Annotated in this window: 36 protein-coding genes (2 of these 36 cut by a window edge); 11 read left to right on the forward strand and 25 right to left on the reverse strand. The window is 51.6% G+C overall.

What is annotated here, in order from left to right:
- Nucleotides 1–280: the 5' end (the start) of a threonine ammonia-lyase, biosynthetic gene (ilvA, locus tag MXE41_RS02675; RefSeq protein WP_246978082.1), read on the reverse strand. Its footprint begins 1,253 nt before the window's first position; the window shows 280 of its 1,533 coding nt (coding positions 1–280); it begins with the start codon at nt 278–280; its stop codon lies beyond the left edge, outside the window.
- A 3,826-nt stretch (nt 281–4,106) separates the two neighbouring features.
- Between ilvA and MXE41_RS02680 the strand changes: the two genes are divergently transcribed.
- From MXE41_RS02680 to MXE41_RS13045, 3 genes are all read left to right on the forward strand, one after another.
- On the forward strand, nt 4,107–4,943 hold the full coding sequence (locus tag MXE41_RS02680) for a DNA adenine methylase (RefSeq protein WP_281503528.1): 837 nt from the start codon (nt 4,107–4,109) through the stop codon (nt 4,941–4,943).
- A 1,282-nt stretch (nt 4,944–6,225) separates the two neighbouring features.
- Entirely contained in the window at nt 6,226–7,026 is an 801-nt protein-coding gene (locus MXE41_RS02685) for an aldo/keto reductase (protein WP_247099258.1), read from the forward strand.
- Nucleotides 7,027–7,443: 417 nt separating this feature from the next.
- On the forward strand, nt 7,444–8,004 hold the full coding sequence (locus MXE41_RS13045; protein ID WP_281503529.1) for a DapH/DapD/GlmU-related protein: 561 nt from the start codon (nt 7,444–7,446) through the stop codon (nt 8,002–8,004).
- 802 nt (nt 8,005–8,806) lie between these two features.
- On the opposite strand, the gene MXE41_RS02695 is transcribed toward MXE41_RS13045, so the two are convergent.
- Together MXE41_RS02695 and MXE41_RS02700 are read right to left on the reverse strand one after the other, a co-directional pair.
- Nucleotides 8,807–9,715 carry a flagellin gene (locus tag MXE41_RS02695; RefSeq protein WP_247099259.1) on the reverse strand — a complete coding sequence of 303 codons (909 nt, stop codon included), beginning with the start codon at nt 9,713–9,715 and terminating at the stop codon, nt 8,807–8,809.
- A gap of 783 nt (nt 9,716–10,498) precedes the next feature.
- Nucleotides 10,499–11,422 (reverse strand): flagellin, encoded by a 924-nt coding sequence (locus tag MXE41_RS02700; protein WP_247099260.1) that lies wholly within the window; start codon nt 11,420–11,422, stop codon nt 10,499–10,501.
- 828 nt (nt 11,423–12,250) lie between these two features.
- On the opposite strand from MXE41_RS02700, the gene MXE41_RS02705 reads away from it, so the two are divergent.
- Together MXE41_RS02705 and MXE41_RS02710 are read left to right on the forward strand one after the other, a co-directional pair.
- Nucleotides 12,251–12,424 (forward strand): hypothetical protein, encoded by a 174-nt coding sequence (locus MXE41_RS02705; RefSeq protein ID WP_247099261.1) that lies wholly within the window; start codon nt 12,251–12,253, stop codon nt 12,422–12,424.
- 2,598 nt (nt 12,425–15,022) lie between these two features.
- Nucleotides 15,023–17,326 carry an ROK family protein gene (locus MXE41_RS02710; RefSeq protein WP_247099262.1) on the forward strand — a complete coding sequence of 768 codons (2,304 nt, stop codon included), beginning with the start codon at nt 15,023–15,025 and terminating at the stop codon, nt 17,324–17,326.
- A gap of 599 nt (nt 17,327–17,925) precedes the next feature.
- Here the strand turns inward: MXE41_RS02710 and MXE41_RS02715 are convergent.
- A complete protein-coding gene (locus tag MXE41_RS02715) occupies nt 17,926–18,102 on the reverse strand; it encodes a hypothetical protein (RefSeq protein WP_247099263.1) in 177 nt (58 codons plus the stop codon).
- A gap of 570 nt (nt 18,103–18,672) precedes the next feature.
- Between MXE41_RS02715 and MXE41_RS02720 the strand changes: the two genes are divergently transcribed.
- Together MXE41_RS02720 and MXE41_RS02725 are read left to right on the forward strand one after the other, a co-directional pair.
- The gene (locus MXE41_RS02720; RefSeq protein ID WP_247099264.1) at nt 18,673–19,716 is read left to right on the forward strand and encodes an NAD(P)-dependent alcohol dehydrogenase; all 1,044 of its coding nucleotides are present in this window, start codon (nt 18,673–18,675) and stop codon (nt 19,714–19,716) included.
- Between the two features lie 464 nt (nt 19,717–20,180).
- Entirely contained in the window at nt 20,181–21,329 is a 1,149-nt protein-coding gene (locus tag MXE41_RS02725; protein ID WP_247099265.1) for an MFS transporter, read from the forward strand.
- A gap of 508 nt (nt 21,330–21,837) precedes the next feature.
- On the opposite strand, the gene MXE41_RS02730 is transcribed toward MXE41_RS02725, so the two are convergent.
- The 3 genes from MXE41_RS02730 to MXE41_RS02740 all read right to left on the reverse strand — a co-directional run bounded on the left by MXE41_RS02730 (nt 21,838) and on the right by MXE41_RS02740 (nt 26,300).
- A complete protein-coding gene (locus tag MXE41_RS02730; protein ID WP_247099266.1) occupies nt 21,838–22,788 on the reverse strand; it encodes a flagellin in 951 nt (316 codons plus the stop codon).
- Nucleotides 22,789–22,854: 66 nt separating this feature from the next.
- Nucleotides 22,855–23,802 (reverse strand): flagellin, encoded by a 948-nt coding sequence (locus tag MXE41_RS02735; protein ID WP_247099267.1) that lies wholly within the window; start codon nt 23,800–23,802, stop codon nt 22,855–22,857.
- 824 nt (nt 23,803–24,626) lie between these two features.
- On the reverse strand, nt 24,627–26,300 hold the full coding sequence (locus tag MXE41_RS02740) for a methyl-accepting chemotaxis protein (protein ID WP_247099268.1): 1,674 nt from the start codon (nt 26,298–26,300) through the stop codon (nt 24,627–24,629).
- Between the two features lie 3,444 nt (nt 26,301–29,744).
- Between MXE41_RS02740 and MXE41_RS02745 the strand changes: the two genes are divergently transcribed.
- Nucleotides 29,745–30,386: a DUF805 domain-containing protein gene (locus MXE41_RS02745; RefSeq protein ID WP_247099269.1), complete on the forward strand. Its 642-nt coding sequence runs from the start codon at nt 29,745–29,747 to the stop codon at nt 30,384–30,386.
- 564 nt (nt 30,387–30,950) lie between these two features.
- On the opposite strand, the gene MXE41_RS02750 is transcribed toward MXE41_RS02745, so the two are convergent.
- The 18 genes from MXE41_RS02750 to MXE41_RS02835 form a co-directional block, all read right to left on the reverse strand.
- Complete coding sequence (locus MXE41_RS02750) at nt 30,951–31,244, reverse strand: hypothetical protein (protein WP_247099270.1); 294 nt, start codon at nt 31,242–31,244, stop codon at nt 30,951–30,953.
- Between the two features lie 1,490 nt (nt 31,245–32,734).
- Nucleotides 32,735–34,369 (reverse strand): methyl-accepting chemotaxis protein, encoded by a 1,635-nt coding sequence (locus MXE41_RS13210; protein ID WP_247099271.1) that lies wholly within the window; start codon nt 34,367–34,369, stop codon nt 32,735–32,737.
- 2,224 nt (nt 34,370–36,593) lie between these two features.
- A complete protein-coding gene (locus MXE41_RS02760; RefSeq protein ID WP_247099272.1) occupies nt 36,594–38,240 on the reverse strand; it encodes a hypothetical protein in 1,647 nt (548 codons plus the stop codon).
- 1,537 nt (nt 38,241–39,777) lie between these two features.
- Entirely contained in the window at nt 39,778–40,782 is a 1,005-nt protein-coding gene (locus MXE41_RS02765) for a hypothetical protein (protein WP_247099273.1), read from the reverse strand.
- A gap of 1,183 nt (nt 40,783–41,965) precedes the next feature.
- Entirely contained in the window at nt 41,966–43,336 is a 1,371-nt protein-coding gene (locus MXE41_RS02770) for a hypothetical protein (protein WP_247099274.1), read from the reverse strand.
- A 411-nt stretch (nt 43,337–43,747) separates the two neighbouring features.
- A complete protein-coding gene (locus tag MXE41_RS02775) occupies nt 43,748–44,845 on the reverse strand; it encodes a hypothetical protein (RefSeq protein WP_247099275.1) in 1,098 nt (365 codons plus the stop codon).
- A gap of 2,521 nt (nt 44,846–47,366) precedes the next feature.
- Nucleotides 47,367–48,581: a sodium/glutamate symporter gene (gene gltS, locus MXE41_RS02780; protein ID WP_246977600.1), complete on the reverse strand. Its 1,215-nt coding sequence runs from the start codon at nt 48,579–48,581 to the stop codon at nt 47,367–47,369.
- A 2,865-nt stretch (nt 48,582–51,446) separates the two neighbouring features.
- Nucleotides 51,447–52,340, reverse strand: a complete 894-nt coding sequence (locus MXE41_RS02785; RefSeq protein WP_247099276.1) for a 3'-5' exonuclease — start codon at nt 52,338–52,340, stop codon at nt 51,447–51,449.
- A 1,172-nt stretch (nt 52,341–53,512) separates the two neighbouring features.
- Nucleotides 53,513–55,969 (reverse strand): U32 family peptidase, encoded by a 2,457-nt coding sequence (locus MXE41_RS02790; RefSeq protein ID WP_247099277.1) that lies wholly within the window; start codon nt 55,967–55,969, stop codon nt 53,513–53,515.
- A gap of 718 nt (nt 55,970–56,687) precedes the next feature.
- On the reverse strand, nt 56,688–67,019 hold the full coding sequence (locus tag MXE41_RS02795; RefSeq protein ID WP_247099278.1) for a hypothetical protein: 10,332 nt from the start codon (nt 67,017–67,019) through the stop codon (nt 56,688–56,690).
- A 1,248-nt stretch (nt 67,020–68,267) separates the two neighbouring features.
- On the reverse strand, nt 68,268–78,851 hold the full coding sequence (locus MXE41_RS02800; RefSeq protein WP_247099279.1) for a hypothetical protein: 10,584 nt from the start codon (nt 78,849–78,851) through the stop codon (nt 68,268–68,270).
- 2,072 nt (nt 78,852–80,923) lie between these two features.
- Nucleotides 80,924–81,868, reverse strand: coding sequence for a flagellin (locus MXE41_RS02805; protein WP_247099280.1), 945 nt, complete (start codon nt 81,866–81,868; stop codon nt 80,924–80,926).
- Nucleotides 81,869–82,116: 248 nt separating this feature from the next.
- Nucleotides 82,117–83,040: a flagellin gene (locus MXE41_RS02810; RefSeq protein ID WP_247099281.1), complete on the reverse strand. Its 924-nt coding sequence runs from the start codon at nt 83,038–83,040 to the stop codon at nt 82,117–82,119.
- A 901-nt stretch (nt 83,041–83,941) separates the two neighbouring features.
- Nucleotides 83,942–92,323 carry an autotransporter domain-containing protein gene (locus MXE41_RS02815; protein ID WP_247099282.1) on the reverse strand — a complete coding sequence of 2,794 codons (8,382 nt, stop codon included), beginning with the start codon at nt 92,321–92,323 and terminating at the stop codon, nt 83,942–83,944.
- A 747-nt stretch (nt 92,324–93,070) separates the two neighbouring features.
- Complete coding sequence (locus MXE41_RS02820; protein WP_247099283.1) at nt 93,071–100,009, reverse strand: autotransporter outer membrane beta-barrel domain-containing protein; 6,939 nt, start codon at nt 100,007–100,009, stop codon at nt 93,071–93,073.
- 1,125 nt (nt 100,010–101,134) lie between these two features.
- A complete protein-coding gene (locus tag MXE41_RS02825; RefSeq protein WP_247099284.1) occupies nt 101,135–107,275 on the reverse strand; it encodes an autotransporter outer membrane beta-barrel domain-containing protein in 6,141 nt (2,046 codons plus the stop codon).
- A gap of 810 nt (nt 107,276–108,085) precedes the next feature.
- On the reverse strand, nt 108,086–108,334 hold the full coding sequence (locus MXE41_RS02830) for a hypothetical protein (protein ID WP_247099285.1): 249 nt from the start codon (nt 108,332–108,334) through the stop codon (nt 108,086–108,088).
- 112 nt (nt 108,335–108,446) lie between these two features.
- Nucleotides 108,447–109,052 (reverse strand): sugar O-acetyltransferase, encoded by a 606-nt coding sequence (locus MXE41_RS02835; RefSeq protein ID WP_247099286.1) that lies wholly within the window; start codon nt 109,050–109,052, stop codon nt 108,447–108,449.
- 379 nt (nt 109,053–109,431) lie between these two features.
- Here MXE41_RS02835 and MXE41_RS02840 point away from each other — a divergent pair, with 379 nt between their 5' ends.
- From MXE41_RS02840 to MXE41_RS02850, 3 genes are all read left to right on the forward strand, one after another.
- Nucleotides 109,432–109,581 carry a hypothetical protein gene (locus MXE41_RS02840; RefSeq protein WP_247099287.1) on the forward strand — a complete coding sequence of 50 codons (150 nt, stop codon included), beginning with the start codon at nt 109,432–109,434 and terminating at the stop codon, nt 109,579–109,581.
- Nucleotides 109,582–109,714: 133 nt separating this feature from the next.
- A complete protein-coding gene (locus MXE41_RS02845) occupies nt 109,715–110,464 on the forward strand; it encodes an SIMPL domain-containing protein (RefSeq protein ID WP_247099288.1) in 750 nt (249 codons plus the stop codon).
- Between the two features lie 1,119 nt (nt 110,465–111,583).
- Nucleotides 111,584–115,343, forward strand: the 5' portion of a protein-coding gene (locus tag MXE41_RS02850) for an autotransporter outer membrane beta-barrel domain-containing protein (protein ID WP_247099289.1). The gene runs 2,726 nt beyond the window's last position; 3,760 of the gene's 6,486 nt are visible here — the first part of the coding sequence; it begins with the start codon at nt 111,584–111,586; its stop codon lies beyond the right edge, outside the window.

Below are 115,343 nucleotides of genomic sequence, written 5' to 3' on the forward strand. Positions count from 1 at the left end.
ACAGAGCACAGCCCTGAGCATGGTTGCCTGCAGATGCAGCCACGATACCACAGTCGAGCTGATCCTGAGAGAGCTGACGAATCTTATTGTAGGCGCCTCTAATCTTAAAGGAGTGAATGGTCTGGTAATCCTCTCTCTTTAATAAGACCTTGCCCACTCCCAGCTTGTCACTGAGCTTCTCCAGCTTGTGCAGCGGGGTTAAACGAGCTGTTGGATAAATGCGGGCCAACAGGATCTTACGTAAATATTCCTGTCCGCTTAATGCATTGTCTTGGCTCATTTTTCACTCCTGAATAATTAAAAGATTACGCAGTCGCCTCACTCCTAAAACCTGGCCTGCCGCCGCAGCGCCTGCCCCGCAAAATCTCTCTTTTCTTCCCACCATCAAACCGGCAGCCCCATTCCAGCACCTGCAGGCGCACTGCAGCTGCAACTGCCGCCAAATCCGCAACAGCGTCCGCGCCAGCCTGCCAGCATGCAGACGGCTCACTGAGCACTCACAGCCATGGTATCAGCGTCAGCACCAGGAGCTGATCCGTAACCTGAGTCAGTCTTATACCAGCCTCAGAACCATCGCATTGGCTTTAGCAATGATCTGAGTCCGCATCACAGCCGGATGCTGCACTGTCACTAAGCCAGTACAATTGGCCGTAATGGCCTGCTCAGCCCAACAGTCAAACACTCTACTGCAGCTCACGTCACTGGTAAGTCTTTCAAAGGCCAGCTATTGCCCGTAAAGAGCAGGCTCAGCATCTGCATTCATACTGCTTTTAGTCCGTTGCCAAAAGATGACAGCAGAGCCAGTTGTGATGGCAGGACAGTGTGTCTGACAGCTGTTGTTGCCATGACAGCGAAAGACTTCCGCCTCAAAGGCAACTGAACACGCCAGACTTTTGCAGGCTGCTCATGACTGCCAGGAATGCATAAGACAGCTTCAGTAGCCTGTATGCAGCCCATAAGCTTGTGACTTCAGACTTTATGCCTTAGCAAGCCAGCATGACAACACTGCTCTGCACCCCACTGCACTGCAGTTTGGATTATGCCTTTGCCTTTGTTTTAGCCTTTGAGCAAGCTGGTAAGACTGCTTGCAGGCTCCTGTTGGCTCATAATCAAATGCTGCTATGCAATATGATTTGTAAAGCATCATCTGCAGTAGAGTATTACAGCATAACGACGCAGCTATTCCCCTGCGCAGTGCATTCCCAGCTTATATCATGCTGGAGCACTCAGCATGCTGAAGTTAAATGCAACGCATGACGTAAGTCCCATGCAATGCAAGCTCACTTAGATCAGCCGCTGCTGCAAAAGCAAAATCTGCAGCATTGAACAGTTGACCAGCTGGTCTGTGCAGCAATAAGGCAGATGCTTATACCTTACTTTTGCAAAGCATATTCAGCACACGGTTTCGATGAGCATATCCTGCTTTTATCAGCAGCCAGCAAACGATAATGCTGCTGAAAATGCCTGCCTGTGCAGGATGTCCGACCATGAGGCCGCATAACCTGCAAAGGACAGGAGCTGTTATTGCAGCTGTCTTAACAGCTGCATCAGCGCTGGGGCATTGAGCTCAAAGAGTGGCTTTTTGCCATCTTCAAGCTTCAAGTTTCAAGCTTCAAGCAAAGCCTCTCAGCCTCGACAGTTCCTTTCACTCGTCTGACAAACTGATAAAGACCGGCAGACAGCAGGAACCGGACAAGCTCATGATGAAACCTGAAATCCAACTGATCATGAGTCACTGCCATAAATCTGTGAGCCGCAAGCAGTAAGCAGATGCTTTTACCTGTGGTGACGCAATGTCAGAACTGCGGCTCAATCGGGCTTACTGTAAAGCTCGCCAGGTCAGGACTGTGTCCATTGTCCCTGTGAGCCTTACGGCCCGGCAGGCACGCAGGCTGGCACCCACTGGCACCTGCACATGCTGCAAAACAGCTGGCTGCTGAGCCTGGCACGGAACTGGAAGACATCAACCATGAGGCCTGTGGTGCAGAAGCCTCAGCAAGCTCAGCATGCACTCACCGACCAGTAATGGTCATACTGACACTGCAACAGCTGCCAACAGGCAGCTGCAGGCAGCGCAATGGCTGAAGCCTTGCCTGCATGTGACTGAGCTCCGCCCTGAGACTGCCAACCATGCTGGGAGCTGGGTCAGGACAGTCAGTTCGGCAGGGCGTCATGTCAGCAGGATCGTCATTTCATTTACAGGAGCTGCGGTCAGCTTGCGGGATGCATTGCAGCCACAGCTTATGCTGTCTCTGGCTATGCCGCACTGGCACTGTCATATGTCATGGCTGTGGGCATGGCTTATAGTCTTTGACTGTTATCCCTTATGTTGTTTGAGAGGGCCTTATCAGGACAGAGGTCTGTCCAGACAGGCTCTGGGAAGTAAAAGAGATTTTGTGGGGCGCGGCATACTGAAGACTATAGTCAGACAAAGTTTCCTCATCAGTGGTGTTCGTGATGGGTGGCCTGGCAAACTACGGTCGGACAGCCGGGCAGCACCTGCGGTACTGCCTGCAGCTGTCAGACTGACACGCCCAGTGACTGCAGGTGGTGTGACCACATTATGGTCAGCTTTTGTTAACCACCTGAAAAAGCAAAGCCGCCTGAGCAAATACTCATGGCAGCCCGATTTATTCAGTCACACAAAATTAAAACTTTATGGAATCGTATCATGAGCCCTTTATCTGTCTGACCTTTGCCCCATGACAGTATCAGTCCAACAGCCCGGCACCATTACAGTGCAACCCCCTGAGTCATGACACAGCCATCCCGCTGAGGGCCAGTCCACAGATTATTACCTTTTGGCTTAAACAAGCCAACGACTCACACATCACACCCAAAAGTACCAGTTTCCACGAATGCCACACATCAATGCTCCAACAGGCATCCGCAGGCCAGATTCAGGACCTCAGGAAAATATTTTTGCCCAATTATGGAACGGACTCCCACCCATGACAGGCAGATCCTGACGCTGACAATGATCTGACCAGCTATGCGTCCACCTGCACCAACCGCAATATCATGGACGCATCTCAGGCAGATATTCGTATCTGAGCGGGCTCATGCCCCTTTCGTATGACAGGGCCATGGGCTACGGCCTGTACGTTTGGCAATACGCGTCTGTCCCGTACCCTCTGCATGAAGCGGCAGCCACAGCGACAGCAGCGGTAGCAGTGGCGGCTGTGGCAGCGGCATCGGCAGACGTGGCAGCTGCAGCTTCCGCTGATTCTGCAGCAGCTAAAGTTGTCTGTGCAGTTTGATACCATGGTCATGTATGCCCATACCACTGCAGGTTTGATGGAAAGCCTTGTAGAACTTCTTGACCTGCACTCAGCGCAGGCCATGATTTCATCGGAAAGGGGCATATGAGTATGCCTTGATGTGGACTGCTCAGCTGAGCCCATAAGCTCACAGCTGCCTGGGGAGGCTGAGCCCGGCTCTAAAGGCTGTGCTTTGAACACATGGCTCTGACCAGCTCTTAGCTGATGCGAACAATGCCTGATGACTGCTCACCAGCAAAATGAAGGTCAGGTAAAGAAGCTCGGGTAATTGATATCTGGAGGACAGCTGCATCCGCAGCTGATGAACAGTCAGCTCTGGGAGGACATCTCTGGGCAGACAGTTATGGGCAGTGAGTGCTGTGCAGAGAGTTCTTAGATTTGAGCTTCAAGATTCGTGATTAAAAGGGTAAAGAGCCCCTGACTGTCAGGCCAGCTTACAGTCTGAGACAACAGAACTCTGGGCACCAGGCAGACAGGGCACGGCAGAGCAGGGCAGTGCCAGGCAGGCAGGAATTGCAGTTCTGTACTGGGAAAATGCACCGCATCCCGAGCTGACAGCACTGCCGATCAATGCTGCTCAATGCCGCTCAGGTTAAACCTTGCTGTCAGTGCGTAAGGTGCAAGGAGAGTATAAGCATGATGGCCCAGGATCGGTACTGGTGAGGTCCGTATCCAGGGTGTTGATGAGTTCACAAGATGAGGTCAGGCATGGCTCTTTGCCTGACAATGGGCGTAATTATCGACCTTAGGCACAAATTTGTGACATTTTCCGTATAATAGATGCCCTACTGAAAGCTGGTGTTTTTATTATCTGCAGGAGATGTCATGCCAATCCAGAATGAAGCTGCCCCAGTTGTGAAGTGGGCTGGAGGTAAACGCACGCTGTTACCGGAGCTCATGCCTCTAATTCCTGCTCAGTGGACTACTTATGTCGAGCCTTTCATGGGTGGCGCCGCAGTGCTCTTTGCCATTGCTCCGCAGACGGCCATTGTCAATGACATCAACTCAGAGCTCATCAATACCTACAAAATAATCAGGGATGATGTTGAAAGTCTTATTGCTGAGCTGAAATCCTACGAGAACACGGAAGAGTTCTATTACAACATACGCAATCTTGACCGTGATGCAGAGGCCTTTTCAAGGCTTAGCCCTCTGCAGCTGGCTGCCCGTACCCTGTACCTCAACCGTACCTGCTTCAATGGCCTGTACCGTGTGAACAAGCGCAATCAGTACAACACTCCCTACGGCAAATACAAGAACCCAAACTTTGTAAATGAACAAACCCTGCGTGCTGCCAGTGAGTTCTTCAACAGCCGTGACATCACTATCTGCAATGAAAGCTTTGAGGACACCATGACAAGAGCCCCTGAAGGTGCTTTTGTTTACCTCGATCCTCCATACGATCCGCTCACTGTAACCTCAAGCTTCACCAGCTACGCCAAGGACGGTTTCAATCGTGAGCATCAGGTTAAGCTCAAGGAGTGCTGCGACTTTCTCACCAGCCGTGGCGTAAAGTTCATGCTCTCCAACTCCGCCACCGACTTTATCCTTGATCTCTATAATGACTACAACATCACTCTGGTCAACGTAAGACGTAATATCAGCGCCAACAGCGATAAGCGCAACGTGGTACAGGAGGTCGTTGTCCGTAACTACAAATAATACTGCCCATACCACATAATGCCTGGCCATGGCCATGCTTTATCTGTTCAGCAGCCAGGACAGCCCCTGCCATAGCTGAACAGCCGGTCCGGCCATGCCAGCCATACCTGTCCAGCATCCCACCTCAGGCAGAGCCATATCTGCCTGCAAAGTCAGCGACAGCGACAGCACTGCTGCAGCTGACTGCTCATCTTACAGACCTCATCACTCTCTGTAGATTCTAAAACTGATTTTGCAGTCATCCCAGTCCAAATCTTACCCTCGCTCTAACCCCATGGCTAATCCCAGACACACTGCCATGCAGACGGATTACTCAGCAATCAATCTGTGCGTTAATACTTCATGGTTTAACGTTCATCTTTCTTTATAAAGTATTTTGTGTAGAGAGAATAATGTCCGCCATTACACTGGTATGAAATGCGCCTTGTGCAATGGGGGAGAAGTCGCCAATACGAGTTGTTCGTTGATGATGACGTTCAACGCAGCTGCATATTTGGTAAATACGCTTAACATGCTCTGTAAAACCATATGTACGACGCATATGCCATCAAAGCAATACTGATACAGATTGCTTTGTAAAATATATTGTAGATTAATAACACTGAATACTTCATCTATGTTTACTGGTTCACGATATTTGCCTGGATAAAGACCTGCCCCGGAGAGCTATATCAAGGTACCCCAGACTAAATCAACTCAACTCAGACATATCCTTAGGATCTCAGCTCGCAGGCTGCATGCTGCAGCCTGCGGCCAAAACTCTGGCTCTGCCATCTCATAAGAAAAGGTGCTGCTGTACTGCAACTGCCTGCAGGAGAGCTGATGGCTTGATGCTTTAAGCTGCAGGGCCTCTCATATGATATGCAGGAGCACCATACTGCCATACGGCCATACTGCCATGCTGTCTGTAATGCCGATGCAGTGTGTATGTCATTTTGGCCAGCTCCAGCTGTACTCCATGAGGGCTGGGGAGTCTGTAAGTCATGCGCTGCCAGGGATGCACGGCAACCTTGTGACAGGTGGGTGTGGCCGACTGCATAGCTTCACCATTAGTGACTGCGGGGACCGTTATCAGGCACTGTCGGTCATTTCAGTAAAACCGGTAGCTGCTGGAATTCTGATAGAGCCACAATGCCTGACAAGGCTTGCACCATAGTTATGCCATTCTGCCCCATGGGCAGTGAGTTTGTGATGTCAAATTAAACAGTATTGGTTCAAAACTTAACTGCAGTACCTGGAAAGCTTATGATACTAAACAGAATTTGCTGGCACGGAGAGCTCTATGAAGTATCTGACTCTAAATAACGGCATTGAGATGCCAGTTCTTGGCTATGGCACCTGGGAGGTCAGGGGCAAAGCCGGACTGAGAGCTCTGCACTATGCCATTGAAGCAGGCTATCGACTGATTGACACAGCCCACATGTATGAAAATGAAGATATTGTCGGTGAGGCAGTGCAGCAAAGTGGTCTTAGCCGCAGCGAGTTTTTTATTACCACCAAGCTCGACAGCCGCTCAAACAGCTATGACAAGGCCTGTCGAGGCATAGAGCTCTCGCTGCGCAACCTGCAGTGTGATTACATTGACCTCATGCTCATTCATGAGAATTACAGTAACTCTGATCAGATGTATAAGGCGCTCAGGGAAGCACTGAACAATGGCATGGTAAGAAGCATAGGCATCTCCAACTTCAGAGAGGAGGCTTATCTTTCATTTATTGAGCGTTGCGGAATAATTCCAGCCGTAAACCAGATGGAATCGCATATCTACCACGCGCAGCTGGGCTATAAGCAGCTGCTTGCCCGCCATGGAACCGTGTTCCAGTCATGGAGTCCTTTTACCAGCGGAGAAAGGAAAGTCTTTGATGAGCCTTTGCTAAAGCAAATTGCTCTGCGTTATGACAGCACTCCGGCTCAGATAGTACTCGCTTATCTTATTTCTCAGGGTATAGCCGTCATCCCCAGAACGCTCAACCCTGAGCATATGATCAAGAACATGCTCAGTCTTGAGCTGAAGCTCAGCCATGATGATATCGAGGCTATAAAAACGCTTGATGAAGGAAAGTCGCTGTTCAGCTGGTACTGATAAGCTCCACAGAATCTGACAGGCCCACATGCAGCCGCGACAAGCTCGTCCCTAATACGGGCACATACGTTTGCCCATACCCGTGGGCATTAGCATAAGCCAATACCTGTCGGCATTTCCGTATGCTCGTACCTGTGGCATATACGTATACCCAGGCCTGTCGGCACTTGCGTATGCCCATGCCTGTCGGCCTATACGTATGCCCATGCCTGTCGGCACTTGCGTATGCCCTTTTCTGTGGGCATTGCCGTATACCTGTCCCCGTCGGAACTTCCGTAAGGACATCACCATACGGGCATGAATATGGCCGTTTCCTGTGAGGCAATGGCTCTGTCACAAATGGCACCTGGACACGGGTCAACCGCATACGCATCTCTTTGAGTTCAAAATTGCAGCAATAATCAGTGAGGAATGAATATGGGATTTGACGAACTGGAAAAAAGGGCAGCCGAGCTTGGATTACCGCTGCATATCTACATGCGCCAGTCAGCTCAGCGTGCACTTAAGCTTACCGCTGAGCTCAATGCTACATGGCATGAGCCAGAGGAGGTTGTCCGTCTGTTTTCAGAACTGACAGGCCGCGAGGTGGGAGAAGGCTTTTGTCTCTTCCCTCCTTTTTACACCGACTATGGCCAGAACATCACTGTTGAACGTAACGTCTTTATCAACGGTGGCTGCCATTTTCAGGATCAGGGCGGAATTACCATTGGCGAGGGCACCTTAATTGGTCATAAAGTAGTAATCGCCACACTTGACCACGATCAGCGACCTTCTCACCGTCAGGAGCTCATTCCAGCCCCTGTTGTGATTGGAAAAAACGTATGGATTGGAGCTAATGCAACCATAACCTCAGGTGTAACCATCGGAGATGGCGCCATCGTGGCCGCTGGAGCTGTAGTCACCAAAGACGTCCCGGCAATGACCATAGTTGGTGGCGTACCGGCACGTATCATCAAGCAAATTCCACCTGAAGAATAAGACAGCAGCATCACGCTCAACACTCTCACAACCCCAGGCGGTATCCCCCTGAAGTCGACTGCTTATCGTCTTTGAGTCATGCTGCCAGAGAGCGCACATCGACTGCGACTTGGACGGCCATGTTTTTATGAATCACCTCATGAACGCTAATGCAGAAAATCAGGCAACAACAGCACATGATGATGCTCTATAAAACCTTTGTTTTGCAGCACAGGCGCATTTCATCTTGATGATAATGATGATGTTGTTGTTAATGACAGACACATGTAAGAGGTCAATTTATGCTGCTTATGACCTGTCCTACCATGGCTTTTCCTGTGCCACTAACACTGACCGTCGTGTTCAGCCCTGCAACATACTTGCTCGGACATTTCCGCACTGCATCTTACTGTCTCAGGCATTTCCGCCCTGCAAACAGCTGCGCTGTCATGCTGGCCCATGACTTTCAAAGATATATACCATACTAATTATTTTATAAAGTACTTATAAAGTCCGGATTTCCGGGCTTTATTGTTTCAGGGCCCAGCAGTACAGTGCATTGCAGTTCATTGCAGTGCAATGCACAGCTTTGTGCCTTTGATTGGATGATCATACAGCGCCTAGCAGTCTTTTCTATTACTCAGTAACACCCGCTTACGCTTCTTTATGACAGTCCATGGGTACGGAAGTACCGGCGAGAATGCAAATGTTGACTGTCTGCCTCCAGAAAAACATTATTTATATGCTTCGATGTGTACGGAGCACAAAAAGGCGGGTTATCCCGCCTTATTGATAATGAGAGAAAAGAAACAATTTGCTGTATTTATCTGCCTAACAGGCTCAAAGCGATGGTTGGACGCTGGTTAGCCTGGGCAAGCACAGACTGGGAAGCCTGCTGAATGATGTTGTTCTGGGTCAGAGCTGCAGTCTCAGAGGCGAAGTCTGTGTCTCTGATGCGGCTACGGGCATCGGACTGATTCTCAGAAATATTGGCCTGGTTACGGATAGTGCTTTCCATTCGATTTTGGAGAGCACCCAGGTTGGCACGCTTGGAGTCTACAGCCTGAATCAGCTTATCAATATTTTCGAGAACATAAGTAGCACGAGAGGCAGTTGAAATGGTAAATCTTAGGGAGTTATCACCATTACCTACCTTGGTAAAGCCGGATTTAACTTCAGCCTTAACATTAGCCTGGGTGAGAATGCCACTTAAATGGAATGCCTGTGACCACTGAAGTGACAGAGTGTTTCCAGCATTAGCACCTACCTGGAATACCAGCTTGCCATCAGCAGGAATAAGACCTGCCTTTGCGCCGTCGAGAACAACCTGTCCGGCAAAAGTAGTCTGCTTGGCAATACGGGAAATTTCAGCAGACAGCTGAGTTACTTCTTCCTGAAGTGCCTTGCGGTCTGCAGCAGAGTTAGTACCGTTGGCAGACTGTACGGCCAGTACACGGATACGCTGCAGCATGTTGGTGGTTTCGTCCAGAGCACCTTCAATGGTCTGGGCAAGGGCGATACCGTCGTTGGTGTTGCGGTTACCCTGATTTAAGCCATTAATCTGAGTAGTTAAACGGTCGGAAATCTGCAGACCTGCGGCGTCATCCTTGGCAGAATTGATTCTCAGACCTGAGGAAAGGCGCTGATAGGAGACGTTCAGATTAAGGGTTGCATTGCTTAATTTGCGTTGCGCATTAATGGAACTGACGTTCGTATTTACGTAAAGTGCCATATTCTACTCTCTCTCTAAATCATTATGTTTTCTGATTTCTCTCATACCTGAGAGCAAATACATACGCTCCTCAGGTCATGCCCGGACAGCTCCAGGACAGTATCTTTTGTTAATCAGCCATCAGCAAGCTCTTTGCCAAAGTGTCATATTTTAGACAGTGCATATGACATTTTACGCACAAGAACACGATATAGATGCGTCATAGCACGCACAAACGAACTGGTCTGCTTCAAGAAAAGCGCCTGTAATACAGGTTAATACTGATTAATATGACGATGCATGCTCCCATCAGGCGCGATATCTCTCCACAAATAACGACCATCACCCTGAGTGACTCTCTATCCCCTCGGCTGCAGCTAAAATGTCTTATTTATGCGCTTCTCTAAGAATTAAGGCTCAAGCCACTGCCTCCCGGATATTGGTCTTTACTTACCACGCAAATCATTCACAAGCACGATGTTTAAGGCATTTACAGGCAAATCAAACTTCTTACGTCATCAGTTTGACAACTGCCATACTTACATTACGGCACAAATTGCCGCAAACGGCAGAAATCGCTGCAGCAGGCCGCATATTTCGGCACTGAATCATAAATACATTCATTGAAAGACGCGTGTTAATCTAAATGCTTTTCCCTTGCTGTAGTCGACCTGAATCTCCTGGAATCCGGGCGGACTCAACGTCAACCGCTACTCCTCCTCATGGCAAAATGCAGACGCAAAAAAGGCGGGGTGCCCCGCCTTTGAGATATGAGAGAAGAATGATGAGACTGTTATGCCTGTATCAGCGTCCCAGCAGCGCAAGGGCTATAACCGGACGCTGGTTAGCCTGGGCCAGCACGGTCTGAGAGGACTGCTGAATAATGTTGTTCTGGGTGAGAGCGGCAGTCTCAGCGGCAAAGTCTGTGTCCCTTATGCGGCTGCGGGCATCGGACTGATTTTCCGAGATATTTGCCTGATTTCTAATAGTACTTTCCATTCTATTTTGTAAAGCACCAAGCCCAGCACGCTTCGAATCAACTGCCTGAATCATAGAGTCAATATTTGTCAGTGTCTTTGTTGCCATGTCAGCAGTTGATATGCCAAACCTTATGTACTTTCCATTAGTCGGACCATCTTCAACCAGTCCCTTTGACTTATCCTTTTGCTGGGCATCTGTAATACCCGCCTGTGAAGCGATGCCACTTAATGTAAACGCTGATGCCCAGTTTAAGGCCAGGGTATTGCCGGCATTAGCGCCTACCTGAAAGGTCAGCGTACCGTTTTGAGGAATCATGCCCTTAGCTTTACCCTGCAATACAGTCTGACCTGCAAAAGTAGTCTGATTGGCAATACGGGTGATTTCCTGGGACAGCTGAGTGACCTCCTCCTGGAGGGCTTTACGGTCATTCTCAGAGTTGGTGCCGTTTGCTGACTGAACTGCCAGCACGCGGATGCGCTGGAGCATGTTGGTGGTTTCGTCCAGGGCACCTTCAATGGTCTGCGCAAGGGCGATGCCGTCATTGGTGTTACGGTTGCCCTGATTGAGGCCGTTGATTTGTGAAGTCAGGCGATCAGATATCTGCAGACCGGCTGCATCATCCTTTGCAGAGTTGATGCGCAGGCCGGAAGACAGTCTCTGGTAGGAGACATTCAGGCTGTTAGTGGCATTCATCAGCTTCCTTTGTCCGTTGAGTGAGCTGACGTTCGTATTTACGTAAAGTGCCATTTGTCTTTCTCTCCACTTCTGATAAGAAGCATCCCGGAAACATCATCAACTTCACTCTTTCAGCCATAACAGCCTGCCCATTACTACGGTTCTTGCTGTCATGCCACCACAGCCTGCAGTCATATCACAACTGGCATGCAGTCATGCCGCTGCGGTCTCAACCGTGCCACCACAGGACTGCAGTCGTGCCGTATTTCATCTGACACCTGCCTCTCCCCCGTATGGCTATGGGGGCGTATCCCATCGGGCTTATTGCGCGCCTGCCTATCAAGTCCATGGCCATAGCTGCATATGATGCGGCCGTAGCCCCAGCAGCTGCAGCACTCAACCTTTGGTATGCTGCCATGATTGTGGTCTGCTCATACCAGGCCATGAATATGGTCTTATGCTCATGCCTTAGGCCAGGCAGCTGGCATCTGGCTGCTGTCTGCAATTCAGATCTCAGCTTCAGTCAACTGATAACAGGCTTCAGGTCAACTGTGCTCTTACCGCAAGCCATGAGACATAGACCAATGTGCCTGAGCCATGATGGCTTCAGGGCGGTATTGCACTTGCCGCTGCTTTGTAGCCCAGATTAGTGGCTTAAGGCAACGGAGGTCATGGGCTGTGGGCACAGGATGTGACCACAGGCTGTGATCACGAGCTGTGGTATGGCATGCTCAGGGCAGAGGGCTTAGGCAAGGACAATCTTTTTGATTGTTGATGTTTGTTTCAGGAACGTTTTTCTTCTGTACCATGGCCAGTGTGTGTGACCATGTTGTTTTTCGTCTGAAAATGGCGCAAGCAAGGCCTTTGCCAGCCCAAAATGTCACATAGGTAAATATTTACATGTTATTTACATTAATGATCATCGTTATTACGCGTGAAAAAGCCATTCCTGATGTCAAAGGTAGTAACTATGATTTTTATCAGGATTTTTACAACATTTTTGCGCCCCCCATCGATACGCTTCACTGTGGCCGTCACAATGCCCATTTGCCAAAACCGGCGCATCCCCTCTGAGTTCCGCTGTTTTGTGGCTTGTCTTAAACCTGTGGCAGATGCAGGGTTCTTCAGTCCACAAGCGCAAATGCCATTCCCTGCTGTCCTCGCCACGCCATTCCCCGCCACCCTCGGCACGCCATGCCTTGCAATGCATCGCCAAGAAATGCCTCGCCACAGCACGCTGCACCACGAGTTTCCACGCTGAGGCGGTCCGTTCACACTTCTGCTCCTTACTGCACGGCACTCACGGCATACGCTGGTACTTATAACCAGCTTTAGATTCCCTGTTCATGGCTGCAATAGAGTTTTCCAGCCTGCAGGTCAGATCTGGCCAGCCTGCTAAAACAGCCTGTAAGGCATCTTACTGTGGCTGATACAGGCTCGCATACCTGCTTGTAATGCCTCTGCCTTGCAGGAACCCGCCTTTGGGCCTGCTCAGATTTGACCTGCACTGCCCGGCACTGCCCGGCCTGCCTTTATCATTCGGCATTGCCTTTACCAGCAATACGCTGCCCCTGCTGTCGTCACGGTGCTCCATGGTATTGCTGGCGCGACAGCCAAAGGAGCAGCTGGTACGCTGATTCGCTCTTTAGTATTGCTTCATGAGGTGGCACATGGCTGATTATGTCTCGATAATCCCATGGACATGTGCTCTGCGGCATCATCTGATTAAGTCAGGATCAGGCTGTCTGGAGGAGAGGTTGCTCAACTGTAATTAGACAATACGCACAAGTATGAAATTCACCTCAGGATGCATGTCAGATTCAGGGTCAGCGTGTGGGAGACAGCTGTGGCCTGCCCAGCGTAAGAGCTGATAAATATGGTATTATCAAGTGCATGCTGGATGTTTAACGGCTGTCTTTTTCGATCATCGTTTTTCATTTTTTGATACTGCGTTTCTGCTCGATTTATGAGCGTGATATTGGCCCTGGCAATGACTGTTGCGTGGCAGCTTAATCAAATATTTAACGTTAAGTAACGTACGTAAGGAAGGAAAAAGCATATAATGCCAGAGCAAGGCCGCGCATTTGCGCCATTGCCGAGCTTTGATATGGCTGCACCGAACGTATTGCGGTCACTGTGTTCTGCCAGACCATGGCCCCATCGGCTCATTATCAACAGCCCCCTGTATCTGTACTACTGTGCCAGGCACTGCCGCACCAGGCGAGGCGGCTTAGCAGGCACGATATGGGTTATAAGCTGATGCCGCCCTGCTCTTCAACTCCAGGCACATCTTCAGGATTTGTTTACCTGGAGTCTACGGTATCTTCAGTATGCGTAGAATGGCCATGCTGCCAGCTGGGCAGTCACACACTGAGCTTATGCTCGATGACGTCCGCTTGAGCTGATGGTCTGAGCAACAGGCCCAGGCCACGCCCCAGGCCAAAGGCAATGCTGCCTGACGGGCCGCCTTCGACCGGTATGTGGCATTACATACAGGAGCATCCTGCATTTATTATCTGAACTCCTTGTGCTCATCTGTCCTTACATGTGGTCATTTGCCTTAGCAGCAGATCAGCCGTGACACGAATAAAAGCACGCGTGCATGCATGCACGCCCATGAGAGCTTCGGCCCGGCCAGGTCAGCCCAGGATCTTTTACAGAAACAGTTTTTCATTTGATGCAGCTGTCCCTGCTGCTCAGTCTCCTATCAGACATTAAAGAATATTATTTTTACCTTGCCGCCCTGAGGCAGGAATGAATCAGCTCCCATGACATCAGGGATCGCTACATACTGCAAGTGACACTCCGGAGTACCTTCATATACTGCTCTGGACATTACCCCTGACAGAGCTGCTCCCACAGTTCTGTTCACATGCTTCAGGTACAGGACAATGATGCTGTCCCCATGCCACTGAGTTTACAGTAGCACTGTGGCGTGACAGCACTTGCTGCAGCCACTGAAACCATGACGGCTACTTATGCTGTTCTGGTGTGCCTGTCATCAACAGACGCCGCTACAGTCATACGCCTTGAAGCTCAGGCACGCATCCACACGTGCCACATCCACACGTACCGCAGCCACAAGGCCGCCCCACATCATGATCCTGGGAAGCTGCCAGCACCAGGCTGCAGACTGATTTAAGAGGTCATATGCCCAGGCTGCACGATATGCCAGTGGCTCTACAGCATAATCTCCAGCTCAGCAAAGAGGCTGCGTTGTGCCAGTGCCTGCAGCGTCTCTGCCCACGAGGCCCCAGGCAGGGTTCTTAAGCCCTGTGCTCAGGCCTGCTTTGCCCTGCATCAACTCATGCAGGTAGCTTAACGAAGCTGGTCATGCCGATGGCACTGGTGCTTTAGGCGCCTCGACAAGTTGCATGGTGGTCATGGTCCAGCAGATTGCAGCCGGAAGTCAGGACACCAGCCATAATGTGCCTGCAAGGCCTTATCTGGCCCTGCTTGAGTGCAGGATGCGCGGCGACGCAGCAGCTGGCTCACGTGCCATTGCGGCGCTGGCCTGGTGCTGCCTTGGGCTGCGCAGCCCAGGGCTGGCTGCCTTGCCGGGCAGGCAGCCTGGCTTGCTGATGTGGGGCTTGGAGTGGGCTCGCTTGTGATGATTTAAGAGTTTTCCGGTCAGAGAAAAAGGTACATTGTTCAGGAAACAGGAGAAGCAAATTGACCCAACAAATCAACGGTATTAACTGGGGGATGTCCTACGAGAACCGTACCCCGGCAAACAAGATTTGCAATATGATTCTGCTCTACGGCTATGTTACCAATCCCATGCTGGTAGAGACCTTTAACCTGACCTTACAGACCGTTACCTGCTATACCCAGCAGCTGCGCCAGAACCGCATCATTGTTCCTGGCGGCAAAGCTCCCTCCACCGGAGGCAAGCCTCCTACCAAGTACATCCTCAATAAAGACTATACCCATTCTCTTGGTATAGACATCACTGACCATACCCTGACCTTTGTTCTCATGGACTTCATGTGCAATGTGATTGCCAGTGAAGAGCAGAGCTTCCCTTTCAGCTACTCACGTGAATACTTCATGGAAGTAGCCCGCCGTGCCCGTGACTTTGTTGAATCTCAACCAGGTTCGGTAGACCTGCTCAATGAATATGTAGGTGTATCGGTACCGGGTATTATTTCAGGCAATGTGGTCAGCCGCTCCCATATTCTGGGTCTTCAGGCAGCAGACTTCTCTGCTCTGGGCCGCTGCCTCAATGCCCGCATCATTCTGGTCAATGACTCCAACTCCGGTGCACTTTCTGAGGCCTATGCTACCAAGGAACGCAACTTCATCTACCTGTCTTTATCGCACACTGTAGGCGGCGGCATTGTGGCCAGCGGCTTTTTAATGCAGGGCAAGAACAACCGCTCCGGTGAAGTTGGCCACATGACTCTTATCCCTATGGGACGCAGCTGCTACTGTGGCAAGGATGGCTGTGTCGATCCATACCTTTGTGAAAGCGCTCTTCTGGGTAATGAGTTTGAGACTCTCGATGAGTTCTTTACCTGTATTTATGAGGGTCCTTCCTATACCGACAGATCCATGCAGTCCCGCTACATCAGGGCTGAAAAGAGACTGCAAAGCTACCTCAAGTATCTGGGCATGATCCTTGATAATCTGTCCATGCTCTGCGATACCCCTATTATTCTGGGAGGCACAGTAGGCCCTTATCTCAAGCCATATCTTACTGAGATTAACACCCGTGCCCGCAAGCGCTCCTTATTTTCCGATGTGGCCCCTGTTGCCAGCGGTTCCATTGAGAGCACTCCGGCTGCCTTCGGTGCTGCCCTGATCTGCGTTACCCAGACCATTGCCAACTTCCAGATGGAGGCGGAAACCGCAGGTCCAGGCCCTGGCACCAGTCCAATGCGCTCACCAAACTACGGCTTTGACGGATCCTTTGGCGTATCTGATGACCGTGGTACCAGAAGCGAACAGCACTCTGAAAAAGCAGGAACCGCCCGTAACCGTAACAGTCGTACCACAGCAGGTGCAGGACGAACAGACTCTGCAGGCGCCTCGGTCAGTCCAGAACATGCAGACTCAGCTGCAGCAAGAACTGCAGGTTCCAGCCTGTCAGCCGCGAATCCATCTGAATCAGGATTAGCCAGGACCAGTGGCGCTGCTGCCACTGGAGCCTCAGGTGCGACTGGCGCGACTGGTGCCACTGGCGCGACTGAAGGTACTGCTGCCAAGGCTGCAGAGGATACAGCCTCTTCAGCAAAGTCATCTGGAACTGGCAAAAGCCGCTCTAAAAGCACTCCCAGGCAAAGCACCGTAGAGCTCTTATCAGCAAGAGAGCAGAAGCCACCACGGAAAAACAGTGGGACTGATCCTGCAAGTAATAGCCTGCAGTCACTCTTTGATAATGACATAAGTCCTGATGAAAGCAGGCACTCTCTGTCTGAACTGGTGCGCGCAGCAGATATTGGCAAGAACTATTTCAAATCCAGAAAAACATCTCTGCCAGAACCTGAAAGTCAGCTCAACGGCAGTGTTGCTTTGCAAAACGAAAGACAGAGCGCCTCTGTTCCACCTGATGTCGAGTATAAGGGCACTTTTGATGCCGATGGCACAAGACGTCCTCCTACTCCGCAGGAGGTTGCAGCTCACACCATAAAGAAGGCTGACCTCAAGCGCTTCCGTGCCGAAGTTGCCAGTATCAATGAGGCTCACCGTCCTGACATTGATCCTGAGGAGAACTACGACCTTGTTTCAACAGTACCGCATGGTCGCAGCAAGGGTAAGAAAAGATCCGCAAAACCAACCGCTGCTGAAACAGAGGCTGAAAAGGCGGCCGCTCTGGCCAATTTCCGTCCACGACTCAATGACAGAGCAATACTCGAGGCTGTCTCTGCCCGAGCCCGCACTTCAAGTCGAACCAGAGCCAAAGAAGCTGCTGCTGCAGCTGCCGGTGAGCCACCTCCACCACGCCGCCGCCGTCGCCGCACCAGCACTGTCTGAACTACGGTGTGACAGCACGGCGCTCACGTGCAGAGCTCCCAGCCTGTGATACAGCACGCTGCACATACCGAGCATGGAGCGCACGCGGCGCTGCTCATGTTGCTCATGCTGCGCTGCCGCGCTTGCTGCTCATGCCCCGTATGTGACCTGCTGCGCTGCCGCGCTTGCTGCTCATGCCCCGTATGTGACCTGCTGCGCAGCACTGTACTGCATTGCGCAACATTGCATGGCAATGAACAGTCAAAACCTCATTTCCAACGGGCCCTCAGGGCCCGTCTTCATTTCAGGACTCCATAATCCTGCGCCTGTTAACTGGTTTCTCCACCAGCCTGTCACAGGGCTGCAGCTCCTCCAGAATCAACAGCTCCTCCCGCCTGCCATCTGACCATGCTGCGTATCCTGCAGATGCATCCCGAACCGGGCATCAGCCATATGCCATCCCGGCTCCGTCATATAACCATCGGCACAGTATGTGACACGTCAGTGGCTGGTCAGTTGCCCCGCCAGCTGCATGGCCCTTACAGGTGCTAAGGTACTAACAGAACTGCATACGTTTCGTCGTGCCCTCTTTGCCATACCAGGCCCAATCAAGATTCGCCTCACCTCATGACCATGAGCATTTCAATGAAGGCTGCATGCGCACGCAACCTCACCACCACCAACAGCCGCAATAAGCAATCAGGCTCATCGGCAGCAGACTGAATCAGAATGCGGGCCCGGGCATCATTGAGCTGTTTCCTGACTCTGTCATGGATATTGGCCTTGCCGTCACTCATGCTCTGGTCAGTACCGCTGCGTGCTGGTCATTCGAACCAGTCATAGCATTCAGAGCAGCAAGACCAGTCAGCCTCATCTGCCCATGCAGGAAACGCAGGACAGCTGAAAGACAGTCTGACTGTAGTTTTGTCAGTCTTAAGCGCTGTGATTTATCCACTTAACCATATTTTCATGATTAAGTTCAGAAAATCGCCATAAAGCCATGCAAAGCAAGTCACTTACAGACTCTTGAAGAGCTGTGACTGCCTTAAACATGGCAAATGCAAATGAGAAAAGCTGCAAAATTCGCCTGACTGTCTGCGTGCACTCAGTGTTGGCGTCTACTTTCTGAGAACAGCAAGAGCATGTAATGGATGGCTTATAAATACCTGTAATCTGTCATTTTGACCTGTCTTCAGATTTTTTACTGAACAGGCTGATCTTTTTATTAAAATCGATCCTATAATGCACTTAATCTATATTTCTGATTAAGTTGTCAGGAGGCCAGTACCGCTTTTACCGCTGCGCTTGCACAGATGCGGGCATGGTCATGTAAGGCTGTTCTGGCCGGTTATATCGAAGGTTTTGCTATGAAGGCTGTTACTTTACTTGAGAAGGGCAAGATTGCCATTAAGGACGATTACAATCCAGAACGTAAGCTTGGCGAGCAAGATGTGGAGATCAGGCTTATGGCCTGTGGTGTGTGCGGATCTGACGTGCACTACTACACTCATGGCCGTATTGGCCCTTACGTGGTGGAAAAGCCTATGGTGCTGGGTCATGAGGCCTCAGGTCAGATCGTTCGTGTGGGTAGCGGCGTTACCCATCTAAAGGTCGGTGACCGTGTCTGCATGGAGCCTGGTATTCCACGCTTTGATTCAGCTGAGACTCTGGCAGGATGTTATAACCTCGATCCTGAGCTTACTTTCTTTGCTACCCCTCCAATTGACGGCTGTCTGTGCGAAACCATCATTCACCCGGCTGCATTTACCTTCAAACTTCCAGATGAAGTCAGCTATTACGAGGGTGCCATGGTAGAGCCGGTAGCTATCGGCATGCAGTCAGCAACAAAGGCTGGTATCAGGCCTGGTGACATTGCCCTGGTATATGGGGCCGGCACTATTGGTATTGTTACCGCCCTGTGTGCTCTGGCCGGTGGCTGCTCAGATGTCATAATAGTAGACATGGTAGACTCCAAGCTTGAGGTAGCAGCCTCCTATAAGAATATCCACGCTGTTAATGCCCGCACCGGCGATCTTAAGGCTGTGGTTGATGACCTCACCGGTGGTGCCGGCTGTGACGTAGTCTTTGAGTGCTCAGGCGCTGGTGCTGTAGTAACAGGCATATGTGAGCATGTTAAGGCCAATGGCACTGTAGTGCTTACCGGCATCCCTCTGGAGCTGCCTCCCTTTGATATTGCAGCAGCACAGGCCAAAGAGGTCACTTTCAAGACCGTTTTCCGCTATGCCAACATGTTCCCCCGCACTATCCGCCTGATCCGCAGCGGCGCTCTGGACATCAAGCGCCTGATTTCAAAGGTCTTTGAGTTCAACGATGCCGTTGCCGCCTTTGAACGCGCTGCCTCCGGCACCGCAGGCGACGTCAAGATCATGATTGACTGCTCAAAAATCTAAAACCACAAACAATAATTCATACCGATCACGAACTCAGCAGCACCAAACTGTCGTCCTGGTGACCTGACAACCAGTCAGCCCTGTCCAAAACGATAAGGTGCGCCCTGACGCAGCCGTCAAGACTGTTTGCCATACAGCCAGCACCTGCCTGGCTGTTGTCCTCCCGCACCTCACTGCAGCCGTCAGACAAGTGCGGAGAGTGCACAATAAGATGAGCAGCGGTACTGCAAAGAGAGGACAACAATGCGCCCAGTAGGGCACCAGTGCAGCCTGCATGACTGCTGGTATGGCTCTTTGATGGTGATTAGAGTACTGATGAGGGGATAGGCCGCTTTTACTCCAGAAAAATATTTGTCTGGCAGGCCTTTATCCTGGCGACAAATTGTGCGTTTTTGGCTAATATTGCTGGACTTTTTGACTATTAATTGCTGATTTCAGTACTTATTCATCAGGAGACCGGGAGTATGGCAGAACGCCGCTTTCGTTTTATTGTCCTTTCACTCTTTTTCTTCTTTCTATTTGTAGGCATTATCTACAGCCAGATCACCTCCCGTATGCCGGCCATCAAGGAAATCTCAGGAGTTGATGAGTCCGGACTGGGCCTTGCCCTGTCCTCATTGGGTGCAGGTTCACTCTTTGGCTTTGCCACAATTCCAGTACTTATCAAGAAACTGTCCTCACGTACCATGCTGCGTGGCGGAGCTTTTGGTGTACTGGTGCTCTTCCTGCTTACCCCTTTTGTTTATGACCTTGTAAGCCTCTGTCTGCTTTTTGCCCTGCTGGGACTGTCCTTTGCCTACTTTGAAATAGCCATCAACAATCAGATTATCAATCTTGAGCTGCTCTCTGGCGGACACTACATGCTCAGGATGCATGCCGGCTGGAACATTGGCGCTCTGGCAGGCTCTATCAGCGGCTCTATCTTTGCCTGGTATGTTCCTGGTCTTGCTACCAACTTCCTGTCACTGGGCATACTCTTTATCATTCCCGTGCTGCTGGCCGCTCGCTTTTTGCTTGAGGATGTTGCTCCTGAGGGAATGGAAGAGAAGAAGGGCTTTGGCAAAGTCCCTCTGGCAGTGATTTTCTGCGGTCTTTTTGCCATGTGTGCCTATACAGTAGAGGGCTCTATTGCCGAGTGGGGCGGTCTGGTAATGGTACAGGAAAAGGAATCCAGCGAGAGCCTTGCAGCTCTGGTCTACGGGTCCTACTCTCTGGTAACTGCCATTACCCGTCTGTGCTCAGACAAGATACGTAACACCATAGGTGACTTTCGTATCATTCTCTTTGGCGGCATCCTGGCCTTTATTGGCATGAGCCTGGTTATCTTCACCCACTCACCATATCTGACTCTTACAGGCTATGGCATGTGCGGTATCGGCCTTGCTCCGCTGGTTCCTATTATCTTAAGCCGCGTTGGTCACAGAGATGATATCCACCCTTCAGCAGCCACTACCATTGTCTCGCTCTTTGGTTACGGCGGCATTCTGGTGATTCCACCATCCCTGGGTTTCCTTGCTCAGCAGTTTGGCCTTATTAACGCCCTTTTCCTGCCGCTTGCGCTCGTCACTACAGTGATTTTCGCCTCCTTCGTCATCCGCCGCATGCGTGCCTGATCCAGGCAGACCGCCAGCCAGTCCTGCCTGACTTCAGTCAGACAAGCTGGACGGCTTACCTCCGTACTGCATCCTGACGTCCGGTAGACCTGCACAACACTGGAAGCCCCGGTACAGCACGGGCACCTTCCATAAAAAAACCGTCGCACTTCGCGGCGGTTTTTTTGCTTTTGGGGCCTGCTAATGCATTAGGGCTATGACTTGAAGCGGTGGAGAGGGCATTGATTCCTGCAGAGAGGATATTGATTCCTGCATGAAGACAGTGTGGCATTAAGCCTGCGGCGCCATGCACTCTGTGTTTCACACAGCATCAGATTCATGCAACAAGCAAGAGACTAAAAGATCTGTCTGCTCAGAGATGCATGACCGATCCCGGCATGTACAAGGTATCGTGCTGCAATATGCTAATTAATTTGTTTTGTAACTTATTTCTTGTTTCAGGCACAAAAAAGCCCGAACATTATGTCCGGGCTATTTTATAAATACTTTCTAAAATAATATAGTGCTATTAGCCGAGCAGGGAAAGACCAAGCTGAGGGCGTGTATTAGCCTGCATCAGCATGGAAGTAGCAGCCTGCTGAATAATAGACTGCTGGGACAGATTGGCGGACTCTTCGGCGAAGTCTGCGTCACGAATGCGGCTACGGGCGTCAGCCTGATTGGCAGAAACGTTAGCCTGGTTACGTATGGAAGACTCCAGTCTGTTCTGTATTGCACCTAGTCCAGCACGCTGACTGTCAACATGACCGATCATCTTGTCCATAAGTGTAATCACGTTGCTAATCTTGGTAGCGTCATTAAAAAGCAGACCAGTAGCAGCATTACCCTGAATGTCCAGAACCTGGTCCTTAGCAATACCACCCTGACCGCCAATAGCGCCTGACTCTTCAGCGATCTTGGTGAACTTGAAGTTGGCAACATCAAAATCAATGGTATCGCCCTTATTGGCACCCACCTGGAGAGTCATACGGGCAACCTTGTTCTGACCAGCAGCTGCACCCTGACCATAAATAGTGTCGCTCTTACCGTTTCCGTCTACACCATCCAGTACCTTCTTGCCGGCAAAGGTAGTCTGAGTTGCAATACGGTTAATCTCGCTGAACAGAGCATCAGCCTCTTTCTTTAATGCAGCACGGTCATCAGCAGTGTTTGTACCATTAGCTGCCTGAACAGCCAGAGTACGGATCTTCTGCAGCATACCGGAGGTCTCATCAAGAGCACCTTCGATGGTCTGAGCAAGAGCAATACCGTCGCTTGCATTACGATTACCCTGGTTCAGGCCGTTCACCTGAGTGGTCAGTCTGCTGGAGATCTGAAGGCCGGCAGCATCGTCCTTTGCGCTGTTAATTCTTAGACCTGAAGAGAGTCTTTGGTACGTGGTAGTCAGCTGATTCTGAACGTTATTCAGATATCTACGGCCGTTTAATGAGCTTACATTGGTATTTACGTATACTGCCATTTCTAAATCCTTTTAGAGAGTACCTATGTACTTGTCCCGACATTCTTAAATGACGGTATATGTAGATTAGCCGAGCAGGGAAAGACCAAGCTGAGGACGGGTATTAGCCTGCATCAGCATGGAAGTAGCAGCCTGCTGAATAATAGACTGCTGGGACAGATTGGCGGACTCTTCGGCGAAGTCTGCGTCACGAATGCGGCTACGGGCGTCAGCCTGGTTGGCAGAAACGTTGGCCTGGTTGCGGATGGAGGACTCCAATCTGTTCTGGATTGCACCTAGTCCAGCACGCTGACTGTCAACCTGGCCAATCATTTTATCCATGAGGGTAATCAGGCTGCCAATCTTGGTTGGATCGTCAAACTTAAGACCGGTAATACCATTATTGCCCTCAAAAACATCTCCCTTAGCAATACCGTTATTACCACCAATTGCACCAGAGTCATCAGCGATCTTGGTGAACTTGAAATTGGCAACATCAAAATCAATGGTATCGCCCTTATTGGCACCCACTTGGAGAGTCATACGGGCAACCTTGTTATTGCCCACTGTTACACCCTCGCCGAAAATGGTTTCGCTCTTACCGTTTCCGTCTACACCATCCAGTACTTTCTTGCCGGCAAAGGTGGTCTGCTGGGCAATACGGTTGATCTCGGTGAAGAGAGCATCAGCCTCTTTCTTTAAGGCAGCACGGTCATCGGCAGTATTAGTACCGTTGGCAGCCTGAACAGCCAGGGTACGGATCTTCTGCAGCATGCCGGAGGTCTCATCAAGGGCACCCTCGATGGTCTGGGCCAGAGCAATACCATCTGAGGCATTGCGGTTACCCTGGTTCAGGCCGTTCACCTGAGTGGTCAGTCTGCTGGAGATCTGAAGGCCGGCAGCATCGTCTTTGGCAGAATTAATTCTCAGACCTGAAGAGAGTCTCTGGTACGTGGTAGTCAGCTGATTCTGAACGTTATTCAGATATCTACGGCCGTTAAGCGAGCTTACATTGGTATTTACGTATACTGCCATTGTGATGTCCTTTAGAGAGAAACTGTGCATATTGTGCCGGCACGGTGGCAGCCCGGCACTGTACTACTGTGCTTAACGTGTGCCTCAGACAAATATTCAGCCTGCACTCACTACCATCACGTCGGCACGCCTTAAAGTCGCCACTTTGCATCAGATTTCGTTTCATGTACGCATGTTCTCTGACTGCTCTTGCATATTGGGCGGCAGCTATCCCTGTTTATATGCTGTTTACAACTTGTTTATACGACCACCTTGTGCAGCCGTCATTTTTTGTCTTTTGTTACAGTGATTAATGTAACTTCATGAATAGATACACACTGGACAAAGATTTTAGTATCTACAGGGCGCAAAGCTCATACTACAGCCATTTGCGATTGTGCTTGAGCCATAACCAGAGAGAAATTTTTTCGTTTGCAAAAGCAGATATGGCCGTACCTCTGTTGTTGATTACCGTTCCCCATAAACTGCCTGATTGTCCGGAACGAATGAAAAAAGCCCGGACATTGCTGTCCGGGCCGGTTCGTAATTAGAGGAGAAATCTTAACACCTGCTTTCAGAGCTCAGGCTGTAAGGGCTTTTGCGATGTTCAGCGCCTCGGCCCGTTTGACTGCATACTCCTGATTGCATACTCCTGACTGCAGGCAAGTGACTGTGTGCTCAGTACTGAATGATCCTGACTGCAGGCTCGTGACTGAGTGATCGTGATTGCGTGCTCCTGTGCTGCTGCATGTTCAGGCTGAGAATCAGTGCGCAGCTGGAAACAGCAGTGCTGGCTGCGCTTATGCAGCAGCTGCAGGTGCAGCTGCAGGTGCTAATCAATGGCGTCAGCCGCGTGGGTGGTTGCAGCCACTGCCGTCAACATTGAAGTAGGCAATACTCTCGCGCAGGGAGTGCAGGGCCTTTACTGTCTTATCAATGATGCTCTGGGTGTTCTGGGCCTCGTTGTTGGCGTTCTGAGCCAGGTCAGAGATGTCGTGAATGTGCAGGGAGATCTCGTTGGTAGCGGCAGTCTGCTCTTCGGCAGCTGAGGCTATCTGGGTAATCTGCATGTTGACCTGATCGATGTGCTCGAGCATGTCGTGCATGGTGCTCTCTACCTCGGCTGTTTCCTGACTGGTGCTTTCCATGCTGGAGACTGATCCGTTGATGGACTCGGCTGCAGCTGCGGCATCACGCTGGATGTCGGCCACCATGCCTGCAATTTCCTGAGTAGAGGCGCTGGTACGGCTGGCAAGGGCACGCACCTCATCGGCTACCACAGCAAAGCCGCGACCGGCCTCACCGGCACGGGCCGCTTCAATGGCGGCATTAAGAGCCAGCAGATTGGTCTGTGCTGCGATTTCCTCGATGGTATTAACAATGGAGTTAATGTCCAGAGAACGTCTGGCAACCTTCTCAACGGCAATGGAGTTGTTATGGATTTCCTTGCTCTGGACGCGGATAGCTTCAATGGTCTTCTGGATAGAGGCTACACCGCCATCAATAATATGCTTGGTGGACTTGGACAGGTGGGAGGCGTCCTCACAGTTCTTGGCAATGTCCTGTGTTGTGGACAGCATCTGCTCTGAGGCAGCTGATACGGTAATGCTCTTGCCCTCGCAATCGCTTACTTTCTCGGCAATATTATGGGAGAGGTTGATGACATCATGCAGGGCGTGCTCAGTAATGCGGGAGTTTTCCTGAACCTGGTTGAGGGCCTTATTGAGATTGTCACGCATTTCCCTGATCTGACCGATTACGGCGCCAAAGTCATCATCGTAGTGACCGGCAATCTCAAAGACAAAGTTGCCCTTACACATCTCATTAAAGAAGTTGCGCTGACGTCTGACGCAGTGAGCAATATAGGAGCAGATAATCCAGGAGAGGGTAACGCCTATTACTACCGCGCCGATGGCAATACCAAGGCATACCCAGACAAGGCGCATGTCAGCGGCGGCACGGGACAGCTTTACTACCAGACGTTCCTGCATTTCAGAGATCTTGATGCAGGTACTGAAGATATCAGCAACGCCAGGACGGACATTACGCAGATAGTGCAGCAGGGCGGCATTTTTGTCTTTCTGGATAATATCTGTATTGCTCTTGAACAGATCCATGAGTTTGTCAGAATTATTCTTGATGTGCTGTACCATGGATGCATATTCAGGGGTGGACTGCAGACTGCCTATGCGGTTGGGATTAAGATTGGCAGAAGCCATGACGATTGAACGCAGGGCGTTTTCAGTACGGGCACGGTACTGGGTGTAGTTGGCCGGAGCACCTGGGCCATCACTTAAATAGGACAATGACACATTGTCCATGGCTCGTACTTCAATCTGCAGCTTGCTGATCTTGGCAGCTGAGCGGCCCAGAATAACGGAAATGTCCTCGGCAGCACGGGAGCTGCTGTAGACAGCCCAGCAGGATACTGCGGACACAGCAATAATCATGGAAATCAGTGTTGCTGACAGTATGATGAGCTTGGCCTTGCTGCTTAGGTCGTAAAACCACTTCTTCATCTCAAACCTCGCTTGAATATATTGGGGCAAGCTGGCTGCTAATGGATCAAACTGCATGTAGCCATTTATGCAGAGATTTATATTGATGAAAGTTAAGGTTTACGAACTGTGCTCAGCTGAGCTGTCTCACAGGTATATGCCATGGACATGCCGTCACCTGAATGGCTCAGAGCCAGCTGCCGTATAGGCGAGGCTGGGCTAACGTCCGGTTGCAGGTTAATGTCCGGGCACCGTATCAGACTGGCCGGGCTCGTGTCCGGGCTCCGTATCAGACTGGCCGGGCTCGTGTCCGGGCACGGTTTCAGCCTGGCCGGGCTCAGGGCCGTGTAGCATATCAGCGCAGCAGTCCGCTGCCGGCACTCAATCATGGACGGTACCAGCGGCGCCGCATTGCCTGGGCAGACGCCCGCTCAGCACCAGAACTCATGAAGACAATACAGCACTATACCGCCGGGCAATGACAGCCCTGAATACAGCCGCTGGACCTTCCCTGATATCTGGCCCCATCCCAGCCCCTGTTAAACGCGTGGCTGTGTCCAAAACGTACAGGCTCTGGTGGCAATGGGATACTGCTTTGCGGCAAGCCGTGGCTGGGATAAGACACCGCCCGCATACCAGGACCTGTCTTTGGCACCGCCATCCATTCTGGCAGGTGTGCCCTGATACTGGGACATTGTCTTATTGGATCGGGGCTTAATACCTTAATAAGGCTGACAGCAGCGCCGGGACTGAGCGCCCATTACTGGAGGTGCTAACCGGTCATACGGCACAGCACAAAATAAAGGCAGGAAGTGGCAGGAGGGAGACTGTCCGGCAGTTATGAGGCTTGCACGCCGTTGGGGCGCATAGCCACAAAGAGCCGGGACATCATTCCTGATATTGGGCTCAGAGGTCTGTGACAGGCACAACATGTCCAGTCCGAGAGCCGGTCTTGGGACACAGGGGAACGGAATGTACCTTACCTCAGGTCTGAGCAACATATCAGGACGCAGATACACCAGGGACAGGACAGCACCTCATGGACATGTACAGTCAATGAGTAAAGCCGCCTCCTGGGGCAACTGTTTTGCCAGGCAGCATGCACAGTATGCTCCCCTGACTTAAAACCTTTCTGTTGTGCTTATGATGCCTGTCAGGTGCAGGGCGCCCGCTCATCTGTTGTGAGCGCAATGCCATGTCGTGCCTGCAGGTCTCTTTTAACTTTCACCATTAAGCCCGGCGCGTTGCACAGCGTCGCAGCAGTCACCAAAGTTGGAACTTTCCTGTCCACTGGTGGACAGGGTAAGATTCTGAGTCTCTGTCTGATACCAGGTGATGGATCTTGCAGATCTGTCCCGTGGTCATAACCATGTGACAGGCAGTCTCAGGCTTTGTGCCTTTAAGGTGACTCCCGGGTGCCAGCTGCGCGGATGTATGTTCGCGCCGCCCTCCGGGCTCGAGGATAAACATCTGTAGGTTGCAAAGCTGCCCTGCCTGACAGCACAGGCGCCGCCAGGCAGATACAGCTTTGGAACAAATGGCTGACTACAGCATGCACGTATGCCGGATATACCAGCATGGGCATGCTCTGCAGCTCAATGCATGTGCATAAGCTTAAATTAAGCTCACTGCATAACCTGCTGCCCGGGCAAATAAGCGTCTGCAGCCACAGCTTTCAGGAGAGTTCCTGAAAACAGCCTGACATTAAAAGAGGCACAGGCCCCATGGGTCAGTAAGCTGCCAGTTTCAGGCTCATAAAATTCAGACAACAGCAGTCTGCACTGCAGGCCATGGGCAACAGCGCAAGATCATACAGTCCGTGGGAAGTCAAAGGACAGGGGAGAAAATGGAGAGATGCCAGAAGTCTCAGCTGTCCTTATGTTTACCTGTAGGGATGTCCGGATACTCCGGGCTCCTGAGGTATGTTTGTTTCTTGAAGGACAGTATGAACACTGTGACCATGGTGAGCCTGGGTCAATTTGCTTCGGCACTGTTCAACAGCCAGATGGCTGTTAAAGAGGAGTGCAGCGAACTGGAGGACCACATTTATTAAGTCCGTCCAGCATTGCTAAGATATTCTATTTCTGGACGATTCGCCATGCTTGCATTTAATTTTATGTGATTTGTATCGCATAAATTGCTCAGTTTTTCCTGCCTTTTTACTCTCTCATAACCACTAAACGTGCGATATACAGGCCGTTTACACCACTTTGGCAGTAAATTTCATGCTCTTAAATTTTGTGAAAAAAATATTTTTCCGGGAGCACACTTCTCCTGTGTGACAAGCAACATGATCTCTTCTTGCTGTCATCTGAGCAGACACCATGGCCAGTCATGCGGCATCTTGCCCAGAGCCCTGACAACCATCAGTAAATTGCTCAAGGCCTGACTTCAGGCCCTTGGCCATAATGTCCCGCCTTGCAGGTCACTGGTATGCCTGTCTCCATAACCTGACGCAGGTCGTCCACCTGCAGTGGCCGCCCCTGGCCACAGTCACATAGCACTACATCCTAAAGTCCCGTGCGCGGCAGCTGAACTGAATTCACCCCTGGCTGGACAGTGCTCAGTTCCCCTGAAAGCCCATGCCCTTGTTAAGCAAACCAGGGACGCTGCCTTTGCCATAATGCTCCGCCTTGCCGGTAACCGGCAGCTTTCCCTTCACAACAGGACTGAGGTCAATTCCCGCCCATGGCCTCAGTCCCAGATAAAGCCCTACTACTGAGGCACACCAGCCATAATGTCCGTCATTACCTGTCTTACGTGCTCCCCTCCATGTCATAGCTCAGGCACTGCCTCTACACCAATACCCACCATGTAAAGTCCCCTGAGCGCTCCCACCTCGGTAAGCTCATCTGTCCTGATCAGCTGTCAGTTCATCCCACGTGTTACCTGCTTTTGTTGCACGGCTCACAAACAGCGGCTCTGAGCACGTTTAAGGCGAATAAAAAATGCACCTGCAAAACAGATTAAGAGAAATCGTGCTATGTTTTCATCCACAATAACCCGGGACTGATGTCCGAGCATGCAGGGCCTAAATAAAAGGGTCTGGCAGGCTCCGTGCCTGCTCCAGCTGTCAGCTCATGGCCACTATGGACGCCATAGAGCCCTTACCGGCCTGGCATCAAATCGTAACCCCGCCCTGGCGGAAGCTTACGCTTACAGCCCTGCAGTCCAGCCTCCCGTATGAGCTGGCCAGCAGCTCAGCTGCCCTGACGCTCATCAGCCATGAGACTATGACATATGCCAGAAACTGCAGTCTCCTGCACGGCTCATGGCGGTAAGCCTGCCTGAGTCCGAAGCAGACCGTGGCCAGCCCCGGTCAAAGACTCCATACCAGGCTCATGGTACAGATGTCACGCCAGCGCCGCTGGTACAGGCATCCTGAATGGTCCTTGGGGCCATGCAGCAATGGGTTATTAAGGTCAACCACTGAAAGACAATAAAGGAACAATCACCATGCTTACCATGAAAGAAGCACTGATCAGCTGTGCTCATACCAATACCTGTAATGCCTCAGGAAGGGCCAGCCGATCAGAGTTCTGGTGGTTTGCGCTGTGCTGCCTGATATGCACCCCGATTCTGGCCTTTATTACTGTTATTCCTCTCTTTGGCATCTTCATGTGCGTGATGATGTCCCTGCCTTTAATGTGGATGCTGTTGCTGGCCTTTATCCGCCGCCTGCATGATCTCAACAAAAGTGCCCTGCACCTGCTCATTATGCTTGCTCCTCTGGGCCTGCTCATTCAGTTCACCAAAAACCATATTGTCTCCCCGGCCTCAGTGGACTATGTCTCCACCCCAATCTATGTACTGGCAGCAGCAGCCCATCTGTATATGCTCTATCTGGCCGTAAAGCCGGGCATTGCCGGCCCTAACCGCTACGGTCCTGATCCCCTTGCTGTTGCTGCTACCGCCCGCGCCGCTGCTGCCGCCCGCGACAGCGAACACGGAGCCGCCCCGGCTGCCCCTTCTGCTGCAACACCAGCAACACCAGCAACACCAGCAGCTCAGGCCCATGCTGAGCATCCAGACATGAGCGCCGCATCTGCCGAGGGAAACTCCAGTAATGCCGCCCCGGCAGCTGCCTCCAGCCTGGACAAGGCCTAATCCCGTACCAGGCACACCACGAGGCGCCATACGGCTCACTTACTGCCCGGCGGCACATCTGTCAGGCTCCAGGGCAGCCGCGACTGACTGTCAGATCTGCACCTCATGCAAAGGCTCCGTATTGTGAACCGCAAGCAGGCAGGTACTCATATTTCAGGTTATGTATCAGCTTCAGGCACATGATGATACCGCTCATGCAGGATAACCAGTCGAATGACCAGCCTGACGCAGGCCTGATATCCTGCCTGGTTAAGCTGCAGTGGCAGGACATCTTGTGTTCGCCGGGTGGCGAAATAGCGAGCAGGCACCAGGGGATTATCCTTAACTGCAGGACTTAACTGACAGTCTGCATGCCTTAGCCTTTAACTTTCTGCTCCCGTCACTGATACGCTGAAAGACCGGGCCCATAGTACAGCAGGCACAGGAACTTACAGGGGCCCAGACATGAGCGCGCCGCGAGCTGATAAGTAAGTTAAAGACCATGACACCAGGCATTCAGACATGAAAAAGCACCCGTAAAGGGTGCTTTTTTCGTTTGGGCTCTTCAATTGCTGGTTTGCAGGCTCAGCGTGCCGGTCTTTTGCTTTCCAGGTCAAAGCCCAACATGAACTCAGTGCTTCTCATCAGTTGAGCAGATAAAGCAGGGAGGAGGGTACAGTGAGGAGGGTTTGGCAATGCCTGTTCACCAGCCCCGTCTTGGCGCAGCCACATTACAAACACACAGTTGCCTTTATGGGGTTTACGGTAGTACCCAGTCTCGCCACCACCGTATAAGTTGTTTTCCCGTACCTCATGACAATAGCGTTTTGTGAATTTACTCATTGCCATTCCTGATCCTGCCGGGAAATGCTGCGTCATTCTTTATGCCTGACACTCTGTCTTTCCTCATACTGTCTGCATGTCTGTCGGCCTGTCTGTCTGCATGCTGTCTTCCTGCCTCCCTGTCTGGTTTTCGTAAAATATCATCCCCACAGTCCCGGAGTAAGACAGAGCTTTGAATGTATTCATCCGGGGCACAGTCTTCCACTCAGTCAGCTGTGGCCTCCAGCCAGAATCATCAGAGTCACTGTGCCTCAGGTTTCTCACATTTGGCCGTTCCCCACCTGTCCTGACGCCTCAGAGTCACAGTGGCCAGGGCTTCTCACATTGCGCTTTACCTCACTTGTACTGAGGTCTCACTGTAGCAGTAGCCAAAGGGCATATCAGACAGCACCGTACCTGCCAGTCCTTGCCAATAACAGCCGCCCCCTTTGAGCGCCCGCGCCAGCCTCACTCCTGTGCGTCCTGGCTGTCAGAGACAGCGCGGTACCTGCCTGTCCCTGCCGCTCACAGCCGCCCCTCCCAGTTTTGCCAGCCAATACAGGCTTAACAGTAAGTTATGCGGACACTGTCCTGCTGTGCAGGGCTGCAGCGCCGCCCCCTTTGAGCGCCCGCGCCAGCCTCACTCCTGTGCGTCCTGGCTGTCAGAGACAGCGCCGTACCTGCCTGTCCCTGCCGCTCACAGCCGCTCCTCCCAGTTTTGCCAGCCAATACAGGCTTAACAGTAAGTTATGCGGACACTGCCCTGCTGTGCAGGGCTGCAGCGCCGCCCTTTGAGCGCCAACCCGCCTCACTCCTGTGCTTACTGGCAATGAGAGGCAGTGCTGTGCGGCGTTCGTGGCCCGTTCGGTCCGCCTGTGCCGGGCTGTACAGCGCAGCAAGCAACTGTGCGTGAAGCGCGATCTGCGTGTGAAGCGATGTGCCGTGATATGAGGATCCATGTAGCGCTGTGTGGATTCGTGGCGCCATGTGAGAAACGCTGTTTAAGAGCGCTACTGCCGGAGCACCTTGTTCGTACTGCTGGTACCTGTGCGGTGCGACCGGACCAGCGGTCTCTGTGCAGCACAGGCAAACCATACTTGAGCATTGCAGTACGACCGGAGCGTCGGTACCTGTGCGGTTCAGCCAGACCTGACTGGGGCAGTGCGGTGCAGGCGGAGTTGACCGAAGCAGTGCGGCGTGGGCTTTGTGCGGGGATCAAAAAAGGCGTAACTGACAAAGCAGCTACGCCTTTGGTTTCTTAATACTAAGGGATACGGCTGACCGTGGGGATGTCTTTTGCAACTGCTCCCTGCAGTCAAGCTGAATCTTGGTTTTGGCCTGCTCAGCGCCTTACTGCCCGGCTGCCACGGTGGCATGAGACCGGCTGTTATGCTCTGTGCCGCCCCTGACAGGGTCTGTATCATGACAGCGATATCAGACCGTGGGCCAGTTGCACGGCGTTACAGTGACCGGGCCGGCAAGCCCGGGATACTGGCAGGGACGTCCGTGCGGCGCGGCCCTGCTGCAGGTCAGTACTGACTGGTACCTTAAGTCTTTGAAGTGCGGAAGAAGGAAAGGGCTTCCTGCAGACCCTTTAACTCCTCAAGGGTTGAGGCAATGCAGTCATTCTGCATGGAGGCCTGGGAGGTCATCTCAGTTGATGCGGTAGTTACGTTCTGAGCATTGGCAGAAATCTCACCTGTGGCTGTGGTCTGCTCTTCAGCAGAGGTAGCGATCTGGGTGATCTGGCTGTTGAGCTCAACTACATGGCTGGTGATGTCGTTTAACAGATTCTCCAGCTCCTTGGCATCATTGGCTACGTTATCCATATTCTCTACGGAATTGGTAATGGATACCGAGGCAGACTCAGCATATTCCTGAATGGTCTTAACCATTTCATTAATTTCCTGAGTGGACTTGGCAGTCCTGATGGCAAGGTTACGTACTTCGTCAGCTACCACGGCAAAGCCACGGCCGGCCTCACCTGAACGGGCAGCCTCAATGGCTGCGTTCAGAGCCAGCAGGTTGGTCTGGGCGGCAATGTCGTCAATGGCAGAGACGATCATGGAAATATCACGGCTCTTGGCAGCCAGCAGCTCAATCTTGGCTGAGTTGTCCTTGGTGTTGGCAACCTGCTGCTGAACGTTGTCAAAGGCGCGCTTGACCACGGTAACACCGTTGGAGGTAATCTCACGGCAGACATCGGAGCCATGGGCTGCAGTCTCACAGTTGCGGGCAATGTCGGCAGTAGTGGATACCATTTCGTCAGAGGCGGCAGCCACGGTCATGGCCTGGGACTCAACGTCATCGGTAGAGCGGGAAATAATCTGGGAGGACTGACGTACACGCTCGAGCTCATGATCAAGCTTGTGTACCTCATCCTTGGTCATATTGATGATCTTGCTTACTGAAATATTGAGCTTGTTGAGGGCCTCAAGAGCATGGCCGAACTCATCATGGTTTTGGACCTCGGCAAGACGGGAGAAGTCACCGTCAGACATACGGTCAATCTGGTCAATAGCGGCACGGACCTGACGGGCAATATAGGTGGCAATACAAAGAGCTATACTGATACCGGCAATAAAGCCAATGACAGCCAGGGAAGTAACAATATATATATTCTTTGGATTGGCACTCTCATCAGCCAGCTTCATGGTGTAGGCAGTCTGAATGCGGGTTACCTTGCCGGCCAGAGCTACGGAGTCAATCCACAGTGGCAGGGAATCCATGGTATAGACGTCAAGAGCGGTATCAGCCTTGTCAGTCTTGAGCAGCGGGGCCACTTTGGTGCGCAGATGGGTGGTAAACTTCTTTACGGCTGCCTGCAGGGCCTGAACAGTTTCAACATACTGTCTGGTTGGTACGACGTTGGTCTGCAGCACGTCTACAGAATTTTCATAGCGCTTTAAGATAGTCTCATACTGGGTATAGAACAGGCCAGGATTGTAGGTAGGCTCCATGTCGTTAATGCCACGGCAGAAGTTCACGTTGGTATCACGGGCTACTTCCTGAACAGTCTGGACTCGGGTGAAGGCATTGGCAAGAATTTCGTCAATGTTCTGAGCAGCGTTGCGGGAATTATTCAGAGCCATCAGAGATACTGACATTACAAGGAAATTGATAAAGATAACGATCAGAAATCCTACAAGGATTTTGAATCGGGTACTAGCATTAAGAAACACGTGAAACATGATGTATCAGCACTTCTTCTTTCCTGAGTACCGGGAATACGGTGCAACAGCTCAACTGTCCGTTTAGCTCAGGTCAGGCACAGACTGCTGTGCCAGGCAGGGATAAACAACTACAGACGGCCTGATAACAGGCATCCCGATTACTTTGCTCTGAACGCATGCCCCCATGACAATATGCAGTACAGCCCTGCTGACAGCAAACCCGCTGACCACAGGACAAAGCCTCAGAGCGCATGGTCTCACAAGGACAAATCCCACAGCAGGCTGCACGCAGCACAAATGCTGACCTCCATACTGACCTCATGGCGTGTGACAGGGCAGACAGGCAGGTAAAGTGCTCTCCTTACTAAAAAACAGCCAGTTTACGGATAAAGCGCATACAGTCCTGCCGCTAAAACAAAGCAGCAACTGCACAGACAGTTCCGTAAGGCGTGCATTGAAACATAGCCGATTTGTCAGCACTGCCGGGCAGCACAGTACAAATCACAAAGCATGTAGTCAGGCACGGACAGCAACCGTGCTGACTGCTTTCATTATAAGGCAGGGTCAGTGGAAAAACTAAACAATCCTTTTTGCACAAAGGATCTGCGGCCTCAAAACGTGCACCAGAACACATTAATGCAATTTAACAGTGCCCTTCCTGTTATTTTGTTCACGGCAACTTTTGCAAATATTTAAGATAAAAAAATCCCATATATGAGCCGTTTTCCGCAATATTCGCAAATATGACAGCGTCCATTCAGGCAAATGTACTTAAAATACCAGTTGCGCATTACTCAATCACTTGTCAGACAACCACCATAGCCATAACAGGAAACTTTTGCTTCCAACACTATCGCGCCGCATATCGGCACTCATCAGTGACTCCGGACATACAGCGATAGATACCGATATCATCTGGCACGGACATTTATTTCAATCAAAAAAATAAATTACCACCCGGATCATACTGTCGCCCCTCCGCTACCACCAGCCGGCATCCTCTGAAACAACAAAGCCAGAACAACACTGCTCACTGGCCAAAACATACCACCCACTGCCCCACCCCCATCACATACTGGGAGCGCACAGCCAACTCCCCTCCATCAGGGTCGACATATCAGCATCACAGGTACTAACCTTGATGGCAGGATCAGTCGCAGCCCTTTGAGATGTCAGTTCAATGCCGCAAAAATGATAAGCCTCAGAATCCCCTGCATACGGCCACGACATCAGACACATAGTGCAGCAAGGCCATGCTCAGGCGCACAGTAAGGGCACAAGGGGCTTATGCTCAGAGAACCATGAGTACAGCCTCGTAAGTGCTCAGCAGCATGCTCCTGATACATGGTTACAGACAGGGAGAATACGGCCGCACGTCCGGACCACAGTAAAGACGTGGTCCTTGCCTTATGACCAGGACAGCAAGAAAGACAGCCAGCATAGCTCAGTCCTGAGGTCACTGTTGCCCTTTTGCAAGTTCAGGCTGACCATAGCCATGGGGAAGTGATGGCTGGAGCAGGAGGTGGTACCTGGCCTTTGCATAAGGCCTGATGTCCTGAACGATTGGCCCATCAGGCCACTCTTACTCATGGCAGAAACTGATAGATGGGAAACGTGGAGAGCTGGTGACCGGGCTTTTGCTTATGGCCGTATGGCTTGATGCCCGAGTCATGAGGTCACTATTGCCCTTTGGCTCAGGCTGGTGGACTGGAGCTGTGTGGCAGGTGGGGTTTTTGCCTTTGCATAAGGCTGGATGGCCTGGACGACGTGTCCCTCTTGCAGCTGTTACCACTGGGCGGAAACTGGTAGATGGGAAACGTAGAGAGCTGGGGCCTGGGTCTTTGCTGAGGAGACGGATGGCCCGCAGGCCCGAATCCAGGTTTTTATGCGCAGCTGGCTATGGCTGGCTTGACGGGCAGCTGCTGGAGACGGCTGGTTATGCGCATTGGCGGTGGCAAGGTCAACATGGTACGAGGCACATGCCAGAGAATGCTGGTATGGAGATATGGGGCGGAGCTGCTTTGCTTCCTGGCATGATCATCCAGCATGGCTGCCAGTAATGGGCGGCTGCTCCCCGGATGTATGGCTTGCTGCTGGTTATGGCGTGGATTCTCTTTGACTCCTGGCTCTCTTTGACGCCGGGCTGAGGCGCGATGCGCATTGTTAAGCCCATGGGACAGTACCTGCATGCTGTCAGACCTGAGCATGGCTGTAACCGGCATAAGGGGACGAGTCAGCTCAGGGGGCTGTCGGGGTCATAGCCCATAAGGTAAGTACCGGCCGGGCAGATCTGTTTTAGTTTGCGGGCAAAGATCAGGTCAGAACGTGAAGGCTCGCTTCCCTTGATGGAACGCACCCAGCGCTCCATACGGGGAAAGCACTGTGTCAGCCAGTAAGGCAGGGGACGCAAGCACAGCAGCCTGTGGGCTGACAGTATACTGTCCATACAGGAGCGCACTGTGGCTCTGTCTGTCAGGGTATGCGTACTGACTGTCTCCATAGCATCTGCTGACGCGGCTGCTGGGGCTGCCCCTGATTTCTCCGCCATCTTTTCTGCTGCGGCTGATGCCGGTACTGATGCTGATGTCTGCACAGCCGCTGCCTGCTCAAGGGCGTCAGGCAGGGCGCTCTGCCTGCGCTGATGATCGGTGCAGGGGCGGTACAGCTGCTGCTTAAGCTGCTGTGCAAGCTCACAGCCGCAGCTGAAGTCCCATTTAACTGTCTGCCACCACTGAGGCAGCTGACTGCCAAGGTCAGAAGCTTCCTTAAATAATACGCAGGCGTAGTGGGCCAAAACGGCAGCCAGTTCTGACCAGGCCCGGTCGCAGCTGTCGTGGCCCGCTGCAGCGTCCTGGTCCTTTGAGGCAACACTTAAAGCTCCTGAGGACGCATGCCGGGCTGATGGCGGTGCAGCAGCGGTGCGTCCTGCAGTTTGCTCAGGCCCTGCCTTGCTCTGACCTGAACGCACAGGGGCACTGCACTCCAAAGTCGCAACAGGGCCTGCTCTTGAGCTGGCGCAGGCGCGGCCCTGGACAGATACAGGTCTAATTGCAGGCTCGCCTGTAACAGACAGAGCTCCGTCAGCTGCATCTGCAGCTGGTGTATCTGCTGCACGTACAGCTGCAATATGCACAGCTGCACCAGATTCACCAGCGGCTGCGCTCAGAGCTGACATAGCTCCACTGCTGTCTCCTGTCAGGTATGGGCCAGAGGCCCTGACGCTGTAATAGGCCCAGCCGCTGTCAGGGGACGGTTGCCGGTCGGACAGGGAGCGTAAGTGAGGCTGGCCGCTTATTGTCTTTGTCTGGTATCTGCAGAGAGCCAATGACTTGCCTGACCTTGCCGCAGGGTGCTGATGGCGGGCCGGGCGGCCAGCATGAGTCGCACTATGATCAGCATGGGGCGCGCGGCTGCCAGAGTAAGCTGCGCTGTACCTGCCTGTTGAGGCAGGGGCATGTTGATTAGCCGCAGCCGCAGCAGCGCTGCGCTTGAGGTCAGACCAGCACTCTGATGCGCACACAGTGGAACTGAGCAGCGCTGCAAGGTTAATCAGACGGCACAGGGCTGCATCAAGGGCCCGGATACGCGCAGTAACCTCCAGCACCTGATCCTGACGTCCACTCTGGCTCAGTTTTCCTCGAGAGTACTCAATACAGGCAGCCATGATGATATCGTTTAAATAGACTCCGCCCAGAGCACAGGCATGAGCAAGAGAATCCATAGTCAGGGCAATGGTCCTGACATCGCAGGTAAGTGCCGGGCTTTCAGCTGTGCCGTCTCTGACAGCTGTGTCAGCACTGACAGCCCTGCCAGCTGTGCCACCCATGACATCTGTGCCACCCCTGTTACCTCTGCCAGCTGTGCCACCAGTGTCACTCATATCAGCCCTGTAATCTTTACCACTGTGTTCTGCAGCTGGCGCTGCCTCAGATTGTGATTGAGGTTCTGGTCCTGATAGCGCCTTTTCCGGGGATAAGGTGAGCGCAGCTGCCCTGGCTGATTGTTCAAGGGAAGCGACTGTGCTCTGGTGTTCAGCGGTACACCGTTGTGCAACAGCGCGCTGGTATGAAGCGGTGCTCCGGGGCGCAGCCGTCTTTCGTAAAGGGTACTGTGGGACAGGGCAGGAAGGCCGTTCCTGGAGAGGATCAGTTGCAGGCACGGTCTGCAGAGGCAGGAGTTTTTGCAGCAGCTTATCAGGGGAGAAATTTGCGCTTTGCGCCAGTTCATTAATATGGGCAAAAGAAATGCTGCTCAGCAGCTCCAGCACGCTGTGAGTATTTAGATCTTTGAGGGTGGCAGGGACAAGATATGGCCCTTTCAAAGGCTGTTCCAGAATTGTTCCTTATTAAGCAGAGGCAGCTTGCACCTGTCAGTGTACAGGCTGAAGCGCAGGCGCGGATAACAGCTAACCTGGCACAGGTAACAGCTCACATGGTGCAGGTATCAGCCCCCAAGGCTGTGTACAGACGCATGAGGTAAGGATCTGCATGGCACAGGGCAGGTCGTTCTTTCAGACTGGAAGGCATACGGGGAGCATGCCACGAACCGGTCCCTAAATGCACAGCCGGTCAGGGCCGTAAGGCAGTTGCAGCATGGCCAGGCAGGGTCGCTCAAAGTGCACTGTCCCCAGAAAATACTCGACAACAGCTGGGCATCAGAGAGGCATCAAAGGGATATGGGCCTGCAGCGGACAATGAGCATACAGCGCACAATGAGACCACATCCGGATATGTGCCTGCACTGGGATATGTGCCTGCAGCCGGCCCTGTGCTCGAGTTTGCGCGTACTGAGCCATTACGGCTCTGCATGTCAGTCCTCCCAAGGTCGGGTACAGCACAACAGCCGGGGCAGGGTGCAGCTTGCGGCTGCAGGAGCTCCGGTGCTGAGCATGACCGTACTTTCGTCTGAGCATACGGTAATGACAGTGCTGGCTGATGCTGTCTGGGTATAGGTGCGACTGCTCTGTAGGTAAAGAGTCCAGATGCCCTGTGCTGCCTTGCAGCCATGTGACCGCTCTGCTCACATGGGGCGGCTGTGCTCACCAGATGCCCTGTGCTGCCTTGCAGCCATGGGGCAGCTGTGCTCACCTGGTGCCTGCCGCGCACGGTCATAAGCCTGTGGACACAGGTTTATGGGCAGCACTGGCAGTTAGGGAGAGCATGGGTAATGATGCTCACGCTGCCATGGGGCGGGGCGGCAATGGACGAGGGCCTGCATGGCCTTGACAGCCGCCAGGGACGGGCGGCTGCCTGGCTTCATGGCTGCCTGGGTCGGACTGCTGTCAGGCACATGAGTGAGCGCAGTGACTGGTGCAGTGGCGGCGCTGGACAGACAGGCCGGACAGCAGTTGCTCATGCCAGGCGCCAGGGCATATCCGGTGGCTCAATCAGGTCATGAGCATGTGAAACTGAGTCTGTTCAGAGAATCTTGGCCAGTTTTATCAAATCTTTGATCCCGGGAGCCATATAGTGCAGGCTGTCAACTACATATTCCTTGTCAAGCCCCTCTATGAAAGCGTCGAGCAATGCATCTCCTGTGTAAGGACACATCAGGGTTTTGGCGCTGACTTCTTTGAACCTTCTGAGCAGATTACGCTTCATGCCAGGTTCAGCGGCAATTGAATTCCTTTTAAGGAAGAACTGCTGCTCATACAGTGCCGCAATAACCTCTGATGGAAGTTTAAAATGCGCAAGCTTAATGCTTACCATACGCAGCTTTTCGAGCATTCTGGCACCTGTTTCAAGCTCAGGACGGGCAAGCAGCTCTTCACATTGCTTCTTCATACCTGGTACGGAAAAATCATACTGATAATCAGGATTTTCAGCCCTTCTTGCAATGATGTACTTGCACTGCCTGAGGGCATAAATATCAGCAGCCGGATACTTGAGCTCAGGTACCTTCCACCACTGCGGCAGATTCTCCTCAAGAAGATAATGGGCTTCATTGATTCGTGCCTGAAACATGGCCAGCACACGGTAAAGGTAAAGCTGCCCCACAGTCATGGCCTCTCCCTTGTGTTTTAAGATAAACACCTGATCTAACATAATATCCATGGCTTTCTGGATATTGTTAAGGGCAACCAGACGGGCAGCAGTATTAAGAAAGATCTCTTCCTGCTCAGGGGTTTTGATCTTCTTTCTTGCAATCAGAGCACCGGCAGTAACCATTCTGACGTCGAAGATCTGTCCGTACTTTGGCATTGGTGTTTTGACAAATCTGATAAAAGGAATGTACCTGTCCATCTCTTCTTTGAAGAAATTGATGACCGGCTCGTGGAAGTCATCAGGCACAGGAACTCCGGCAAGCAAAGGTACCAGCTCCAGATCGGTGTCTGTTTTCATGCTGCGGAACACCTCAAAATCAGGATGACTGTAAGCAGCCTCGACTTTATCCAGCACAGTAAGAACATCTAAGCTCTCCACTTGAGCAAGACATTGCTCCACTGAACTCATGTTTTTCTCCAAAATTAAAGTTTTTCACAAAAGGCCACGCAGGCACAGTTCCCAGCCGCCGGCCGCCAGCCAATGGCGGCGGATGCGGCTGCAGCAGCGACAGCAGCTGTAATTCAGGCCGTCTGACAGTCCTTGACAAGGTCTTTGATGCAGATATGCCAGCACTCTGCTGCCCGAACTTTATGCAGCCCTGCCTGCACTCTGCTGCCCGGACTTCATGCAGCCCTGCCTGCAATCTTCATCCTGGAATTCATGCAGCCCTGTCTGCAATCTCCGGCCTGATCTTTCATGTCGACCTCCCCGAACTCTTCAATTAAGTTCTCAGTGCAGCAGTCCCTGCAGACGGCCTGCAGGGTAGCTGATGGTATGTGGGACAACATTTCAAGGCAACACTCTTGTCTCTGCAGACTCAGAGCCGCTCTGGAACCTGCACAGTAGCGGATGAAAGAGGGCAGCGCTTATTGTGTCGACATAAGGCTACAGAAGCAGGAGGCTGTAAAGCACAGTCTGCCACTGACCAGTCAATGGAACATGGCGCACAGCTGTAAGCTGGCCGTAACCATAGCATTTGTTGCCCGGCAATGCCCTGCATGCCCATGCAGCGACCGCAGGCGCAGATGCAAATGCGGCCGCAGATGCAAATGCAGGGGCAGGGGCTGGGGCAGAGCCTGGCGCCTCAGTTTGCGCAGCTGCTGGCTGGGCCGCCTCAATGGCTGCTTCTTCCCTGTCAGGTAAGGTGTTTACGTACTGGTCAGGGGCTTACCGGCACAATCTGGGCAGGCAGGGCGACAGTGCGGGACGGATGCCGGAGTGAAGTTCAAGCAAGCCAGGGTGACAGGTTCAGGCAGTGGGGATGTAATCTCAGGCAGCTGCTCACCAGGGACAGCTGCCTGCAGGGCAGTATTATCACAGAGAAGTAAAGGTGGACATGGAACTGGCACTGACTCAAATATAGGCTGCCGGGCTGGCTTACTGTAATGCATGAAATGCCCCGGCAAAGCCGTGAAAGCTGCCGGGGCTGTCCGAGCGGACCGGGTCGTCAGAGTCGTCCGAATCGTCAGAGCTGCCAGAGCCGTCAGAGCTGTCAGATGTTACATGTCATCAGGCCTGAGCAGGCCTGACCTGTGCTCTGATCGGTGCCCGGCCCTGCAGATCACATTATGAACTGATACTTGTCAAGGTGATGGAAGTACTCAAGAGTGGAGCAAAATTCCCCGAATGTATCAAGCTTCCTGCGATCGATGCTCTCGTCAGGCTCAATTGCAGGACTTTTCATATGAGTTTTCAGTCCTGGAACTGCATTTATTACATTCTCAGGCAGTTTGAGCCCGTACAGTGCTTCTATTTTGCTTTCGATGAGATCTTCATCAGTCATGGATCTTTTACCTTCCTTGATGAGGTCAAGGTAGTCACCGTACAATTTTGCAACGGAATGAGCCAGAACAATCTGAGGCTCGCTGTATTGTGACAATACAATCCTGACGCACGAAATCATGCAGAAAATATATGCATTACTGGCAGAGAGCTCTGCCTCTGGCAATTTCCACCACTCTGGCAAATTATCCTCAAGCATTACCAGCTGCTCCAGAAGTCGTATCTGATATAAGGCCAGCACAGCTGAAAAATAATCATGACCTGCTGTCAGCTCAAGCTTCATGAGAGAGATTGCATGCTGTTTTATCAGTCTTTCCAGTACTGTCTGCATATTGGACATGAGCGTCAGAGCACTGACTGTTTCGAAAAATTGCACCTCCTGCCTGGCATCTTTAATACTGCCATTTGCAATCAGACCGGCAGCCATCACCAGTCGGGCTGCAATTATCGAAGCAGAGAAATGTGAGCTGTTCTGGAGCATGAATCTGACAGAGAACTGTTTGCCAAATAAATCTCGTGTGGCAGCCATAACCTTGCTGCCATCATCAGGCAGGGGGACGCCAAGTATTTCGGCCATGGTCTGATGGCTCAAATCATACACTTTACCGTCACGCTCATTGAGCGCGGCATATTCAGGATGGAGCATGGCCTCCTGCAGTTTAAGCACCACTGTGTCAGTGTCAAAACCTTTCACTTCTGCCTGGCATTGATCAATTGAACTCATATCTAATCCTTCAAAATGGAGGGTTGGAACATCCCCCAAAAAATACTTACCTTCAAATTCTGGAAAGCAAAATAAACCAGTCAAAACTCCTGGCACGGCCCAGGACTGATACCTGGCGTCCTGAACACTACAGCAGAGCCTCATCACCTCAGTATCACAGCGCCCTGAAGGCCTCTGCATGACGACATCAACCATTATGCACAAAACTGGCAATACCATGCAGTGCCGTTCAGCACGCAGCACAATGCAGTGCATGCCAGTGCTGTGCACGGCCGCGCGGTTCAGTGAGTGCATATCAGTGACGGAAAACATCCGCATGATGCCCAAGGATGCCACAGTCTGCACAGGGCTGCACCATGCCCATTCAGGCCAGTGCAGCTGCGCCAGTGGCATCATGCTTTTCAAACCGGCCTTGCCTGCCCGCACCTGAATAAGACTGACATCCGGCCAAAGAGCAAGTGCTCATAGCTGAGCATCAACATCACAACAGGATTTGCTGAGCCTGTCAAAGCCCTGCAACCATGAACCGGTCATGAGCGGCAGGGCTGAGCAGGTCGTGGACCTGCAGGCATGAACCGGTAAGACTGGCCAGGCTGAGCAGGTTAAAGACTGGATGGGCTGGCAAAGATGGTATTGCTGATGGATGTCAGGCACAGGACCGTGGCCGTGCCAGGACCTGTGCCATGGCGCGGGGCAGGGAGCGGCCAGGGATGAGTACAGCCCCTGAGATGTGGTTGAAACCGGTGATGGGGCTGTGATCCTGCCTGTGCCCCTGGCAGTGTCTTGGGCTGGGGCTGTGACCATGGCTATATACGGTGCCGGGACTGCTCTGGTCTGTTATTTTTGGATGCCCAGGCTCTTGCCCATATAGCAGGTGCCTTTGCCAATGTGGCTCTTTATGAGCTCTACCAGAGCACGTTTGACATTCCTGTTGGTTGCCAGAGGCAGCTTTTTAACCCACTTGTTCATACCAGGTACGGCCCCCACCAGAGCTGGTGGCAAATCGATCCTCCTGAGGGCGTCAAAGTACTTCAGGCCTACTGCCTGTGTCACTCTGCAGGTGTCAGTAAAAAAGAAGACCATTGAGATCATGTCCGGATCCATTGGACCCTCGACATCATAGATGATGGAGTGGCGCAGCTGATGCTCCATATCGCGGGCAAAAGGCTCAATATTCAGTCTGAACCTGCCTTCTGACCACCATGGCTCAAGGGACTTTTCAAATTCAACAAAGCCCTTTGAAATTACGGCAATCATAAACAGGCAGGTAAGCTTGATGGCAGCACACTGTACTGTGGTCAGAGTCATATAATCATTGCCCTGGCGCAGCTTGCAGTAAATCTTGGCAAGACGGCTGATCACAAGGTCATAACGCTTAACCTGGTCAAGCACCTGACCGACAGTATTCATCCGCTCTTCAGTCTTGATTTTGCCGATATTGATGAGATAACAGGCCATCAGCACATGGGAGTTTATATGACAGCCGCAGACGGCCAGGCTGTCAAGAGCAAGACTGGTAGTCTCCTGAGGAGGACACATGAAAAAGCCTCGGACACCACGAACCTCGTCCGCATTCTCAATCTCAGGTGCCTTGAAGAGCTCCATGATTTTGTGCGCAGCAATTATACCTGGTCCATTGTCATCGTCCTCATCGGCACTGACAGCAGCCTTACTGCCATCCTGCCCCTTCTGCCCCTCAGGTGCCTGTGCGGCCTCAGACGGGCGGGTCAGATTTTCAATGAACTCAGGACTGATGCCCTCAATCATGGACATAATCTGCTCTACATCAAGGCTGTCAGCATAAGTATCAAGGACCTTGAGAGTATCGGCATCATCCTTGTTACGATCGGCATAGTTCTCCCTGAGATTTTCTGCGGTACCAGAAATAAAGTTCTGAAGTTTGACCAGCTTTTCAATGTCGTTATTGCCCTTCATGCACGAAACTCCTGTACATTGGTAATAATAAATCCTATGTCTGCGACCGGCAGAGCAGTGCTGCCTGTCCCCTGAGCTGTAACGGTCAGCTGGGCGTACCCCAGGTCCGACCGCCGTCATAAAAATCTGTCCAGCCACGATGCCAGAGACCTGCAGACGCGCCTCCATGAACTGCCAGAACCTGACACGCAGCCTGCACCATTGCCTTGCCATGCCGCGCTCTGGCAGCCCCGGCCGGCGCCCAAACAGCTACCAGGCCCCACAGAAGCCTTGCCATGTTCCGCTCGGCAGCCCCGGCCGGCGCCATATCCGCGCCCCATTCTCATGGGCAGCAATCTGCGGCCGCGATCCAGCCAATGGCTGTGGCTCTGCCCCTGACTGGTGCTCGACCATGACTGTTGCTCTGCCTCAAGCTGTGGCCATGCCGCTGGATAGTGCTTTGCCCATCGCGACGGCTACTGCTCTGCCTTTGGCTGTGGATTTGCCTCAGGCTGCGGCTTCGGGTAAGGCTTGCATCATGATCCTGAAAACGAAGTTACAGCCTGACGCTCAGGCCTGACCTTTCAAATCTCAGGCACCACATCGGTATTTTGCTCTCTCAGGCCATACCCATGAAGTCTGAATCCTTACGACTGCGACTGCGCATGCGCCTGACCAAAACCCGCCCTGGCAAAAGCCAGTTTCGGCCCGGGCTCATTCTTACAATTTTGAGCTGGTTATAAGCTGCTGACAAGCTCTGATTATAGCAATGAGCAGGATCTGATGCTTGTCGGTACGGCACTGTGTCCTGGAGCCCGCTTACGGGTTTGTCTCCAGGTTTTGACCAGTGCACAGTGGCCTGGCACAAAACAGAGCATGCTGGAGACTGCGACTACGGCTGAACTTCCAGTGGGGCTGATCGGCTTTTGGGAGAGCATGAATACTGTGGGCCGGGAACCTGCTGGCCATGCTTACTGAAGACCTTGGTGCCTGCTGGCCATGCTGCCTGCAGCCCTGAGCGGCTGCAGGCCAAAGCCGCAACTGGCGACAGCCTGATGAGGACGCATACCCGGCACTATGGGGCACAGTCTGCCCCACTTCCCGGGCCTGAACTGACTCAGGGCGATCGCTGTGCGCTCTTTAGTGCTGGTTAAAGCACAGGGCATGAGCGATATGCGCGTCATTGTGACAGGACTGGCTCTTTGGCTGACAGAGAACAATTTTAGCCCTTTGAGTCTCTCAGAAACGGACTTAATGCCCAGGACAGGAAGATAATCATGTATCTGTGATCTGAGGCAACTTTATGCTTACTTGCAGGGCTATGCTCAGCCATATCAAAGGGCATGGTGCCCAGTACTCATGCTGATCCTGACAAAGCTGAGAGCTTATGATGGGACTGACACTCAGGGCCAGGCATGCGCCCTTGCGACAGGGCTCCGGGCATGCCCCGCTCGCCACAAAGGCTTTTTGAGTGCATGGTGCGCAAAGTGATGCCCACTACAGGTCAGCTATTGCTCATGCGCCAAAGCTGAGCACCGTAGCCATCAGGCCGGTGATGGCCTGACCCTTATGACCTGCTAAGACAGGCTGGTTTCCAAGAGCTTAATATTGAGAGCCCAGTTTGTGCCTGGCAGGGCAGCGCAGACCTTACTGCAGGCACTATCAGCCTGGCAAGGCTTATGCCCAGGGCACATCGCAGCTTTACCTCGTGATTAATAAGGTGCGCGCCAGTGCCGTGCTCATGTATGGCGCCATCATAGTGAGAGCCTTACAAGGATATGCCTTATGACCAGGCCAGTGCAGTGTCAGCATGGCTCAGGGCAGGCCATGGCATTGCTGCGGCATGGTTTTCAGAGCATGCAGCGCAGGCATGCGGCGCAGGCTGTGCAGGCTGCTCAGTCTGACCATGGTCGCTGGGAGTCGCATACGCGATGTCAGCAAAGGGCTAACATGTGATGGAGAAGGACAGGGTCGCACATATGCGTCTGCAACTTCACAGGAGGAGGTGCAGGGCTGTGCTGTAAAGGACAGGTTCAGACCTGCCGCCTGACGGCTGCCGGGCTGACATGCTGACTGGATACAGGCCGAATTCAATGCCGCTTTGCAGTCTGGGCATTATGGACAGGGGATAAAGAGAACGGTGGCCAGTTAAGGCTACGTGCTCATGGACGGCTTTGCCTGATTGGGTTGGGATATGAGCCATGCGCCTTGTTCCATACGACTTGGGGGCATTCGCTGCTCTGATGACTGGTAAGCAATACTGGCCTGATGTCAGACTGTGGTGCAGGCCCGATGCCTGATTGCTGAGACGTTGTGCCTTGGGAAAAGGGGATAGCTTGCGAGATTGTTGCTGCACGGCGCGACGGTGCGGTGCTGCGGTACGCAGCGGCGGCGGGGCTGGGTTGATAATGAAAAATGTGGGGGTGCAGTTGGCGGGCATAATAAAGGGCACGGCAGTCATGCTGCTGTGCCCTTTATTATTTCAGGCCGGCCTCAGGCCCGGCATGAGGCCGGAACTGGTTTAAGCCGGGTCTGGATCTTATCAGGCTGGCAGGAAGGCCAGGAAGAAGGAGAGGATAGCTGAGTTGACGAAGTCAATGAACAGCGCACCTACGATAGGTACTACGAAGAAGGCCTTTGGAGACTGACCGTTAGCACCGGTGAAGGTCTCCATGTTAGCCATGGCATTAGGGGTAGCACCCATACCGAAGCCGCAGTGACCAGTAGCGATTACGGCAGCATCGTAGTCCTTGCCCATGATACGGAAAGTAACGAAGTAGGCAAACAGAGCCATAACCACGGTCTGAACCAGCAGGATAGTTACCAGAGGTACAGCCAGAGCGGACAGTTCCCACAGGTTCATGGTCATTAAGGCAATGGCCAGGAACAGCTGCAGGGAGATGGAGCCGATTACGTTGATGGAGTGTAATGGAACGCTCTTGTGTTTGAAATCAAGGAAGTTACGGATAGCGGCAGCCACCATCATAGGACCAAGGTAGGCCGGAATGGTGATGTTCAGGGCAGAGAGGCCCAGAATGATGAAGTGACCGATACCCATGGCAACAATGATGTAGCAGGCTGCGGAGAACAGCAGAGGCTCATCAATGTTCTTCTCTTCCTTGGTGAGCTTACCCTCAACAATATCAGGGTTCTCAACTACGTGGTTGATCTGATCGTCAGAAGCTCTGAGGTGATAACGGGCCATCAGACGCTTGCCAATAGGACCGCCAATCATACAGCCGGCTACCAGACCGAAGGTGGCAGCAGCCACAGATACGGTCAGACCACCTTCAAGGCCCTTTTCTACCAGTAATGGACCGAAGGCAGCGGAGGTACCGTGACCACCGGTAAGGGAGATGGAGCCTGCAGCCAGACCCATGAAGAGGTTCTGGTCAAAGAGGTAGGAAATGGAAATACCTACAGTGTTCTGTACCAGAATCAGGCCGATGGAGGCAGCAAGGAACAGGGCTACGGCATAACCACCATGAATCAGCATCTTAAAGGATGCGGCAAAACCAATGGTGGTAAAGAAGGCCAGCATCAGGAGGCTCTTGAGCTGGGAGTCGAAAGTAAACTGGAAGGATCCAGTCACGTGGCCAATCAGAGTGAAGATGGAGAAAATGATGCCACCGATTACAGGGGCAGGGATAAAGAAGCGCTTAAGGACAGTAAAGATTTCCTTAATCCAGCGACCCAGCAGCAGCAGGACTACTGCAATTGCCAGGGTCTCCTCCATACCAAAAGTATATGTAAACATAAACGTTACCTTCTTAGCAAATTAAGGGGTAAGCTAAGCTAGACAAAACAATGCTCCCGGCCCATATCTTTCCTTTCCGGCATTAAGGGCATACGCCCCGGCCTGTGCCCTGGCAGTGCCGGGCAAAGCCCCGGTGCAGCCCTGCCCTCACTGTGGTCTGCTCATGGACAAGCCCTGGCAGTTTACAAAAGTCAGAGGCTGATGCAGCCCCGGCTGCAGGCATGGGATGTTCATCAGCGTGGCCGTGGGCCCTGATGAATATGCCATAACTGCAGACTCAGGTGTTTTCCGACATGATGCCGGACTGCTGCGGAAAAATGTGGGATCTGACCTGACTTGACCAGTCTGCCTCCATGGGCAGACTGCTCAGCACACAGCGCGCCTTGTGTGCAGCACATGCAACTGCATGTGCAAGGCACAGCCTCATGCTTCCTGCATGGAGATTCGTGCATGAAGATTCATGCATCAAGCCCCTGCATGGGGATTCGTGCATGGGGCATCCTGCAGCTATGCATCCATCCGGATGCATAACTGCTGGATGTATGCTGCATACTGTATGGCGCCTTCTGTCCCTGACTTCAGGGCCGTCAGCCCTGAGGCTGAGGCCTGCAGGTCAGGCCGGGCCGCTGGCGTCTGCTTATGTCCTCTGCACCTGAGTGCACAGGACAGACAGTCACCGCTGCGGCTGCGTCAGTATCATCAGGGCTGGGGCATCATGCCGCCACGGTTCCTGATAATAGACCAGTCAGCATATAAACCAGCTGCCGCCGGACCAGGGGCCAGGTGGTGGCAACTCTCTTTCAGACTGAGTGTCTGACAGGTCACAGGGGCCGGCCGGACAGTAAAAGTCCGGCCAGCTGTGAGACTGTGGTTTGATACTGAACTTATGGTCAGTCAGCTGATTGAGCTCAGGTGGTTTGTGAAACCTGCGCAGTAAGCGCCTTTGCAACCACAGGGACAAAATGGTCATGGTACAAAAGGCTGCGCTGCCCGCAGAGTGAAAGACAGCTTAGTACTACGCTTTGAAATGCTTTCTGGGAGCATATTGCGTTAGAGCAATAAGTATGTTTTGCACAGTGCTCTGACAAGCCTCCCGGCTTGCAGCTCGTGAGTATATGGCTCGCGAAATGGGATCCGCGCCTTCTGCCTTTGTCTGTATCACTGCCGCCAGATATTGACAGCATGACCATGCCTTTGCCAGCCCTGACCTGCAGGCAATGCCTCAGTCATGGCGCAAAACTTCGGTCTGCTGATATTGGACAGAGCCAGGTGATATACAGACAGTCGCAGCTGCTCCGGGCCTGCCAACCGGGAAAAGCTGGCGGGCTGCGTTGAGGCTGCAGATATGCAGAAGCGTTTACTTGCCTGTTTTCTGTTGCCCTGATGCGGCCTGATGCGCATTGCACAGCTGATTCCCTGGCCTGATTATAAGCGCAGCTGCTCAGGTAAAAGCACGGTCCGCTACCGGTCCGGCCTGTCGTGAGAGCGCTTACAGCCTTGTGCTCAGGAAGTGATTAGCATGTGTGAGGAATAAGTTTATTCCGCAGGTCAAAAAGACAAACCTGAATATGAACACGGGCGCTGTAGGGCAGAAACAAAAAACTGCCCTAATATACAGCAATAATGGCCAATATCTCAAGAAAAACCGGCTGATCGTCCGCCTTTGCTGTGGAAAACATTAGCATTTACGTCCAGGTTATACCCCGGCAAATCCCGGCTGCCCGCATAATTTATGACACAAAAGACTGTCCACATGCACAGCCCCTGCTACCCATGAAAATCGCCCTCGAGCTCTTTTAACCCCCAAATGGTGCACTTGATGCCCCATATCAGGACCTGATACTTTCCCGCCCAGAAAAATCCCGCCATTAGCGCTCAATATTCTCACTTCCCGGAGCGCAGCTGCGCCCCATCCCCCACCAAAATGTCAGCCGCCCTTCAGGCCACATCCAAAATGTCAGCCGCCCCTCCTGCCCATCCAAAATACTCATCCGCCCCTTTGGCCACATCCCAAAATCTGCCCGATCAGACCACTGCGAACAAAAATCCGCATGGACAGCCTCTGCCCAGCAAAATCACGCTGAAAATCCCCGCCAGTAAATCCAGTTCAACCAGCCCGCCGGCATGTAGGTCGGCAGCTCCCGAACCTGAATAAATGAGTACGCTCCTGACTGCCCAGGCAAAATACTCATAAGACGTGGCTCATCCAGCTCTATCTCCATACCAAAATACTACTGATCCGTGCACCATTCAGTCACGACATCAATGGCAGGGCCAGTGCTGCTGAGCTTTATCAGGCAGCCTAAGGTAAGTGATCGCCTTAGCACCGCACCTTTTGCCCACGAAGCGAAGCGCTTGCGCATGATCCAGGCACTGGCCTGCAGCAAATTGAAAGCAGGAGTGCCTCCCTGTCCATCCTTGAACTTACTTGTCTGCAGTGGCCGCCGTGGCTGCACTGGCCTGTGAAGACCGTCCGGCCCGTCGACTGGACTGTACTGTGAGGTCCGTCCGGCACGTCGACTGGACTGTTCTGTGAGGTCCGTCCGGCCCAACGCCTGGAATGACTGGTTGCAGGGGCAGCTGTGCGGCAGTCAGGCCTGACAGCTCAACAGATCTGATGACGGGCCGCTGCCGGCTGCCCCTTGCTGATGACAGAGGCAGAGCCATGGGCAATATTTGCCTGCCCAGAGAGCACAAAGGACGAAACGCGGTAGCGCTTCGTCCTCTGGTAAGGGCACAGACAGTTGCTGTAGGCTTTATGATACTTGCCATGGAACTGCAGGCACAGCGGCGTGCAGCAGCTGCTGCCGGTGAGGCCGGGACCGGCCTGCAGGGCCGGGCCCAGGCGGGCATCTGACCGTCAGGTCAGGCGCGGTAGCGCTCGCGGGCGGTAAACTCGATGATGCGTACCTTGTCGCGTGCTTGTCTGTACAGTCCCTGCAGGAAAGACAGCTGCTCAGTGACGGCAGTGGCACCGGTAACCTGGATATACCAGAACTTTTCATTGCTGTCCCAGCGATAGCCATGACTCTTGAGATTGTCCTTACAGTCAAAAGGAGCGCCAATGGCCTCAATCTTATAGGTAGCCTCGATAGAGCTGTTATAAAGGGACTCAAAAGCCCCTGGGGTTATGTACATGAGATAGCACAGGGCAAGGCAGTCATTGCAGGCGCGGTGGGCCTCATAGAAATAGCCTGAGCTCTGTAAGAGGAATTCAAGCTTGTAGCCGCCAAAGCCCAGCTTGCTCCAGTCAATTTCTTTCTGAGTACAGGCCCATGGCATTCTTTCGAGATTGCTGAAACGACGGTCGACAAAAGGACGGTCAAAGGATGCGTTGTGAGCCACTACCAGCGGACCGTCAACAAAGTAGTTAAGCACGGTCTCATCATCAAAGCGCTGGCCCTTGACCATATCATCGCTGATACCGGTCAGACGGGTGATTTCTGGAGGGATTGGGCGCTTTGGATCCTCGTAGGCATCAAAAATTCTGTCAATGGAGAGCAGAATTTTACGGTCAAGAGAGAAGGTGCAGCGCACCATGCCCAGTTCGATTACCTTGTCGGACACTGCGTTCATACCAGTGGTCTCCGTATCGAGGAAAACTACTGACCAGGTATTTTCACCTTCGAGCTTGTCATTCAGGATGATTGGCAGCATTTCCTGAACATCTGCACGAGTGACAGGCACGCGCTCCAGCAGACGGAAGTCATTTGGATGACACTTAATATCTTCGATTCTATTAAGGGGAAAACTATCCATATCACGCTCCGTTAATTGCTCTAAACCAGTATGTAAAAAGGCCCCATAATGCCCTGACCACCCACCATCCCAAAGATACCTGACAGCATTGCCTGCAGGCAGCTGTGCCTGCATACACGCAGGCAGGCAGGACTGCAGGCAGGCAACCATGCAGGCATAGCGTAAATGCCATGGGCACTGTCGGCCGCGCTGCAGTATATTCTGTGCTGCTGCAGATGCGCATCAGCACTCTGCCCCTGCTCCAGTGGTGCTGCGCTTTACAGCGCTTCCAGTGCTGCGCATCTTCTGGCCGCGCCAGGCTGTGGTGGTGGCACTTTGCCTGGGAGGCTGTATTGCGTGCTGTCAGGTAAGGAGGACATAAGGACGCTTAATGAGGGCTAATTATATTGCCACAAGCAAAGCCAATGCAAAAGTTTACCCGGCAAAAGCGTACCGGCGGCTCATAATTGCAACCCTGATCTCCCCAATGCAGGGGCTCCTGAGCAGTTGCTACACCTTGCAACCTCAGCACTTGCAACACCTTTCAGCCTGAGCACGGCTGCCCCATGTGCACATACTCATCCGTAAGCTGCACACATGGCCTCTTTAACTTGTAAGCTGTTGTGCCCTGAAATCATGCATCATGACAGCAAAAGCAATATGCTTCACCTGTGCATCATGCGACCATGCTCACCAGCCTGACAGGCAGCCATTTTCACTGTGCTTATGCAGACTGCATCATCCTGAATTGCTGAGGGGCAAAGGTATGGTTATGGTGCAGAAGCAGGAGATAGCAGATCAGCCATATTTCAATGCCACGCTCATTGCCTTGTCGCATCGTGCAGCCACAACTGGGATGATGCTCCGTGATGTTTCCCCGTGATGCATGAGCCAGGGCAATATCAGGGATACAGCCCATTCATGGCAGGGCCGTGGAGGCAGCTGTACGCAGCCACGGCTGTGTCAGGACAGCGATTGCGCACCATAAATGGCCATGCTTGGGGCATTCACAGCTGTGTCGGGCCGGTTATTGTGGTCACCTGTGGCCGGGTCATGGCAGGGCTGTTGCTACGTCATGGCGGGGCCTTTGATGAACCTGGCCTGTTTGTGGCTGATCCCTGCAGCATCAGAGGCAGCAGGGCTCAGATAATGGCCTGTCCGGGGTAGCCGGGATGCAGGTCGTGCCGGCTCTGTCAGCCGGCTGTTTTGACCGGGGCCGGGTTGCCCTCGGCCGGTACCAGGTACATCAGGCAGCGCTTGCAGTTGGTGACAATATTGAAACGGTGCTTGCCAATGAGCAGATAGTAGCCCACGGTAGAGCCGCCATCGTCGTGGCATACAGCATGATTTTTAATCAGGCAGTTGCGGCAGGTCATGACGGCCTTTTCAATAATTGGCTTAGGTGGCTCCAGTCGTCCGCCCATGTGCTGCATGTAGAAAGCACGGGAACGCTCATTGAATACCAGACGGCTGTCAATACCGCCCATGAAATCAAGCTCGTTGTCATATTCAGCTGCTGGTGCGCCCTCAGCGCCTGCTGCAGCATCGGCTGCGGCAGTTGCGGCAGCAGCCGGGCCGGAGGTGACGGCGGCAGTAATGAGGTCGGCGCTGTCAGGGTCGCAGACCGGGGCGGCGGCAAAGCCGCTGGCATTGAGGCCAGGGAAGATGTAGCAGTCAGTGGTGCCGCCCATATAGGCAAGATTGCGCTCACGACACTGCTCACGGGTAAGCTGAGTTGTGCTCAGATAATCCTGCAGGGCTGCGCGGCGCAGGCTGTTAAAGGCCGACAGCGGCATCAGCAGCTTTTCAGGCTCACTGATATCAAGCTTGATGGCGCTTTCAGCAAGGCTGACATTATCATCACCCAGCTTAACCATTTTGGAAAGCATCACCTCTGGCTTGAGAGGGTTAAGACCACCAAGATCAAAGTCAGGATTTTCAGCCATAAGAGAGGCATGCACCTCACTTATTGAGACTGCAGCGCTGCCGCTGCGGCCCAGCTCGTCAGCAAAGCTGATAACAACATTATTGCCATCAAAGGCAATGCCGGCCTGCAGAGGCATGCGACGCACCAGTGCCTTAGGCATGTTGATATTCCTGATAAAGACAGCATCAACATTACGGTGCAGGGCACAGCCCACGCTCATGCCCTCAATGGCTGAGAGCAGATGCAGACGTACAGTCTGGCCCGGCTGCACAGCAATGCTGCCGGCCGGAGCCGCAGCACCCGCAGTGGCGCTGCTGGTGGCGGCTGCAGCCTGGGCGGTCTCGCCCTTGCGTACCCCTTTAACCTCGGTCCAGCCGCTCTTTGCAGCTTTGGCGCCTTTGCCTCCGTTGGTTCCGTTGCGCCCGCCTGAGGCTGATTTACCGGATGCGTTTCTTCCTGTGCTGGCATCGTCAATAAGGGTAACTCTGTTGACTCTGAAGCCGGTGAGCTCACCTGTGGCATCAAAGAAAGTATAGCTGTCACCATTGGATACCATGGTGGCGCGCTCCATGCGCATGTCGATCCATGCGCCGCCGCTGCCGCCGCCGGTGCTGGCACCGCCTGCGCCATGGGCTGAGCTATTGCGGCCATTATGGCCGCGCTGGGCTGAGCCTCTGTTCCCTAAGGCTCTTCTGTCTGAGCCTGGTGGCTGGGTGCTGCTCAGGGCTGTGACCTTGCCCATAAGCTCTCCAAGACTTTTTGGAGAGGAGGTATTGGTCATATTGGCATTGTCACCATGCAGCCATGCTGAGGTAAAGCCACGGTTAAAGGTCTTGGAGACATCAGGGATAAAGCCACGGCTGACCACGCCTGAGGAAGAGCGCTCATACCGACCATTGGAGGCGGCGATGATTTTGTCCAGACGCTCGCGGAAAGCCGCTACCTGATTGACCACATAATCACGGTCCTTGAGGCGGCCCTCAATCTTGAAAGATGAAGCACCGGCCTCTACCAGATCCTCAAGCTCATGCAGACGTAAATTGTCCTTCATTGAGAGCAGGTGACCTGAGGCAATCTTTTCATCAGGGGCTTCAGGATTTTTGCGATCGTGATGGAACATGTCCATAGGAAGACGGCAAATCTGAGCGCAGGAACCACGGTTGGCCGAGCGGTCTGTCATGGTCTCTGAGATATAGCAGATACCTGAGACGCTTACGCACAGGGCACCGGATACAAAGACCTCAAAGCGGATCTCAGGATAAGTCTGACAGAAAGAACGAATCTCATCGAGGCTGAACTCACGAGGAACCACAATCTGGCCAAAGCCCAGCTTCTTGCAGAAAGCCACCTTATCGAGCGTATCGATATTCATCTGGGTACTGGCATGGATTTCAAGGCCACGGGCGGCCTCCATGGTCAGAACAGCCGGATCCTGAACAATAATGCCGTCAATACCGGCTTTACGGCCGTCAGCTATGAGCTGCTCGACACCCTCGAGCTCATGATCGTAGAGCAGGGTATTAACAGTCATGTACACATGAGCGCCGAAACGGTGAGCAAAGGCGCACAGGGCTGTAATATCCTCAATGCTGTTACCGGCTGCCGAGCGGGCACCAAAAGATGGACCGCCAATATAGACGGCATCGGCACCTGCCATAATGGCAGCAGTTCCAACCTCCAGATTTCTGGCAGGAGACAGCAGTTCCAGCTTACGTGGCATCATCAATGAGTCCTCAGCAAATTATTTCCTCAGTGCGCTCCACCCAGCCCATGCAACAGCATGGTTGCCTTTCTGTGTGACAGGCAGTGGCCCCATGGCAGCTCAGCATGCATTGCATGCATAGCAGGCCGGCATCCACAGCTGGCACGGCATGCATGGCATCCATGGCAGGCCGGGCATGCACGGCATGGCAGGCACCCAATGCCTTATAACAGCATGGTCCTGCCGTTTTAACAGCAGGGCTTACTGTCCATGGTCGGGCAGCGCTGGGGCATTGTATCAGCTTGCAGCGCTGCTAAATCAGCTTTTATCCCACTTGCGCGATCTTATCAATATGTTCAGCTCGATGAGCGGAAATGACTGAGCGCATGCCATGGGGCAACAGCCTGCCCTCAGGACTGTGCACATGCCATGGGGTAACAGCCTGCCATCAGGCCTGGGCCCATGCCATGGGGTAACAGCCTGCCCTCGGGCCTGCGCACAAGCACTAACAATATCGGGGATCTTATATTTGCTTTTATTGATACGTTGTATCTATGCAAATGAGCGCGCAGCAGGCAAAAAAAGACCCGCATGACGCAGGCACTGCCAGAGGCAGCACATGAACCATGCGGGTCCTGGTAAGGAAATCGTATGCAGGCCGGCCTGCTGCATCCGGTCCTGCGGTCCTGCGGTACTGAGCCATGGGCTGCTGCACTGCAGCCCCGGCTCTGTGGACTTATCAGTAGTCGTAGCGGGCGTTGGCCTCTACTGCCAGATCATCAGAGGTGTCTGAGGTCTTGTAGGTGACGGCGGCGCCGGCAGCAAAGCCGCCATTGCGTACGCTGACACCGGCCTTAACACCGGCGGTAACATCGTCCACTACCTGAGTGCTCAGGTTGGTGGTCATGTTCTTCACACCTTCCCACTTGACTTCGCTGCTGGTGTTCTTGTCACCGGCATTGGCAGTTACAGTCAGGTCAAGAGATGGCTTGATGTTCCATGTACCCTGCTTGATGTTGCGGGATACGCTTACACCAACTGGTACGGAGATCAGGTTCTGAGTATCGCCTGAAATCTTTGCAGTCTGGTTGCTGCTTACAGCAACTTCGTGGTCTGAGGTCTCCAGACGGGTGAAACGTACACCGGCATGAGGAGTGATGTCCACTGAACCTGCCTTGATAGCGTAGCTGGCGGTCAGACCGGCAGACAGGGCCTCACTGTCAACAGATGCCCTGGCAGCGCCAAGAGCAGTCTGAGCAGTCAGATCGTTGTCAGCCTTGGTGTAGGAAACATCACCGGCAATAGTAACCGGACCGTGTTCACTGCGGGCGTAGACAGCGCCACCGAAGTACTTGGCTTCGTTGCTTACACCAGCTGCCATGCCGTTGGAGGTGACATCGGCCTTACCTGCAGAAACAGCTGCACCAACCTCAACATTGCTGGAGACGCGGAAGCCTGCACCTGCAGTAATACCGTTGAGCTCAACCTCGTTGCCATAGTCCATACCGTCAGCGCTCAGACCGGAATTATCGATCTTGCGATAGGTAGGAGCTACCCAGACACCGCCATTGCTCTGAGTTGAAGTCAGACCACCCTTGTCAGAATCGCTGGCCACAATCTCAGGGTTAGTTGCAGCATCGATACCGGAGCGGGCAGCTAAGGCATCAGCCAGACTGTCAGAGGCGGCCAGGGCGGTGCGGGCTGCACCACCAAGGCTGGCGATACGTACAGTAGCTTCAGCATCACTACCGTCGTTAGTAGCAGTCAGGACATGGTTGAGCAGACCGTTATCGGCGGCATGGTAAGCGCTGTAAGAACCGTCGTCATTCTTGACGGCCACATACTTGCCGGCAGCCAGTACCTTGCCATTTTCATCAGTAAACTGACTCTTGCTGGCATCGTAAGAAACGTTCTGAGCCAGGTCACCATGCACATTCTGACGATCGGCATTGTCTGCAAAGCCACCGTAGGTAGCCAGAGCATCACGTACCGGCTGGGAGATCTGGTTATAGCTCTTGGCAGCAACCTCACGGTTAACTGTGAGCTGTACGTCGCCTACCTGACCTGGAGCGATGCCGTCAGCTGCAGTAAACAGGCCGTTGACTGACTCGAGCTTGAGATTCTTGTTGTTCTCGGTAACCAGCTCAACCTTGCCGTCTGCATCCTTGAACAGGTTCACAGGAGCAGATGGATTGTATGAGGTACCTGCAATCAGAATCTTGGCGTCCTCACGGGCGTAGATGCTGGCGTCCTTCTTATTGAAGGTGATTGCAGCGGTATTCTTGTCAGTTACGGCATTGTTATGCAGAGCCAGTGCAGAGTTCCTGTCGAGGTAAATGTCATTACCGTCAACATTGCCTCTGTAGGTTGAGTCAGCATTCTTGTAATCAGCATAGCTGCGGCCGGCATCAACAACTATCTTGCCGCCCTGAGCTACTGTTACAGGCTTTGCTACATAAGCAATAGCACCGGTGGCATTCTTGTTGTTCGCTGGATCCTGCAGAGCGCCATCCTTGAAGTATGGAGCAAATGCAGTCTGTACTTCCTTAACAGCGCCATCCAGATCGGTGGCACTGGTACCAATGGCCACTACAGAGTTCTTCAGAGCAGTTACGGTACCGTTAATCTCACCTGCTGTATTGGCAGCTGTCGGAGCCTTGGAACCAACAGTGTTCATGGCCACGATGGTTGCCTGCTCGGTGTACTCAGGGTCAGCAACCAGACTGCCGCCATTGAGATTACCGTGCTTGGCAAAGAGGGTAGCACTGCCGCCCTTGCCATCTGAGCCAACACGGACTTCAACTCCGTTGGCCAGACGAAGCTCGTCAGCACTGGTCTTGCCCTTGGCAAAGTGACCGCCTCTGGTGAACTCAACAGTACCAAACTCATTGTCACCGTTAAGTGTGGTCTGGTTGGCAAATACAGTCTTGCCCTTGACCTTGAGGTTGCCATTGAAATCGGTCTGACCGATACCACTGTCATTACCAATTTCCAGGGCCTCAGCCTCGATGGTACCGGCAGGAGGAATGGCAGCAGCAAAGAATGCTGCACCCTGTGCAGGGTCATTGATCAGCTTGTCAGCCTGGAGGGTACCCTTAACCTTGAGGTTACCAAAGGCAGATACTGCATCAACATCAAGGATATTTCCGCCTACCTCAAGGGTTGCGCCCTGAGCAACGGCCAGCTTGTCGCCGCCGTCGATGTTCTCACCAACCTTGGCCGTACCTTCGATGACTACGTTCTTAACATCGTCAATGCCCTTGGCAACATTGATGGTGCTGCCACTGTTGACAGTAAGAGAATCACCTCTGGTGACACCGCCGGAAACGTTAATGGCACTTCCGTTCTGGGCCAGAATCCTGTCGAAGTTATAAACATCACCACCAACAGTCAGCTTGGATTTATCAAGGGAAATGTCCTGTACTCTGCGGGCATCACCCTTAATCTCAATGGTGCTTCCGTCAGTTGCGATCAGCTTATCGGTGTTACGGACATTCTTACCTATGGTGGCTTTTGAACCTGCCAGTGCAAGTTCCTTAACACCAGTCATGCCGTTGGCAGTAGTCAGAGTACCGCTTCCGGTAACAGCCAGCTTATCTATATTCCTGAAGGCGCCGCCCATATTGACAGTGCCGCCGGAAACAGCCATTTCCTTAACATTGTCAAAACCAGCCTGACCTGTAATGGTGCTGTTTGCAGCAACAAACTTGTCGACATTGCTGATCTCACCGCCGAAGCTGCCGCTGGCATTGTTGAAGGTAACATCGTCGGCGCGCTTGATGCCGCCATTGGCTGCAAGGGTGCCACCTGATTGAACAGTAATCTTGTCAGAATTGGTGATAGCGCCAGTTACACTGACATTAGCCTTGGACAGGCCAATTTCCTTAATCTGATCAAGGCCGCCATTTACAGTGAGCTTACTGTTGCCTACTGCAAGCAACTCATTGGCATTAGTAATAGAACCGCTGACAGTACCGCTGGAGGCATCCATGGCAATCTGCTTGACGTAATCAATATTGCCATTGACGCTCAGCTGAGTGCCGTTGACGAGAGTAAGCTTATCGCCATTATCGATTGCGCCACCAACAGTAGCCTTGGTATTGGACAGACCAATATCCTTAACTCCGGACATGCCGCCAGAAGTCTTAAGAGTACTGTCGAGAGCAGCCAGCTTATCGCCACGGTTTACAGAACCGCCAATATCAGCCTCAGAACCGTAGATTTCAAACTTTTCAACTCGGTCAAGGCCACCACCAGTTGTGGTCAGCTTGCTGTTACCTGCAAGCAGAACATTCTTGGAGTCAGTAATGGAACCGCCAATGTTTGCCTTGGAACCGGCCATCAGAACTTCCTTGACATCATCAAGTCCGCCCTGAGTATTAAGGGTAGTGTTGCCGGTTAAAGCAAGGCTGTCGGAGTCAACGATACCGCCACTGACATTGGCTGTGGAGTTATGAACGGTGATCTTGTCAACCTTGTTCATACCACCATTGGCAGTCAGAGTGCTGTCAATCATGCCAAAGTTCCTGGTATCGTTGATAGCACCACCTACAGTGGCTGTAGAGCCAGCCATGGTGATGTCCTTGATGCGATCAAAGCCACCAGTTGAGCTGAGCTCAGAGCCATTAACCATGGTCAGGGAATTTGAGTTGCTGACACCACCGCCAAGTGTTGCCTTGGAATCAGCAAGGATAATTTCCTTAATGTTTTCGAGAGCACCTGAAGCCTGCAGGTCACTCTTGGCTACCAGCTGCAGTTTGTCGCCATTCTTAATGCCACCGCCGTTGAACTTGAGCTCAGAGCTGTGAGCAATAATCTGCTTGACGTTTTCAAGACCGCCATTGGCAGTAAGAGTACTGCCTGCTGCACCAATGGTATTGGTACCTGTAATGTTACCAGTAATGGTTACGTCACCGGAGGCAAGAGCAATATCCTTAACATTCTCAAGCTTGCCACCAACATTAAGCTTATCGGTTACCTCAAGCTTATCAATGTTAGTCAGATTATTAGTGACCTCTGTCTGGGCATTTACAGCTACGTTGGCAATGTTATCGATGCCATCAGAGAACTTGGTCTGTGCCTCGATGAATACATTGGTGTAATCACCCTTACCAAGGCCCTGAATCTTGTTGACCTCGGTTAATACCTTGCCATCACCACCGATAACGAGATTAGTCTTGTCGCTCTCCTTGCCTGCCTTGAGGTAGAGGTCCTTAAGCTTGCCACCATTGTTAAATTCAAAGGAGGCACCGGAGTCCAGAGTGGCGTCGATAAGAGCGTCATTTCTGGTGGTATCAACAAGGAACTTGCCGCCGTTGCCATCAGCCTTATTAACAGAGCCGTTACCAAGCAGTAACTCATCACCGTCAACGCGCATGGAGCCAACGTGAGCTACAACCTTTTCGCCGTCACGGATGTTAACCAGTCGACGGCCAATCAGATTGTCAGACTTGATACCGTCAAGACCGTTTTCAGCGATAAATACCTTGAGCTTCTGCCAGTCAATATCGCCGTTAGGCAGGATTACGTCCTCGATCTTGTCAATTAAGGCGCCGCCGATATCGATATTGCCATCAGGTACCTTATCAGGGTTCTTGAGGAACTCTTCCTTTAACTTCTTGATGTCTTCCTTAGTCAGGACGGTCTTGTCGTCGAAGTTAAATCTGATGGTGGCACCATCGGTCAGAGAGATGTTGTTGAGATACTTGTTCTTAGGATCGATCTCACCACCGTCCCAGCCCTCAGGATGCTCGTTACCATTGTTGCCATGGATATCGTGATTGAACTCAAGATCTCGCAGGGCTTCAATACCAAGCTCAAGCTTGGCAGTGGCGCCGCTGATATTGATATCACCACCGGTAGTGGTAAAGCCATACTGGAGCTTGTCACCTGTTGAGGTGCCAATAGGGGCCTTACCTGCAGTCATCTTGCTGTTGAGAATGTTCAGAGTGCCATCTGACATCTCAAAGTTCTTGACTGTGAGCTCGCCTGAAGAAACTGAGCCGTCAACATTGGTAATGGTGCCGATATTTACCTCACCACCAGCCATATTGAGGCTGTTGGCAATCATGCTGCCAGAGGTATTGAGCTTACCAGCAGTAATGTTGGCATCATCAGCGTTGAGCATGCCGGTTACGGACATGCTGCCACCATTGATGTTCAGAGGACCAACATTGGCTGTTCCAGTTACATTTAAAGAACCACTGGTTACATCAAGCTGATTGGTAATCAGACCATTGCCTGCACTGACTGCAGCTCCATTAACCTGCATGTTACCTGCAGTAATAGCGCTTCCGGCAGTGATGCTGCCACTGTTAAGCACGGCATCACCAAGGATATCCAGTCTGTTGGTAATTGTGGTCTTGCCGCCATTGGTAGTCATATTGCCACCGAGACTGGCGTTGCCACCAACAGTCAGGTCACCACTTTCAATATCAGCATTGCCTGCCAGCAACAGATCGCCACTGGCACTGACGGTACCGCCCTTCATGAGCAGGTTATCAGAGGTAATATTGCCCTTGGTTGTAAGAGTACCGGCCTCAGTACGCAGAGTATCACCAACAGCCAGGCTGCCACCAAAGTCGACCTTACCTCCCTCAAGTGAGAATCGGCCTCCTACAGTACCGGCACCGCTGACATTTACAGTTGAGTTGCCCTCAACAATCATGCTGCGATCACCGGACAGATTGCCTGCTACATCGAGTTTGGAATCGTAAACATCGATATAACCTGTAGAGGTCAGGTCATTCTTTGCAGTTACAGTTGAGCCGTCGATAAAGATATCGTCAGAGGTAAGCTTACCACCGGCAATAACAGTACCACTGTTGCTGACATCAAGCTCACCTGTAGTAGTAAAGTCGCCAGAGCTGGTAATGCTGCCACCGTTCATGACGACATTGCCGCCAGTGAACTTGCCATCAGCAGTTACTGTACCGTTATTCAGATCAGCATTGTTTAAGGTAATGTCATTCTTGGCAGTAAGAGTTCCGCCGGACATGTCGAAATTGTTGGCGGTAAAGCTGCCATCTGTTGCTACAGTTGCACCAGTCAGGCTGGTGTTACCAACAGTCATGTCACCGTTGCTGGAAAGCTTGCCACCAGCCATCTCAAGAATATCGCCGGAGAAGGCGCCGCCAGCAGTAACAGTACCACTGGTAATGCTGATGTCTTCGCCAGCAAAGTCGCCAGAGGCAGTAAGATTGCCTCCTGACATGGTCAGATCGCCACCGCTGTACTTCTTGTGAGCAATTAAGTCGCCACCTTTCATGGTGACATTGCCTACCTCAACATTACCGGTTCCTTCAAGCTTACCGCCGGTCATATCGACATTACCACCGGTAACTGGACCGCCTGCTGTAATAGTACCGCTGTTGATTTTTACATTGCCAAAGTTAAAAGCGCCACCGACCTTTAAGTTACCTTTATTTGCGGCAGTTACTCGTCCCTGAGTTGCGTTGAAATCGCCTTTAACATTAACAATTACATTCTCAACTGTAGCATCGTTGCCTACAGTTACATGCCTGTCTACAGTGAGAGCTCCACCTGTAACAGTCATATCCTTGCCAACAGAAAGGTCTCTCTTGAAATCAGCCTTGCCGTTGCTTAATGCAAAATCACCAGAAACCTTGACGTCACGGGTAATGGTTGCGGTACCACTGCTCATGGAGTAGTCGCCGGCCATAAGGTCACGGTTGACAGTGATATTGCCACCTGTAACAGTTAGTTTTTCGCCAACAGTTACATCACTGCCACCGCCTATGGCGCCGCCGGCAATGTTGTATTTGCCCTCAACATTGATAACTCCGGCACTAACCACGCCTGCAGTCTGCTTGACATCCCCCTTGCCATTGAGAGTTCCTCGAGCAGAAATGGAGCCACTTGAAATAGTAATGTCATCACCAACTGTCATGTTCTTTTTGGCGTCTACTCCGCCATTTTTAACAGTCAGTCTTCCATCTACATTGACATCGTTCGCAGCAGTCAGGCGGGATCCGTCTACTTCCAGCTCTCCGGCATTTATATCGTTACCGGCAGTAATGTTGACAGGTGTACCAGCAGGAGCAGCACCGGCCTTGAACTTGCCTCCTGCAGTGATGTCATTGCCTGCATTGAGCACACCGCTTGTAACAGTAAGCTCATTGCCGAATTTGATGTCATTACCGGCCTGAACAGTGCTGTTATTTACAGAACTGGCCTGGTCGCCTGAGAAGTTGAAATCCTTTTCAGTAGTAACAGTTGCATCTGTGAGTTTGGCAGTCTTACCAGTAATGTTCCCTGTGCTTTCGATATCGCCACCGGTCATTACCAGCTCGTCGAAGTTCATCTCACCCTTGGCATCTACGTTGCCGCCATTCATGGTGAGCTTGTCAAAATTAAGCGAGCCGTGCTCATGTACATCAATCCTGGAACCGTCAGCAAGAGTTACAGTGCCGGCATCGAGTACAGGGGCACCGGTCTGGCCATATTCAGGCGCAGCAGTGTGGTCAGCCTCCATTGCGGAGCCGACTTCAATCACAGCATTCTTGCTGGCATCAATATCCTGGGCAGTCCAGTAGCCATACTTGACCTTAAGGGCAGCCTTTTGCTTGTCATCGAGGCCATCAAGATTAAGGTTCATATCAAGATGACCAGTATCAGCTGAATGCGATGCAAGCTCACCAGCTGCGCCGCCTGAGGTCAGACGACCAAACTGGTCTGTCTTGCGATCTGCAAAACCAAGCTGTACCTCTGCCTCATGGCCAACCTTGATGTTCTCAACCTGGTTCTTTGAGTTAAGCTCTTTACCGACAACGAGCTTGCCACTCTTCAGATCGAGCTCACCTTTTCCATAAGTGGCACTGTCAATGGTCATGCCCTCTCTGGCAATGAGGGTATTACCCTTGCCAAAATCAATGGCATCAGCCTTTAAATGCATGTTTTTGGCATCGACAGTATTACCAGTTCCAGTAATACCAATGTTGTCAGTCTTTACGCCTGCAGCATCAGCAACTTTCTGGAATCTGTCCATTGAAAATGCCTGATGCTTGCCATTTTTCTTGGTTCCGTTGAGATCTCCCTCGATAACCATGCTGGCATTGCCACCAAGATGTATGGCAGCTCCCATAGGAGAGGAGCCATTTCTATGATTGTTGGCATTAAGAAGCTGATCAGCATTTTCCTGATTTAACTTTATGGTACCGTCTTTAACATCGAAAGTAGTCTTATGCTGCTTGCTTGCTGCAATAGCAATCTTTCCTGTTGTAAGGTCAAGAGTAGCATGGCTGTTATAGTTGACTTTATCGCCATTTGCGTTAACAGGAATCTCCTGAACACCGTTACCGTAAATCTTTACAGTGGTATCGGCCATGTTCTGAAGTGCCATACCCTCTTTAATCTTAAGAGTGGCATCAATACCTTTGCTTGCAGGATCGTTTTCAGCACCGCCGACCTGCAGTTCTCCACCTGCAAGATTTACGTATCTCTGATGAGTAACATTGCCAGCAGCTACGTGCAGCTTGCCGCCGCTTTCGAGCTTGATATTCTTGTCAATAGAGGTGCTGCCAGCAGCCATGACCTTATCGAGGCTGGCATCATATGGATTATCAACTTCTTCGGTATTTACAAACTCAATTGTGTTCTTAAGGTTAAAAGAATCGTCACCTGAGGTCTTGAGGGTAACATCCTTTACAGTGACCTTATTGAAGTTGTAATCGACATTGTTCTTACCAACCTCCTGAAGTTCGAGCTTATCAGCCTTGAGGTTGAGGGCATTACCAAGATCCCATCCGGCAGTTGGATTATCGCCAGTAACAAGTGCCTTATTGACCAGCATCTTGTCAGCAGAAATAGTTGCGCCGTCATGAACCTGGATCTGGCCCATGAAGCGCTTGTCATTAAACTTGAAATTGTTCAGGTGAACAGCTGAGCCGTTCTTGTTCTTAAGATTGAGCTCGCCATCACTTTCAATTTCAATGGTTCCGTGATGATTATCACTTGACTTTGTTGCATTCACAAAGTCATGAACCTGACCCCAGTATGCCTTTAATTTGGCCTTCTGGTCATTATCACCATCACCAATCGTAAGCAGAGCATTCTGCTTATGCTGGTTGGTTATCTTTGCACCCTGACCAAGCTCAAGAGTACCGTTTTTAAGATGGACCTTGCCTGCATTGGCCTGAGCAGGAGCTCCTTCAATCTGGATGGTGCCGGAGTTGATCTTCAGATGGGTATCAGAGCCCTGAAGGGTAGGGGCAGCCTTGTCAAAATCAAATACAGCAGTACGACCACCACCTACCTTGATAGTAGTGTTGTCCAGGGTGCCAGTTGCCTTGATTGTGCCGTTGTTGTTAAATCCGGTGCCTGGCTGATTGTGCTCGGCAAAGGAAATGGTACCGCCAGTGCCCTTAATATTGCCCTGAAGCACGACGTTTTCAGCATTCTTGCCATTCATGATAATGGTGCCGCCATTCAGATTGATTTCTGATGCACCATCCTTATGAGTATGGTCACGACCAAAAGCTGTTAATGAGCCATGTGCATTTTCGGTTTCTGCAATGTGAACAATACCACCAGAGCCAATATTGATGGTATCAGCACTTACCTGAACACTGTTGCCTGAGTGGTAGCCTGAACGTATACGCAGCTCACCCTGATTGACATCAATCTTACCGATGTCCATCTTGAACTCGTATCCGCCCTCTGGCTCACCGAGAGCCATAACAGCATTCTGGCCATCAAGCTTAAGAGTTCCATCACCAGTGATACCTGAGCCCTGACCGTAGCCACGGATCTTATAAGGATCACTGCTGTCACCACCAGTAACAGTAAGGTCGCCCTTCCAGTCGAGCTTGCTGGTTACCTTAAAATCTTTTGAGCCTCCGCCCAGTGTGCCATCGAGTGTATAGTCGCCACTGTTCTTAAGCTGATTGATATCAGTTAAAGCGGTTGCAGCATCGGCGGTGGAGGAGTAGACGCTGGCCAGCGCTGCCGTGCTGAGAATAGCGGTAGAAGCCAGACCTTTGAGATAGGCGTCCTTCAGTACAGCACGGTACTGTGCTGACAGAAATGTGATGGTGGAATTTGTTTGCTTCATAACTAGCTCTCTACACGACAACCTGTCAGGATAACCGGATCCGGTCACAGAGGGCCGGGCAACTGGCCTTGCTGTGGAGTTCCGGTCCGAGGCAGATATCGGATACAGGGGTAAAAAATGGAAATCGGGACTCTGGTTCGATTATGGGCAGGCGGCTTTGTCGGCTGGCGGGGAGACAGCGCAGGTGTGCCTGGAGCTCATGTGCTGTGGTGTTACATGAGTATGTGGCGCTAACCCTTGCTGTCGGGGAAATCCTTATGGTTCTTCCCTGCTCTCTCCTGAGCAGTACTGCACATATTTAATCTGCACAGACAGTCTGGCGACTGTATGGAGATTGTGAATCAGAGTTGTTAAATCTGCTGTCTTTGTCAGGACAGCGCGGTTTTGTCTGTTTGTTCGTTCAGTTAAGGCTTAAATGCCCCGGACTGAGCAAAACCTGGCTCAGACCAGGTAATGTCCTATTATCGGCAGCATTACGCAAAATTTGACCTTAAATGCTCAAAGTGTGAGCCGTGGCTGACTGCAGCAATGGCCTTGCACATCAGCTGTCAATGTATCTTCTCTCATATCTATGTTGACGTATTTTACTTTTGGGGCAAGATACGCCTTATGTCTGTAATGCGATCAGCATGTTTATCGGATTTATACCGGCAACAGGCATCCCCGGCCGGACACTGATGCCCGGGCCGGGATTCTCTTCTCTCTTCTCTTAATTCTATCTGTTTTTTTTCAATGCACCAATGGTGATCAGTTTGATTTACATCTGTACCCGAAAGCTGCGCTTCGGGATACATGCCGTAAATATCAGCCTTCTCAAAGCAGGTATTACCACCTCTTTGCTGGCTGTACTGAGCTCCGGTGCAAAAAACTGATACTCAGTAAGGACTGGGCCGTGCAGCAAGGATCGCCCTTGTGCATCAGGCAGACGCCAGGGGCGTCAGCCGGAGGCACATGCAAGGGGCGTCAGCCGGGGGCTGCAGCCCTTAGGCCGCTGGCCGCTCAGGCGTAGCCGGTCCTGGGATGGCATGGGCCATGGCCGGGCACGGAGCCCTTCTGTCAGGACATTATGGCTTTGTCCTGCTGCAATGTGACAGAAAAACAGTCCATTTTTTCACATGCAAAACACGATCCGCCAATGGAATGACGCCTGACTGCCCATGCATCAGAAGGCCAGCGGCGGCCGTGCAGCACAGCTGCCGGACGTGGCGGCCAGCCGCTGCCCGCAGCTGTGCTGCGGGCTGGGGCTGGTTAGTAGTCGTAGCGGGCGTTGGCCTCGACTGCCAGATCCTTTGTGGAGTCAGAGGTTCTGTATGCCACGCCGGCACCGGCTGCAAAGCGGCCGTTGCGGACGGTGACGCCAGCCTTGATGCCTGCGGTGTAGTCATCAACAATCTGGGAGTCGAGGCTGGTGGTCATGTTGTTAACACCCTGCCACTTGACGTCGTTCTTGCTGGACTTGTCACCGACATTGGCTGTCATGGTCAGATCAAGAGATGGCTTGATGTTCCAGGTACCATGCTTGATGTTGCGCGATACGGTTACACCAACAGGTATGGAGACCATATTGGCAGTGTCACCGGTTGAGCGGGCAATGGTAGAGCCATTGATGGAGACATCATGATCCGAGGTGCTGACATGAGTCAGGCGGATACCGGCATGAGGAGTAACCTCAACAGGACCTGCCTGCATCTTCTGACGGGCGGTAACACCGGCGGTGATAACCTTGCTGCTCACCGATGCCTTTGCCTCTCCCACAGCTGTCTGAGTGGAGAGATCGTTACTGGTCTGGGTATAGGCCATATCAGCAAGCACGGAGATCGGACCTCTGGTGTAACGGCCGTAGGCAGCAGCACCAATGTACTTGCCTTCGTTCTTCACACCCGATACCAGTCCCTTTGAATCACCGTCAACAGTACCGGCACTGATAGCTGCACCGACCTCGACATTAGGGTGGACGCGTACATCCAGACCTGCTGTCATGCCGGCAAGCTTAATATCATTGCCATAGCTCTTGTTGTCAGCAGTCAGGCCGTCGCTGTCAACCTTTCTGTAGGTTGGAGTCATCCAGGTTGATCCCTTGCTGTAGGCCTGCTTCTCATTACGCTTGTCGTTCATCCATGGCACAGCCTGAACCGGCTTTGAGGTGTAACGATCATCTACGGAAGCTGTAGTCATGCCTGAACGGGCAGCAATGGCATCAGTAGTAACCTCAGAGGCGGTCAGAGCACTGCGGGCAGTACCACCAAGGCTGGACATACGGGCTACAGCCTCAGCATCACGGCCGGAATTGGTAGCTGTAACAATGTAGTTGAGCAGCGGGTTGTTGGCCTTATGGTAAACGCTGTAGGAGCTGTCAGGATTCTTGACCGGAACAAAGTTGGTAGCGGTCAGTACATTGCCGCTGCCATCAGTAAACTGCTGATTGTCAGGATTGTAGGTCACGCCTGAGGCTACATCACCATGCAGTGGTGGACGGTTTGGATTGTTGTCAAAGCCGCCATACTGGGCCAGAGAGTCACGTACCGGCTGAGAAACATCGTTAAAGCTCTTGTCAGCCACGGTCTGATTGACGGTAAGGAAGAGATCATCAACCTGACCTGGACCAAAGCCCTCAGGAGCCTCAAACAGTCCGTTTACAGACTCGGCATCCATTGGCTTGCCATCTTCGGTAATGAGTTCAATCTTGCCATTGGTATCACGGAATACCTTGATTGGGGCATTAGGATTGATGGTGGTACCGGCAATGAGCAGCTTGGAGCCCTTCTTTGCGTACATGCTGGCATCGGGCTTCTTAAAGGTGATGGCAGCTGAGTCAGTACCCTGTACGGCATCGTTATGCAGTACCAGAGCTGAATTGTTGTCCACATAAATATCGTTGGCAGCAATCAGGCCCTTGTACTGGGCATCAGCAGCATGGTACTCGTCATAGCCACGGGTGGCATCGACCACAATCTTGCTGCCTGAGGCCAGGGTAACTGGACGGCCTACGTAGGCTACAGAGCCAATGGCATCTGGAGAGGATGCCGGATCCTGCAGCGAGCCGTTCTTGAAATAAGGTGCCAGAGCGGTCTGAATTTCATTAACGGCGCCGTCAACATCCTTAGCTGATGTGCCCATGGCGATTACAGCATTCTTAAGGGCTACCACTGTACCGTTGAGCTCACCTGCACGGGTAACTGCTGCGGCAGCAGCCAGCTTGGCTGGTGCACCTGTCTCAGGGCTGGTGCCAGGGGTGCCTCCGGCACCTGGAGTGGTGCCGGCGTCAGGGCCGGTGCCGTTGCCGGCATCAGGGCCGGTGCCGGTGCCTGGGCCGGTGCCGCCCTCAGGGGCATGTGGCAGGGACGGATCTGTGCCCATGTTGTTCATGGCAACAATAGTGGCCTTCTCGCCATACTCAGGGTCAGCCACGATAGTGCCGCCATTGAGATTGGCGTAGCCTGCAAGCAGGTGGGCAGTGCCGCCCTTGCCATCAGATCCAGCGCGGACTTCCACGCCCTGAGCCAGATCCAGCTGACCTGCAGTGGTATTGCCTTTGGCAAGGTGGACGCCACGGGTAAACTCGACTGAGCCAAATTCATTATTGCCGCTGAGAATGGCCTGGTTGCCAAAGCGGGCCTTGCCCTTGACCTTCATGTCGCCGCTGTACTCGGTAAGCAGAGTATCGACATTGCCGGTAATGTCCAGCTCCTGAGCCTCAATTGAGGCGCCGGTGGAGCCAGGGTTTTCAGGGGTGCCTGGAGTTGCGCCTGGTACTGTGCCGGTCAGGTTCTGAGCCTTGAAGGTACCGGCCACTACAATCTTGCCGTTGGCACGGACAAACTCAATATCATTGATATTGCCACCAACCTCAAGGGTAGAGCCACGGACCACATCAAGCTGAGTGCTCTTTTCCAGATCCTTGCCTACCTTGAGAGTGCCGGCAGTGACCTGGACCTTGTTCATGCCGGTCACATTGTTTCCGGCAGTTACAGTGCCGCCGCCGTTGACGGACAGGACTTCACCATTCTGGATGTTCTGAGCAATATCAGCAGTACCACCGAGGTAGACATTCTTGACGCCGTCAATGTTCTGGGCAGTAAGGGTGGTACCTGAGGTCATGTTGAGCTCGCTGCCGCTGGCAATGCTGCCGGAGACATTGAGCGCACCACTGTCAGCCAGTACCTTGTCAAAATTAAAGACGCTTCCGCCCACCTCAGTTTTGGTATTGGAGGTCATTAACTTGCGGACATTATCGATATCGCCGCTGACCTTGATGGTGCTGTCCTGAGCTACCAGAGTATCGCTGTTGGCAATACCGCCGGCACCAACAGTGGAACCGGAGCCAATCTCAATGGTTTCACTGCCGTCAATCTTGCCTGCAATATCAGTGGAGCTGTTCATCACCACGATCTGCTTGACCTGGTTTACTCCGCCTGTAGAGGCCAGCTTGCTGCCTGAGGTCAGCTGCATGATGTCGGCATTGGCGATATCGCCGCCGGCATTGACAGTGCTGCCCTGCATCAGGACCTTCTTGACCTCATTGATGCCGCCACCGGCTGTGAGCTCACTGTTTAACAGCTGCAGGTTTTCAGAGCCGCTGATCACGCCGCCAATGTTGCCTGTGGACTTGTTAAAGGCGATATTTTTGACATTATCAATGCCACCAGTGGTGGTCAGGCTGGAATTGTCAATTGCAGTGAGCTTGTCAGCATTGGTGATGCTGCCGCCTACAGTAGCAGTAGTGCCGCCAAGTCCAAGATCCTTTACCTTGTCGATATTGCCACTGACATTGACTGTGCTGTTAAGAGCCACCATCTTGTCAGAGGTACTGATATCGCCGCCAATATTGGCAGTGGAGTCACTGATACCAATATCCTTGATGCTGGACAGACCGCCACCAGTAGTAGTGATGGTGCTGCCTGATACGGCAGTCAGGCTCTCAGAGCCCTTAATGCCCTTACCGGCATTAAGAGCGGAGGCTGAGGCAATGATCTTCTTGACCTCGTTGATGGCATCAGCTGTGGTCAGCTCACTGCCAGAGGCCAGAGTCAGGCTGTCAGAGTTATTAATTCCACCGCCAATAGTGGCCTTGGAATCCATAAGAGTAATGTTCTTGACCTGCTCAAGACCGCCATTAGTGGTATTAAGCTCGCTCTTGCCGGTGACAATGACGGTCTCAGCACCATTGATGGCACCACCGATATTGGCAGTGGAGCCGGCCATGAGTACTTCCTTAACCCTGTCGATACCGCCCTGAGTCTTGAGATCAGAGCCTCCGGTCAGAGCAATGGTGTCAGTACCGCTGATACCACCGCCAATGCTGGCCTTGGAATCATGAACAGTAACCTTCTGAACATCATTAAGGGCACCAGAGGTATTAAGCTCACTCTTTGAGACCAGAGCCAGACTGGTGGTGCCGTTGATGCCACCGCCAATGGTTGCTTTGGAAGCAGAGAGGGTGATGTCCTTAATCTGATCAAGAGAGCCGCTTGCTGAAAGCTCACTGCCCTTGACCATGGTCAGGCTGTCGCCACTGGTAACAGCGCCGTCGATAACAGCTTTGGAGGCTGCAAGGGTAATTTCCTTGATGCTCTGCAGACCTGAACCTGAGGTAGTAAGGTTACTGCCCTCAACGAGCTGGAGCTTGTCAGTATTGGCAATGCCACCCTTGAGGTTGATATCGGAGCTGTGAGCAATGATCTGCTTGACCTTGTCAAGACCGCTCTGTACAGACAGGGAGCCGCTGACAGAACTGATATTGTCAGTACCGGTAATGCTGCCGCCTATGGTGACATCGCCTGAAGAAATGGCAATATCCTTGACGTTCTCCAGATTTCCGGCCACATTCAGCTTATTAGCTGCCTCGAGCTTGTCGATATTGGTCAGGTTCTTACCAATGGTGGTCTCACCTGTTACCGAGACGCGATCGACATTGTCGATACCCTCAGCAATGCTGGTCAGAGCATCAATAAAGACATTGGTATAGTCACCCTGACCCTGAATCTTGTTGATATTGGTTACAGTGGAGCTGTTACCGCCAATGACAACATTGGTCTTGTCGCTCTCCTTACCGGCCTTGAGAATGATGTCCTTGAGGTTACCGCCATTATTAAAGGCAAAGGAGGCACCGGAGTCGAGGGTCACGTCAATAAGGGCATCATTATTGGTAGTGTCGACTACAAAATTGCCATTGTTCTTTGCGGCATTGTTTAAAGAGCCGTTACCGAGCAGTACGTCATTACCGTCCACACGCATTGAGCCTACGTGGGCTACGACCTTCTCGCCGTCCTTGATATTTACCAGACGGGCTTCATCAAGCTTGTCGATCTTGACGCCGTCAAGGCCCATGGAAGAAATGAATACCTTGAGCTTCTGCCAGTCAACATCACCATTAGGCAGGAAGACATCTTCAAGACCGTCGAGCAGGGCATCACCAATATCGATATTGCCATCAGGAACACCATCAGGATTCTTGAGGAACTCTTCCTTTAACTTCTTGATGTCTTCCTTGGTCAGAAAGGTCTTGTTGTCAAAATTGAACTTGATGGTGGCGCCATCACTGAGGGTAATGTTATTAGTGTACTTGTCCTTTGGATCAATAGGACCGCCATTGCTGCCCTCAGGGTGCTCATTACCGTTGTTACCGCTGATGTCATGCTTGAACACCAGATCACGCAGAGCCTCAATGCCCAGCTCCAGTTTGGCAGTGGCACCGCTGATATTGATGTCACCACCGGTAGTGGTAAAGCCATAATCGAGCTTGTCACCGGCAGCAGTACCCAGAGGAGCCTTACCGGCTGTCATCTTGCTTTCAATGATATTGAGGACACCATCTGACATGGCGAAATCTTTAACAGTCAGATCGCCATTTTTGATAATACTGCCGTCAGGTCCCTTGAGGTTACCAATATTGATGGTACCACCAGCCATATTGAGACGATCGGCAGTCATGCTGCCAGAGGTATTGAGCTCACCTGCTGTAATACCGACATCACCGGCAGCCAGCTGACCATTGACGGACATGGAGCCGCCATTGATTTCAAGAGGACCAACAGTGGCTGCACCACTGACAGTAAGCGACCCCTTGCTGACCTCAAGATTGCCTGTGATCAGGCCATTACCGGCAGAAACATCAGCGCCGTTGATATGCATAGTACCGGCAGTCAATGCACCGCCGGCAGTAATCTTTCCGCCATCGAGCTGAGCATTACCCTGGATATCAAGACGGTTGCCAATATTTGCAGTACCGCCAGTTGCTTTGAGATTGCCACCAACATTGGCTGAGCCGCTGACATTGAAATTACCGCCTGCCAGAGTGGTATTGCCAATGGAGCTGAAATCACCGGCGCTAAGAGAGCCGCCATTGAGATCAAGGCTGCCTGCGCTGACTGTACCCTTTGAGGTTAAGTCGCCATTGTCTATAACCAGCTCCTGGCCTACAGCAAGGCCACGGTCAAAGGAAGCAGTGCCGCCCTTCATGTTGAACTTGCCTTCAACCAGACCGTTGCCACTGACCTGAACTTCGGAGGTGCCGCTGACAATCATATTCTGGGCAGCATGCAGATTACCGCCAGCGCCTAACTTTGAGTCATAGACCTCAATGTAGCCATCAGATGACAGATTGCCATTGCTGGTAATCTCACCCTTATTAACATAGATTTCCTGAGCGGCAAGGTTGCCACCGGCACTTACAGTGCCGCTGTCTTCAACATGGAGCTCGCCACTGGCGGTAAAAGCACCGCTGGTAGTAATGGAGCCACCGGAAACATTGACGTTGTTGCCGTTGAAGACGCCACCTGCTGTTACTGTGCCCTTGTTGATATCAACATTGTTGACAGTAATATCGCTCTTGCCATTGAGACTGCCACCGGACATGGTGAGATTACCGCCGCTGAATCTGCCACCTGCGGTTACAGTTCCCTCAGTCATGTTGACATTATCAACAGTCATGTCGCCACTGCTGGAGAGCTCACCGCCGGACATGGTGAGATCGCCACCAGAATAGGTGCCACCAGCAGTGACAGTACCGCTGGTAATGATGACATTGTCAACAGTCATGTCAGAGCCTGTAGTAAGACTGCCACCTGACATGGTGATGTCATCACCCTGGTACTTGCCACCTGCAGTAACAGTACCTCCTGACATGGTAACAGCACCAACAGTAAAGTCGCCGCTTCCGGCAATGGTGCCTCCCGACATGGTGATATTGCCGCCAATGACATTACCACCTGCGTTGACCTTGCCTGCAGTTATCTGCATGGTGCCATACTGGAAATTCTTACCGGCGTTGACGGTGCCATTGTTCAGGCTGACATGATCACCGGTAATAAAATCACCGGAGGCAGTGACAGTAACCTTGCCAATGCTGGAGTCACCACTGACCTTGATATCCTTGCCTGCTGTTAGAACACCGGCACGGGCATCGAGATTCTTGCCCACAATCAGACTGCCACCATATTTGGCAGCACCGCCTTCCATGATGTAATCGCCTAAGGCTACACCGTCGCCGCTGACTCTTACCAGAGCCTTGCCACTTACCTTGTAATCATCAAGAGCAACAGAATTGCCTTTAACATTGATTTCACCGCCACGGAAATCAAAGTTATTGGCAGTCAGGTTCTTATTGACAGTTACACCACCACTGGTGACGGTCATGTCGCCACTGACGGTCATGTCACCGGCGCCGCCAATGGCGCCGTTATCCATGGTGTAATCGCCGGAAACATCAATGGTTCCAGCGCTTAACACGCCACCGGTCTGATTAACATCACCCTGACCCAGGAAAGTGCCAGCTGCAGTTACAGAGCCGGAAGAAAGATTCATGTTCTTAAGGACAGTGACATTCTTTCTGCCAGTAAGATGGGTACCGCCAGCATTGAGCTCGTCTTCAAATACGGCATCACCTGAGACGTTGATCAGGCCACCATTGAGATTTGAGGCTCCAGGACCACGGGCGGTGAGATTCTTGCCGGCATTGATGGTGCCGCCGGTCATATTGACAGTACCGGCAGTGATATCAGAACTGGTGTCAATGGTGCCATTGGCCATGGCCAGGTCATCAAAGTGCATATCGCCGGAGGCCTTGACCTTGCCGCCCTTCATATCGAGCTTGTCAAAATCAACAGAGCTCTGATCATGCACAATGATCTGGGAACCATCAGCCAGAGTTACAGTGGCAGCCTCAAGTGCAGGAACACCATTGCCGTATACAGGCGCAGCAGTTTCTCCGGTCCCCAGTGCGGAGCCGACTTCAATTAAACCGTTTTGTGAAGCGTCTATATCCTTTGCAGACCACTTGCCATACTTGACCTTTAAGGCAGCCAGCTTGTCAGGGTTAATACCATCGAGCTTGATGTCAATCTGGACATTGCCGGTATCAGCAGACTTATCAGTCAGAGTACCAGCAGCACCTGCGGCAGTAAGATCGCCAAAGCGATCGGTCTCACGCTTGGCATAGCCAAGCTCAAGCTCTGCAGTTGAGGCGTCCTTACCCACATTGATCTGGCTGACACCGCCATCAGAGCTCAGTCTGTTACCCACAACCATACGGCCACTGGTAAGAGCAAACTCACCGTTGGACTGCTTTTGAGCATCAATGGTCATACCCTCACGGGCAATGAAGCTGTTACCCTCGCCAGGATTGAGCTCAGCTCCCTTGAGATGCATGTTAACTGCCTGCACAGTATTTCCTGTGCCGGAGATACCTACCTCGTCAGTGTTGAGCTGATCAGCACCGGAAACCTGCTTGAAGATCTCAGTAGAGATGCCAGTGCTCTTACCTCTGTCCAGGGCATTAAGCTCACCTTCGATAACCATGCTGGCATTGCCGCCCAGATGCACGGCTGCACCAATGGCAGTGTTGCCTTTGCGCTTGTTCTGAGTATCAAGCAGCTCACGGGCATTATCAGTGCTGAGCTTGAGAGATCCGTCCTGAATGTCAAAGGTGGCCTTGTTCTTAGGCTTGCTATTACCGGCAATAGTGAGCTTTCCGGAAGTCAGGTCGAGCACAGCCTGGCCCTTGATGGTCTTGCCACCACTGCCGTTAGCATCAGCACCTACAGTCTGCTCACCTGTACCCTTGATGGAAATACTGGTTGGGGCCTTACTGGTAATATGCAGGCCACCCACAGCCTTCCACTGAGCGTCTACACCACTGGTGCGCTCACGCATGTTGTAGGTGTCATTCAGTTCCTGACCACCCACATTCATGCTGCCTTCATTGAGGGTTACCTTGCCTTTGGTGGTCAGTGTTCCGGCTGCCACATCAAGACGGCCGCCCTTATCGATGGAAACAGCTGAGTTGAATGCGGTCTGACCTGCCTGATAGTACCTTGGACCATTGGCATCGTCAGGATGAGCCTGCATTTGGCTGTTAACAATGCGGATATCGTTCTTGAGGTTAAAGGTCTGCTTCCAGCCGCCATTGGCCTCAAGCTGCAGATTTTTGGTTACAGCCTTGCGGAACTTGTAATCGATATTATTTGCACCGCTCTCCTTGAGTTTGAGAGTGTCGGCACGCAGATCAAGACTGTTGGCTGTTGACCAGCCGGCTGAAGCACCGGCTCCGGTCTTCAGCGCGCGATCAATCTTAAGATTATCAGCAGCAACAGTACCGCCGTCATGGACCTGTATCTGCCCCATGAAGCGCTTGTCATTGAAATCGAAATTATTCAGATGAATATCAGAGCCATTGGCATTGGCCATCTCCAGCACGCCATCTTTTCTGATTTCGATAGTGCCGTGATGATTACCGTTTTTGGCATTGACGAATTCGTTAACATGACCCCAGGAAGCCTTTAAGCGTCCTTCCTGATCCTCGTCGCCACCGCCAATGGTCAGAAGAGCATTCTGTTCATGATTATTGGAAATTTTGGCATTTGCACCCAGCTCGAGAGTGCCATTATGGATTTCGACACGGCCGGTGTCAGCCTGAGCAGGTGCGCCCTTGATCTCAAGGGTGCCTGAATTGAGTTTGAGGTGGGAATCGCTGCCTGGAATGGTACCAAGGGCCTTGTCAAAGTCAAATACGGCAGTGCTCCTGCCACCTGTCTTGATGGTGGTGTTTTCAAGCACACCGGTGGCCTTGATGGTACCGTTGTTATAAAAGCCCGGCTGGCCTGAATTTTCGGCAAAGCTGATGGTGCCGCCATTGCCAGTAATCTGTCCCTGGAGAACGGCATGCTCGGCTTTCTGGCCGTTGAGGAGAATACGGCCGCCAGACTGCAGGTTGATAACCGAGGCCTTTTTGCCATTACCCTCAGTACGGCCCAGAGCAGCAACGGAGCCGTTGTCACCCATGCCCGCTACATGGATGATGGCCTCACGGGCTGGATCACCGCTGCCCACAGTGATGTTATCGGCGCTTACCTGGGTGTTTCCTGCCATATGGAAACCAGAGCGCACACGCATCTCGCCTTCCTGAATATCAATCGAGCCGAGATCCATCTTGAATTCGTAATTGCCCTGTGGCTCGCCAACAGCCACAACAGCTCCCTTGCCATTGACAGACAGAGAACCGTTGCCATTGATGTCAGCACCTTCAACATTGCTGATAATCTTATGAGGGTCGCCCTTTACTGAGCTGTTTACAGTCAGATTACCCTGCCAGTTGAGGTCCTTATTGACACGCAGGTCCTTTGAACCGGCTGTGTCATCCAGGGTGTAGTCACCAGCAGTACCGAGCTGCTCGAGGTTGTCGAGTTTTGTGGCTGCCTCAGCAGATGAGGTATAGACGGATGCCAGCGCAGCCGTGCTGAGAAGTGCGGTCGAAGCCAGACCTTTCAAATAGGCGTCCTTAAGTACAGCACGGTATTGTGCTGCCAGGAATGTGATAGTGGAGTTTGTTTGCTTCATGGTTATTTCTCAACACGACTTCCTGCCTGCAGGAGGGCAGACCATCAGGCCTCAGGCCGGGCAAGGTGCCTTGAGGGCTGGAGACAGCCTGAAGCTGTCAGGTCCGTCATCTGCAGATGGCGGGTACAGGGGTCAATATCTAATCTGATTTGACAGGGACAAGCTGCCGTGACAGTAGGGAGTAAAGCGTTTACTCCTGTAGTCGGTAAATCGCGCTCATGGGCTGTCCCCATGACTGTCAGCGGCATGCCACCGTGATACTGGGGAGTAAAGGTTTACTCCTGTAGTCGGTAAATCGCGCTCATGGGGCTGTCCCCATGACTGTCAGCGGCATGCCGCCGCTGCACAGGCCGTTAAGGCATCGATATTTACCTGGATATTCAGGACTATATGGCAGGTATTCCTGAATATCTCCCTGGCAGGACTGCACATACTTGCGCAAAGAGCTGAACGTGACTGAGCATGACAGGCAAGTCCGGGCCTGCTGCTAAGCTGCAGGACACCTGAAGATGACCTCCAGCTTCATGGCTACAGTTGCAGCTGCAGCTGGGACTGCAGTGCCGCACAGAAGCATGAGCCCCATTTGGTATGCAGTCCTGATTTGCCGCCGGGCAGGCTGACAAATCTCTCCTTGAAAATCAGAATTGTTTAATTTGCGGTCTGAACCAGCTCAGGCTGCATCAGACTGCACTGTATTCTGTCCGGTTAAGGCGCTGCTGTATGGCCGACACATAGTGCTGCTGTATGACCGGCATGTCAGCGCTGCTGTATGGCCGGCATGTCAGGCGGACAGGCCTTTGAGCAGATGCTGTCATCACGTATGACGGCGGGCAACAGAACACAGTTCTGGTAATAATCTATTATCGGTCGTATAAGGACAAACTTTGGACATTTCTCATTGAAATGTGAGCCAGAACGGCCTGCGGACGCCATTTGCTTCATCATCCGTCAATAACATGGCACCTTAGATTTATGGATTTAAAAACAACTCCATAAATTTAAATGCATCATGCATTTTGCACTGCGGATATGACGCATATGTCCGAACTGTTCCGCGCTGCGCTGTCCTGATTTCAGCATATGCTGATAGACGCACCATTAGTGACCAGAATTTCTTACACATCACAAAGACCTCAAAAGAAATCGACCGGCACGTTTAACTGTCATCATGCCTGGTTCGGCTCATCTATGAGGCATCTGCAATGGCCTATTTATCACTTATGGCAACAATCGCTAACAGAAAATTAGCACCTTGAAAAAGGCACCATTCTATTACATGCAAAACATGAGCCCCAATGAAAAAGCCCGTAATTTCGCCCCTTAACAAACACTATATCAGTATCTATCTGTGCCTCCAGAAGCACAAAAACCCCACCCTCAAGCCAGCAACTACCCAAACAAATCCACCCTCTCAAATACAGTCTGTCCTGTCATACCTTACTCCCGCAGAGAGCACTATGGACGGTAGAGCTACTACCCTCCCTAAGAACAGCCCAGCATGAACGCAACTGCAGCACATGCAGAGAACGCGGCTCACCATGCTCTGCCTGCCTGTGCCGATAATCCGGCTCACCATGCTCTGCCAGCCCGTGCAGGGAACGAGGCTAACCATGCGCTGCCTGCATGCGCAGCCGGTGTGGGGCCCCGTGTCGAACTCACAGGCACACTCCGGGCTATAGAGCCATCGCTGTAAAGTTCCCATCCAAAGGATAAGACAGGTGGCGGCCAACGGTAATTTCCCCTCTCAAAGGCAACTCAGGGTTCAGCACCTGCACTGCTGCTCTCATGCACGCTCTTACCCCAGACCTTGCTTCAATGCCTCAATTACACCATTGATTCTGGCATGCAAGCTAACAGTTGCTCCCATGTAAAAAGGTCTATACGACATACCTGGCAGCGCAGACGGCTGCTGCCGTTATGCTCTGAGTGCTGCACTGTACGCTTGCCAGTACGTGCATAAACGCTCCCAATCCCCCTGCATCAGTCAAATCGACTTTAATTGATATGTATAGAGCTAAAAAAGGCGGGGAGCCCCCGCCGTGAATGATAAAGATAGAGATATATCTTCTTTGTCACCTGCCTAACAGGCTAAGAGCGATAGTTGGACGCTGATTAGCCTGAGCAAGTACGCTTTGAGAAGCCTGCTGAATAATATTGTTCTGGGTAAGGGCTGCGGTCTCAGAGGCGAAGTCTGTGTCTCTTATGCGGCTGCGGGCATCAGACTGATTCTCGGAGATATTGGCCTGATTACGGATAGTACTTTCCATTCTGTTTTGTAAAGCACCAAGGCCTGCACGCTTGGAATCAACAGCCTGAATCAGCGCATCAATATTCTCGAGAGTCTTGGTTGCCACCTCGGCAGTACAAACACCAAAACGAACAACCTGAGTTGCACCAGCACCTGACTTTACCAGTCCCTTATCACCTGTAGCATTTATGTTAGCATCCTGGATTCCGGCCAGTTTACCAATGCCACTTAAGGTGAACTCGTTGCCCCAGTCAAGCTGCAGGGTATTGCCCGCATTGGCGCCTACCTGGAAGGTAAGCTTGCCATCAGCTGGAATGAGGCTGTTTTTATTGTTCTGAGCATCGTACTTGCCATTGAGAACCAGCTGACCAGCAAAGGTGGTCTGCTTGGCAATACGGGTGATTTCAGCTGACAGCTGGGTTACTTCTTCCTGGAGGGCCTTACGGTCAGCAGCAGAGTTGGTGCCGTTGGCTGACTGGACGGCCAGCACGCGGATGCGCTGGAGCATGTTGGTGGTCTCGTCCAGAGCACCTTCAATGGTCTGGGCAAGGGCAATACCGTCATTGGTGTTGCGGTTACCCTGGTTGAGGCCATTGATCTGGGAGGTCAGGCGATCGGAAATCTGGAGGCCGGCTGCGTCGTCCTTGGCTGAATTGATTCTCAGACCTGATGAGAGACGCTGATAGCTGGTATTCAGGTTCAGAGTGGCATTGCTGAGTTTGCGCTGGGCATTGATGGAACTGACGTTCGTATTAACATATAAAGCCATAATATACTCTCTAAATCATTTTACAGAATAAGGACAAGGGGTCTTATTCTTTCATTTCTCTTTCTTTCTTTCTTAATTTTCAGCGTTCAAAGCAGCTCCGCCATCCCAAAAGGATGACTTGCCCATAAAAGCAACAAGCCCCGGGCATAAAATGCCTGGAGCGTTGCAGTCTGATATCAAAATCAGAGAATCAGGGAATAAGCTTTAAAAGGCTAAAACAACAGGGATAGCCCTGTTATAAATGTTCATTAGCCTCCGAGCAGGCTCAGAGCGATAGTTGGTCGCTGATTGGCCTGGGCCAGCACAGTCTGAGAAGCCTGCTGGATAATATTGTTCTGAGTCAGAGCAGCGGTCTCAGAGGCGAAGTCTGTGTCTCTTATGCGGCTGCGGGCATCAGACTGATTCTCAGAGATATTAGCCTGGTTACGGATAGTGCTTTCCATTCTGTTTTGTAAAGCACCAAGACCGGCACGCTTGGAGTCTACTGCCTGGATAAGCTTGTCGATGTTCTCAAGTACATGAGTGGCACGTGAAGCTGTAGAGATGGTAAAGACAATGGTGTTCTTGCCTTGATCGTTCTTTACTGTTGTAAATCCGGTTGTTTTGTTTTGATTGGCTTTTTGAATGCCGGCCTGGTCGGCGATGCCGCTTAAGTTAAAGGCATCGTTCCAGTTAAGGTCCAGGGTGTTGCCTGCGTTGGCGCCTACCTGGAATGTGAGCTTGCCGTTGGCTGGAATGAGGCCCTGGCCGGCGCCATCAAGAATGGTCTGACCAGCAAAGGTGGTCTGTCGGGCAATACGGGTAATTTCCTGGGACAGCTGGGTTACCTCTTCCTGCAGAGCCTTACGGTCTGCAGCAGAGTTGGTGCCGTTGGCAGACTGTACAGCCAGCACACGGATACGCTGCAGCATGTTGGTGGTCTCGTCCAGAGCACCTTCAATGGTCTGGGCAAGGGCGATACCGTCATTGGTGTTACGGTTACCCTGGTTGAGGCCATTGATCTGTGAAGTCAGACGGTCGGAAATCTGGAGGCCGGCTGCGTCGTCCTTGGCAGAGTTGATTCTCAGGCCTGAAGAGAGGCGCTGATAGCTGGTATTAAGGCTTAAAGTGGCATTACTGAGCTTGCGCTGGGCATTGATGCTGCTGACATTCGTATTAACGTACAGGGCCATACTTATCTCCAAAATGGGATTTAAATCGGCCCTATGGGCCTGAAAATCTGGAAGTCATGCCCATGGGCCAATAAGCGCAAGGCATGGTTAAGTATAAGATTTATCAAATAAATGCAATTTATTTGCCAACATGCTCAAATATGTAGCTATAAACATCACCTTAGCGCCATGATTTCCCTTATTTACAGGCTTTACATCTTTCGAGCACTTACTTGAATCTTTAAGCCCATTCAATAATATCGATATCAATAAATGCAATTACTTACAATTACATACACTATGTATGTGATCCCTGTATGGTAATTACATTAAGACTGTCAGTTAGTCAGTTTGTTTGTCTTCCTTGCCACATTTTGCATAGCCCCTCATATGCCACTGAAGCGTGCCCAATAAATTTACGCTGATGCCCGGTATGACTCCTGCCGATCAGAGCACGCATTGAGTTGTGTTGTGTTGAATTGAATTGAATTGCACTTCATTGCTTGTCCAATAGAGCTCTTTACGGGCATGGAGTATAGCCACGGATATGGTGCCACGTTTGAAATTTGCGAACTCTATGGGCGCAGCAAGGCCTCAGAAGCAGCTGTGCGGCTCCCGATAACCTTGATGATTAAATTTGAATTTCAGCCTTGTGACCAGTGGCAGCCGAAGAATGCGCGGCATCCCATCTACAGGGCGGTCCTGGCGGCACCGTGGACCATGGAGTATGGACCATGGAGTATGGACCATGTCTCATGCCTCATGCTTCATGTGTCATGCCGCCTCATGCCCGATTACAGCATGACGTGGTGTAATGCTGTAATGGGGCGGCCAGGGAGCCTGGCTTTTTTGCAGCAGTGGTTGCGGACGACTGCTGCTGGTGAAGCTGGCAGCCGGGCGGCATGGACCGTCCGGCTGGGCATTAATAGTCGTAGCGGGCGTTGGCTTCGATTGCCAGGTCCTTGATGTTGTCCGAGGCTGTGTAGGAGACACCGGCTCCGGCTGCAAAGCGGCCATTACGTACGTTTACACCGGCTCTGATGCTGGCAGTGATGTCATCGGCAGCCTGGGTATCAAGTGAGGTAGTGAGGTTGTTAACTCCCTGCCACTTGACCTCGGTACCGGCAGACTTGTCACCGGCGTTGGCGGTGAGAGTGAGATCAACCGAAGGCTTGATATTCCAGGTGCCCTGCTTGATGTTGCGCGAAACGGTCACACCTACAGGTATGGATACCACATTCTGAGTTGCTCCAGTGGACGAGGCAATGGTAGAACCATTAATCTGCACATCGTGATCTGAGCTCTCAACACGAGTGTAGCGCAGACCGGCATGTGGAGTTACCTCAACATCACCCATCTTCATCTTATGACGGGCAGTGACGCCTAAAGACACGGCCTCACTGTCAACCGAGGCAGTTGCCTTACCAAGGGCCGTGTCAGTGGACAGATCGTTATCAGTCTTTGTGTAGGAGGCATCGGCCAGTACGGCTGTGTCACCACGGCTGTAACGGGCATAGGCTGCAAGGCCCATGTACTTGCTGTCGTTGCTTACACCAGATACCAGATCACTGGAGCTGACATCAGCTGTGCCTACACTGGCTGCACCACCAACTACGACATTTGGATGTACCTTGACATCGACTCCTGCGGCAAGACCATTGAGCTCTATGTCATTGCCATATGACTTGTCATCAGCACTCAGACCTGAGCCCTCAATCTTCTTGTAGGCAGGAGTGAGCCACACTGAACCACGAGTCTTTGCAGCTGAAGCAGTGACATTACGCTTGTCATTGATCCACGGAACTGCAGGACGTGCACTGGCTGCAGATGCGCTGTCTGCATCACCGTTATTCATACCGGCTCGAGCTGCCACGGCTCCGGTAAGCGCCTCAGAGGCAGCCAGAGTGACATTGTGGACACCACCCAGACCGGCCATACGGGCTACAGCCTCAGCATCACGACCTGAGTTGGTTGAGGTTATAACCTGATTGAGAAGAGGGTTATTGGCAGTGTGATACACACTGTAAGTACCATCGGCATTCTTAACCGGTACGTACTTGCCTGCAGTCAGGACATTACCCTTGTCATCAAGGAACTGCTGCTTGTCAGCATCGTAGCGTATACCAGGGGCAGCATCACCGTGGACAGGCGGACGTGACGGATTATTATCAAATCCGCCATAGGCTGCCAGGGTATCGCGTACCGGCTGAGAAACATCAGTAAAGCTCTTCTGGGCAACGGTTGGGTTGACAGTCAGAATGAGATCATCAACCTGACCAGGGCCAAGGCCATTTGGAGCCTCAAACAGACCATTTACCGACTCTACCTTGACTGGCTTACCGTTTTCGGTGATCAGATCAACTTTGCCATTTTCATCCTCAAAGAGGCGGACAGGGCCATTTGGATTGAAGGTGCTGCCGGCAATGAGGATTTTGGCGTCCTCACGGGCATAAATGCTGGCATCAGGCTTCTTGAAGGTAATGGCTGCAGTTTCCTTGTTGTTAACTGCACTGTTATTCATGGCCAGAGCCGAATTGCGGTCCAGATAAATATCATTTTCTGCAATCTTTGCCTTGTAGTCGGCATCTGCAGCCTGGTACTGCTCATAGCTGCGGCCGGCATCAACAATGATCTTGCTGCCGCTGCTCAGAGTAATCGGACGGGCCACATAGGCAATGGCTCCCACAGCACCACTGTTTCCGGCTCTGCCAGCAGAGTCCGGCCCCTGAGGGGCTGATGGGTCCTGAGGAGCTGACGGATCCTGAGGTGCGGAAGGACCGGTAACCACAGAAGGATCCTGAAGCGAACCGTTCTTGAAGTATGGAGCAAAGGCAGTTTCAATCTCCTTGACCATACCGTCAATATCTTTGGCCTCAGTGCCCATTGCTACTACGGAGTTCTTCAGAGCTACCACAGTACCATTGAGCTCGCCTGCGCTGTTAACAGCAGCAGCTGCCGCTGCGGCTGCTGCCAGCTTGGCCGGAGCTCCATGGGCAGCAGGACTGCCGCCCTGGCTGCCCTGACCGCCAGTGCCTGGCTGGCCAGGCTGACCAGGCTGTACAGGCTGGCCGCCGTTACCGCCCTGACCGGCGTTACCATCAGGTTTGCCGCCCTGACCACCACCGGCATCAGGCCCCGTTCCTGGTGCGGATGCTGCGCTGCCCAGTGTGTTCATGGCAATAATGGTGGCGGCCTCACCATAATCAGGATCGGCTATCAGAGTACCGCCGGCCAGATCAGCCTGACCAATGACCATACGGGCAGTGCCGCCCTTGCCATCTGAGCCCAGGCGAGCCTGAGCACCTGGGGCAAGATGGAGCTTGCCAGCTGTGGTATTGCCTTTGGCCAGATGGATATTGTTGCTGGCATCAAGTTCACCAAATTCATTGGTGCCTGAAAGCACAGTATCGCCGGCAAAGGAGGCCTTGCCTGTGATCTTGAGATCACCACTGTAAAGAGTTCGGGCAGCGCCTGCAGCTCCGCCTATGTCCAGGGCGGCAGCCTGAATTGATGCTGTTGGCTTGCCATCTGCTCCTGCTGTTGAAGTTCCGGTAAGGGTATTAGCCTGCAGGGTACCTGCTACATTGACATGGCCAGAGGCATCAAAGAAGTCAGCTTTCTGGACATCGCCCTTGACGTTGAGGCTGGATCCGGCAGCTATGGTTACCATAGAAGAGCCATTGATGTTCTTACCAACCTCAAGGCTGGCTCCCTTGTCTACAGTTACCTTGTTAACTGCATCAATACTGCCTGCTGAGGCCTTGCCGCCAGCTAAAGAAAGCTCAGTGCCGCTGCTGATGCTGCCTGATACCGTAAGGTCACTGTTCTGAGCAACCAGGGTATCAAAGCCGCTGATATCCTTACCCACAGTAGCAGCAGAGCCGTCAAGACCAATGGTATTAACCTTGTCTAATGATCCGGCTACGTTGACCTTGCTGCCATACAGAGCTGTAAGTGAGGAAGAGTTCTTAATATCTCCTCCAATTTCAGCTGCAGAGCTGCTGAAGGATACATTGGCATTGTTAACCATCGAGCCTTTAGTCTTAAGAGTACTGTTCTCAGCTATGGTTACACTGGTGGATCCTTTGATGTCACCGCCTATATCAGCCTTGGACTGACTCAGACCAAACTGTCTTACATTATCAAGGCCGCCATTGACTGTGGTCAGAGTGCTGCCATCAAACATGTTCAGTCTGTCAGTGTTGCTGATACCGCCATTGACTGTGATATCACTCTTCTGGCCGTTAACTGTGGTCACTGAATCGAGCTTCTTATCAAGCTTCAGTGTGGCATTGGCAGCTGTAAGAGTTTTAGTGCCGCTGATATTGCCCTTAACAGACATGGTACCGCTGGCAACTACGATATCCTTGACCTTCTCGAGATCACCGGTAACTGTCAGATCACCCTTTGGACCAACAGTCATACTGTCAACATTGGAAAGCTTGCCACCAACATCAGTTTTGGCAGAAACAACCAGCTTGTCGACGTTATCGATACCCTGAGCAAGTTCGGTCAGTGCACTGATAAAGACATTGCTGTTATCTCCACCCTGAATCTTGTTGATGGAAGTAACAGTACTGCTGTCGCCGCCAATAACCAGATTGGTCTTATCATCCCTGGTACCGGCTGTCAGGGTAATGTTGTTGAGCTTACCGCCATTGTTGAACTCGAAAGTAGCTCCTGAATCGAGCACAGCATCAGCAAGTGCATTGCCATTAGTGCGGTCAGATATAAAGTTGCCGCTGTTGGATGATGCCTTGTTCAGGGAGCCATTGCCCAGCAATACATTGTTGCCGTCAACAGCCATGGAACCTGCATGAGCCACCACTTTCTCACCGGCTTTGATATTAACCAGACGCGAGGCGGCCAGCTGATCATTTCTGACGCCCTCAAGGCCCAGATCGGCTATGAATACCTTAAGCTTCTGCCAGTCAACATCACCCTTGCCCAGAATGTCATCAAGTCCCTCAACCTTGGCTCCACCCAGGTCAATGGTACCGTCCTGAATCTTGTCAGGATTTTTGAAAAACTCCTGCTTGAGCTTCTCAAGATCAGCGCTGGTAATGGCAGTCTTGCTGTCAAAATTGAACTTGATAGTGGCGCCGTCATTTAGAGAGATGTTGTTGGTGTACTTGTTTTTAGGGTCAATCTCGCCGCCCTGCCAGCCATCAGGGTGCTCATTACCGTTATTACCATGGATCTCATGATTGAACTCAAGATCCCTGAGAGCCTCAGCTCCAAGCTCAAGCTTTGAATTGGCGCCATTGATATTGATGTCACCACCAGTGGTGGTAAAGCCATACTTGCTCAGATCATCCTGAGCAGTACCAGCAGGTGCCTTACCGGCAATCATGGTGCCTGAAACAGTGAGAGTACCTGAGGACATGGAGAAATTGTCCACAGTAAGCTCACCGGCAACAGCGCCAGTGCCACCGGCACCGCCAGCAGCGGTCACATCAACCTTGCCGCCGGTCATGGTCATATTGTTTACGGCAAGCTTGCCAGCAGAGGAGAACTGACCAGCGCTGACAGTAAGCTCTTTAGCTGAAGAGCTGCCACTTACCTTGACCTCGCCGCCATTGATGGTGACATTCTGAGCCTTAAGGCCCTTACCGGCCTCAACCTTGCCGCCGCCGACCTTGATATCAGCTGCGTTCATGGCACCGCTGACTTTAAGCTCACCGCCCATAATGGCAGAAGACCCTGCAATGGTCAGATCCTTGCCAATGCTGGCCTTACCGCCCAGAGCAGCCCAGGTACCCGACACATTGGCCGCCCCTGCAACATTCAGCACAGCACTGTTGCCCAGAGCAACATTGCCAGAGGCCAGCAGGTCACCCGAGGTACCGACAGTGCCGCCATCAAGGGTCACAGAACCGGTTTCAATATTGCCAGCGGCAGTAAGCTCACCACCATTGCCACGCAGTCCTTGGGCAGCGGCAATCTTGCCGCCAAAGGTGGCCTTACCGCCTTTGATAACAAAGTCTCTGGCAGTGCCGTCACCACTGACCTTAAGGTCCGCAGTACCGCCAATTTCAATATTGGCTTTTGCTGTAGCCTTGCCCTTTACCTCGGTGCTGCCGCCGTTAAAGGCAAGAGTGCCACCACTGATATCTTTTTCAACAGCTACGGTGCCACCGCTGACAGACAGGGTGCCGCTGGCATTGATGTTATTGCCTGCGTGTACCTTGCCATCCAGAACCTCCATATCATGAGCATTGATATCCTTACCGGCACTGATATGGTATGGGCCCTGGTGGCTGTCAAGGCCACTGTTAACCGTAAACTTGCCACCTACAGTGAGGTCATTGCCTGCGTTAATAACGCCCTTGGTTACCTCAGCACCACCGTTTAACTCAATATCGTTGTTGGCAGTTAAGGTTGTCCCACTTATAACGTTTGAATCAGAGCCTGCTGAAATGAAGTCATTTCCAGCAGCTATGGTTCCACCAGTGAGGTTTGCCTTCTGGGTTGTTATATCTGCAGTGCCTGCGATATTGCTGTTTCCTGAGACCAGCATCTCATCAAAGTTCATGTCGCCCTTTGAGTCAATGGTGCCTCCAGTCATGTTGAGCTTTTCAAAATCAAGTGCACCATGCTCAAACACGGTGATCTTTGATCCGTCTGCAAGAGAGACAGTATTAGCACTCAGTACAGGAGCGCCGCCACTGTATTGAGGCGCAGCAGTCTCTCCGGCGCCAAGAGCGGAGCCGACTTCAATCAGACCTTTGTTTGAGGCATCAATATTCTGGGCAGTCCAGTGACCATATTTGACCTTAAGAGCAGCCATCTGATCAGCTGAAAGACCGTTAAGTACGATATCTGTGGTCACGCCGCCTGTTTCTGAAGAAACAGTGCCCAGCTTGCCTGCAGCACCATCAGTTGTAAGCTGACCAAACTGGTCCTTCTCGCGCTCAGCAAAGCCAAGCTCAAGAGATGCAGCGGAGCCGTTATTGTTGCCAATAATGAGCTTATTTACTCCATTAGCTGAGCTGAGCTCTTCGCCAACCACCATGGTTCCGTTGGTTAAGGTGAAGTCTGTCTTTCCTGCAGTCTTGGAGTCCAGCTTCAAGTCAGTAGTGGACTTGAGGGTATTACCCTTACCAAGGTCAAGGCTGTCACCCTGCATATGGATATTGGTTGCAGCAATGGTATTGCCTGTTCCTGATAATCCTACAGTGTCGGTAGCCACAGCTGCAGCATTGGCAGCTGCCTGAATCTTGTCAACAGAAAGGCCCTGCTGCTTGCCATTTTCAAGCTTGCCCTGAAGGTTACCAGCAATCTCCATGGAGGCGTTGCCACCAAGGAATACAGCAGCACCTGAATTATTGCGAGTGCCATCAGTGTTGAGCAGCTCAGCAGCATTGTTAGCACTCAGCTTAAGGGAGCCGTTTTGGATGTCAAAGGTAGTTTGTTTATCAGTTTTTCCCTGAACGGTCAGAGTGCCACTGGTGAGATCGAGGCTGGAATGAGCCTGGTACTTTACAAAAGAGTTTGTATCCTTTGTAGCAATCTCCTGCTCGCCATTTCCGTGGATCTTGATGGTTGTGTTGTCAAGATTCCACAGTTGCATGCCACCATTGGCATGTAAAGAAGCATCTACGCCTTTGGTTGCATCAGCACCTGATGCGCCGCCAACATTAAGATCACCACCAGATAACTCAATCTTTCCCTGAGCTGTAATGTTGCCTGCAGCTACATGGATGCTGCCACCACTGTCAATCTTAACAGCAGTGTTGATTTTGCCATCTCCAGCAACCAGTGACTTGTTAAGGTCAGCTCCATACGGGTTTGTGTCCTGCATGGTAGACACAAACTCAATATTATTCTTGAGATTGAAATTTGTGTCTTTATGAGGGGTTAGCTCGAGGTTCTTTACAGTTGCTTTCTTGAAGCCATAGTCAATATTGGAAGAAGTGCCACTTTCCTGAAGCTGCAGAGTATCAGCTTTGAGATTAAGAGCATTCTTTGCACTCCACCCCTGTGTAGCCCCACTACCAGTTTTCAGAGCACGATCAACCTTAATCTTGTCAGCAGCAATGGTTCCTCCGTCTTGAACAGCAATCTGCCCCATTTGAAGCTTGTCATTGAAGCTGAAACGGTTAAGAGAGACGGCAGAGCCATCCATGGTTGACAGCTCAAGGACACCATCTTGTTTAATATCAATGCTGCCATTATGGTTGTTACTTCCACTTGGGGCATTTACAAACTGATTAACCTGATGCCAGTATGCTTTCAGCTTGCCATTATGCTCACTGTTCCCATCACCAATAGTAATAAGCGCATTCTGTACATGGCCATTAGTGATTTTTACGTCCTGACCGAGCTCAAGGGTGCCATTCTTAATATGAACTTGACTGGCCTTTGACTGGGAGGTAGAGCCGGCAATTTGAATCTCGCCTGATGAAATCTTCAGGTGAGAATCACTGCCTGGAAGAGTTTCCAGGGTTTTGTCAAAATCAAAAACAGCTGTGCTTTTATGATTGGCGGCGCCTACCTTTATGGTGACGTTGTTGAGCTCGCCAGTAGCCTTGATGGTACCGTTATTATTGAAGTCCTGAACACCAGGATTCTCGGCAAAAGAAATGGTTCCTCCATTAGAGGTGATTTTGCCCTGCAAAACAGCCTGTTCAGCAGTCTTACCATTCATGAGAATCATGCCGCCAGACTTGAGGTTGATCTGGGAGACTGCTGTAGTTCCTGAGGCTTCACGACCAAGTATGGCCTTTGAACCATTGTCATAAATACCGGCAACATGGACAATTGCGGTGCTATCGGCACCGTTGCCTGTACCGATAGTAATGTTTTCGGCTCCCAGCTGTGCATTAGCGTCCTGATGGAATCCTGCACGCAGACGAATCTCACCCTGCTGAACATCCACCTTGGCTATGTTCATTTTAAACTCGTAGTTGCCTGGAGGCTCGCCAATGGCCAGAACCGCGCCATTACCCTTAACGGTCAGGGAGCCATTGCCAGTAATGTCAGAACCTTCGGCAAAGGAGCGAATCTTATGAGGGTTGCCTTTTACGCTGCTGTTAACAGTAAGATTTCCCTGCCAGTCGAGCTTCTTGTATAGCTGAAGATCTTTTGCGCCAGATCCAGAGTCCAGGGTGTAGTCACCAGGGTTCTTCAGGTCGTCTATACTTCCTAAAGGAGTTGCCGCTTCTGCTGCTGATGAGTAGACGGACGCAAGGGCAGCTGTGCTGAGAATTGCGGTTGAAGCCAGACCCTTGAGATAGGCATCCCTTAAGACAGCACGGTACTGTGCTGACAGGAAAGTAATAGTGGAATTTGTTTGCTTCATATTTTGAAATCTCAACACTTATGGAGAGGGTAAATCCGGCGGCATCCGGTTCTTTACCGTGCTGCGACAGCGCCCAGGCTGGCGCAGGCCTTAATTGTCCAATGACCGGGCAGTCAGCTCAATGTCTGGCAGCTCCGGCTCTGATAAGAAGGTATTGTGACCACTGGCAGCAGGGCTATGGCCTGATATACGCGTGTGGCTCTGATATGCCATTCACGCCCTGTGACAGCAGCAGTCGCTCAATAGAGATGCTGCGCAGCATACTGACATATAGCCCAGCCAGCTGGCTGGTACGATAGCATCAGAGGGCAGCCTGTCTGGCACGATGGCATCAGAGGGCAGGCTGTTATGATGGCATCAGAGGGCAGTAAGTCATGCTTGCGTACGCTTAAAATAGCTGATTCAGGGGTGCTTGCCTGCACTGACAATTAAATTTGCAGACCACCTGATATAGTATTCGGAAAACTTGTCATAGTTATGCAAGTCACAGGCCCCAAAGCCTAATATTACCGGTAAATAAGCGTTTTATAAATACAACAATTTCGCTTTTGTGACAGTAGCACTGACCTGATTGCCGTCAATATATCACAGGGCACATAAACACATCTTTACATCTATATATTTAGATGTTAACAGGTAAAATAAAGCCAGGCACTGATACCATCTGCTGGCCTCGTGCCTGGCAAAATTGGCAGCAGGAGCAAGGTCCGCAGCATTGTGCTGCGGACCTTGCTCCAGAAGCCTGTATTAGTAGTCGTAACGGGCGTTGGCCTGAATAGCCAGATCCTTGATGTTCTCGGATGCAGTGTAGGACACAGAAGCGCCGGCGGCAAAGTTGCCGTTGCGCATGCTTACACCAGCCTTTACACCTGCAGTGACGTCATCAACAACCTGAGAGCTCAGAGGTGTAGACATGTTGCTTACACCAGTCCACTTGACCTTGGAGTTGTTATCCTTGTCACCGGCATAGGCAGTAACAGTGAGGTCAACAGAAGGCTTGATGCTCCAGGTACCCTGCTTGATGTTACGTGAGATGGTAACACCAACAGGTACAGAGACCAGGTTCTGAGTATCACTCTTAACACTGGCAACTGAAGTATTGTTGATAGACACCTCATGGTCATCAGTGCTGATGCGGGTGAAGCGGGCACCAACATGAGGAGTGATGTCATTACCACCAACTCTGATGTCATGACGTGCAGTCAGACCTGCGGAAATTACCTCGGTATCAACATTGGCAGTTGCCTTGCCCAGAGCTGTCTCGGCAGAGAGATCGTTATCAGTTCTGGTGTAGGTAGCATCAGCCAGAACAGTGGTAGTACCGTTGCTGATACGGGCATAGGCACCGGCACCAACATACTTGGTATCGTTCTCTACGCCTTCAACCATGCCGGTTGATGAGGTAGTTCCTGTACCTGCGGATACTACTGCACCCACCTCGGTATTCTGACCCAGACGTACGTCAATACCTGCTACCAGACCGTTGAGTTCAGCCTCGTTACCATAATCCCTGTCGTCAGCCTTAAGACCCTTGCTGTCCACCTTCTTATAGGTAGGAGTCATCCAGACTGAGCCACGGTTCTGGGCATTAGCAGCAGTGTAGAAATTACGCTTATCGTTCATCCAAGGTACGGCACGACGTGGCTGGCCTGCAATGTAGGTAGACAGATCGTTACCATCAAGACCGGCATGAGCGGCAATAGCCTCAACAGTGGTCTCATTGGCAGCAATGGCAGTCTTGGCTACGCCACCCAGATTGGCCATACGGGCCACAGCCTCAGCATCACGTCCACTGTTGGTTGCAGTGACAACATGGTTCAGCAGTGGGTTGCTGGCAGCATGGTAAACGCTGTAGGTACCGTCACCATTGTCTACAGAAACATACTTGCTGGCTGCAAGGATGTTACCCTCGCTGTCGCTGAACTGCTTCTTGTCCGGATTGTAGGTAACGCCTGGAGCAACTTCGCCACGCAGCTTTTCGCGCTCAGGGTTGCCATCAAAGCCACCGTAGACAGCCAGAGCCTCACGTACAGGAGATGAAATATCCTTATAGCTGGCTTCGGCTACCTGAGGACGAACCACCATGGTTACATCGCCAACCTTGCCAGGATTGAGGCCATCAGGAGCCTCAAAGAGGCCGTTTACAGACTCAACCTTTATGGTGGCATTGTTCTCAGTAGTGAGGTCAACAGAACCGTTCTGGTCCTCAAACAGACGTATCGGTCCATTTGGATTGATGGTGGTACCTGCGATGAGAACCTTGGCACCTTCCTGAGCGTAGATGCTGGCATCAGGCTTGTTGAAGGTGATGGCAGCATTGGCCTTGCTGTTAACAGCGCTGTTGTGCATGGCCAGAGCAGAACCCTTACCCATGTAAACGTCATTGCTGGCAACCTTGGACTTGTAATCGGCATCAGCAGACTGGTACTCAGAGTAGCTGCGGGAAGCATCAACAATAATCTTGCTGCCGTTCTGAACAGTTACTGGCTTGGCAACATAGGCGATGGCACCTACAGCCTCAGGAGAGCTTACCGGATCCTGAAGAGAACCGTTCTTGAAGTACGGAGCAAATGCAGTCTGGAGCTCCTTGAGAGCGCCATCGACATCGGAGGCCTCAGTACCCATTGCAACAACAGAGTTCTTCAGGGCAACCAGAGTACCATTGAGCTCACCGGCACTGCCGACAGCTGCAGCTGCAGCCAGCTTGGCAGGTGCGCCATGAGTGCCACCAGCAGAACCACCGGCATCAGCAGAACCGCCACCGGTACCCTCCTGAGGCTTTTCAGGGGTAACAGGGGTTGAGTTGCCAACGCTCTTCATGGCCACGATAGTGGTCTGCTCACCATAGCCAGGATCGGCAATGATGGTACCGCCTGCAAGGTCGGTATGACCGGTAACGATACGGGCAGTACCGTTTTTACCGTCAGAGCCGACACGGGCCTCAACCCCCTTGGCCAGCTTTAAGGATCCGGTAGTGTTATCACCCTTGGCAAGGTGAACATCACGGCCAAACTCAAGTGAGCCAAACTCGTTGTTACCGCTCAGTACAGTCTTGTTGATGAAAGCTGCATGTCCGGAAATCTTCATATTACCGGTGTAGTCAGTGGTATCGGTCACCTCAGGAGCGCCCACATGCAGGCTGGCAGCCTGGAGGGTTACACCTGAGTCACCATCGGCAGTGACAGCCTTACCGGTAAGGTTTCTGACACTGATATCGCCAATTACAGCAGTCTTACCGTCTACCTGCAGATTGCCGCCACTGAGGATATTGCCATCAACTTTCAGATCGCCCTGGCTCTTGAGATTTGCAACATTCTTGATATCACCAGTTACCTGCAGCTGAGCTCCCTTGGCAACATTGACATTGGTGCTCTCGTAGAGGTGCTGACCAACCTTGAGGCTGCCGCTGTTAACGTTAACAGCAGCAACCTTAGCAACATTGTTGCTGACAGTTACAGTGGAGCCTGAGTTGATGTTCAGAGTCTGGCCATTCTCGATGTTTTCACCGACGGTGGCAACAGCATTGGACAGATCAATCTTTGTGAACTGGTCAATGTGCTTGCCTACACTAACTGTAGTACCGGCTGCAGTAATATTGGCTACCTTGCTGATATTTTCAGCAACAGTAGTGGTAGCCTCAATCTGCATGTTAGTGTACTTGCCGCCCTCAACGTTCTTCATTTCAGTAAGCGCGGCATTATTACCTGTTACAGCCAGGATGGTCTCATCAGTTGAGCTGCCGTCCTTAAGGATTACATTACCGAGCTTACCGCCATTGATAAACTTAAATGCAGCTCCTGAATCAAGGGTAGCATTTGATACCACAGCATTATTTTTGGTATCAGAAATAAACATGCCCCCATTGCCTTCAGCATTGCTCAGGGAGCCGTTACCCAGCACAACGTGAGAGCCGTCTACAGCCATGGAGCCGGCGTGTACTACAACCTTTTCACCATCGCGAATATTGACTACCTTTGCATCAGCCAGTTTGTCATTCTTGAAACCGTCTAAACCCTGCTGAGACATGAATACTTTGAGTATCTGCCAGTCAGCGGTGCCATCTGGGCGAATTACCTTATCAAGCTCGGCTATTTGTGTATCGCCGATATCGAAAGTACCGTCAACAGGATCCTGAGGATTAGTCAGGAACTGTTCCTTAAGCTTCTTAAGATCTTCAGCAGTTATTGCACCGGTAGTGCCCAGATCAAGTTTGAGAGTACCGCCATTCTTGATGGTAATGTTATTAGTAATCTTGTTATCAGGATCAATAACAGAAGGAGTCCATCCTGGTGGATAGTCGTTTCCGTTATTTCCAGTGATGTCATAGTTAATCTTTATGTGACGCAGTGCCTCAGGACCGAGCTCCATCTGAGCTGTAGCACCCTGAATATCAATGGCACCACCAGTAGTGGTATATCCGTACTTTTCCTTATCAGTATCAGATGTTCCAAATGGAGCCTTACCTACCACCATTTTGCCGTTGAGGGTAAGCTTGCCTTCTGACATGCTAAAGTTGTCAATCTGAGACAGCTTGTCGTCAGTTCCTGGGCCAATAACAACGTTGGCGCCATCAAAAGAGGCGGCTCCGGCAACCATGGCCCCACTGACGTTTAAAGTGGTGCCTGAATTAAGTACTGCCTTACCGTTTACAGTCAGATCCTTATTGGCGGTAAGCTTGGAGGTGCCCTCAAGGGTCATGTCACCTACAAAACCGACATTACCACTGGCCTCAATACTGGTGTTTGTAATGGATCCGGATCCGGATGCTCTCAATGCACCACCAAGTTTGACTGTGGCGTCCTTGAATGCCATGTTGCCGCCGGCAAGTGAGTGAGTGCTATCTATGCTGCCGCCAGACATCTTCAGCTCACCAAGGCTTACATCGCCCTTAGCTGTAATGGTGCCGCTCTGAATTTCTGCGCTGGTAAAAGAAGCAGAACTCTGCTCGTGGACAACAATCTTGGAATTTGCGCCCAGTACAACCTTTCCGGCATTAAGTGCAGGCGTGCCGTTTCCATATTGAGGCAGCCCCAGATCGCCAGCACCAGACTCTGTACCGACTTCAATAAGAGCATTCTTTGAAGCATCAATGTTTTTGGCTGTCCACTGGCCATACTTAACCTTAAGAGCAGCTACTTTATCAGCAGAGAGACCATCAAGATTGATGTCCATTTCAACTGTTCCGGTGTCTGAAGAAGTGCTGCTAAACTGTCCTGCAAGACCTGCGTCTGTGAGCTGCCCGAACTCATCACGATCACGCTCGGCAAAGCCCAGCTCAACAGAGGATGATTCACCACCACTGTTGCTTACAAGTAATTGCTTTACATTATTAGCTGAGGTAATGCTCTTACCGGCTATTACTTTGCCACTTGTAATTGTGATATTACCGCCACTGGTCTTCTCGTCCACCTTGAGATCACCAGTAGCCTTAAGGGTATTACCGTTACCAAGGGAAATGCTTTTGCCTTCAAGGTAAATATTGTTAGCCTGGAGGGTATTGCCAGTGCCCGACATGCCTACACTGTCAGTCTTAACAGCACCAACTGCAGAAACATTACTGATGCGATCTGTTGAGATAGACTTGCCGCCACTGCCGTTGATATCTCCCTCAATTACCATTGAGGCATTTCCACCTAGGAATACGGCAGCACCCTGAGACAGTTTGCCTGAACGCTGACCATCAAGATTGAGCAGCTCACGTCCATTAGCGTCATTGAGCTTGAGGGAGCCTTCTCTTATATCAAAGGTTGATCTGTGTGAAACACCATCAACAGTAAGCTTGCCTTTGGTCAGGTCCATAGAGGCATGACCCTGGTATTTAAATGATGGCCTTACAACGCCATCACTGTTTTTACCAGCATCAATTTCCTGCTCGCCAGTTCCATAGATCTTGATACTTGTTGAGCTTTGACTGCTAAGATGCAGACCGCCCTCTGCAATAAGAGTGGCATCAACACCATCTGTTTCTGGAGATGACTGAGTGCCACCAACCTGCAGAGTTCCCTGAGCTACAGTTATTTCTCCGTTTGCAGTAATCTTTCCTGCACCTACAGTCAGACGGCTGCCGCTTTCCAGTTTTACCGCGCCATCAATCACACCTTCCTGCGCGGCATAATAGCCTTCAGCATCCGGGTCATACTTATTGTCGACATAATCGGTATTGATAATTTCAACCTTATTTTTGAGGTTGAAAACACCATCATCTCCTGAAGCTGTAAGCTGGAGATTCTTTGCTGTAGCCTGATTGAAGTTATAGTCGATATTGGCATCGCCACTTTCAGTCAGCTGAAGGGTATTCGCCTCCAGGTTGAGATTTTTACCAACACTGTTAGGTCCAGTATCACTGGATATAGCCTTTTCGAGGGAAATAGTATCAGCAGCAATAGTAGCGCCTTTCTCAACACTGATTTTTCCAGTCTGAGGTGTGGTAGCAAACTCAAGATCATCGAGCTTGAGAGATTCTTTTTGAGCCGAGAAGTCAAGAACACCATCGCCCTTAATTACAATAGTGCCCTTCTGACCACCGCCTTCACCGCCGCCATTAACGAAATCTGTTACCTGCTGTGTACTGGTCTTGAGTCTTGCTTCAATACTGGTATTGCCGTCACCAATAACAAAACGACCATTGTCACTGTCCTTGCTTACAAGCTTGGTATCAGGAGTAAGCTCCATGATGCCATTTCTAAGCTCAACTTTACCAGCATTAGCAGGGGAGGCATTACCATTAATTTCAATGGTTCCACCACCAATAGTCATATGGGCAGTTTCACCATTTGCTGCATCAAGGGCCTTATCAAAATCAAAAACTGCAGTACGGTTCTGTCCCACCTTGATGGTAGTGCCGTTTAGAGAGCCTGTAGCCTTGATTGTGCCGTTATTATTAAAATCTGCCTCATTATTGTGCTCGGCAAAAGAAATGATGCCGCCATTACCATTAATGGTTCCAAGAAGAACAGCATTCTCTGCCTTTTTGCCATTCATGATGATCATGCCGCCTTCATTGAGATGAATCTCTGAAGCCGACTTACCACCTGATGCGGCACGACCTAAAGTTGCTATAGCACCATTATTGCCCTGACTGGCGACATGAATAATAGCGGTTGGGCCAACAGATGCGTCACCACTGCTGTCGGCGCCGCCGCTGCTGGCTCGTGCAGCCTGACCACTGCCAATAGTGATGCTGTCTGCACTTAACTGGACATTGCCACCGCTATGAAAGCCAGAGCGCAGGCGCAGCTCACCCTGCTGAACACCAACAGAGCCTATGTCCATCTTGAACTCATAACCGGCATTAGGCTCACCAATAGCAATGATAGAACGATCACTACTTTCAAGAGATAGAGAGCCACCACCAGTAATCTGACCGGAAGGGCCATTAGACTTAATCGAGTGAACCCCTTGACCTGCAGCCGGACCAGCAGTAATGCTCAGATTTCCATTCCACTCAATCTGCTTGTCAACGTTAAACTGTTTTGGCGCCTTATCAGAGCTGAGAGTAAAATCGCCGCCATTCTTGAGCTCTTCAAGATTATTAAGCTCTGCAGCTTGAGTAGAGGTGGAATAAACAGAGGCGAGGGCGGCCGTGCTGAGAAGAGCAGTAGAAGCCAGACCCTTGAGATAGGCATCTTTCATAACAGCACGGTACTGTGCCGACAGAAAAGTAATTGTGGAATTTGTTTGCTTCATGTTGTTCTTCTTCTCGTAGCGCCAGCCGGCTGAGCAGAATAATCCTGCCTTGCTGTTAAGGCAGGTAGGACATGTGTCCAGGCCGGGGGCAAATAAGAAAGTGGTGCTCCATATTCAGGAGCCAGTTATTCTCTACTGCAGTACAGTTTGGGCATGGCCCTGCGTCTCTTTATGTTGCTGACCGTCTGCCAGGGAGGCCCATCAGCTTAAGATGTGACCTTAAAAGTTAAGACAACCAGTGACAGACATCCTGCGCTGCTCATGGCAGGTCAGGTTTTGGCTGATGACGACTGTAGTGCAGCTCTCTCTTCAGTTTCCAAATAGATTGGTACTGTTTAATTTATACCACCAGGCAGTGGCAGTAAGTATGTTTGTCTGATGCCGGGTCCTTGCAGGGACAAAAGGCAATACAGCGATGCATTTAACGGCAGGTACTGATAGTTCTTTGACTTTACACTGTCAAAATGTGAACAGTGCCCATACTTGCACCGATTGTGACCAGCCTCTGCCCTCTTACTACCAACTTACCATGTCTGCACTCCCACCTTTTCCCCTTTGTCAAACCTTATTTACATGCTGTTTACACGAGAGAAAGTATTTAAAACTGCCAATATTTTAATCAGTAAGCCGAAAGCTCAGGTCAAATCCGAAAAAAGTTTTATTAATACCGCATGACAGGCCTTCAGACGTTATCCCTAGCTACATTCTCGCAACTGTTTCGAATGCAGATTATTCCCGGCGCAACCTGGCGCCTCCCAGCAACCGCAAAACATATATATCTAGATTTATCAATGTATCTGAATACAAAATCCCGCTAATAGAGCCGACTCTGAATACTTGTCATACAGCAGGACCTCTCCAGACACCGCTAAATTAATCCCTGAAGTACAGGCCTGCTTTCTAAAAGTTCATGACAGTCGATTTCTTTCTTTGAGAGTCTGCCGGATAAGCTCTATTTTGCCGACTGCACATGCGCCAAAGCCGCTGCTCCCTGTGGAAGCAGCGGCTAAATCCTTGTCAGGTTGACCTGACAGTTAAAAATATGTTGGCGTTCGTTTACTTCATGCTTGCCGCTTCATACCGAAGCGGCAAGCCATGGAAGCCCGCCTTGCGGGTTGCCTGATATTAGAAGTCGTAACGAACGTTGGCGCCTACAGCAACCTCGCTGCTGCTGGATGAGCCGTTGTAGGAAACACCGGCACCGGCAGTAAAGTTGCCACGGGTGGCGGATACACCGACTGCAGCACCGTAGGTAACGCGGTCGATAACCTCAGTCTCAACATTGGTACGCAGATCCTTGGTACCGGTCCATGAGACTTCGCCCTTGCTTGAAGTGTCGCCCAGGTTGGCTGTTACGTGAACATCGGCAGAAGGCTTGATGTTCCAGCCATTGCTGTTGATGTTGCGGGATACGGTAACACCTACAGGGATGGAAACAACATTCTGAGCATCAGAGCTGTAGGAGGCAACAACGTTGTCACCCATCTTGACATCGTGACCGGAGGTCTTGATGTGGCTGAAGCGGGCACCAGCATGAGGGCTGACCTCATAGCCATTGACATTGAAGTCACGCTTGGCGGTTACACCGGCAGAAATTACCTTGGTATCGGCGGCAGCGCTGAGCTTGCGATCTGGAGCAACATCAAGGTTACTGCTCAGGTCGTTGTCAGCCTGGGTGTAGGTTAAATCACCTACAACTGAGGTGTCGCCGTTCTTGAAGCGGCTGTAAACACCTGCACCCATGTAGCTTACGTCGTTGGATACGTTAGAGGCCAGCTCCTTACCGGTAACCTCACCCTTACCTACGTTGACTACAGCACCTACCTCAACATCACGGCTTACGCGGTAATCAGCGCCAACGGCCATACCGTACATGTCGGTCTTGTTGCCATAGCTCTGACCCTGAGCTTCCATGCCCTTGGAATCACCACGGGTGTATACAGGGGTTGCCCATACAGAGCCACGGGTTGAACCCAGAGAGCTAATGTTCTTGCCCTCAGCATTGGCGCCTACGCCTACACCCATACGGGCAGCAACAGCATCAGTAGTAGTTCTGTTAGCGGTAAGAGCTGCGTTTACAGCACCACCCATAGCGGCCAGACGTGCTGCGGAGTCAGCATCACGACCAGTCTTGGACTCGTACTTGATCTTGTTGAGCAGCTCATTGGTGCCATTGGTGTTGTTGTAGGCATTGATGGTCTCACGAATTGGGTCGGAGGCATCGTGGTAGAGGGTGTTGCCTACACTCTGATTCATGGTCAGCTTAACATCACCGATCTCACCGGCAGCCAGACCACCTTCAACCTCGAACAGACCATTGACGGACTGAACAGCCAGGTTCTTGTTACCGGCAGTTTCAAGGGTAACGGTACCATCGGCGTCAGCAAAGAGCTTGATGCTCTGATCGCTCTGCAGGCCGTCAGCGGTAAGCAGAACCTTGGCACCATCGTCGGCATAGATGGTAGCGTTCTTCTTCTCGAAGGTAACAGCTGCCTGCTTGCCGGATACTGCCTGAGCACTCATAGCCAGAGCAGAGTTCTTACCGATATAGGTGTCAGCTGTATTGGCAGAGGCTGGCTTGGCATCCTCGCCTGAGCCTGGAGTGTTGGAGGCGCCTGCATCAACTACAATCTTGCTGCCACTAGCAACGGTAATTGGCTTGGCAACGTAAGCGATAGCACCTACAGCGCCAGGTGCAGAAGATGGATCCTGCAGAGAGCCATTCTTCATGTATGGAGCAAAGGTATTCTTCAGGTCGTCAACTGCAGCCTGCAGATTTGCAGTGTCTACGCCCAGTGCAACGATGGAGTTCTTAAGAGCGTGGATGTTACCGTCGAGACGACCGGCAGAGGCAATCTGAACATCAGAGCCGCCGTTGTTGCCGCCAGCATCACCCTCTGGCTTTGGAGCTGGGTTTATTGGCAGGGCTGGAATCTTATCCTGGTCAGCACCGCCCTGACCTGCATCAGGCTTCTGCTCACCTTCAGGCTTCTGGGTACCATCACCATTGCCAGCATCAGCCAGCAGCTGTGCAGTTTCCTGCTTGCCAAGGGAACCAATCAGAACCATGGTGGCTTCCTGACCGTACTCTGGGTCAGCGTAAATGGTACCGCCATTGAGCTGCAGGTTCTGGGCGGCCAGCACAGCAGTGGTGCCTGATGGGCCGTCAGTACCAACGAAGAGGTTCTTGCCTGCACCAATGGTTACGTTCTGAGCTACGCTCTTACCTGCGGTCAGGTGAGCATCATTCTTAAACTCAACAGAACCGAAGGTGTTGGAACCGCCAAGCATTGCCTTACCGGCAAAGGAAGCCTTTTCGGTAACATTGATATCGCCGTTGAAGCTGGTGTCTTCAGTGCCCTTAACAGTCAGGTTCTTGGCAGTCAGGCTGGTACCGGAGGCATTGGCTGAGCTCAGCAGACGATCTGCAGTAACATCACCACCAACCTTCAGACTGGCATTAACATCCAGATCTGCAACATCAGTTACGCTGCCAGAAACATTGGTAGTGGCAGAGATGTCGACCATGGTGTGAGCAGCGCCCTTGATAGCGGCGATATTGGTGGTCTTGGAGGTATCACCACCAATAACCATAGTGGTCTTGTCGTTGGCATCACCAGCTTTCAGGGTGATCTCACCTACGTTACCGCCGTTCTTGAATGCGAAGTGGGCGCCAGTATCGAGGGTAGCGTTGCCTACCTTGGAAGGATCTTTCTGATCAGCGATGAAGTTATTCTGGCTGTTAAGACCTGCATTATTCAGGGAACCATTGCCCAGAACAACGTCACCTGAAGCCTCCATGCTGCCTACATTGGCATTGAAGCGATCGCCGGAGCCAACATTGTAAACAGTGGTGTTGCTCAGCTGCTCGTTGATAACGCCGTCAAGGGAACCAGCGCTAACGTACTGCTCAAGTTCATTCCAGTCAGCACGACCATCTTTGATGACATCACCGATATCGGTAAGTACTGCCTTACCAATATCCAGAGCGCCATCAACCTGGCTTCCTGCACCTGAATAGCCCTTGAGGAATTCTTTCTTCAGATTAATCAGGTCCTGAGAGCTCAGCTTGGTGCCAGACTCGAAACCGAGAGTCAGAGTACCACCAGAGGCAAGAGTTACGTTCTGAGCGTACTTATTGTCTGGATCAAGACCCTTATCACCATTTTCCAGCTTGAGTCCATCAAGGCCCTTAGCACCAATGGTGAAATTGGCTCTGTGGCCGGTTACGTTGATAGCGGAGCCGTCCTTGGAGGTAAAGGCATACTGAGCTGCATCGGCCTTACCATCTCCAGCCTGTGCAACGACCATGTTGCCAGCACCGCTTACGGTAACAGTGCTGCCGCTTTCCATGGTCATGCTGTCAGCAGTGGCACTGCCAGTAACGTTGTAGTTGCTGCCATCAGCCATATTTAACTGACCTGCGTGGAGCTTGCCAGCAACATCAACAGTACCCTTCTTCATGTCCAGCTTGTCAAAACTGCCACTGCCTACGCTGTTTACAACTACGGAGGTGCCATCAGCCAGAGTTACGGTCTTGGCGTTCAGAGCTGGGTTGCCGCCCTGACCGTACTGAATCTTGTCAGAGGCAACGCCGTCAATGTCGGTGCCGATTACAATATCAGCATGGCCGACTGCAGTGATGTCCTGAGCGTTCCAGGTGCCGTACTTGACCTTTAAGGCAGCTTTCTTGTCTGCAGAGAGACCATCAAGCTTTAAGGCCATGTCGACGGAACCGGCCTTAGCTTCACCAAAATCAGAGTGGCTTGCCAGCACGCCTGCAGCACCAGAGTCTGTCAGCTGACCAAAGCGGTCCTTGCCCAGAGAGGCCTGACCGAGCTCAAGAGTAGCTGAGGTTGACTCGTCATGGGTAACGGACAGAATCTGGTCTTTAACATTGGTCTTTAAGGCAGTACCAACGGAAACAGTACCGTTTCTAAGCTGGAACTCTACAGCCTTTGCAGGAGCATCAGGGCTTGCAGAACTGTCAGCGTCACCGCCCTGAGCAGCAGCCAGCAGGTTACGGGCCTGATCTAAAGCTGCGTCAATTTTCTGAGCGGTTGAATCAAGAGTAAGAGTCTTGCGGGTAGCAACTGTATTGCCCTCACCAATATGCAGAGCAGTACCTGCAAGGTGAGCATTATCAGCAATTACAGTGTTGCCGGTACCGCTGAAGCTGATCATGTCAGTCTCAAGATTGCCGGCATGCTTGGTGATGTTGTTTGCATCAAAGGCTGCGTAGGTGGTAGTGCCATCCTTACCGGCAGTGCCCTTACCACGCAGGTCTCCCTGGATGTCCAGAACAGCGTTGTTACCGAGCTCAACAGCAGCGCCCTTTGCAGTACCGCCAGTGCGCTTGCCCTGAGTATTGAGCAGCTCATCGGCATTCTTCTGGTTTAAAGCGATAGTACCGTTGGAGGCCTTGAAAGCGGTGAAGTTGGAGGCATGACCAGTTACAGTCAGATCGCCCTTGGTCAGATCGAGCTTGCCCTGGCTTTCGTATGTAACCTTACCAGTAGAAGCATCTGTAGGTATGTCCAGAGCACCATTGCCTAAGACCTGAACAGTGCCACCCTTACTCTGGTTAAGAACATCAAGACCGCCCTGAGCAATCAGGCTTGCATCAACTCCCTTAACACCAGCTGACTCAGGTGCGCCACCTACCTGCAGGGTACCGGCATCAACCTTGAGCTTGCCATTTGCAGTAAGGTTACCAGCAGCTGCTACGAGCTTACCGCCAGCATCTACCTGGATCTCACCTTCAAGGGTATTATCAGCACCGACTGTTACCTTGGTGTCCTTTACGTAAGGATTATCGATCTGAGTGGTCTTGACAACATTGACTTCGTTCTTGAGATTGAAAGTATTGCCATTATGTGGAACAACTTCCAGCTTCTCAGTAGTAGCCTGCTTGAAACCGTAGTCAGCATTTTGCTCTGCCCAGGTAGGCTCACTAAGCTTAAGAGTATTAGCTTTGATATTTAAATTTTTGCCGGTGCTAAAGCCTTGCGAAGCACTTGTATCCTGGCTTAATTTGCTGCTTATATGCAGTTTATGAGCTTGTACTGTTGCACCATCGGCGATCTTGACCTTTCCAGCAGCAAGTTTGTCACTGAAAGAAAAGTCACCTAATGTAACGTAATTATCAGGGTTCCAAACTTTAACCTCGAGGGTGCCGTCTTTCTCAATTTCGATGGCGTTATTCTTATTGCCTTTGTCAGCTGCATTTACAAAGCTGTTTAAATTTCCCCAGGTAGCTGTAAGCTTTGCACCCTGTGCGGTATCACCATCACCAATCTTAATTGAGGCGTTGCCTGCCTTTCCATAAAGATCAGATGCTAAGTCAACATTGCCATTCTTGATATGTAACTTACCGCCCTGGTCAATATTGGATCCACCAACAATTTCAAAGTTACTTCCACCAATCTTCAGGTTGGCATCGGTGCCTTCAACCTTTGCCAGAGCAGCGTCGAAGTCAAATACTGCAGTCTTGCCTGCATAAATCTTGAAATTGGTGCCTTCAGTCTTACCGCCTGCCTTAAAGGTACCATTCTGCTTGAACTCAATAGCGCCGCCCTTGCTTCCAGTAATCTGGCCATTCAGAACAGCATCAGTTGCGGCTTTATCGCCATTAAACTCAATTACGCCGTTTGAGTTAAGGGCGATCTTGGAATCAGCATTACCTAGAACTGCACTACCACTGTTGCCATTGATATCGATTAAGTGAGTACCGCCAGCCTTAGGAGCTGAATCAGCAGTGCCGATAGTGATGTTCTTTGCTGCAACGGTAGTTGAGCCACTGTTGCCTGCCTTAATCTGAATCTTGCCCTGCTTAACATCGATAGACTCGATGTTCATCGCAAACTCGTAATTCTGGGCAGCATCACCAAAAGTTACAACTGCATTGTCATTGCCTGAAACAGTCAAAGAGCCGTTACCAGCAACAGTAATATCCTTTGCAGTTGGCTTGAAAACTACGCCATCGTCAGCTCCATTGCTTACATTAAGATTTGCTTCCCACTTTCCATCCTCTTTGATTTCAATATCTTTCTTGGAGGTCTTGTCGTAGGTAACATCGCCAGATGCTGCAAGATCGTTAAAGTCATTAAGTTCAGTTGGAGCAGCATCAGCAGTAGAGGCGTAGATTGAGCCCATGGCGGCTGAGCTCAGGAGAGCTGTTGAAGCCAGACCTTTGAGGTAGGCGTCCTTCATCACAGCGCGGTACTGGGCTGACAGGAAAGTCAAAGTTGAGTTAGTCTGCTTCATTTTAAATACTCTCAATTACGGCGTTCAGGTAAGTGCAGTTCTTCGGCACTGTGTGCCCTGATCTCACAAAACTGTCGGCGCATGTCAGATTGTGGAGCGCCGTAAGTACGGTGAACGTTGGTTAATGGTACTGTCAGTTACTGATCACTGGTCTTTGTCTGACAGCTGTTCATACCGACAATGTAGCAAAAGGCTTGCCACACATGCCCTTATACATCACGTGACGCATATTTAAGCCATTTTATCGCTGTATCATGCCTTGTATATGAGCGCACTCCCGACCTGAAAAGTGCCGGTCAATTGACCATGATACGGCTTTTTGTAAAGCACATGTAAAGATACAGCGATTCATATCTATATCATGTCCATTTTTCTGACATTTTCCCCATATAATTGCTTTTTGACCATAATTTTGTCAGGCGTGTTTTCCGACACCTGAAGCATGAATTAAGCTCACAATTCATTGCCCGGCAAATAATGACGCTTTCCGAAAAAGTTTGGTTTCTGATCTAAATGCAATTCGTTAGTTTTTGAAAAGCATCTTCCAGGTCTCCTTATCAGGGTATTTTTACACGCCCGGCATTGCTTTACCTGGTGTTTCCCGGCGTTTGTAAATCAAAAACTACCCGGCGCAACCTGGCGTAAGAAAAAATCACTAAATTATGCTCAGTCCCTTGAAAGATACTTTCCTAAACATAAGATCTCATTTTATATTGCCTGTAATACTTTATGTTTTGTAATGAATATTTCCGATTCTGATTAGTTTGGCTGTGGTGGCGTTGCTGGTTCTGGTGCTGGAGGTGCTGGTGGCTATGATGATAATAATTTTATATTGCGACTGTGATTGGCGGCTGACTGGATCTGCTCTACAAATCGGGATGTAAACTTACTCTGGAATTGTTCTTTTTCAACACATAACCATGGGGTATCCCATTGTTTTAATATGTGCAGTGCAGGAAGAGTTGGCTCAATATGTTTGTTTTGTACATGACGCAGTGCACGGTATGCTTTGTTTTCTGAAATAAAAATGGGCGCTTTTCCATTTTGGAAAGCGCCCATTTTTTGGTGCATCCAGTCTCATAGCCATGTTGTGAGGACAGTGCACCAGGTTTATTTGTCTTTCAGAAAGGGATTCAAGTCCTGGTAAGGGATACTCCTATTAATGCTGCTGTTACTGTGCAGCCTCAGGACAGGCAAAATCATCCGGACGGATTGGTCGAATGGCGCGACATGGGGTACCGAAAGCCACCATGTCAGCCGGGATGTCCTTTGTTACAACAGAGCCTGCGCCAATAATGCAGTTATCGCCAATGGTTACACCAGGGCAGATAGTGACGTTGGCACCGATCCAGACGCGCTTGCCAATGGTGACAGGACGATTGAACTGGTAGGCACGGGCACGCAGCTCAGGGTTTTCCGGGTGCAGAGCAGTGGCAATCACTACACGAGGTCCAATCAGAGAGTAATCACCAATGGTGATGAAAGTATCGTCTACAGCGCAGAAGTCGTAGTTAATATATACTCCAGTGCCCAGGATAACGTGATTACCGCCGAAGTTCATACGAACCGGGGCCTCAACAAAGCAGTTCTCACCTACTGACCAGAACATTTCCTTAAGGAGCTGGGAACGGCGTTCAAGATCGTTATAACCGGAAGCATTGAACTCATTCATGGATTTCAGGCACTTGCGCTGCTCGGTGCACAGCTCGGCTATGCTGGAATCATAAAGCTCACCTGTGTGGAGGAAAGGGAAACGGCTTTTGGTATCTAAAAACATGGGATTCTCCAGAAAAGGCCCTCAAGCACACACCTGAGCCGCAGCTTTCGTTAACGCTTACGGCCCGCAGACGGGCAGTTAGAATTCACTTTGCTATCTTAGCCAAATGGCCTGATACAGACAAGATTCTGAGAGTATGACAGGTGCATTAAATTGTTCCTGATCCTTATTTATCCTGTGTTGCCACGTCAGGATATAGTCTCCAGCAGCTTGCTCTCATACCCATGGTGCTATGCGGTTAGTTGAGGCCTGTTAACTGTTTGTGACGGGCTATTCTGTCCTTTACCGAAAGCGTTTACGGAAGCTTTTACCATGGTCATGTTCTGTAAGTTCACCTGGACTACCAGAACTGGTGCTGTCAGTGACTGCAATAAGGATCATGCAACAGCATTTAGGCCAGCTGGCGGGCTCCAACTGTGATTATGCAGTATCTAAGGTCGTGCTAATTTTGCCGGTCTATCATGAATCCGTGGTCATTAAGACCGGCAACGGCATACCGGGAATCAGTGCCGGGCCGGAGCTGCTGTAAGACAGCAGCAGCTCAATTCCAAAGTGATTCCTGTCCTTGTGTCTTTAGGGGATAAGGGTAAGTCAGACCGGCTTTGGGGAAAGACCTTCTGACAGGTATGCCGCCCTGCCCATGACTGTTTTATGAGGTCTCCATGAATAAGTTCAAGAAAAGTATCAGCGCTCTGGCTCTGGCTGTTGCCGCCCTTACCTCAAACGTTGCCATGGCTGGCCACGGGAAGTGTTCTATGGATTATGGAAAGATTAATGTTACTGGAGAGGGCGAGGTTAAGGTTATGCCGGACCGCGCTACCCTCAACTACCGTGTCATGACCATCAAGGCCACACCCGATGAGGCCCGCAAGGAAGTAGAGAAGACTGTTACTGCTTTCTCAAAGGTAGTTGAATCCCTTAAGCTGGACAAGCAGGCTTTCGTTGCTGACTCCATTGTGGTAACAGCCAGCTATCGCTACGACGAGAAGGCCAAAAAGCAGGAACTCGTTGGTTACGAGGCCAGCCGCAACGTCTCAATCAGGATTGCTGACTTTGCTCTGATTGGCAAGATTAACGATATGGCCATCAAGTCAGGCATCAACCAGATTTCCGGTTTCGAGTACTCTCTGTCTGACAAGAAGAAGCACGAAAAGGAAGCTGCAAAGCTCGCTATAGCTGATGCCCGTGAGCGCGCTCAGTTACTGGCTGACGGCTTTGAGGTCAAACTGGGCAAGCCATGCTCCCTGAACTTCCAGGATCGCCATATTGGCGTTTACCGCGCCATGAGCAACCGCGCTCTGGCCTACGCCGCTCCTATGGCTGAAAATGATTCAGCAGTTGTAAGCACTTATGCGATTGAGCCTATTGTTGTCAGCTCCACCGTAAATGCCTCTTTCAACATTGATGACTAACAGTCAGCTGCGCAGCTGTCTTTAAGCAGCTGAGCCTGCTGCAAGTCATACTGCTCAGAAAGGATTTCCGCCGGTCTGGTACGGCGCTTTGCCTGCCGTACAGATCGTTTGAGTAATGTCCTTTCTGACTCAGACCCCGCTCTGGATGCCAGAGCGGGGTCTGTTGCTTTTGAGCTGCCTGGCCTTTTCACAGACTGACATCGGTCTGGCAGCATGGTAACGATCCTGTTGAGCTCAGTTGCGGCCTGGACGTAGAGTTCTTCTCCATGCTCGAGAGGATAACAGCCGCTCCGTCCTGTCTGGCTTTTTGATCCCTTAAACTCTGTCTACAGATTATAGGTCACACTTTGCTACTGCAGAAGAGAGGTTAAAGGCCGTTAAGATCAGGCAGAGACAGCACATATTCATAAATTGTGAGGTACGCTCCTTTCGTTGCGCAAATACAGGCGCACAATGGCATGATGCGTGCTAACATCAAATGTAACTATGCCTGACAGAACGTCCCGTAGTGTAACTTTGGACTTTATGGCCAATTTTGCCGCATTCTGTCAGCACCATACCTCCCTTTTTTGCCGCCTACCCTGCCTGAGTCCGGGTTGCGGCCTGAAAAATACGCCTGTCTCAGGCTATGTAGCCGCCTGTGAGCGGACATAAGGACTGAGCATTAGGACAGCCGCATGCAGCCTGAAGCTGCGTGCGGTCTGCCCGGCTCTTGTGCCCTCATGCCTGCCATGCAGGCAGCACATGAGCCAGGTCATTTACAGCAAAGGGCCTTGATATCGGTGCTTACTGGTATCTTTCGGCGTCCCCGTCGGCCGCTGCTGCAGATTGCAGCGGTGCAGCCGCTGCATGCTTTTGCACATGTATGCCGAATCAGCCTGATGCTCGAATAAATCTGCCAGCACTCTGCTACAGGGTCTGGGCCTTAACTTGCTGTCCAGTATGGACATTGAGAGGCCAGCCCGACAGCGCAGGGCAGGAAAAGGGCGGTCTTTCTGGAACTTGGGTCTTGCCTTTCGCTGTGAGACTTGAGGTTCAGTTTAATTTAGTTAAATTTCTCCAATGCAGGGTGGTATCGCTCGGGAAACCACGCTGCCTTCCTGCTAAATGGAAGCAAAAATGAAACAGACAAACTCAACCCTCAAGTTTTTAACTGCCGAATACTCAGCAGTGCTGCACAATGCCTACGTCAAGGGACTGGCATCAACAGCCCTCCTGGGCACTGCAATCGGAGCCGTCGGCGCGGTCAACACAGCAGTTGCCGCTGAGATCAATGCATTTACCGATCTGGCCAATAAGGGCGACGTAAGCTTCTCCCAGAAAAAAGAGCAAAACATCGAAATTACCGGTGCTTCCAACAATTGGGAAGCCAGTCTCAATGTTACCGATGGCTCTGGCAATGGCCTTACTTTCACTCCAAAACAAAACAAGACCACAGTAACTGGTGCCGGTTCGCTCAATATGAGCACCAACAACTCCGCCATCGTTAACTTTGGCAGCTCTAACAGCAATTACGAATTCGACATGAACATTGGCTCTGCCTCCATTGAGCAGGGCTACCTCAATGTCAATGCAGCATCAGGTGGCAAGACCCAGGTATCAGCACGCAATGTAACCATTGGCGGCGGCGTGAAGGGCGGTAACGTCGTTATCAACGGTAACGGCGGAAAGGCCATCTTTGGTCGTGCTGACAGCAAGCTGGGCGCTGGCGATGGCTCAGTCACCAATCTTAGACACAATGGTGAGATTGTCTTCAACGGTACTGCTGCTGAGAATGCAGTCCTTGATGGCAAGGTCGACTCTCTGGGTGGCGATATTTACTTTAAGGGTAACGGTACCTTTAAGGCCCAGGGCAAGATTGACAAGACCAACATCCACATCAAGGGTTCAGGCAGCGGTACAGCTACTGCTGTCTTTGATTTTGATACCGCTCTGGCTGCTGTAGAGAAGCAGACTGCCAACCTGAGCATCAACAACAGCAAGGTAACTCTGGGCCACACAGAAAGTGGCACCTCAACAAATGGTGCAATCGAAGTTCGCAGTGGCTCCCTTGAGATTGGTACCGGTTCTACTGTTACTGCTGCAACCGAGAACAGCTCAATCAAGGTGGGCACTGGTAACAGCAAGGCCACCCTGAAGATCAGCAATGCTCAGCTCCAGTCCTATCTGTCAGCTGACAACCAGACTGGCGCTGACGGTTCAGCTGCCGTCCAGGACAAGGCCGGTGCAGTTGAGCTGGGCAACAATGGCGAGCTCTACCTGATTGCTGATGCTGGTCAGTCCGCAGAGATTAACTCACTTGAGTTCAGCACTGCTGGCGGTGTCGGCAAGATCAAAGTAGGCGAGTCAGGCAGCACTGTTCGTGCTGACAACCTTGAGGTCAAGTCTGCCCTTACTGGAGATGCCGCAAGCAAGATCACTCTGGCTGCTGACAATGTAACTCTTCACGAGCAGTCCGGAAGTGCCTCATCACTCGGCTTCAAAGCTGTCCGTGCAGCTTCCAACATCACATTCAAGAATTATGATGACAAGCTTGACAGCCACTATACCCTCAAGGATCAGGTTGAGCTGCAGAATGTCCACAAGGAAGAGAATCCATACCGTCCTGGTATGAATCACTTCATCAACGTAGCAGATAAGGGCACTGTAAAGGGCAACGTTCAGCTTGATTCAGGCAGTACCCTGACTGTTAAAGCCGGTCACTATACTGCTGAAAATGACATTACCCTCAATGGCGGTAAGTTGCAGATTGGCGGCTTCCAGAATGATGCAGATCTGGTTGGTGCATCAAGCTCCCTTGCAGTAAAAGGCAAGCTCAAGCTCAATAATGCTGTTGCTGACGATCAGATCCTGATTCAGAGCAATGGCTCTATCAAAGACCTCGGTGAAAACGTTAAGTACACCGGCCGTGGTCAACTTGATCTGACTGCTGGCACTGTTGAAGTTACCGCCCATGCATCCAATGTAACAACAGTTAAAGCTGTTGAGTCTGACATCAAGATTAATCAGGCCAACTTCGATGAGCTCCTTAACGTCAAGGGCAACCGTAAGGCAGATACAGCTGCCGGTGCGGCTGTTGTCTTAAGCTCAGGCTCTACTCTTGATCTTCAGGGTGACCTCAAGGGTGATACCCGTGGCTTTGAGACCTCCAAGCTGGTCAACATGAGCTCTGATGAGAAGCCTAAGACCTATGCAGCTGCTGGTGATAAGGTTTCAACTGACTTCATTGGCTTTGAGGGTTCAGGTAACAGTCTGATCACCGAAAATGCCTGGATTCAGGGCGACAAGATCGACATCGGTGTGGGCAATACCATTCTTGCCCGCAAGCAGCTCAACCTTAATGTAGCTGACTCCGGTACAGATGTCGGCTCAGGCGACTTTATCATCAGCACTGGACGTCTGGTTGCTGGCAATGAAGTACGCAGCAGCAATCAGAATACTATTATCATCGGTGAAACCTCAGTTGCAGCTCTTGAGCTTGGTCATGCATCCCTCAAAAAAGATGAGATGGGCAATCTCAGCGAGGCTGGCAAACGTGGTGAGCTCGAGTCCCACTCAAACAGCAAGGGCCTGATCTCTGCCAACATCAAGCTTGATGGTGAGGATGCACAGCGTCAGGCAGAGCTGGCTGTTGCCTACGGCACCTGGAATCTCTCTGATGTTGAGGCCACCAACGGTCGCATTTCTGTTGGTAAGGCCATCGATGGCATGAGCACCGCCAATATTCAGTATGGTGAGGGCCGTCCAACCGTTTCATTCAACAAAATGACCCTGGGATCAGGTTCCGCTCTTGATGTTCATGCTGGCACTGTTGCCACCATCAAGAACCTGAACATGACTGCAGGCGATGTAAAGGTATGGGGTGATGCAGTTGTAGGTAAGGCTGAAGGCAGCGTCACTGAAGAGCAGGCTAAAGAGTATGCATACAAGGTAACCTCAGGTACTGTTACTGTTATTGGCCGTGACGCCATGCTTACCATTGGTAAGGAGGCCCTGGCCGGTATTAAGCTTCGTGAGGATCCTCCAGCACCTCCAGCCCCAGAAGGAGGCGAACAGGGTGGTCAGCAGGGCACTCCTGAAGCCCAGGGAGATGCTGAGCAGACTGCCGGAATGCTCGCTGGCAATCTGTATGCTGAGGGCACCTCAGGTGGTCAGAGCTCTGGCAATGAGTCCACCAATGATAAGACTGCTGCCGATATCGACCCACAGAAACTCTATGCCAATGTCATCGTACTTAATGAGCGTGGTACTCTGAACCTGGACTTCGACTCTTCTGTCGAGCTGACTGCATCTGATGTAGCAGCCCTGCGTAAAGAGTTCATGCACAACAGCACCCTTACCTCAGACGGTCTGCTCAAGTCCGGTTACCTCAAGCTCGGTAATGCCAAGCTCAAGGGTATTGAGGTCGGAAAAGACAACAAGCTCGACTGGGACAAGATCAAGGACTTTGCTGACGTAGAAAACGGCAACTTCTCTGATATTCAGACCGAGCAGCTCAACAAGGCTCAGCTGACCAATGTCGATACCAATGACACCATCAGCATGAACCTTGGTTCCGTAGAGCTCAATGGTGCTACCGCCACCCTTGGTAATGGTTCCCTGAATTATGCTCAGGGCAACGGTGGCAACTACATTGTTGATAAGAACACCGGCAAGGTCGCCAATGCCACTATTACTGCCGGCTCCTACAGCGCTCTGAACAATGGCGGTAACATCGGCACTGTAACTCTGACCGATGGTACTTCCACAGCTCCTACCACACTGGCTACTGGTGGTACTGGTACTACCAATATTGCCAAGGTCAGTGGTACTGACAACACCATGCTCTCAGTCAACGGCCATACCGTTGTTGCCGAGGGTGTTGATGTCGGTACTCTCG

Source organism: Anaerobiospirillum sp. NML120449, assembly GCF_023051105.1.
In the GTDB taxonomy this organism is placed as follows: domain Bacteria; phylum Pseudomonadota; class Gammaproteobacteria; order Enterobacterales; family Succinivibrionaceae; genus Anaerobiospirillum.

Bases quoted from the DNA above. Each gene is read 5' to 3' on its own strand.
- MXE41_RS02830 (WP_247099285.1), bottom strand. From the start codon at position 108,334: ATGGGCGCTTTCCAAAATGGAAAAGCGCCCATTTTTATTTCAGAAAAC.
- MXE41_RS02695 (WP_247099259.1), bottom strand. From the start codon at position 9,715: ATGGCACTTTACGTAAATACGAACGTCAGTTCCATTAATGCGCAACGC.
- MXE41_RS02705 (WP_247099261.1), top strand. From the start codon at position 12,251: ATGTTATTTACATTAATGATCATCGTTATTACGCGTGAAAAAGCCATT.
- MXE41_RS02740 (WP_247099268.1), bottom strand. From the start codon at position 26,300: ATGAAGAAGTGGTTTTACGACCTAAGCAGCAAGGCCAAGCTCATCATA.
- MXE41_RS02795 (WP_247099278.1), bottom strand. From the start codon at position 67,019: ATGAAGCAAACAAATTCCACCATCACATTTCTGTCAGCACAGTACCGT.
- MXE41_RS02680 (WP_281503528.1), top strand. From the start codon at position 4,107: ATGCCAATCCAGAATGAAGCTGCCCCAGTTGTGAAGTGGGCTGGAGGT.
- MXE41_RS02810 (WP_247099281.1), bottom strand. From the start codon at position 83,040: ATGGCCCTGTACGTTAATACGAATGTCAGCAGCATCAATGCCCAGCGC.
- MXE41_RS02725 (WP_247099265.1), top strand. From the start codon at position 20,181: ATGGCAGAACGCCGCTTTCGTTTTATTGTCCTTTCACTCTTTTTCTTC.
- gltS (WP_246977600.1), bottom strand. From the start codon at position 48,581: ATGTTTACATATACTTTTGGTATGGAGGAGACCCTGGCAATTGCAGTA.
- MXE41_RS02800 (WP_247099279.1), bottom strand. From the start codon at position 78,851: ATGAAGCAAACAAACTCCACTATCACATTCCTGGCAGCACAATACCGT.
- MXE41_RS02835 (WP_247099286.1), bottom strand. From the start codon at position 109,052: ATGTTTTTAGATACCAAAAGCCGTTTCCCTTTCCTCCACACAGGTGAG.
- MXE41_RS02845 (WP_247099288.1), top strand. From the start codon at position 109,715: ATGAATAAGTTCAAGAAAAGTATCAGCGCTCTGGCTCTGGCTGTTGCC.
- MXE41_RS02685 (WP_247099258.1), top strand. From the start codon at position 6,226: ATGAAGTATCTGACTCTAAATAACGGCATTGAGATGCCAGTTCTTGGC.
- MXE41_RS02750 (WP_247099270.1), bottom strand. From the start codon at position 31,244: ATGACGCAGCATTTCCCGGCAGGATCAGGAATGGCAATGAGTAAATTC.
- MXE41_RS02730 (WP_247099266.1), bottom strand. From the start codon at position 22,788: ATGGCAGTATACGTAAATACCAATGTAAGCTCATTAAACGGCCGTAGA.
- MXE41_RS02745 (WP_247099269.1), top strand. From the start codon at position 29,745: ATGAAAGAAGCACTGATCAGCTGTGCTCATACCAATACCTGTAATGCC.
- MXE41_RS02720 (WP_247099264.1), top strand. From the start codon at position 18,673: ATGAAGGCTGTTACTTTACTTGAGAAGGGCAAGATTGCCATTAAGGAC.
- MXE41_RS02820 (WP_247099283.1), bottom strand. From the start codon at position 100,009: ATGAAGCAAACAAATTCCACAATTACTTTTCTGTCGGCACAGTACCGT.
- MXE41_RS02715 (WP_247099263.1), bottom strand. From the start codon at position 18,102: ATGAGTGACGGCAAGGCCAATATCCATGACAGAGTCAGGAAACAGCTC.
- MXE41_RS02805 (WP_247099280.1), bottom strand. From the start codon at position 81,868: ATGGCTTTATATGTTAATACGAACGTCAGTTCCATCAATGCCCAGCGC.
- MXE41_RS02700 (WP_247099260.1), bottom strand. From the start codon at position 11,422: ATGGCACTTTACGTAAATACGAACGTCAGCTCACTCAACGGACAAAGG.
- MXE41_RS02825 (WP_247099284.1), bottom strand. From the start codon at position 107,275: ATGAAGCAGACTAACTCAACTTTGACTTTCCTGTCAGCCCAGTACCGC.
- MXE41_RS02785 (WP_247099276.1), bottom strand. From the start codon at position 52,340: ATGGATAGTTTTCCCCTTAATAGAATCGAAGATATTAAGTGTCATCCA.
- MXE41_RS02815 (WP_247099282.1), bottom strand. From the start codon at position 92,323: ATGAAGCAAACAAATTCCACTATTACTTTCCTGTCAGCACAGTACCGT.
- MXE41_RS13045 (WP_281503529.1), top strand. From the start codon at position 7,444: ATGGGATTTGACGAACTGGAAAAAAGGGCAGCCGAGCTTGGATTACCG.
- MXE41_RS02790 (WP_247099277.1), bottom strand. From the start codon at position 55,969: ATGATGCCACGTAAGCTGGAACTGCTGTCTCCTGCCAGAAATCTGGAG.
- MXE41_RS02775 (WP_247099275.1), bottom strand. From the start codon at position 44,845: ATGAAGGGCAATAACGACATTGAAAAGCTGGTCAAACTTCAGAACTTT.
- MXE41_RS02735 (WP_247099267.1), bottom strand. From the start codon at position 23,802: ATGGCAGTATACGTAAATACCAATGTAAGCTCGCTTAACGGCCGTAGA.
- MXE41_RS02760 (WP_247099272.1), bottom strand. From the start codon at position 38,240: ATGAGTGACACTGGTGGCACAGCTGGCAGAGGTAACAGGGGTGGCACA.
- MXE41_RS02840 (WP_247099287.1), top strand. From the start codon at position 109,432: ATGCAACAGCATTTAGGCCAGCTGGCGGGCTCCAACTGTGATTATGCA.